Raw genomic sequence first — 115,343 nt, forward strand, 5'->3', positions numbered from 1 at the left:
AACTCTTTGTCAATAATTATTTTAATCTTTTTTGCAACTCATTTCTGAGTTATTCTGCTCTCTTGCAATAGCCTATCTAATATATCACAGTATAAATTTTCCTGTCAACAACTTTTTCTAATTTTCTTTTGATTGTTCTTTTCTTTTTATACTGTTATAATTTCAATGAAAACAAAAAGCAAAGATTGAAACCTACATATATTTTCACTATTATTTCTATTGGAGGTCTTCATTATGAAAATACATATTTTATCTACATTAAGAAATTATGACAAAAATTATTTAAAACAGGATATTTTCTCCGGAATTATCATTGCTGCTGTATCTATTCCTATTTCTATGGGTTATGCACAGATTTCAGGGCTGCCCGCGGTATATGGTTTATACGGTTCTGTTTTACCTATTTTATTATTTGCAATTTTTTCCACTTCACGCCAGTTTATTTTCGGTGTGGATGCTGCACCTGCTGCCCTCGCCGGAAGCGCTCTCCTTACACTCGGCATCACTCCGGGTTCCAGAGAAGCTCTAAACTATGTTTCGGCACTGGCACTATTTACAGGATTGTGGCTGCTCTTTTTTTATTTTATCCGGGCAGACCGAATGGTCGGCTTCATCTCTACGCCTGTCATGGGTGGATTTATCAGCGGTATCGCTTTGACGATTATTTTAATGCAAATACCAAAGCTTATGGGAAGTTCCGCGGGATCCGGTGAAATCATCGAGCTGGCTGAATATATTTATTCCGCTGCAAGAAACATTCACTGGCTTTCCTTATTATTAGGAATTATTACTTTGCTTGTCATAAGACTTTGCAAAAAATTCATTCCGAAATTTCCGATTGCTATTTTGGTTATGTTTCTCGCAGTTTTATGTACTATTTTCCTGCATATTGATACATATGGTGTGCAGTTACTCGCCTCCGTAAACCGTGGACTTCCGGCTCTTACTTTTCCGGATTTCAGTCAGATTGACCTTACACAGGCTGCCGGGCGTGGACTCATGATCTCACTTGTCGTAATGGCTGAAACTTTACTTGCTGAAAATAATTTTGCTTTCCGGAATGGCTATCCGCTGGAAGATCGTCAGGAAATTCTGGCATGTGCTGCCGGTAATATTGCTTCCGCTATTGTTGGCTCCTGCCCTGTAAATGGAAGTATTTCCCGTACATCAATGAACGAACAATATAGTGGACATTCACAGGTTGTTTCTATTACAGCCGGTATAACAATGACATTTTTACTTTTGTTTTTTACAGGATTTATTGGATTTCTTCCTGTTCCTATTCTGACCGCTATTGTTATTTCTGCATTAATGGATGTCGTTGAAATTCATTTATGTATTCGGCTCTTTCACCAGAGCAAACAGGAATTTCATATATTTATGGCTGCCTGCATCAGTGTATTATGCCTGGGTACTATTTATGGCGTATTGATCGGTGTACTGCTTTCCTTCTTCGCTGTCATCACAAAAGCCGCGAATCCAAACCGTTTTTTCCTTGGTATTATACCTGGCAAAGAAGGCTATCATGATCTGAGCAGAAACATACATGCCTATCCAATAAAAGGAGTTCTTCTGTATCGTTTCAACGAAAATCTCTTTTTTGCAAATATTAATGTACTTCAGTCAGATCTGGAAAATGCAATTAAAGAAGACACGAAAGTCATTATTATCGATGCACGCGCAGTTAACAGCATGGATATCACTGCTGCCGATCATCTAGAAGAACTGACGGCAAGTTTTTCAAAGAAAAATATAAAATTCTATATTACAGAGCATACAGAACAACTGAATCTGCAGATGCGCCAGCTCGGAATAGAACATCTGATCCGTGAAGGTCATGTACGAAGGACAATTCTTGCGGCACTTCATGATGCAGAAATCCTGCCGCCATATACACTGGATGTTCCGGAAGAAGAGCGTGAATTCGTTACACGTCGTCTTAGCTTTCTTCCTGCCGAAGAAGAAAATACACTGGAAGAATTTGCCTGGGCTTACGGTGATCAGGTTGTTGAGGAAATCGAGCATGAAGTTCATCATATTTTAAATCATATTCACGGTTTGAAAGATATTGAAGAAATTATTGAAAATGGTCTGGAAGATCATCTGGAAAGCTGGCATTCACTTGGAGCTTTTGATGAAGACGAAATCTTACGCCGTATTGAACTGCATGTAGATGAAATGCCAAAGAGTCTTACTGACAATAAACATCTCATTTACCAGCTGATTGAAAAGCGAAGACGTATACTGAAAGACAAAATATTACGTGAGCATCCGGAAATTTTTGAAAAACTGGAAAAGCATCGCAAAAAGCTGGAAGAACGTCTGGAACACCAGAGAAAACATCTTGGCAAATCAGACTCTTAGATTCGGCAGCAAAAGCTCAGAATACAATAAACTTTTACTCTCATAGTTACCCGCATGGCCCGCCACTGGCAACTTTTTCCATATCCTATGGCAGTCAAAATGAGCGCCTGCAGTATTATACATTTGCAGACGCTCATTTTCCATTAATGATATCTTTATTTTTTATATTTGCCTGAATCTTAAAGTGTATCTGAATCCAAAACTATCGTAAACGGTCCGTCATTTACCAGACTTACTTTCATATCTGCTCCAAACTGTCCGCGCTCTACAACCGGTACCTGTTCTTTGCATTTCTCAACAATGTACTCATACATATCCGATGCCATATCCGGTGCACCCGCTTCGATGAAGCTTGGACGGTTTCCTCTCTTACAGTTTGCATATAACGTAAACTGAGAAATCAGAAGGAGCTCTCCGTCTACGCTTTCCAGAGAAAGATTCGTTTTGCCCTGTTCATCCTCAAAAATGCGCAGTCCAAGCATTTTTTTCACCATCTTATCTGCTACTTCTTTTGTATCGGAATCGCTGACACCGATCAGTACCATGAACCCTTTTCCAATCTTGCCCAGACTCTCACCGTCTACCTTTACTTCACTTTCTAATACTCTCTGAATTACAAATCTCATGTTTTCTTTCCTTTCTATGTTAAATAGTTTCTATACTCTTACAAAGCACCAGTTACTGTATTTTTAGTTTGTATCTGCACTGCTCTTTTTGTCTGGAATCTGCGCCAGAATGATTGCCGCAAACATCATAATACATCCTATTGTCTCTCTTGCCGATAACCGCTCTCCCAAAATTACCCAGCCAGATAATACAGAAAAGCAGGATTCCAAACTTAAAATCAGCGATGCAATCGCCGGATTAACATTCTTCTGTCCAAGGATCTGCAAAGTATATGCAATTCCGCAGGAAAATACCCCGGCATAAATCAACGGGAACCAGCTTGTCATCATATTTCCCATCTTTGGACTTTCTAATATCAACATAAATGGAATGGATACAATACCAGCGACCAAGAACTGTATACATGATAATTTTACTCCATCTACTTTTGGTGCATAATGATCTACAACTAATATGTGAACCGAGAAGATCAATGCACATAAAAACACGTAAATATCTCCAACTCCAATGGTAAATGCCTCTGTAATACACAAGAAATAAAGTCCTGCCAGTGCTATTGCAACGGCTGTCCATACTTTCCATCCTATCTTTTTATGAAGGAAAATGCCAAATACTGGAACAAGTACAATATAAAAGGCTGTGATAAATCCGGCCTTACCAGCTGCTGTATATACCAGACCGATTTGTTGCAGACTGCTTGCTGCAAACAGTAAAATACCGCAGGCAATTCCGCCCTTAATTAAATCTCTTTTTGCATTTTCATCATTTATTTTATTCTCTTTTTCTTTTCCACGATTAAAGAACCAGATACACGGTAGCAATGCAATTGCTCCGATCAGGCATCTTACACCGTTAAACGTAAATGGTTCCAAATAGTCCATTCCCACACTTTGTGCAACAAATGCAGTTCCCCATATAAATGCTGTCAGCAACAACATACATGCATTTTTCGGTCTCATCTTATATCCTCCCTCAAAAAATCTCTGCGAATTTTTATTATAGCATATTTATTCGCGTAAGTGTATAAAAATGTATTATCGGCTCATATCTATAAATGCGATACATTATTGATTTTTCGCAAGAATGTTGCATTTTCCATCTACATTTGTTACGGTATAATCAATTAAAAAGGAGGTTCTATTATGTTATTAGAAGAATTTTTACAGCAACCGGGATTTATATATGAAATCAATGGAAAATACTATTTTCTTGGAAAATGGATTTGTAAAGAATGTACGGAATTAGATGCTACCGATAGCGTATCTATGTATCAGATGTGCCGGAACCAGCAAGAAGAAAAAGAAACAAACATGTATTTCCAGAAAATCCGCGCATATAGCGACTTCGCTCTGGAAGTTCCATATAATCCAGAAAAAATTAAATCTGACATGCAGGCTATTCTTGAAACTCTTTCTGATGAAAACACTGCCGCTCTTTCTGAACAGCTCGCCGGATTCAAGAAAGATCTTGCTAAATATTGTGAATAATATGTAATATTATCGCAGCAGATCCAGTGCATTCCTTAAGGACATCACACAAGGGTCTGCTGCGATTATTGTTTTCAAGCATACACCTTCCCGGTCAATCACACCAATCGAAAGCACTGCTTTTTCAAGCACCCTTATCGATTCACAAGCCCTGCAAGAAGAGCTTCGCATCCTTCTCTCACATCACGATAAGTCGCATCAAAATTTCCTGTGTACCATGGATCGGCAATATCCTCACCCTTCCGGTCTGTAAAATCCAGTAATTTATAAATTTTCTGTTCCGGATCATCTCCGACAATTCGTAACATGTTGCGGATATTCCAGCTTTCCATTCCTATCAGATAATCAAATTCATCGTAATCTCTTCTTGTCATCTGGCGTGCACGGTGATCCCCGCAAGGGATGCCAACTTCTTTTAATTTCTTTCTTGTACCACGGTGTACACCATTACCAATCTCCTCCCGGCTGGTCGCCGCAGAATCAATGTAGAAGTCGGCAGAAAGCTCTGCCTGCTCTACTAAATATTTCATAACGTATTCTGCCATGGTTGAACGGCAGATATTTCCGTGGCAAATAAATAATACTCTAATCATCTATATAAAACTCCTTGAATTTACTGTATTTCCTTGATATATCGGCATTTTCTTCCGCTTGCTGTTTCCTCTCATTCGTGGCATATCGTAGCATAAATTAGCACATCTTTTACCTCAAAAGTAGTACAAAAAGTAGTAAATTAAAAGCTAACTCCGTATTTTACTACTCCCCATTTACTACCCGTTTCAGTTCTTCTTTTGCGTCGTCATAGCCTATATGTGTATAGGTGTTTAACGTAACGCTTATATCCGAATGTCCCATGAGGTACTGTAAAGTTTTAGGGTTCATGCCGCTTTTAGCCATATTAGAACAAAAAGTGTGTCTGCAAACGTGTGGCGTAACCTTTGGCATTTGCACTCTATAAATGCTATTATACTTCTCGCAAATATGCTGAAAGTATTTCTCCCAATGCAAGGCTACCATAGGCATATCATTTTTATCCAAATATAAGAAGCCGCATTTACCTCCTACAATAGGTTCAACCCTCGGTTTCTTTCTATTGGAAATAATACGTTGAAAGCACTCATAAACTTCATCTGTCATAGGGATTTCTCTTGTACCACAAGAAGTCTTTGTATCTTCAATTACATATTCCATATTTCTTTTTCTTTGTAGCTGATGATTGACACTGATTTTTCTATTCTGCATATCCAAATCTGATAATGTCAATCCCACAAACTCTGAAATACGAAGCCCTGTTTTGAATAAAAGAAAAATTCCCTCATAATATCTGCAAAAGTGCTTGTCATTTGCCACAAATTCAAGAAATGCCCGTTCTTGCTTTCTTGTAATTGCTTCTCTTGTTACGCTGTCGTTTACAACAACCGTAGCAAGCTGAAATTCAAACGGATTTTTGCGTATCAAATCATCATCTACCGCCATTTGAAAAGCTGGTCTTACAACACCTCTGATAGAATGAATGGAACTATATCCACGTCCGTCCTGCTGTAACTTTATCAGCCAACACTTTGCGTCGGACAGCTTCACTTTATCTATTCGCTTTTTACCAAAGTCCTCTTTCTTGATAATATTGAGAACAAAATTATAATTTGCTTCGGTGTTATGTCGTACTCCCGTTTTTTGTAAAAGATATTTCTTTACCAATTCTAAAACGGTCATCTCTCCACCGCGCGGGACAATTTCATCATCAATCGCTTTCATTATCTGCTTTTCTTTTTCTCTTAATGAAAGGTCGTCGCGTTTTCCTTGCGGTGTCTTATCGGTCTTTTCTAATTTCCAACTATAAACAAACTGCGGTTTACCTGTTGTATCAATATATTTGAACGCATATCGTCCGTCCCGGCGTTGGCTCTCTCCATTGCGAAGAATACGATTTTTGCTATCTCGTCTTTTTCCGCTCATGTCTATGCTCCTTTCGTACAAAAAGAGCCTCGCCACGATATATTAAATTATATCATAAGCAAAGCCCTTTTTCTATCCTTTTATCAAGCAGCACTCAAAGCGGAAACGACTATATAGCCTATCCGATATGGCTACTGATTATCGTATATTTGTTAAATTGCTGTCAGGTCATTCAGAAAATCTTCAAATCGTTTCCTTTTGATAAGAAACTTCACTCCATTTTGAATAATAAAACCGGAGTCCAAATTATCTGCAACAAGTTTTCTTAATTTCTTTTCTCCAATATTAAAATAAATTACTGCTTCATCAATCGTTAAACAAAACTTATTTTGTATCTGTACCTGTGTTTCATTATTCATTTATTCTCTCCCCTTTCTTGAACTATAAAACTATTGTAAAATTATAAAGGCTCATCAGACGGTTTTAGCAAACCTCACAAGAATTTCACTTCCGCATGGTTCTCATGCAGCTCTACCCGTTGTCTGCGACGCTTTTAACGCTCGGACTACGGCGGTAAAGGAGTATCATTATACCGATATATGGATTGTGGCGACAGAGTTGCTAAGTCTGCTATGGAACGCTGATAGTTCTCGCTCGTTTTGTCCCTCCTTTCAGTCATGGCGTATCAGCCCAACGGCTCCCCATATATCGAATGTATCTGATTTGTCCTATGCTGCGTCGCCGTTCTATTGCGCCGCTTTCTTTGTCAAAGAGCAGAGGGCTGTTCTGCGATATGGAACGGAAAAGGGGGAAGCGTTCCAATACCGCGTTGCTTTATTCAGCCCTAAATGTGAGGATTGCCCTCATCAGTTTTGCTTGCAGCCTTTCGCGTATTTCTTTGTCTACTCCAAAATAAACATTTCCTCGCTCATCATAGAGCTTCCGCATGGAAAGACTTGCTATGTAGCCGCTGAAATGCTGCAATACAATCTTCATTGCATCCGGGTCGCCTTTGCTCGCCGCCAAAATAACGGGATAGGGAACAAGGGCATTTTCCGGGTACTCGGTCGGTTTACCATTCAATCCATTCATCAGCGTTTTCCTCCAAATATTTTTTTAACTGCTCAAAGGAGCTTGTCCGGCGATACTGTACCGTACTTCTTGAGATATTGAGCTGCTTTCCGATTTCTACATCAGTCAATCCCTCAAAGTAATACATCAGTACAATTTTGCGCCGTTCTTCGGGTAAAGCCCGGATAGCTTCAAGCAGCAGTTTTGGGGTTATTTCTTTTCCTGCCATTTGATAAGACGGCTCTGCTTCTTCGTCTTGAAAATACTTATCGACGGTATAAAGCTGCCGTTCCTCATACAAGGCAAGGTCGGAAAAAGTAACTTCCCGAACTCTGCGCCGACGAATTTCTTCATGGGCGTTGCACGCTTCATTGTGCAGCACTGATTTACAGAACTTTTGAAACGTACATTGCTTTTCAAATTCCCTGCGATTAGGTGTCATGGTGTTCACCTCCTTTCTGCCGAAAGGCGGTAGTACCTCCCCTTTTCGCGGGATAATACAGGCGACTTTTTGCTTTGCCAAAAAGAGGGCAAAGTTTTTGAAAAATCTTCTGTAAAATGCGAAATGCGCCTGCCTGCAAAATGCAGACAGACGCATAGGAAATAACAGCAGTATTTAATTGATTTGATAGTTCATCTACATAGCCGGAATACCCCGTCGGTGGATAATGGCTTTTTTTGATAGTAACCCATTAGGGTATAGAAAAAAGGACATGACAATACCTCCCGGATACCGCCGTGTCCTTAGAAAAGGGCGACTTCAACACACCCCCCGCAAATCCATTTTTTAAAAAGGAAAACGGCGGCTTTGATTGTTATTTCAAAACCGCCGTTATAGAGGCATGAGTACTTTCTACTTCATAAGCGGTTTTTTTTGTTTCCTGCTTATGGAGTAGATATTTCTTATTTGATTGTAAATTCACAAGATAAATTGTATGTGTCGTAATCCCAATCTCTCTCATGCTCAAAGAAAGCAAATTGTTTAATCAAGCGATAGTGTCCAGCGGGCAGCTCTCCATAAAAACTTTTGACATCTATTTTTAATGGTAACTGTTCATCGGGCTTAATAATACAATCTGTTTCATTATTCTTTGAGGGGTCATTAAGCTGTTTTAGCTGATACCAAGTACCGGATTGTTCGGCTTCTATTTCAAAATATTCTGGTGAATATCGGTATTCCTTATCAGAAGTATTTTCGATTAGAAAAGAAAGCTGTTTCAAATCTAAATCATTTTCTGTACTCAATGAAATCTTTAAATCTTTCAAAGTGTCAAGTTCTTCTTCATTTCCATAAGGAGAAACCTCATATTCTTCGGAATAATCCTGCACTAATTGATTACCACTATCCTCTGCTTGACTGCACCCAACAATACACACCAATAATGATAACATAATAAACATACATATTATTTTTTTCATTTGTCCTTATCTCCTTTCTTTTGAGTATATCTTAGCAACTAAATATCTATTTTCAATCAACTTTCACTATAATTTATTCTTACGGTAACACAAGCTCCACCTGTTTCGTTATTGGAAATTTGAATATTTCCACCATGCCTTTCACTTAAAATCTTACAAATATTCAGACCCAATCCTAAATGTTCAGTAGATATTTCTTTTGATGATTTATAAAATGGCAAAGTTGCTTTTTCGATATCGCTAATTTTAAAACCACAACCATCGTCCGAAACAGATATAACTAAATCATTATTTTGTATTTCTATTCCGATAGTAATATTATTTTTTGCATATCTGATACTATTGGAAAGTAAATTTTCATATATCTGCATGACCGTATCTAAGTTAATAAACAAGGCTATATCATCATTTTTTGATGTGATCGTAAAGCGTTTGTCACAACAAAGGGCTTCTGCTGTTTCATTCAAGCTGTTTATTAGTGAATGGAATTGAATATACTGGCGTGGCATTTCAATTTCTTCCAATCTATATAAGTTTGTCATGGCATTTACATATTTTTCAAGCCGCACAACATTTTTTGACATAACAGATATTTCTTCCATTATTTCTTCCTGTGATACTAAGCCTTTTGGGATAAAGGAAAGCAACGTAGAAGCATGACCTTTTAGTAAGGTTAAAGGAGTGCGTAAATCATGTGAAAAGGCAGCATTTAAACGTCGTTGTTCAGCAAATTGCCGTAACATTATTTCGTTGTTTTTTGCTAAACAATCTTTCATTTTTTCAAAAGCACAACAAAGTTTTCCCATTTCATCATTCAAGGGATATGATAACGCAAAATCCAAGTCATTTGCTTCAATTTTATGATACGCATTAGTTAATAGCTTAATGGGTTTTGATAATTTTTTTTTATAAAAAAATGTTACACAACATATCATACTAATAGATAATACGATAGGAATAATTGCAATATTTAATGAACCTAAAGCACTGTCAATAAGCCTATCCCGGCTTGTAAAATTAGGTAAAACTTCGATATATGAAACATGGTTCGGATAGACATATTCGTGTACTGGGCGTTCTTTTTGATAATCAACATTGAACTTGCATATCTCGTTTCCTTTCGTGTCAAATATTGTATATTTTGTTTGGTCATTACTATAAGTGGCGGTAAATGAGCCATTTTCCGGTATATCATACCTTGTTGACATATTTTCATACTTATAGTTTAAATTTATTCTGTATCTGTCAACCATTGAAATTAAAAATATACAAATAATTATTCCAATCAACAACGAAAACAAAGCATAAAGAACAAAGGACATTCTAATACTCATGCTATTTAACCGATTGAACAATCTGCTTCTCTTTAATTTTTCCATTTATATCCGCACCCCCAAACAGTTTCAATGTAAGGTCTATCGCCTAAAGATAAAAATTTTGCCCTAATACGTCTGATATGTTCTGTAACAACTGTATTATCACCAATGCCGTCTAATCCCCAAACTTTTTCATAAATAGTTTCCCGGTCAAAAACAATTCCTTTGTTTTGCGAAAGGAAAGATATTATATCAAATTCTTTTTTGGTAAAAGCCATATCCTTATTATGATAAAACACAATACGTGAGGAATAATCTATAACCATATCTTCATCAAATTGCACCTTTAAAGATGTATTGTGTCTTTTTTCTCTGCGAAGATGTGCTGCAATGCGAGCTTCTAATTCATCAACAGAAAATGGTTTTATTACATAGTCGTCTGCGCCAATAGAAAATCCTTTTATTTTATCACTATCTTCAATGCGTGCTGTTAAAAAAATTATAGGGCATGAAACATAATCCCGTATTCTTTCACAAACAGTAAATCCATCAATATCTGGCATATTAACGTCTAACAAAATAATGTCAGGTTTTTTTTCTACTTCTTTTAATGCAGCATTTCCTGCTGTTGCAGTATATACCGTATATCCAAGTTTGCTGAAATAGTAATACAGCATTGATACAATTTCTTTTTCATCGTCTACAATTAAAATACTCTGCGCCATAAATATACCTCCCTTGTAAATATCTGATTTAAGATTATCAAACAAAAATCTATTTCTAATCAATTTCTTTAATTTTCGATGTCATTAGATATTATATATGGCAGTATGAGTGATAGCAACCTTACTCTGCATGTTTTATGCTCTATTACTATCAATACTATGATATGTGTACTCATATCTTGAAAGAAAGGTGAACGGTAAAATGTAACTGGGTGAAATGATTATGAAGCAGAGTAAAGAGAAATTTGATTTTAAGGCTTTCGGACAAGCCATTAAAGCAGCAAGAAAAGCAAAGGGAATATCACGCAATCAGTTAGCCGACACGCTGAATATTGCGCCCCGATATATCGCGTCCATTGAGAACAGCGGGCAGCACCCAAGTTTACAGATTTTGTATGAGCTTGTAACCCTGCTTGACGTATCAGTAGACCAGTTCTTTTTCCCGGAACGGGAACAGGAGAAGTCCACACGCCGCCGTCAGCTCGATACCATGCTTGACACTATGAGCGAAACGGACTTAAAAATCATGTCTGCTACTGCAAAAGGCATAGAGGAAGCCAACAACGACAGGACGGGGGAATAAAGTTCCCTCGTTTTTGTCTGCATAAAGTGATTGAAGCGTCGCAGGATTGCGGCGTTTTTCTTTTGCACTTTTTTGGCATACTGGAAGTTTCGTTGTAGTGGTAAGTGAGGAAAAAACTTTCTTAGCAAGCATAGGAAAAGAGTACCCTTTTCCGTATTTTCGCCCTCCCGTCCTGCGGTGTGTCGGTTGAAAATTGCTTGTTGGGAAGTGTCCCAAACCCTCGGAATGGAAAGGAGCGATTGCATGAACGGACGCAAAAGAAAAATACAAATCAAATTCTATGTAACAGAGGAAGAAAGGGCATTGATTGAACAGAAAATGAAGCTCGTCCCCACCCGGAACATGGCGGCGTATCTTCGCAAGATTGCCATTGACGGGTATATCATTCAGACAGACCATAGCGACATAAAAGCCATGACAGCAGAGATACAGAAAATCGGGGTCAACATCAATCAGATTGCAAAGCGTGTCAATGCGACAGGCAGCGTCTACCAAGAGGACATAGAGGAAATAAAGGGGGTGCTTGCGGAGATATGGCGGTTACAAAGATTAAGCCTATTAAAAGCACGTTGAGCAAAGCCCTTGACTATATCCAAAACCCGGATAAAACAGACGGGAAAATGCTTGTGTCCTCCTTTGGGTGCAGCTATGAAACGGCAGACATTGAGTTCGGATTTACGCTTGCACAAGCCATAGAGAAAGGGAACAATCTCGCCCACCATTTGATACAGTCCTTTGAGCCGGGAGAAGTAGACTATGAGAAAGCCCACGAAATCGGAAAGCAGCTTGCCGACGCGGTAACAAAGGGACAGCATGAATACGTCTTAACTACCCACATAGACAAAGGGCATATCCATAACCATATCATTTTTTGTGCGGTCAATTTTGTTGACTACCATAAGTACAATTCCAACAAACGCAGTTACTACGGCATACGGAACATGAGCGATAAGCTGTGCCGGGAAAACGGGCTGTCTGTTGTCGTTCCGGGCAAAGGCAGCAAGGGAAAAAGCTATGCAGAATATCAAGCGGAAAAGGTCGGTACAAGTTGGAAAGGCAAGCTGAAAATTGCCGTTGATACGCTTATCCCCCAAGTAGCAAGTTTTGAAGAATTGTTGCAGCGGTTACAGGCAGCGGGTTATGAGATAAAGCCGGGAAAATATATCTCCTGCCGCGCTCCCGGACAGGAACGCTTTACCCGCTTAAAAACTCTCGGTGTAGATTATACAGAAGAAGCCATAAGAGAACGGATAGAGGGCAAGCGCACAAAGGCGACGAAAGCTCCCAAAGAGCAGCGCGGCGTATCGCTGCTTATCGACATTGAAAACAGTATCAAGGCACAAGAGAGCCGGGGCTATGAACAGTGGGCGAAAATCCATAATCTGAAACTGGCTGCAAAGACTATGAATTTCTTGACGGAACATAAGATTGAGCAGTACGCAGATTTAGTCAGCCGGATTGAGGAAATAAATGCGGAAAATGTAAAGACAGCAGACGCATTAAAGAGCGTGGAGAAGCATCTTGCAGACATGGCAGTGCTGATGAAGCACGTTACCACCTACCAAAAGACAAAGCCTGTTTATGAAGCATACCGCAGGGCAAAGGATAAGGACGCGTACCGGGCAAAGCAGGAAAGCAGTCTGATACTCCACAAAGCAGCAGTAAAGACACTGAAAGCGGCGGGCGTTACTAAACTTCCCAACCTTGCCGCCATGCAGGAAGAATACGGGAAACTACAAGCGCAAAAAGAAGTCCTTTACACTGATTATGGCAAGCTGAAAAAACAGGTCAAGGAATACGACGTTATCAAACAGAACATAGACAGTATTTTGCGGCAGGGCAAAGAACAGGAACGGGGCAAGGAACCAGAGCGTGGATAGCCTTCTATGGTGGATTTATTCATAATTTTATAGTATAATTAAAAAAATAGAAAGGATGTGAAGGACATTGAGATTTTCAGAAATAATGAATAGGCTTACAGGTATTAGTTGCCCTATTTTTGGATTATCGTGGAACCCTGTTGATACTGAAAGAAGTATTGCTCGGCGCATAATTGTATTTCTTGAACCTCGCAGGGTGTTGTATTCTGCATATGAATATGAATCTGTATGTCCGTGTATTACATCAGTTACAGAAATAAAGAATTATCTTACATCTGAACTTCAGCAAATTGATGAAAATTCAGAACTTAATTCTTATGTTCGAGCAATGCGTAACGCTTGTAATAAGTTTTTAAGTAAATGTCCAGACCGTAAAGATTTCCGCTGCTATGCTTGCCAAAGCGGAAATATTGACAACTGGATTTTCACTTCTGCGGTTGGTGAATTACGCGGTGTTTTTGGCATTATGATAGGACAAATTGCTAAATCTTATGGGCTTGATGTAGAGGACGATTTAGCACAGATTATTCCAGAGTAATCCCTATTACAAAAAGAAAATGAAAGGATATTTAATTATGTCAGACTTCAAAGATATTGATTTATCAAAATTTAGTCTGGATTTGACAAAAACCATGCAATATGTAAATCCGGTACAAGACCAAATGGCACGAATACAAAGAGAACAGGAACAAACCATTAGAAGCATTCAAAAAGCGCGAGAAGAAAAAGAAGCCGAGGAATTACGCAGACATAACGAAATAGTCGCTGCCTTGAAAGAAGCTGGAGAAAAAGGAGCAACAATAGTTATCGGAGATAACGCTAATGGAATACAAATACAGCAAAATTCCGATGGTGCTACGCAAGAAATGACTAACTCACAGACATTCAATTATGACAAGGCTCTTGAAGTTTTAAAAGAGATAAGGGAATATGTTGATTTTCCTCAATTTCAAACAACTTTCAAAGAAAATTCTGAAAATGTAAAAACAATTATTGAGGACACAATTAAAGCAGTTGAAAGTAAAGAAGATGTCGGTATCGTGAAAAAGTCTTTGCGTATTCTCAAAGACTTAGCCGTTGGTGCAAGCGGAAGCTTAATAGCATCTGGAATAATCGCATTGTTAGGTACATTACCTCTATAATGCAAAAAGAACGGGGCGCAGACAGCCAGTAAATGACTGTCCGCGCCCCATTTCTTGTAGGTGCGTTTTAAGTATGTGTTACGCAGTAAAAGTCCTATTTTGAGGGGAAAGGTATTTAATCCCTTACCGCCTTAGAAAACGGCTGTCAGAGCCGCATAAAATAAGGCTTTTTTTGCCCCTACTGCGTAACAAGGGCGCGTCGTTTCCTCATGCGCTCCGCTGCCTGTCTGCGGGTAATACGCTTCCGGCAGTCCGGGCAGTATTTTACACTGTTAGAGGTGGACGCAAAAGAAACTCCGCACTCGGTACAACGCTTTTTATCCTCGGTCTTGAAAAGCTCTGCATACAGCAGCTTATCAAGAGGAAGTACGGCAGTCTGAAACCATTCGCATAGAAGCGAATAGGAAATAAGCTGCGGGCAGACACATTCCTCCCCGTCGTCCAGTAAAATACAGTGTCCGTTATCGCAGTTGCAGCACTCCTTTTTTACAAGGCTGTTGACTTTTCGGCTTTGGGGCGGCGTAAGCCGCTTACCCCCGGTCATACCTCATCAGCGGCGAAAATAGCAAGCTCCGCATACTCATTTTCTGTCAGAGGTGCGATTTTTGCAAGGGTGCGCTTCGCCAGTTCCCGCATATCCTCGTCCATGAACGGCAGCGCAGCGTTGATGTTCTCCATAAGCCCGCGCTTACCGCCCTCATTGTAAATGCTCAACAGGTTCGTTTCTTCAACGGTCAGTCTAATCATGCTCATACCTCCAATTCGTGATTTTTTGATTTTGTCGCTTTTTTCTGTGCGGTCTTTTCTTTATCTGCTTTAAGCTGCGCCCGGATAGAGGGCTTCTTTTCCGTTTTTGCTGCCTTTCCGCATTCCTTATCAGCCTTGACAGCTTCCGCAAGGTCAACAAGGGAAATGGTTTCTCCTGCCTTTACCTTTGCTTCCAGTTCTGCAACGGTCGGGGTGTTGTTTATCTGCCCGTCAATCATGTTGTAGTTTTGCTCGGTGGTCTGCTCAGCAGCTTTCAGATAGTTTTCCGGCTGCTCTGCGAAAATGGCAAACGCCCGCGTTCCGTTCCCCATAATTAAATATTTTCCGTCGTCGGACTGGTGGTGCAATCCATATCCGGCAGCTTCCAGTTGCTCTCGGCTCATGGCGGTTACATAGAAAGTCCCCCTCAGTGTTTTGACTGTTTCGCCCGTTTCCAAGTTGTCGGGAATGAGTGCTTTTTCCTGCTCCTTGAAAAACTCCGGCACTTCCTTATAACCGAAGCTGTCTACATAGTGGGCGGTGTCCTGCCCGTTCTGATGAAGCACCACCACGTCAGAAACGGAAAGGCTATGTCCCTTAAAATCTTTCGGGTGGTCGATATTAAAGCGGGTGTAAATATCTTCAAGGGAAGTCCCCGGCGTAAGCTCTGCGGAATAGACAAGCGCATAGTTTTTCGGGTCTACCCGGTGTCCTGTGGCAGTCAGACGGTCGTAAGGTTCAAAGCGCAAGTCCCTTGTTTCGTCCCCGCCTTTTATCTGAAAAATGGAAAAGGTGTCTTTGTCCTGTGGGGCTTCCTGTTCCGGCTGCTCCTGTGCGGGGGCTGCCTGTTCCTTGTCCTGCTCCTTTTGGATTTGTGCGATATGTTCATCTATACTGTTGATTATCTCGGCAGCGGTGCTTCTGATTGTTTCAAGAGAGCCTTTCAGCTCCGCAAGTTCCCGCCCGCTGCTCCAACCGGCGACATATCCAAAGGAATAATCAGACGTATCAAGTCCGTAATGTTGGCAGACAGTATAGGCTACGCTTTCTGCTTCCACCTCGCGGGTACGGCGGTCAACGCGGGGCTGCTGCTCGTCTTTCGGGGCGTTTAAGTCAATATCATGCAGCTTTGCGTGGGCGATTTCATGGATAGCGGTTTTGAGGGTCTGCAACTCGCTCATGCTCTCATCAATAGCGATACGCTTATCCTCCAAGTGATAGTAGCCATGTGCGCCACCTGTGATTTTTTCAAAACCAATAGGGACAGGAGAAGTCTTTTCAAGGGCTATGAAAAAGTCCTTGTAACGGTCAACGTCCCCAGTCAGCTCGTCAACCGCAATATCCGGCAATTCTTTTCCCTCGGTCTGCGACACATCAAAGACAGATACCACCTTATAAGCGGGTATGGTGACTTCCTTTTCCTCCATGACAGGTTTCCCGTCTTTCCCCATAACAGGCTTCCTTGTATGTGGGTCGATTTTCTCCGTTTGCTGTTTTACCTTGAACGGCGACGGGGCAATAATCTTGATACCCTTTTCTCCTTTTATTACGTTGCGCTGAAAGTTATTTTTCCAAGCTGTAAATCCTGCCACAAGGGAAGCGTCGGGTTTCTGCATGGCGATAAGCAGCGTATTGTTAAAGCTGTAATTGTGGAAGCGGGACATAACTTTGAGATATTCTTTGTAGCGTTCACTGTCAAAGAGTTCTGTAATGCCCTGCTCCAAACGGTCGGTAATCTCTTTCATCTTTTCTGCGGGTTTTTCGCTTGTCAGCACGATAGGGATAACCGGGCGGGGCTTTTGCGGCTCTATGGCTGTCGCCGGGGCGGTTTGTTCTGTGGCGGCTGCGTCCATAAAAATCTTGTCCTGTTCGCTTTGTTCCGGCTTCGGATAACTCATAATGCGGTATTCCTCCGGCAATTCGCGCCCCTCAAAATGGCGTTCCCATTCGTCGCCGCTTTTCACAAGGTAGCCATAAGGGGTAAAGCTGCCCTGCTCCTGCTCGGCAGCATTTTTTCCAAAAGCAGCAAGGTCAACGCCGTTTTTCCATTCTTCGGGCATTTGCACCATGCCGGATTTGTTAAGGTAATAGTCGCCCAAGTCGCGGGACGTGTTCACTCCGAGGATATGTACGAAATAGTCCACGTTGTAAGTAAAATCAATTATCTGTCCGATATTTTCAAATCCCTGTTTCTGCTGCAAGGCTGCGTTGAGCTTTGGAAGCTCTGCGGGGTCAAGCTGTGCGATACGCGCTGCAAGAAGATTAAGGCTGTCAATGTCAGCGGCGCATACCATGTCATAGGGTAAGGCAATATGCCTGTTTTCATTATCAGAATATCCGTTAATAAAAAAGTCCTGTGGATTGTCAGCGGTAATGCCGACAGTTCTCATAGCTTCGTGAAGCTGCTCCTTTGTGGTCGGCATGGAAAGCCACACGCCGCCCGGTTCGCCTGTTTCAAAACGGCTGCGGCTGTTAATCAGAATTGCAAATTGTTCCGGCTCGTTCCTTTGCCCTATGTTCTGCGGTGGCTCTGTCGGGACGGGTGCTGCCTGTTCAGTGGTCGGCTGTTCCCGTTCCTCGCCCTCAATCGTGTAGTTCGGTAAAAGCTGCCCGTTTATCTTGAAATGGTAGGCATATTCTTTCGGAATAGGCGGCGATATTTCAGTAAATAAATGCTGATAGGCTTTGATACGCCCATTCAGATATTTTTCCATAGCTGCCTTGTCTGCAAATTTCTTTTCCTGTCCGGCGATTTTTGCTTGATTGTAACCGTCCGGGCTGTTGGTGTAAACGTTCCATGAGAGCGTCCACGCATAGGGAACGGATTGTTCCTTTTCCCGGTCATAGCGGGTATTCTCATAAATGTGGTAGCGCATTTGATAAACGCGGTTGCTAATGATATGGCGGTCATTTTCTGCGGCTTCCCACTGGTTAGCGGTATGCTTGACTTCGGGTGTCCTCACATACTCAATGGCTTTATCAACGGCAAGGGTCTGTCCTGCCTGTGCTTCCCATGCAGCCGCCCGCTGTTTCAAATCTTCATAAATTGTCTGTTCAGCCGCCGCGCTTTCCTCGCGGATTTCCCGTAGCTGTTCCATAGATAAGACAGTCAACCCGGAAATATCGGCTTTGTCCTGTTCAAAATATAGCTTGCGTTCTATCCTCATACTGTCTGCCGGGTCTAAGCGGTCATGGTCGTATGTGGAATATCCTGTTTTTATTTCTGCCATGCGTTCACTCCTTTCGTTTTCAATCATGCGGTGCATAAGTTCGTAGTCCTCAATGCTCATGCTCCCGTCAAATAGATAGGGGTCGGGTTCTTCGCCATCCCGGTAGGCTTTTTCAGAGAACGGAAGCGCCGCAGCGTGGGCGGCGGCTCTTGCTTCCTCGATAAGCTCCGGCGGCAGCCTGTCGTCGTGGACTTCGATAAATTCCCCGATATTGCTATATCCGTTTTCGTAGTGGCGGTGCACCCCGGCGGTCAGCTCGTCAAGGTTCATATCCTCGCCAAGATAGCCGGAATAATAGCCGTTTACCACAACGGCGGCAGGGTCAGCCTGTTTGATTTCTTCCATGCGGCTTCTGTCCTCCGGGTAAAGGTAGTCGCTCATTTCAAGGTGGAAATATTCGGCGTTCCAAGAACGTCCCGTTTTCCAAAACGCCACCCAAGCGATACCGTCCCTTAATTCTTCTTGATAGTCCTTTACGGTGTCCCGTAAACTTACCATGTGTAACCTCCTTTCTGCTGTTTCAGAGGGTTTGGGAAACTTCCCAACAAGCAAAAATCCCCGCCGTTCTCGGTAGAGAAAGCAGGGATTTTACGGAAAAGGGTACTCTTTTCCTATGCTTGCTATTCAGTTATTTTTTCTTCGGCAGTTCAATGCGATAGTTGACATATTTCCCGCCCGTATCAGCCAATACGATAGTTCCGTCGTAGGTTTTGCCCGTCTTTGGGGAATAGAGCTTTTTCACATTTACCTTGCCGGACTGTAAGAGTGCAGCGGCAATCTTCGGGGTAAAGGTTACTTTTCGTTCTTCAAAGAAATGGTCATTTTTCCACATGGTAAAGATACAGTCCTTGTTGCTGCAATAGTAGTTTTTCTTTCCCTCATAGACAGGAGAACCGCAGCGGGGGCAGCTTCCCAACACCTCCCGTTCCGGCTTGAACATCTGCGCTTTATCATCAGAAAGAAACGGATAGGTCTTTACCAGTTCCCGCGCCATATTTTCGATACCCTCCATAAATGCAGCGGGGTCTGCCTTGCCTTTTGCAATCTGCGTCAGATTGTTTTCCCATTCTGCGGTAAGCTGCGGGCTTGTCAATGTGTCCGGCAGGACGCACACAAGGTTGATACCGTCTTTTGTGGGAAGTAGCTGCTTGCCTTTTCGCTCCACAAAGCCCCCCTTTACCAGTTTTTCAATGACGGCGGCGCGGGTGGCGGGAGTTCCAAGCCCTTTGCGTTCTGCGTCCGGGTCGGTGTCCTCACTTCCGGCACGCTCCATAGCAGAGAGCAGCGACGCTTCGTTGTGAGGTTTCGGCGGTGTTGTGTCATGCTCCGTTACCGTTGCCGCCGGATTTTCAAAGGTCTGTCCCTCGGTAAATGGCGGCAGAGTCTTTTCTGTGTCGCTGTCTGCGTCGTCCGTTTCGGTCTTGTTCTTTAAGGCTGCCCTGTATTTTCGGTCAATCTCTTTCCACCCGTCGAACAGTACCGTTTTTCTCCTTGCGGTAAAGGACTGTCCGGCACATTCAAAGATTGCCGTAACCGCTTCAAAGGTATGCGGTGCAGCGGTCGCCATAAGTAGACGCGCCCCGGCAAGGGTAAGGATATTCCTTTCGCTTTCCGGCAGCGCGGCAAGGTCGGTCTTTGCAAGTTCCATAGTCGGGATAATGGCATGGTGGTCTGATACCTTTTTACTGTTCAGCACCTTTCCAAGCTCCGGCGTGAAGTCTTTTCCCGCCATAAAAGAAAACTTTCCACAAAGCAGTTTGATAATGCCCGCCGCTGTGTCGCCCATGTCGTCGGTCAGAAATGCGCTGTCGGTTCTCGGATAAGTAAGAAGTCTTTTTTCATACAGGGCTTGTGCAAGGTCAAGGGTCTGCTTTGCCGTATATCCGAACAGGCGGTTTGCTTCCCTCTGTAAAGAAGTAAGGTCAAAGAGCTTCGGCGGGGCTGCGGTCTTTTTCTCTTTCACAAGGGAAGTACAGACTGCTTTTGACACTTCGCAAGTCGTTTTTAATGCGTCGGCTTCTGCCTTATCTGAAATTCTTTCACTTGCAGCTTCCGCGCCGGATAAGGCAAGGCGCACATGGTAGTATTTTTCTTTCTTGAAAGTGGTAATCGCTGCGTCCCGGTCAACAAGCATTTTTAAGGTCGGGATCTGTACGCGCCCCACGTTCAAGGTATGATTATAAAGGACAGAGAAAAGGCGGGTGGCATTGATACCAATTAACCAGTCAGCCTTTGCCCTGCATAATGCGGAAGCAAAGAGCGCGTCGTATTCCTCGCCGTTCTTCAGACGGGAAAAGCCCTCTTTGATTGCGCTGTCCTCCATAGAGGAAATCCAAAGGCGGCGCATAGGTTTCTTGCAGCCCGCCATTTCATAGACAAAACGGAAAATGAGTTCTCCCTCGCGCCCTGCGTCGCAGGCATTGACGACTTCGGAAACGTCTGCCCGGTGCATAAGCTCCTTTAAGGTTTTGAATTGCTTTTCCTTGTCAGCCGAAACGGTGTACTTCCATTCCTGCGGCAAAATCGGTAAGCTGTCATAGCTCCACTTTTTATACTGCTCCCCGTAGGCGGCAGCTTCGGAAAGCCCTACCAAATGTCCTACGCACCAAGAAACGATATAGCCGCTTCCTGTGAGAAATCCGTCTTTCTTTTCCTTTGCCCCAAGTACGGCAGCGATTGTTTGCGCCACACTGGGCTTTTCTGCGACAACTAAAATCAAATAAAATTTCCTCCTTTCAGGCATAAAAAAACGACAAACTTCTAAAAGAAATTTGTCGCTATCAACATGATTTTTTTACAGAGTTTTCATTATTTGTTCAATGTTGATATATTCAATAATGTTGTTAAAAGTAGAGTAATCAACATAAAAACTTTTTCTTAAATAATTTCTTTCTATTGACCTTAACCATTCAAATATTTTCGTTTTAATCTCTTTATCCTGTGGATTAGAAAGATAAAAATGTGTTCCATTTGCTTGAATATTTTGGATAAAATGTTTTTGCTTACTATCTGCATAATATACTTTATCAAGAGAGCAATATATATCAAACCAAACATCATGCTTAGAAACAGAAATTTTTATATAGCCTATAATTTGATTATATTCCCATAGACTTCGTGGAAAGCTAAATTTTGATACATAATATTTCGTATCTTCCTCAGAATGACCATGACTAATGTATGTATCATATAAGGTCTTTTTTTGCTTATCCCACCTTTTATTAAATTCTTTCTTGCTCATAGCATAAATAGGTATTTCAAACAAAGTTTTTTTCTCCATAGGCTATACTCCCTTTTCTTTTTATCTTATCATATTTGAATAATTGCGTCTATTTAGAAGTTTTCAAAGACAAATTTTTGACACAGTACCCCACACAAGGGGACTGTCCCTTGTAAGGGCAGGAAGTGCAAGCCGGGGGATAAGGAACAGGCGGCGCATTATCACGCCGCCCGTTCGGTTTCTGTATCATCATCTTTTCAAAGGGATTGTCGGTAAACAGGGTCATAGGGTTTCTTCCTCCATTTCTTCATCTTCGGGAGTTTCCCCGGTATCTGCTTCCGGCTCGTCCTCGTCGTAGTCCTCAAATTCAAAATCTTCAAGGTCGGTATCGCCCTTTACATTCTGCTTCGGCTTCATAAACTTAAAGTAGTAGAACGCTGCGCCGCCACCAAGCAGGGCAAAGAGGACTAAGGCAAGCACCACACCGGGATTGCCGCCTTTTTCTTTCGGTTCTTCCGGCTGCTCCGTTGGTGTTGGGGTGGGTTCTTTGCCTGTGCAGCCTGTCATACTGGTAACACATACCGGGCAGGACGTGTTTACCTTTCCGGCTTCGCATTTTTCCGTACAGTTACAGATTTCCGGCTTTTTGGCAGCTTCGCCGTTTTCGGTCAGTGCCATAAGGTCGGCTTCGTCCACTTGATTTAGGAAATGTACGGTCTGTTCGCCCTCGGCGGCGCGGTCAATGAGGATATAGAAATAGTTGCCGCTTTTGGTGGTAACAGTGATAAGCTGCTTATTGCCGCCGTAATCGTCAACCAGTGTTGCGTTTCCCTTTGGGGTAAGGGGCGACGTTTCCTCTTTTTCCTCCACAACTACGTTGCTGTCGTTGGTCGCGTCCCCGGCGGTCGGCTCTGTGGCTGCGCCCTGTGCATAGGCAGGGACAGAAAAACCGCCCATAAGGATAAGGGCGGTACAAAGGGCAGTCATGGTCTTTTTCAGTTTATTCTTCATCTGCATTTTCCTCCTGTTCGTTTTCTTCTGCGGGTGCGGCAGTCATGCCGGGAATACCGCCGCCGGACAGCATAGCGTTCAGTTCCTGCGGGGTCAGACGCATAGCTCGTACAAGCTGTACGATTTCAAGGTTTTCCGCTTCGGTTTTCTGCGCTTCCAGTCCTTTTAACTTGTTCTGATACTCTGTGATTTTCTCGCGGGTCTTTGCGATTTCCTTATTGATACGGTCGATTTTATTGTTTGCCATAGGTCATTTCTCCTTTCTTTTTTGGGCTGCTTTACCAGTTCATCAGCCCGTAGCCTTTGATACATTGATAGTTAAGGTCATAGCTCTTTATCTTGCAAGCGTCGCCGGAATTGCCCTCAACGGTATAGACGCGGCTGCCGTCCCTGCCAAGCACAAGCCCCACATGGTCGGCAACGCCGTCTAAATCCCAATCGAAAAAGATAGCGTCGCCCGGTGCGATATTCTCATAGCCGCGTGCGCCCCATTGTCCCCTTGACTGAAACCAAGGGACACCCTGCCATTCGCAGCCCGCAAAGCGCGGTTCGCTTTTTCCGGCTTGATTGTAGCACCATGATACAAAACAGGCACACCATTCCACGCGGCTGTTAAAGCCGTACCAAGACCAGTAAGGGTAGCCGCCCACATTTCCGACTTGCTGCTTTGCAAGCTCCATAAGCTCTTGATTTCCGGGGCGCGTACCGTTTACAAACTCCACGCCGCTTAAATCCTCGGACGGGCTTCCGTCGGGAGAACCGCCGCCAAAAATCAGCGGTTTGTTGCCGCTTGTTTCCAAATACACCCGGTACATTTCAAGCTGCTCCGGCGTAAGAAGTTTCTCCGCAAGCTCGGAAATAGGCTTGTTTGTTAGTTTCACATTCAAGATGTAATACTCATAAGGGACTTCCTCGGTGGTGGTTTCCCCGGTTTCCGGGTCGGTGCTTGTTTCGGTGCGGTAGCGTATTTCCACTTCCTCGGTCAGCGTCAAGGTGTATTGCATGGCAAAGATACGTTCAAGCTCTGCCTGTGCGCTCTGCGGGGTGTAGCTCTGTAAGAGGGCGGTCAAGTAAGACGCTAATTCGTGGGGGTTATGCCCGATACTGTCAAGGTCGTAGCGGTATTCATCATAGCCGGGGTGGGTGCTTTCGATATTGTCGATCTCACTTTGCAGGGCATTTTCCATAGCGGTGTAGTTCTGTTCCGTTGCCACAAGGTCGCTGTCCTCGGACGTGTAGGACGTGCCAAGTACCCCGTTTGTCAAGCCCGAAAACATAGCCCCGCAAGAGGACAGCCCTGCGGAAATCATAATAAAGAGAAGCAGCGCGGCAACTGCAATCAAAATGCCCGCCGGGTGTCTTGCCGCAAATGCGGCGGCTTTCCTCGTTTCCTCGGCGGTTTTCTTCGCCGTCTTTCTTGTGGCTTCCGCTGCGGCTTTTGCCCCTCCTTTCTTTGCCGCCTTTGCATACTGGCGTTTTATCTGCTGTTTCTGCATGAAACGGGAAAGCGGGTTAGAGGTAAGCTGCGGGTTCTCATGCAGCGTCTTGTGATACTGGAAGTTGACGTTTGCCTTAAATGCTGCCTTTTCTGCATTTGCTGCTTCCCGGTAGGGTTTGAGCTTATGGCTGCGGTAGCCCTGTTTTAACTTCCGCGCTCCGTATTTCGCGCCGCGCTCGGCAAGTTCCTCTGATTTATGCGCCCCCTCAACGCCGGAATTGTCCTTTTCAACGGAATGTATCTTGTTATGGACGAAAATCCCTGCTTCCTGTGCAGGGCGGGACAGCGGGTTTCCCTTTTTGCCGCCGGGTATCGGTTTTTCCTGTTCTTCAAAGCGTAAGCGGGTCTTTGCCTTGCCTGCGGCTTCGTCAAAGGTGCGCTTCTTAACCAGTTTCTTTTGCTTTGGGATAGCTGCCTTTGCCGCGTCCAGTCGGTCAGCGGCTTTTTCCGATTTTTTGATGTAAGGTTCCAGTTCCGGCGTTGCCCGTTCCTCATCGGTAAACTGTAAGCGGGAAGTGGAAGTACGCAAAGCAGTAGCTTCCTGCTCTTTCTTGACAGCCTTTTTGTTTCCCTTTCGAGTATGTGCTGTGTCAAGATGTTCTATGATGCGTTCCGCTGCGGCACTGTCCGGCTGTGAAAAGTCGCTGTCTGCTTCCCGGCTGCTGATACGCTCGGCGGTCTGCTGTGTTTCGTTTACTTCCACCACGCCGTCGCGGGTCATTTTCTGTGTGATTTTATCGCGTGGTTTTAATTGCTTGATAGTCCTGCACCTCCAATCCGCGCCCTCGCAAGGGCGCAATACTCTACATTTAATTCAATCCCGATATAATGGCGGTCAAGGCTTTTTGCTGCAAATCCTGTGGTACCGCTTCCGAAAAACGGGTCTATGACAATCCCGCCTTTGGGACAGCCTGCCAAGATACAGGTTTCCGCTAATTTCGGGGGAAAAGCTGCAAAATGCGCCCCTTTATATGGGACAGTGTTAATCAGCCACACGTCCCGCTTGTTCCGCGTGGTCGGCATGAGCGCGTCGTCATAGTAGCCACCGTCCCGCGGTCGGTTTAGTCCCTGTACCTTTCCTTGTCCGGGGATTTCCTGTGTGTATTTGCTGTTGGTGCTGCGCGCTCTGCGATACCGTTCTGCGGTAGTAGGTGCTAAGGGTTCCGCAATGGCGGCAGCGTCATAGTAATATTTCTTTTCTTTTGAAAGCAGGAAGATATGTTCATAGCAGCGTGTCGGGCGGTCTTTACAGCTTTCCGGCATAGGATTTTGTTTCTGCCATATAATATCGCTCCGAAGATACCACCCCTGTTCCCGCAGGGAAAACGCCAGGAGCCAGGGAATACCGATTAAGTCCTTTTGCTTGCAGCCGGTAACGCGGCTGTTCCTTGCAATCCGCTGTCCGGTGCGCCCCTTTGGATTTTTCGGGTCAGCATAGCCGCCTTTATTTCCTGTGCCGCAATAGGTGTCTGCGATATTCAGCCATAACGTACCGTCCTTTCTAAGCACCCGGTAAAGCTCGCCAAAAACAGAGGTCAGCCTGTCAATATACTGTTCCGGCGTGTCCTCCTGTCCGATTTGTGCGTCAAGCCCATAGTCCCGCAGCGCATAGTACGGCGGGCTTGTAACGCAGCAATGGACGCTTTCAGAGGGCAGTTCTTTTAAGGCGGCAAGCGCGTCCCGGTTGATAATCACATCTGTTTTCATAGGCTGCTCACTTCCTCTGGCTTCGTCGTCATTACCCTGTAAAGCTCGGTATCTTTCGGGAAGCGGTCTACAAAAGGCAACACCACATTTCCATAGAAAATAAGCCCCTCGCCCGCTTCGGTGTGGGTAACATACTTCATCTGCTGCGGGGAAATATTAAGCTGCTTTGCAAGGATAGTACGGTCGCCCTGCGCTTGATTGAGCATAAGGACAAAATCGCTGTTTTCAAAGATATTTTCCACCTCGCGGCTTGCCAAAAGGTCTTTGACGTTCTGCGTAATGGCTGTGGGGATACCGCCCCATTTACGGAAACGCTTCCAAATCTCCACGCTGTAAGCGGCGGTCTGTTCCTCTTTTAAGAGCAAATGAAACTCGTCCATATAGTAACGGGTGGATTTCTTTTCTGCCCGGTTTATCGTTACCCTGTTCCATGTCTGGTCTTGCACAATGAGCATACCTAACTTTTTAAGCTGCTTCCCAAGCTGCTTTATATCAAAGCAGACAAGGCGGTTAGAAAGCTCCACGTTGGTTCTGTGGTTGAATACGTTAAGGCTGCCGGAAACATACAGCTCCAACGCCGCCGCGATACGGGCAGCTTCCGGCTCCGGCTGTCTTAACAGCTCGTCGTAAAGGTCGCCCAAGATAGGCATTTTTGCCGGGTCGGGGTCTGCAAGGAACGGACGGTACACATTTCTTACAGCCCTGTCAATGACGGTCTTATCGACAGGCTGCAAACCCTCCTTGCCGCCAATGACAAGCTCGCAGAGGGAAAGGATAAAATCAGATTTCAAGGCTAACGGGTTGTCGTCCTCGGAATAGTTAAGGTTTATATCCATAGGGTTTACATACTGGGGCTTGCCGTCAATGCCCCTGCCCGTAGGGGAAAGCCGTATCACTTGCCCGTTCAGACGCTGCACAAGGGAAAAATACTCGGCTTCCGGGTCGCAGATGATAATGTCGTCGTCAGTAATGAGGAAAGCATTTGTCATTTCCCTTTTGGCGGCGAAACTCTTACCGCTTCCCGGCGTTCCCAAGATAAGCCCGTTTGGGTTTTTGAGCTGCTTTCTGTCGCAGAGTATCATATTGTTAGAAAGGGCGTTCAAGCCATAGTACAGGGCTTGCCCCGTCTGAAAAAGCTCCTGCGTGATAAAGGGAATGAAAATAGCGGTGCTTGATGTGGTAAGCCCCCGCTGTATCGGGATAAGGTTTTTCCCAATCGGCACACTGGATAAAAGCCCCGCTTCCTGCTGATAGTCAAGGCGTGTCAGGCGGCAGTTGTATTTCTGTGCGATACCCGCCGCAGCGAAAATGTCATTTTCCAGTTTCCGCTTCGTGTCTGCCATGTTTACCACAAGGAATGTAAGGAGAAACATTCGCTCGTTGCGGCTCTGTAAGTCCTGCAACAAGTTCTTTGCTTCGCTGCCAAAGGTGGCAAGGTCGGACGGGATTATATCCATGTCATAGCCGCTTCTAACCGCTTTTTTCTGTTCCTCAATCTTCATCTTGTCAAGGTCTGTGATTTTGCGCTTAATGGTCTTGATTGCTTCCGACTGGTCGATACTGCGGATATGTAAGTTGACGATTACACCTGTTTCCAAGTCCAGTATGTCAGCAAGCATACGGTCGTTGAGTTCCGGCGCAAGGATTTCAAGGAAGCTCGCCGCGCCGATTTTACGCCCCATGCGGAAATATCTGCCCTCGCCAAAACGGAAAGAGGACGGGGCGATAAAATCCTTTGTAGACAGCCCCGACGGGGTAAGCCAGTCAAAGGAAAAGGAGAACGGCTCGCCCTCCGGGTGGAATACCCCATGCAGCACCTTTAAGCGTTCATAGCCGGATAAGGGGCGGGCGGTTACGCCAAGCACCTTGAAATTGTTAAGCACGTCGGTTTCGATACGGGAAAGCCTTGACTTTGCAGCCGCCTTGTTATCGGCTTCAACAGTAACGGTAATGTATTTGTGCTTCACAAGCCCGTTGTTGCCTTTACTAAGCTGATTTTTCAGCATATCCGAATACTCGGTGCGGATAGAGTTAAAAGCATCCTCCTGTGCGGGGATAGAGATTGCTTTTTCTGCTTGTTCCCGCTGCGTTCCTTGATTGATGAAAGAAAGCTGCACGCTCACGCTCGCGTCAAAGTAGTTGAGGAAATCGCACCAGTTTTCAAAAATGGCGGTCTTATCGTCTGCCTGTGCAAGCTGATAATTGATATCCTCGAACATGACGCACTTTGAATATCTTTTTTCCGTAACCTTGCAGATACCGTCCGGGTACATGGCAAGGTAGGGAATGGTCTGCTGTGCGGTGCGGGCTTTGCCGTCGCCTTTTGCCTTTCGGATAGCTTCGGCAATCTGTTTCTTTTCGGCGCGGGTCAGCTTACGCCTGTTTCCTGCGGCTTCCCGCGTCTTTTTTGTTTGTCCTTTTGACAATCGCTGATACCTCCTTTTCTAAGTTTCGCTGCTTTTCCAAGACAGCGTATAGGTTTTCGGTTCTGTAAGGTCGCTCCTTTGGGCGGGTAAACTTTGTCTGAATGACATTTCTTACCACCACTTCAAGGGGCTGCCCATGTTTTTCATACATGGCAAGCAGGAAACAGGGGAGCATGACGACAATCATCGCCATAGCCGCAAGGTTTGTCCCTGCGCTGCCTTTGAGCAAAAAAAACAGCGGCAGTCCGATTAAGAGAGCCGCCGCAAAACAAACGATTTGCCGCTTTGTCAGATTGAAAGCGACTTTTGTTTTGACTTTGGATAGGTCTTTTGGTACAGGTACATACGCCAAGAAAAAACCTCCTTTCTGCCCTTAGTGGGCGTTGAATATGGATTTTGCCAGTGTGCCGGATTTGAACAGGGAAAAACAGAGGATAACCGTATAGGCGGCAAGGGAAAATACCGCGCTGTGCAGATTGTCTGCGATTATCATATCGTTTACCAGTACGGCGTAAATACCGACACATATCATAATGAGGAAGCCTTGAAAACCAAGAGCGAACAGCCCTTTTAGGTAGTTGTTCCCAATCTGTCCCCATTCTCTGTTGGTCATAGTCGCAAATGGAATAGGCGATACCGAACAGTAAAGGTAAATCTCTATCATTCTGCCGTAGAGGATAACGGTTATCAGTACGGACATGATTTTCATGCAAAGGCTCACAAGGCTTGTTTCAAGCACAAGTAAGAGCAGTTCGGGGATTTCCATATCTTCAAGCCCCTCCTGCATGGCGGCAAGGGCTTCGGCAACGTCGATATTCGTATCGCCGCCGATAACCCCCGCTGCGCCGGAAACGATATGCTGCGCCATATCAAAGACCGCCATTGTGATGTTGAACGTGTTGGTTACGATAAACACCGCGACAAAGGCTTTGAATATCCACTTAAAGAACATGAATGTTTCTATGTCGTGCATATTGTTCTTTTCCGTTACCATGCTGATAAGCTCGTAGCATAGGACATAGGTAATGACAAGCCCCGCAATCGGGACGATTACATTTTCAGAAAGGGTCTGTATCATATTGAAAATGTTTGCGTTCCACCCCTGCGGGGTCTGTCCTACCTCGTTTGCGATAGTCCCGACTTTTTCGTTTACGTCCCCGAACATAGTTGACAGATTACCGTTTATCGCTCCGATAAGGATTTCCTTTATCCATTCGTTAATCGCGTCAAGTATGCTCTGCATAGGCAGCTACCCGCGCTTAACCGAACAAGCCGGAAAGCAGAGGTACAAGGATAGTGCCGATAAGGGCAACACCGCCGCCTGCCATGAGCTGCTTAATGCCCTGTGATTTTGCTCAAGTGAGATAAAGAAGTAAAAGAAGTGTAAAAAATTTTGCCGTTCCTATCCGGCACTTGCGCATTGTGTCGGATAGGTCGGGCGGTTATTCGGGCAAGTCCACCTTGCCAACAAAAGAATAATAAATCTCAATGTCCTGTCTGCGGGTCTTGTTCTCGTCATAGCTGCACTCATGCACAACGATTTTCTCTACAAACTCCCGCAGCAGAGTAGGGGTAAGTTCTTCAAAGCTGGTATGCCGCCGGACAACATTCATAAACTTTTCTGCGTTCACGGTGGCTTCCTGTGCTTTGGAAAGCTCCGCTTGGATAGCGGCGGCTCTTTCTTTCAGCTCCCGTTGTTCTGCTTCATAGTCTGCCGACAGCTCTGTGAAACGCTCGTCTGATATGCGCCCGGTCACGCTGTCCTCATACAGCCGCTTGAAGATAGCGGATAACTCGGCTATGCGTTTCTCGGCGGCTTCCAGTTCCTTTTTCTTGGCGGCGTTCCTGCGCTTGCCCCCGTCCTCGTTCTGCTCAATCAAGAGCTTCATAAACCGGGCTTCATGCTTTGCCGCATAGCTTGTCACTTTCCGCAGATTGGAGAGTACACCAGCGGTCAAGAGGTCGGTGCGGATAAAGTGCGCCGTACAGTCATGGGTGCGCTTCTTGTAGTTGCCGCAGATATAACAGTCCTGCTTGCGCTTGTCCGTCTGGTATCGCTGCTGATACATCACGCTGCCGCAGTCCGCACAGAACAGTATGCCGGAGAACAAACCCACTTCATCATAGCGGTTGGGGCGTTTGCGCTGTTTGCGAAGCTCCTGCACCCGTTCCCATGTTTGGGTGTCTATGATAGGCTCGTGGTGGTTCTCGAAAATCACTTGCTTTTCCAGGGGATTTTCTACACTGTGCTTGACTTTGTAAGAAAGTTTTTCTGTCTTGAAATTTACCAGACAGCCTGTGTATTCCCGGTTTTCAAGGATATGCACTACGGTATTAGTCGCCCACTTGCACTCATAGCCGGGGTGGTAGCGGCGGGTGCTGCCCGTCCTGCGGTATTCCAGCGTCCCCGGCGTGGGGATTTGCTGCTCTGTGAGCATACGGGCTATCTTAGTCGGACCATTCCCAGCAAGGCAGAGGTTGTATATCTGCTTGACTACGGGTGCAGCTTCCTCGTCAATAATAAAATTTTCGTCCTCGTCCATGAGGTAGCCATACACAGGCTTGCTTGTGATGGGCTTGCCACTCATACCTTTTGAGCGTTTTACTGCTTTGATTTTCTTGCTCGTATCTCTCACCAGCCATTCGTTAAATATATTCCGCAACGGGGCAAAGTCATTGTCGCCCTGTGCGCTGTCCACTCCGTCATTGATAGCGATGAAGCGGACACCTTTCTGTGGGAAAATCATTTCTGTGTACATTCCCACTTGCAGGTAGTTTCGCCCTAACCTCGACATATCCTTTACGATAACTGTCCCGACTTTTCCGGCTTCAATGTCCGCAAGCATGGCTTGAAAACCGGGTCTTTGAAAGTTCGCACCAGAATAACCGTCGTCCGTGTACCAGCGCAGATTGGAAAAGCCGTTCTGCTTTGCATAGGTTTCAAGGATACGCTTCTGATTGGAAATGGAATTGCTCTCGCCTTGCAGCTCGTCCTCATGGGAAAGTCTTGGGTAAAGGGCGGTAATTGGTTGTTGGTTGGTCTGTCTTAACATAAAATCCTCCGTTTCCGACAGCCAGCCCCACTATTCCGTACCTTGATTGTACCACATGGGGCGGCTGTCTGTATAGCGGCAAAAGCGTCAAATCTGCTTCTTTATGGTCGGTCAAATCGCCGTTTTTTGTGTAGCAGCTTCCGCTTCCAGCACTTTCATCATCTTGTCGGCTGCGGTGTCGGTTGCGCCCTGCTTGAAGAAGCCGGAAACGGTAAGGACGGAGTTGCCCATGCGGATTTCCGTTACACAGTCCGGGCGGCGGTCTGTTTTGGTGGTGCTTGTCTGTTTCGTTTCTGTCATAGGCTCTCCTTTCGCTGCTTCATCAGCTGCTTTAAGCGTTCCAGCTTTTCCTGTGCGGTTTCCTTTCGGAAGTTGCTGCCCGTGAAGCGGACAGGGGCGCACATGGAAGTCAGCCTGTCATAGATACGGGCGTGGGGTGTGTCCTGCGGGTGCTGCAATTCCTCCAGCGTGAGGTTGGTCGTGGCGATCAGCGGCTTGCCGCTTCGGTAACGGCTGTCAATCACGCTGTAAACCTGTTCCAGCCCGTATTCTGTCCCTCGCTCCATACCGAAATCATCAAGTATCAGCAGGGGGTAGCTGCAAAGGCGGGAAATATATTCGTTCCTGCCCTCAAAGCTGGCAGCAAGGTCATTGAGTATCGTTGCAAAGTTTGTCATGCGAACGGCAACCTCTTTTTCCATAAGGGCGTTGGCGATACAGGCGGCAAGGTAGCTTTTTCCTGTCCCCACGCCTCCCCAAAACAGGTAGCCGATATTTTCAGCCTGCATGGTTTCCCAGCTCTCCACATAAAAGCGGGCGGTTTCGGTCTGTGGGTTTCTGCCGTTGTCATGCTCAAATGTCCAGTTCCGCATAGCGGGGTCGGCAAAGCCCCGGCGTTTCAAGTCCTCCACTGTTTCAAGGTGCTTCTGTCGGCTTTCGGCGGCTTGCTGCTTTTCACGGGCTGCCCGCTGGCAGTCGCAGTCTGTTGGGTGTCGGTCATGCCCTAACCATTGGGCGGTTTCTTTTGAAAAGTAGGCTTCTTTGGGCGTATGGCACTTGCCGCAGTATAAAAGCCCGTCCTCGCCTGTGTAGTCCTCCGCTTCGGCGGTAGTGGTTGTAATATCCGTAATCATAGCTTCAATCTCGTTTTTCATAAGCTCTCGCCCTCCTTACATGAATAATCGGGTATGCCCTGTTTCGGGGCAGCCTTGCCTTTGGCAGCGTCCTCCTGCGCCCACTTGTAAATGGTGGCTGCATGGCTCTGGTACTGCTTCCCGGTGGAAGCGATATGGCAGGAAAGCCGGTCAATATAATACTCCCACTTGTCGGGCAGCTCTGTTTTCAGCCCGGAAAGCTCTGTATCGGTCAGTATCACATTGTTGTATCTGCCATAAGCGGCGGGGGCGGGGTGTCCCGTTTCTCCCTCTCTCTCTTTTTCTATCTCTTTCTCTAACTCTATCTCTATCTCTGGTGGACGAATGTCGGACAAATGTCCGCCTTTTGTCCGGGGCGGTAAAAGTGCCTTGTTTTCCAGCCTTGCAGCCCGTTTTCTCTCGGCTTCGGTAGAGGACTGTCCTATCATCAGCTCAATATCGGTCATATAAAAAGCCCCGCTGTCAAGCTGCTCCACAAGCCCCAACTGCCGGAAAATCTCTAAAGCCCTCTCAACTGTCCCTATCTGGTGGCGGGTCAGTGTCGCTATCATCTGCGCTGTGTAGGGGATATGCTCGTCAAGCTGCAATTTCCCGCCGTTTTTCAGCGATTTTAAGTACAGCTTCAAGAGGATATTGGAATATAAAATCCCGTCTTTCATATCTTCCAGCAGCACAATGGAGTCGCTGTCAAAAAAGTTCTCTTTCAGCTTGAGGTAGTAATACTTGCGGTTATCTGCCATTGTCCCTGTCCTCCTTTTTCCGGCGTTTGGAGTAGTAGTGGGGGCAGAGTATGATAATCGCCCGGAAGCTCTGCTTGCAGCTATGGGTACAGCCCCGGCAGAGGTCGTTGTATGTGATACGGTCGCAGGTGGTATTCCCGACTTTTACTTGCCGCAGGAAAAAAGACCATTCCAGCCGCCGTTTCTTGCTCATTCTTGGCATGGGTGCGCTCCTTTCTGCCGTTTCCGCTGGTGTGGCGGTATCGACGGTAATTCTGTATCATCTCGGTATCATTTTCGGGGTTTTTCTGCCCTGTAAGCCCGTTAAAAAATCCTTTGGTATTGCGGGTAGAGTACGGGGCAGCCCCCTTGTTCTGTATGGGTTCGGGTACATTTTGGGGTGGTTTTTATCGTTCCTGTTCCTGCCTTTTCACAGGCTTGCGCTCCCGGCGTAAAATCTGGTCGATATTGCCCTTGACAGTCTGTAAGCGGCGGTATTCCTCCCGTTTTGCCCGGTAATCGTTGTAGCCGCTGTTTTTCTCTTTGATAAGGGCTTCAATCTCTGCTTGCAGGGCTTTATAGCTCGGCAGCTTGGAAATGCCGTTCTCCTTGAAATAACGGGCGGCTGCGTCTGCTATGATAAAGTCGCTTTCGTGCTTCTGTCGGTAGGCTGCTTTTGCTTTGGCGTTTTTCTGCTGTTTCAGCCCGTCCCGGACAGGGCGGGTCTTGGAATAGGCAAGCACCTGCCGTTGCAGCTCCTTTTTCCCGTTCAGCGTCTTTTCCACCTGCTTCAGCTCTGTAAGGCTTTCCTGCATGGCGGCATAAGCGGCAGAACAGGCTTCGTCCAGTTCCTCCGGGGAAGAAAAGCCGTACTGTTGATAGGCGGTAACAGTAGCTGCCATTTGCTTTAGGTTGTGCTTTGCCGCCCAGCGGTCATAGCCCACGCCCTTGCCCTCGGCTCGCTTGGCTTCCCGGTCAACCATGCGCTGCAAGGTGTTGTCTGCCGGGGTGGTTTTTGCGGCTTTTTCCTCCCGCAAGCGTCCCTTTTGGGTGTGGGGGTATTCGGGTATGGCTTTGGTCTGTTCGGCGGCTCTGTGGGCGTTCTGCGTGAGCAGGGCAAGGACAGCAGCCTTGTCAAAATCGTCCCCCAGCTTCCGGGCTGTGATAGGCTTTGTCCTGTCCGGCGTGAGGTAGGAAAGCCGCCCCCGGCTCTCCTTGACAGTTACGCCCTCCCGCAGCAAAAGGGAAGAAAACTCGTCAAAGCTGCCAGCTTGGGAAAGTGCCTGCCGTATCGTCCGGCGCAGCTTCGCCTTGTCCGTTTCAAACTTGGTGGGCTTGGTCGGCTGTCCTGCGGCTTCTCTGACAGCGTTCTCTTTATCAAGGGCAAGCTGCCCTTTCTTTGCCGCCCAGTATTCCCGTTCCGTTATCCGTTCCTTGCTGCCGTTCAAGAGGTCGATTTGGTAAAGCCCCTCCCGGTGGCACATCTCCATGACTTCACTCTTGAAATATTCCATAGCGGCGTTGGTGCAGCGGTGCTTGCAGCCCGCCCGTGTGTCGGCTGGTCTGTCCATGTAGGGCAGAAGCGGGACTTCGTAAATCCGCAGGGAGTTGATGACGATATGCACATGGATATTGCCGCTGTGGTTATGCCCGTCCGGGTGGGTGCATACAAGGGCTTGGTGTCCGGGGAAATGCTCTTTGCAGAACTGCTCGCCCAGCTCCTGCGCCCGGTCTACGGTCAAGCCGTTGTCTGTCCCGTCCCGTGGGTCAAAACTGATGATATAGTGGTGGCTTTTCACATCTTCCCGTTTTTGGTTTTTCTCATAGCGGAGATTGGCTCGCATACAGGCAACGGCGAAATCCTCGCCCCCGCAGTTGAGGGAAGAAATGCGGTAATCCTCCCTCGGTATCAGCCGCCCGTTTTCATCAAGGGTGGGCTTCATGGTAAACTCGTCATGCTCAAATGTGAGGTAGGCTTCCGCTGCGCCATAGTCGGCATTTTTAGAGCTGATATGTTTGAATGTTGCCAACAGCGTCACCCACTTTCTGCAAGACTTCAAACTTTAGGGCAGCAAGGTCGGAAATCGCCGCCCGTACCTCCCCGGCAAGCTGCGGGTAGGGGCTGTGCCACTCATTCAGCGTCCGGGCTATCTGGTTTAAGTTGCCGCCGATCCTGCCGTATTCGGCGGTCAGCTTCCCGACAGCGGCAAGCAGCTCGTCATTGACGGGGGAAACGGTTATGATGGGGCGTATGGCTGCCCCGGTTATGGCTTGCCGGATAAACTCGGCTTGGCTCATGTGGTAAGCAGAAAGCCTTTCCGCAAACTCGGCGTATTCTTCCTCGGTCATGCGTGTCTTGACTACCCGGCTGCGGTGCGGTGTGTTGTATCTTTTCATGGTCGGCAGACCTCCTTTCTGTGCGTGGTGTTCTCTCACTAATAGGAGAAAAACAGGGGGTAAAACGGAACTGTTTTTGAAAAAATCCGAAAAAATATTTTGAGGGATTTTTAAGCGGCGCAAGCCGCATAAGCAGGGTTTGGGGAAGGCACTCCCCAACAAGATTCCCGCAGGGGCAAAATGAGCGAAAAGCGAATTTTGGCACCTCGGTAGAATCTTGCTCTAAGAAAACGGCGAAACTCCCCCTTTACTCCTTACTACGCAGAGAAATGCAAATATGGCAAAGTTTTGAAAAACTTTTTGATAAAACTTTTCGACAAAGCTGGAAAATCAGCGCGGTTTTTGGTGCAAAAAAACAGGAAACCTTTTCTGATTTCCTGTCATGGTATGCCGCTGTAACGGGCGGCGGTTATTCTGTTGTCATTCCCCGGAAGCAAACTTGTAGCCCATACCTAAAACGGTTTTTATGTAAATGGGCTTGCGGCTGTCCGACTCTATTTTTTTCCGCAGGTTGTAAATCACATTTGCAACGCTTGACTGGCAGCTTTCACTTTCCATGTTCCAAACGGCTTCAAATATTTGTGTCCGTGTGAGGACAATGCCGGGGTTGGAAGCAAGATATACAAGGGTACTGTATTCAAGGCGGGTAAGGCTTACTTCCTCCCCGTCTTGAAATACCTGGCGTTGGTTCTGCTTTATTTCCAGTCCCGGAAAAGATAACACGGAAGCGGTTGTGATCTGCATGGGTTCAATCTGTATATAATCAGATATTGCCGATATGATTTTGTCAATCGCTGTTTCCTCTTGTTCGTTAAGTGTCAGCAGTAGTAATTTCCCCATGTTCATTACCTCTTTTATCCGTTGAATTTAAACTATATTTTTCTGTCGTGTTTTTGACAGTAAGCAACAAATATATATGATAGAGAGCGTAATGTCAATTTAATGCCATTAAAAGAGAAAGATGGTCTGTCTAATTATTATCATTTTGTTCATATGCACTTACGCTGCGTTTGGCATTTAGGCAATTCAATATATTGTAAATTTATCTATATCAGCGGGCTAACCTCATTTTCACAAAATAAGCTAAGTTTGTGAAGCGCTCTTGTGCAGGCAACATATAAGAGGTTTTTATCATCTTCATCATGGTAGTTTTGGCTATCTGCATCACAAATTAAGACAGTATCAAATTCTAATCCCTTTGACATATATACTGGTAAGATAAACACGCCTTGTAAATCTGATACGCTCCCATTTTTAATTAATTGAATATCAAGTTTGTGTTTAATTTTATTAAATAGATAGGTTGAATTTTTTTCGGTTTTACAAATTAAGCATATCGACTGAAACCCTTTCTCTTGGCATAATTTTATTTCCTTAACAATTTCATCAATGAAGATTTCGGAATTATCAGCAATATATACTTTTGGGCTATCGCCATTCCGATTAAAACTTTTTATCTGTGAACTTTGTTCAATGAACTTTAAACTAAAATTTAAAATTTCATTCGTACAACGGAAACTTTTATCCAACATAATAAGAGAAGATTTTTTCTTGTTCAATATTTTTTGAATTTGTTCGTAGAAAGAAATATCTTCTTTTTTGGCAAGAGTCTGTTTCATATCTCCTAAAATAGTAAATTTGGCATTAGAAAAAAGAAAATTAAATATTTCATATTGGAGAGGGTAGTAGTCCTGTGCTTCATCAATGACTACCTGCTTAATATTTTTATATTTATTTGTTCCGTATATTTTTAAATACAAATAAGCGATTGCTATTGCGTCATCATAATACAAGCTGTCTGCTTCCAAATTTTCCTTAGTATATTTCCAAATATTTTTTATGTTTTGTGACGGATTGCTATTTTGCAGCAGGCTATAAAAATAGGCTTCATTGCTAAATAATATTTTATATAATTCAACAATGTCAATTTTTATAAATTTCTGTATTTCCTGCTTGATTAGATTTTTTTCTTCTTTATGCCCCCGCCCTTTTCCTGTTCCAAATATTTGTTCTAAAATATAATCTTCTAATTGTTCTAATTTTATGCCTAATGGTGTTTCTGGTCTTCCTAATATCTTGTCTTTTAGAATTTGCCCGCTTACAACGCATTTTCCCTCATAATAAACATCTTCAAATTCTATCCACTGGCGGGGTATATCAATGAGAAATTGGTCTAAAATTTCCCTAAAAAAACTTGACGTTTTAAATTCTATACTATTTCTTGAAATTTCCTTGTATTTTGAATTGACAATCAAGTTTTCTAAAAAATCATTTCTTGACTGAATTTTCCTGCCATTTAATAACTCACTAAGTATATCTTCAAACACGGAAGAAATAACATTATCTTCTCCCAATTCGGGCAATACATTTGAAATATATTGCTCAAATATAGAATTTGGGGAAATAATCATAATGTTATTTGCGGACAGCTTTGTTTGTAAACCTTGATACATAAGATAAGCAGCCCGGTGGAGAGCAATAGAGGTTTTTCCACTTCCCGCTACACCCTGTACCATTAGCAGGTCATTTTCCATATCTCTAATAACCACGTCCTGTTCATGCTGAATTGTTTCAACAATAGCTTTCATTTTAGCAGTAGTGTTTTGTGACAGTAATTGCCTTAAAAATTCATCAACAATCTGAACATCTGAATCAAAAAAATATTCCAGTGTTCCGTTTTTTATTTCATATTGGCGTTTCAAATTGAGTTCGCCTGTTACTCGTCCACATGGAGCGTCATAAAACGCTTCGCCTGTCATAAAACGATAGAAAACACTGGCAATCGGCGATCTCCAATCATAAACATACATCTCTTGATAGCTGTTTTTTCGTAGAGAAGAACGTCCAATGTATATTTTTTCAAATTCGTCCTCATCATCAAATTTAAAATCAATTCGGGCAAAATAGGGCGATTTTATCATCTTTTCTAACAGAAGTATTTTATGTTCTTCTTCTTCATAATCTATAATTTTGTCTGTAACAGGATTGATATATTGGCTTAATTCAACAAGTGCCTCGAAACCGTCTGATGTGTACAGTGATGTAATGCCGTGTTCTGTATTTTCACGCACATCTTTTTTGGCTTCGATAATTTCTGATTTTTTTTTGTCTGCCGCTTCTTTTGCCTGCTTTAATTGTTCCTCGGCTAAAGAGATTGTTTGTGCTAATCTTTTTTCTTCAAACGCTTTTTCTGTCTGATTATTCCCCATAATGATTATGACCTCCTTGAAAAATGAAAGAAAGTTTTACTGAAACATTGCTAGGCTAGTTTAGCATGTGTCAGCTTATATAAACAGTCTTGTATTCATAAAATTTGTATGGTATTATTACAGTGGGAGGAATTATGTTAGATATTTGATTTCTGCAAGCATATCAATTCTAATACGGGTAATTTAAACAATAAACAAATTGGGACAAAGAGTTATACCATTATGTCCCAATTTGTTATTACTCCATATCTTCAGCAGACAGAAACACAAGCCCGGCAAATTCTTCCTCAATCAGTTTCTTCAACTTTTCCGCTGTGCTCTATGCAGGTTCCCTTATCTCCATTCCAACCTATAATCTCTTTCTGTAAAAGCAAATCTTGTTCTGTGAAAAAATGATTTGGATTCCGTAGTAGTCGGCATTGTGCGTAATGTGTATAACTGGCTGTATCATGGAATTGTGGGTAACTCTGTTTGCAGGACGTGGGAAAGCTGCACTTTAGCTTTTCCATGTGCTGTGAATAGAGTTATCCATGATTCCATAGCCAGTTATGCACATTTCCATAATGCTTGTCTTTTGGTCTTTATCAAAATGAGCATATTGGTTATTAAGAAAAGCCCTGCATATTATCATATACAGAGCCATTCTAATCTTTTTACCCTCTACATAGAGCGTTTTCTTTCTGCAAAATTCATTTTACAGAATGATACCCGCTTTTTTTGCAAAATAGCCTTTTCTCCCGGTAAGTTCCGACTGTTTTTCCTTTGGCAGATTATTGAATAAATCCTCATAAAGAATATCGTCTAACTGCATTTCCCTAGCAAGTAAAAACACATTTAGACTAAGCCATTCCTCCCAAAGCCCTTCAAATAAACTATGGCTGTCTGTATAGGTGTCAAGTTCTTCAAAGCCATATGACGGTGTATAGCACTGCAATTTAACAAAACCGTACCTACCAACATCAACCACTAAAATATCTTCATCTTCCATTTCGTACAGTTCCGCAAACGCACCAATTACTTTGTAGCACATTTCCCGTTCTTTCTCTGTGATATATACTGTTTTTTCCATGCTCATTTACCTCTATCCTTTCAAATCGTGGAATACGGTTTTCAGTTTTCTTCTACTTCTAAACCACATATTTGAAATGCCACATACGCCATTTTATACGGAATAGAGGTTGGCTGTCTGCATTTATCGGTGTGTTACTTTATGGCACATGAGCATTTGCGCCCGGATTGTCGTTTCCATATCCCTCTAAGAGATTGATAACGCCCCAAATGCCAAGTCCTGCTCCAAGAGCGATAACCAAAGTCTGTAATACGCCGATTGCGCTGTTGAAAAATTCCATAAAACTCCTTTCTGCCGCAAATGCGGCTTGCCCCGTAAAAGGGTATAAAAAACGGCGGTCAGTTTTCAAACTGCCGCGGTCATAAGTCCCCGCGCTGCGTAAGTGTCTGCCACGCGGCGGTATTCAGTTGTCAGTGTGGGCGATAGGAATTTTTGTAGGGGCGCGTATCATGCAAGTTGTCTTTTCCTTTGTTACTGCGTCAATTCCTCCTTTCTTTTCGCTGCTGCTCATACAGGGCTTCACACCGTTTCACAAATTGCCGGATAGCAGCCTGCCGCTGCTGTTCCCGTCGTTCAGCAATCGAAACAAGCCCGTTTATGGCTTCTGTGATTTTCTTGTCCTTTTTCTTTCTGATACGTCTATTCATGGTCGGTGTCCTCCTGCAAATCGCTTTCGCTGATTTCGTAGTAGTCAAATACTTCGTCCGGCTTCACAAGGGCGGGTCTGCGCCTTAAATGCTTCTCCATATCAAAAGTATTTTTCTTGTCATAGTCGGAAAGATATTTATAGTTGGGGTGTTTTGTAATGTCGTACTTATCGGAAAAGAACGGGCGCACCCCTCTAAGCTGTAAAATACATTTCCCGCCGTCCATAACCGCTATTTCATCTTCCGTCATAAGCTGCTTGCCTAACTTCTGATAGTTCAGCCCATGCGATACCTCGCGCCCCCGGTTCTCGGAAGTGTTGAAGCTGTCAATGGTTTCTTTCCCCAAGATTTCCGACATTTCTTTGAGGGTGGTTTTCTCCTTGCCGCCCAAGAAAAGGGTGGTGTCGCAGTTGCCGACTATGGTATCGGCGTTGTCCTTATAGATTGCCTTTAACTGGCTTTGCGACTGCAAGATAATCGACGCGGAGATTTCCCGGCTTCGTATGGTGGCTATGAGCTTTTCAAACTTCGGTATCTGCCCGATATTTGCAAATTCGTCTAACAGACAGCGCACATGGACTGGCAGCCTGCCGCCGTATTCATCATCTGCCTTGTCGCAAAGGAGATTGAAAAGCTGTGTGTAAAGGATTGATACCACAAAGTTAAAGGTATCGTCGGTGTCGCTGATGATAACAAACAAGGCTGTCTTGCGGTCGCCTATGGTGTCAAGCTCCATTTCGTCGGTTTCCATAAGGTCGCGCAACTCCTTAATGTCAAAAGGGGCAAGCCGCGCACCGCAGGAAATGAGGATAGAGCTTCGTGTCTTTCCCGCAGATAACAGGAATTTCTTATATTGCCGGACGGCAAAGTGTTCCGGGTCTTTTTCCTCCAACCGTTCAAACATGAGGTCAACGGGGGACTGAAATTCCGAGTCGTCCTCGCGGGCTTCACTGGCATTTATCATTTCAAGTAGCGTCGTGAAGTTCTTTTCTTCCTCCGGGGCTTCGTACCAAATGTAGCCGATAAGGGCGCAGTAAAAGAGCTGTTCCGATTTTACCCAAAAATCCTCCCCGGCTTTTTCCCCGTCCCCTTTGGTGTTGGCAATCAAGGTATTTACCAGTTTCAAAATGTCTTTTTCGCTGCGGAGATAGGCAAAGGGATTGTAACGCATGGATTTCTTAAAATTTATCGTGTTCAGCACCTTTATCCGATACCCGCCACGCTGTAAGAGCTTCCCACACTCGACTAAAACCGTTCCTTTCGGGTCGGTTACAACGTAGCTTGAGTGCATTTGCATTAAGTTGGGCTTCACGAAAAATCTCGTCTTGCCGCTGCCGCTTCCCCCGATAACAAGGATATTTTTATTCCTTGCATACTTCGGCTGCTTCGGGCGGCTGTTCATGGTAAGCCGTTCCGTCTGTGTCAGCAGCACGTTATTTTGAAATACCGGGTCGGTATAGGGCTTTATATCTTCGACGTTGCCCCAACGGGCAGAACCGTATTCGATGCCTTTTCGATATTTCTTTGCGTTCTTGCCTTTGAAATACACCATAAGCCGGATAAGGACAGCCCCCGCAATACCGATAAGCAAATCCATAGGGGCAAGGCTCGGAAGCGGATTTGAAAAGGCAGCGGAAAAGCCGTCTGCAAGGGAAAGCACCTTGCCGGAAAGGTCAGCCCCCGGAGAGAGCCGCACCGCCTGTCCGATTTTATCAAAGAGATAGACAAAGAGCAGATAGGGGGCATTTAGGATAAGCAGCTTTTTAAGTTCCGGCTTCATAGCGATACCTCCCTGTCCTTTTTCTTCACTTTGTCCCTCTGTGCGTTCAGAGCTGCCGCCTTGTCTTTCAGAGTGGAAAGCAGCTTGCGGATAGAGGGTTTTTTATCCCTGCCTAATTTCTTTGCGGTAAATTCCCGAAACGCTTCGGTCATAACGTCAATATCCTTGCCCCTAAAAGACACAAGATAGGTCGGCGGCTTGCCGTTCTCAATCTTCTTGACGTTGTAATCAAGCCCGTTTTTCCTTGCGATAGGGTCAAAGGCTTTGATATTTTGGTCGGTAATCTCAATGTTGGAAACCTTTTCTCCCGGCTTCATAAGCTGCCGCATAGTGATTTTCCCATGCGAGGCTTTGGTTATCTGCCCTTTGCCTTTGGCAAGCAGGGCTTTCATAGCCTTTTGCAGCACTTCGGCGGTCAGTTTAGATGTTTTGATTGCTAAAGACACGACTTTTTCGTTGACTTCATCTTGCATGAAATCCCTCCTTTCGTGGTTTTGTTAGGGTGGTGTGCCGCTTCGGGGCATAAAAATAAGGCGTACATTTTTCATGCCGCCTTTAGATACGCACCCGCAGCCCGTTCAAATCCGAAGCCCTTACACCTACAAGATACCAGTTGTCCCCGTACTCCATGCGGGTCGGCTTCCATTTGCCGCGTACAAACACTTCAAGGCAATCCCCACAATGCAATCCTCCGTAGTAGTCGTTAAGGTCAAAGCGAATGTCGTAACGGTCTGCCGTTTCATCAAAAATCAAAGCTCCTGTTTTTTGTGTCATATTAAAATCCTCCTGTTTTTAATAGCCGCCGTACATATCGTGATTGACAAGAGCGGTGTAATAGCTGTCAATGGTGTTGGGTGCGTTGAAAAGTACCGCTTTCAGATATTGCTTGATGTTGCGGATTTTCGTGGTGTTCTCTTTCATGCAGTCAAAGACAAATTCAATGTGGCTGCTGTTCAGCTTCATAAACTTTGCTTTGACAAGCTCTGCCGGATAATCGTCCCCGGCGATACGAATTGTCTTTCGTTTGGTGCAGACAGTTTCAAGGATAAGGGACACAATCTCGTCCAAGCGTTCCCTGTCAATGTTAGTATGCTTGATAAAATGCTCATACTCGATATTGTCCTTGATGATTTCCTCATACACTCGGTATGCGTCTGCCGCTTCCTTTCGCTTCCGTTCCGGCGGCTCTGCCGTTTCCTCCCTCAAAGGAGAGGGGTTAGGGGAAAGGATAGGAATGGAATGGTTATTTGATAAATCCGTATTTGATTTTTCTTTTTTTGATAAGTCAGTCTTTTGTATATCCTTATTTAATTGCATTGGATTTTCCAACGTCGGGTTATCCGCTGTCGGATTTTCCAATATCGGGTTATCCGCTGTTGGATTTTCCAATACCGGACAATCCAATGCCGGGGGCTGTGGCTGTTCGTAAATGGTGTACTCGATAGCGGTCATTTTACCTTTCTCGTCGCGTCCCTGCCGTCTTGTGATATATCCGGCTTTTTCAAGCTCCCATACAGCAGTGCGGATAGCGTCGATACTTTCCCGGTTGATATAGGACAGCCCCGCAAGGGTGTAGTCCCAATCCTCCGGCAAGGACAGCATTTGTGATAACAGCCCTTTTGCTTTTAGGGAAAGCTCCTTATTGCGTAAATGGTGGTTACTCATAACCGTATATCCTGTGTTTCTCTCCACGCGGAAAACTGCCATACCTTCATCAACTCCTTTGCTTCATATTTGTTACGCAGTAGAACAGCGATTTTGAGGGTTTAGGTATCAATCCCTTACCCTGTGAAAACCACACCCGCAAAGCCTTATGTAGCAAGGCTCTTTTTGCCCCTACTGCGTAACATGAGGGTAAAAAAATAGCGGCGTTCCTTGTTTCCCTGTTGGGATAAGGTAACGTCGCTTATGCGAATAATGTTCAATTTTATTTATATCGTGGCAAGGCAATCAACAATTTTAGTAAGTAGTAAATAAGTAGTAAATTTTCTCTGTTAGCTTCAAAAAGTCAAGGAATATCAAGGGTTTCCGCGCTCGATTAGTGTACTGCCGTGGCAAATAAAAAGTACGCGAATGCTCATAATTTCTCCTTTCAAAAGGCGCTTTCCTACTGTCATTTGCAGCGTTTTGCGCGGTGTTAATTTTTCTTTATGTATTGGTCATTTCTGTACATAAAATGCAAATCTTAGCAAAATTTTGCAAGATGTGTACAGCAAACGTAGTAAAAGGTGGGGTTACTACTTCTCTCTTACTGCAAATATACCATTCTTTGGGGTAAGTCAAGATACGCACCTATCTGCTTGGCTAATTTTTCTAGTTCCTTATAAATTGACTTTTTTATGGTATAATAATCCTCTCCAAATATTTTTTCTGTTAGGCCAAACATTGCATCGCTAATTATCAAATTGCTCTCCTTTAACACTATTCCCAACTTGTAGTGTGCCATAGAATTTCTAAATCTATCTCATTTCCATTTCGAATTAATTTTTAAAGCGATGCCTAACTTTTGATTTATTTGTTCAATCACACTTATTAAAGAATAATATAAAAAATATCCAAATCTCAGCTTCGTAGGTATCTCATTGTTTATCCATTTTTCAATCCCATATAACAAGAAATTTATCTGGCACAAGATTGACATTAAAACAAACTTGTCACTATATACATTACCAACTGGTGATTTTATAAATCCTCCGTAATCTTGAACCCCAAACTGCAATTCATTATTTACCTGAAAATCAGTCGTTGCATGGAACAAATTAATATATCTACCACCAACTTCACTCATTACCTTTATATACTCACCATTATTCTCACTGTATGAAAAAAACGGTGAATAGCAATGGCACAGAATAGTATTCCCACAAATCACTCCATTTATAGTATCCATTCCATATATATCATATAGCTTAAGAACTTTAGCAATTGGCTTACAGACACTTCCAAAATAATAATCACTTTTACTATAAGCGTTTCCTAACGAAATATATATTTCGTTATAATCCTGCTGCCACATCTTAATGCTATTTCTGATTTGTTCATAAAAAATAGTTTGTGATTCATTAAATAATGGCATGCAGAATTTACATTTACTTGAATTTTTAATAGCCTTTAGCCAATCCTCTGCTCCATCTATAACAACACCCAAATACGGAAGCATAGAAGGTATGTAATTAGATGCTTTCGAATTTATATTTTTTATAACCGTATAAATATATCGAAGGTCTTGCTGAATCAAAGAAAATGCTGCCTTCTGTACAGGATTTAATTTCAAGCTATCCACACCAATTCACTCCTTAAAACATGTTATTCTTCTTATGTTTCGGTGATTTGTGTTTAATGATTTTTCAAATACATTTGTTCCTCAATATATTTCTCATATAATTCGATAATATAGGTACACGCCTCCGAGATATGATCTAATTTACATTGTAAATCATTAACCGAAACTTCACGTCCCACCTCTTTTGGAGTTTTATTCCCATGTGCAATATAATTCCTATTATCAACCATTTCCTGAATGTTTCCTCCAATTTCCGCCCTAGGAAGAATTGCATTATGAATACCAAAAGATTTTGCGATACTCTCTAATTGTCTATATCGTAGGTTTTTGCCATCAGTAGGTACTATTTCATTTGGAATAGAAACGATAGGATTCCGAGTTAATTTATCTGAAATATTCCACCTTTTTTCCCACTTATGTTCATTACCCACACCATATATACTGTCGTATTCCGCGGAAAAAATGAGCGTATACAGCTCATATATACACTCATCAATTTTTACAGATTTAGCATTTAATTCCTCTATCGTTTTCTGAACGACAGTTCTAACTGTTTCTTCATAAATCCCATATATATACACGTAAAACAAACCCTTATTAATTGCTGAAAAATCATCGCTATCATTAATATTACTAAGCCATAATCTTAGTTCGCATATTTTACGAGTCAATTCCTCTTTTATTTCATTAAACACTTTTATCCCTCAAATTTTTTTCTACAGAACTCAATTCTACCTATTACTCTCGGTTTCGAATTTGTAGCTCCTGTAATATATTTTAATAATTCTTTATCTTTTAGCCATTCATCTATTCCTACAGTGTTTATTTTTCCATTATCCATATATGCTAATGCAGCTCCTACTGACACAGCCTCAAAAAGATTAAGTGGTGTATTTTTCCTTCCTTTACTTATACCATGAGGCAAGGCATCATTCAATATTTTGAATACTATTCTGAATAATTTATCATTTTCACTATAATTAAATCCTTTGTCAGCCTTTGACATATAATTATTTAAGAAGTCTTTTACACTATGCTCAAACGAATCCAAATCATACAAATACGCAAAAAATCTCAAAACAAGTTCTTCTCTCGTACCATCATTTTCTTGACTCTCAGATAAATGCACGCAATTCTTAAAATTAGAATCTTTGGATAACTCTTTTAAAAAATCATTAAACCCGCCTCGATAAACACAGCTACGAATTTCCTGAGGTGTAAGATTTACGCCTCCTTTATTCAATCGTTCAAACAAATCAAAGCGCACGTCTTTATCACTTTTATCACTCAACGTAATAACTTTAATACTAGTCAGTTTAAACTTATTTTGTACACCTACCGGAAGATCAGCAAATCTCTTATCATTAAAATTAGCTAGTTTTGATAATCCTTTCAATTTTAAGGGCTCAACTTTTTTAGCATTGACTTTCTCTCGTACATTATCATCTCCTGCAAAACAAATCATTGTACTAAGTCTCTGCACTCCATCAATCACTTCCCAAGTTCCATCCACATTTGTTGCCATAAAAAGACTTGGAACCGGAATTCCCAAAAAGAGAGATTCAACTAAACTTGACTGGCGTTCAACATCCCATCTAAACTGTCGCTGATATTCTGGTGCTATATTTATCAGTCCATCATTTACCATACTTAACAACTCTTTAACAGATAAGTCATAGGTATTAAAATCAACTTTCATTTTTTGCTCCATTAATTCTGAGTTTAAATCTATCATAAATATATTCTCCTTTTGTCGTAAAAATATACGTGAATACTCTTATGATAATTATAACATTATTCATTGATTTTTCATAGCATTTTAATCTCCATAGCATTTATGATTATTTCCACATTCACCTCCATCCTTATCAGGTAAATTCAAAAAAAAGCTGAGCATCTAGCCCAGCTCAAATTTAACCATTCTCCTATATTGCTTTAAACATCTTCTGTGACACCGGCTTCTCCCCTTGCGTCCGTTCCAGTTCTTTTCTGGCATTCTGCAAGTCCTCCAGCCTTCTCAATTCATCCTCTGCATCCTCAAGGCCTAAATGCGTATAGGTATTAAGTGTAACTCCTATATCACTATGTCCCATAAGATACTGCAGCGTTTTTGGATTCATACCGGATTTCGCCATATTGCTGCAATACGTGCGCCGGCAAACATGCGGCGTAATATTCGGCATCTGTACCCGATAGATATCGTTGTACCGCTTCACCATGTGGTTAAAGCGATGTTCCCAATGCATTGCCACTAATGGCAGACCTTTGTCATCCAAAAACAGGAACCCGGTATATCCATCCACCACTTTTTCTACCTTTGGTTTCTCCCGGTCTTCGATGATGGCTTGAAAGCATTTTGCAACCTCCTCTGTTACCGGAAGTTTTCTTGTTCCAGCGGAAGTTTTTGTTGGCTCAATAACCAACGTCATATCGGATAATCTCTGAAGCTGGTGATCGATATTTACAATTCGATTTTCTAAATCAACATCTTTAATTGTAAGGCCACAAAATTCCGAAATGCGCATACCTGTATGAAAAAGTATATACACAACTTCATAATACTTGCAGTATACATTATCATCATGAACAAATTTAAGAAACTTTCGCATTTGATCTCGCGTTAACGCTTCCCTAGTAACACTGTCATTTACAACCACTCCCGCAAGTTCAAATCCAAATGGATTTTTATGGAGCACATCGTCATCCACCGCCATTTGAAAAGCCGGCCTTAATACGCCCCGGACTGTTTTCACTGTACTATATCTTTTCCCATCCTGCTGCAGCTTTATCAGAAACAGCTTTGCATCTGAGGTTTTGACATCGCCAATTTTCTTATAATAAAAATCTTCTTTCTTCATGAGATTCTTTACAAAATTGTAATTGGCTTTTGTATTTAGCTTTACACCAATTCTAGTAGAAAGATATCGTTCCACCAGTTCCTCTACCGTCATACTTCTTCCTTCTGGATGCATTTGAGAATCCAAATCGTAGCCGATTTGCTTTTCAAGTTCTCTAAGTGATAAGCATGGTTTCTTTCCTGCCGGAAGTTTATCTGTTGGCTCAAGGCGCCAGCTATATACAAAATGCGCCTTGCCATTTACATGATATTTAAATTGATATTTTCCATCCCACCGAATTGACTCCCCTCTGCGTAACACTCGGTGTTTTGAGTCTCTTCTAATTCCTGTCTTTGCCATTTAACATCGCCTCCTTAAATCTGGATGCGCTTCCAGATATCTTGCAAACGCTGTGCGAATAATCATCTTGCGTTCCTTATAAAATACAAGGAAATTCTTCTGTTCATCCGATTTCAGTAAATCATAAAATTTCCTACGACTAAGCCCCAAATAATCAATTGCCTCTGTCGGTGTAATTATATTCTTCACTCCTGGACTTGGATTTTTCATTCTTCTTCGTCCTCCCCTCCACGGCTCAAATTCACAATATACTGCTCAAAACGTTCTCTTATAACAAGGTATCTATTTCCCATATAAATAGCAAATTCGCCTTCGTTATCCTCTGCTAAACGTCTCATTTTCTTGATTCCAATATTGAAATATTTTGCTGCTTCCTTAATCGTAAGCATATACTTTTCAGATACTGCCATTGGCTTTTTTCCTTCTCTCATTATGCCATCCTCCTTTCTTTGCATACCATATATCCCTCTTTCTGCCCTAATAGTCCAGTAGTATTTGGCAGATAAAAGCAATTATATCTCCGAAAATTCATCGATAAACTTTTCAAATTTTGTGCGAATTATCAAATACATATTGCCGCTAAACACAGCAAATCTATCTGTATTTTCTTCTGCAAGCCTTCGTAACTTTTTCGTTCCTACATTAAAATAAGCCGCTGCTTCCTTAATCGTAAGTGTGTATTTTTCACACACTGGAACAATCACGTTCTTTTTATCGTCTTCAAATGCAAAAACGCCGGTGTTAGAACAGGTATTATTGTCATCCTTACACCTTTTTGTAATGGTGCTAGTTGCACTTACCTGATCTTTCACTGGCGTTGCCATTATTTTATTGTACATTTCTCAAATCCTCCTTCCTGCAAATATATAACCTTTTTACCGGAAGGACTTGTAATAAAAAACAGTTCCTTTATCCTTTTACTTTAATTGTTAATTGATAATTTTCTCTTGGCAGTAACGTCTCATCCGCTTTACACATATTGAATTCTGCATTAATAAGAGCATCTACAGCCGCCTTTCCTCTTTCATCTAATCTTAAGTATTTCATCATAATTTCCATATAATCTTCTTCCAAAGACCATAATCCTAACTTCTGAATTTCGTTTTCTCCCAATTCTGGTGAACTAGGATCATCTGACTCTCCTAAAATATATGACATTGTTCTATCAAATACAATTGACAACTGTTCCAATGCTTCAAAACTGGGATTTCTCTTCCCCATTTCCCACATTGCTACAGTTCCTTTTGCCACACCTAATACATTAGCTAAATCTGCCTGCGTCATATGTCTTTCTTTTCTTAACTGTTTAAGTCTCTCTGATAAGGTCATTCTATTCACCTCCACATGTTGTGCTCACATTGTATAACATGTTGTTTGCTTTTATCAACCATTTTTTACTCACACGCATTATTACTCCACATCGTTTATAAGTGTTATTTACTTTTATATTCACAAGATACAAGCACATAATGTTTTATTGTGTTATACATAACTTCGTTCTTTACATTTTTATTTGTGTTATCTTGTTGAATATAACAACACTCACTTTTAAAGGAGGTGATTATATGTCCGCCACGCCAACCATGATGACAATTCGTGAAATTGCCAGAACCGGACTTTTATCGGAGCATGCATTACGACTTCTATTAAAAGAAGGAAAGCTCCCTGCTATCTATGTTGGAAACAAAGCACTCGTTAACTATGACAAGTTGTGCGAGCAGCTTCACAACTTAGATCCTGAAAATGCATTGACACCACAAACAGAAAGCCAATAGGAAGGAGGAACTACAATGGAAAACACACGCATGTTAACCATGTATTATGCTGACTGTACAGGGAACGCCAAGAACAACAAATATTCCCACAAAATAGATGTTGTAGACGCCGCTTCCTTTATAGAATGCGTAAGTCACGATTATGTCTGTGCAAAATTTTCAAATTATCGACGCAGCAACGCCAACTTTATACAAAGCAATTGTGCAGGCTTTGATATCGATAATGAATTTTCTGACAATCCGGATAACTGGATTACTGCTGAAAAAATTGCGCAGGAATTCGAACCTTTGACTTATGCCATCCATTACAGTCGTAACCATATGAAATGCAAAGGCAGCCAATCGGCTCGTCCAAGATTTCATATTATCTTTGCAACAGATACAATCACCTCTGCTGCAGAACACAAGCAATTGAAGGAACAACTCAGTAAATATTTTCCTTTTGTTGATCCAAACGCTGTCGACGCATCCAGATTTTTCTTTGGAACTACAGCTCCTGATGTAGAATATCATGCCGGCACTATGTCATTAAATACTTTTCTTGTGGAAAATGATGATAGCTGGTGTAGAGATTTCGAAGAAATACCAGAAGGGCAGCGCAACGCAACCTTATCTCATACAGCAGGTATATTAATAAAGCGTTATGGTGCTACAGAGGCGGCAAAGCAATTATACTTAGCCGAGGTAGACAAATGCAGCTCTCCTCTCCCCCAAGAAGAAATTGACCACATCTGGGACAGCGCAACCAACTTTGGAAAACAGATTGCAAAGCAAGAAGATTATATTCCACCGGAGATTTACAACTTTAAACCGTCTCTTATGCCGAATGATTTTTCAGATGTCGGGCAGGCAGAAATCTTAAGCAGGGAGCATAAAAATGAACTGGTTTTTACCACAGCAACAGGATATCTTAGGTATAATGGCATCCTCTGGGAAGCATCCGATGAAAAGGCCCAGGCTGTTGTACAGGACTTGACTGCTTCACAACTTGATGCTGCCGAAGGCTATCGCCTGAAAGTAATGGAGCTAATGAAGCAAAATGGTGCTTTATCGATTCTTGCCGGCATGAGTAAATCAAAGGCACTGAACCTTTTTACCCCGGAGCAAAAACATTCATACAGCATGTTTGAAGAAGCTATGAATTACAGGAACTTTGTAATAAAGCGTCGTGATTCCAAATACATTTCTTCTGCATTAAAAGAAGCCAGGCCGATGTTGTTAAAAGTCCCGGCGGATTTAGATGCAAATGCGGATGATTTGAATACACCAACTGCAACTTACCACCTTCCGGATGGTATCGCAGGTGCAAGGCCTCACAATGCCAGTGATCTTATGACAAAGGTTACTGCAGTCTCACCGGATAATAATGGAAATGAGATATGGATGAATGCCTTAAATAAATTCTTTTGCAATGACACAGAGCTTATCCGATATGTACAGATGATTGTCGGACTTGCTGCTATCGGAAAAGTATATGTAGAAGCCTTGATTATCGCTTATGGAGAAGGCCGGAATGGTAAATCTACCTTCTGGAATACCATAGCAAAAGTCCTGGGAACATACAGCGGTAACATATCCGCTGACGCACTTACCGTTGGATGTCGTAGAAATGTAAAACCAGAACTTGCTGAAATCAAAGGAAAGCGTATTCTTATTGCATCCGAGTTAGAAGAAGGGACGCGTCTTAATACAGCCACAATCAAGCAACTATGCTCTACCGTCCAGATTTATGGTGAAAAAAATATAAAGATCCACTTAGTTTCACACCAAGTCATCTTACTGTTCTTTATACCAATCATCTTCCAAAGATTGGTGCTACTGATCCAGGTACTTGGCGTAGGTTGATTGTCATTCCTTTTAACGCAAAGATTGAAGGCAAATCTGATATTAAGAATTATGCTGACTATCTTTTTGAAAATGCCGGAGGTGCAGCTCTCACCTGGATTATTGAAGGTGCCCAAATGGTATATCAGAATAACTTCCAGATTGATCCACCGGAATGTGTGCAGAATGCAATCAAATCATATCGGGAAGAAAATGACTGGCTTGATGATTTCTTATGTGAATGTTGTGAAATCGATGACAGCTATAAAGAGAAATCCGGTGAGCTGTATTCTTCTTATACCGCGGTCACTGCATGAGTACAGGAGAATATATCAGGGGAACAGCAGACTTTTATGCCGCAATTGAACATGCCGGTTTTGAGCGTAAACGTGATAAATCAGGAAGGTATGTAAAAGGACTTCGTTTGAAATCTATTTTTGCAGCATAACATCCATTTCATGGGTGGTGTCAGTCGGTGACACTCTTATATACAACTTTTTTATAAGAGAAAAATTTATTGTATATAAAAAGTTATGTAATTGACCGTCATAGAGTGACACACCAAAATTGGATGCACCCTATAAGGAAGGAGGAAACCATTTGATTGATGAAAACTTAAAGAGGTATCTGTGGTCAGGATTAGATTATGATCGTTATGAAGTAATCAAAATCATACCCCAAACCACAAATTTTGCAGCCATTGTTATGAAAAGCCGTAACACCATAGATACCCCCTGGTGTCTGGAATACTGTGGTACTGGTCACTATTTTGACACCTATGAAGAATTACAGAAATTTTACTTTAAACATTTTAAGAAAAGATTGGAGGATTAATATAATGTCTCAACCATGTTACGCGTCCTGCTTCGTTCCAAGTAATTTAGGTACAGCACAATACGATGTGATATCGCTCATGGCAACACCAAATGGTCATCCGGTTGCTGTTATGAGAAGTAACGCACCATCAGAATATAGCTGGTGTGTCTTATGTGGATTTTCCACTGTATTTTTTGCAAGCAGAACAGATGTAGAAAATTATTGTTGCAAACATCAATTCACAAATTTCAGAGGAGGTAGAAAACATGAGTAAATTTATTTTCCCATTACAAACGTCAACAACTGACGGAAAGTATCACAATTATTTTGGAGAATTCAGTCAGGGTTCTCTTATGAAAGATGGTAGCTACGAATTTGGTATTTCAGAGTCCCACAGCGGTCTGTTCCATCTTGAAGGCTTATCGCAAAAAAAGATTCCTGCTGCCAAACACCTGCAGATTATCTGTCCGCACCATTGCCAGCATGAACTTGAAGCAATTAACCATAACACGCTAATCTGTAGTCAATGCGATCCAAGACTGGCCAATATCGAAGGAGGTATGTAATATGTTAACATCAAGCGATTATAATTACGAATTTAGCAATGCTATCCGGAACAAAAGAAGAAATGAGAAAATTTTATATGAAGGATATGACAAGGGCTCCGACAGCTATATGTTTCCTTCTGGCAGTTTCAACGACTTTTCAGATGCCGTTGTAAAAGAAAACTTATTCCGCAGACTCGGAACTGTTCTTCATGCCCCAACCAAAGAAGGTCTCATTCAAACAGTATTCTCTACTGCTAATACAGCCATTGTAGATGAAGCTACTGCCTTTCCAGAGGATAACGATTCTTTTGACAAAGCATCCTTTTCTTCTTACAAGGTAGCTGCTGTATCAAAATTAAATAACCGATTCATTGAGGATATGCACTTCAATGTAGAAAAGTATTTAACAAATGAATTTGCTCGCAGATTTGGCAGAGCCGAAGAACAGGTTTTCATCAACGGAACCGGTGTAAACGAGCCAACAGGCCTTTTAATAACCGCCGAGACAGGACGTTCTATTGATACTGCCGATAGTTTATCTTATGATGATATTATCGTCTTATACTTTGCCACCAAGCCAGAATTCAGGAAGAATGGCGTCTGATTAATGAATGACAATACATCATTAACCCTCAGAACATTAAAAGACAAGGATGACAATTATCTGTGGCGTCAGTTAGATGACACGATTTTAAGCAGGCCAGTGATTATATCTCCCTATATGCCGGATATAGCAGACAGCAGCGTTCCTGTCGCATTTGAAGATCTGTCCTACTTCTGGATATTAGAGCGACAGCCCCTTTCTGTGAAAGTCTTGACAGAACTGTATGCCCGCGAAAATCTAACCGGATACGCAGCTTATGAGCGTATCGATGGCAAGCTCATCCGTCCAGAAGCCATACAGCTTCTTAAAATAAAATAATACAGGGCATCTCTGCGACACCCTACACCAAAGAATAGCATTATTTTATGCTTTGCGAAATGCTGAATTTCCAGAAAGATTTTGAAGAAGAATCCGGCGAGCATTCTTGCTATCGTCTCCGATAAATCCCAAGCGTAAGAGGAAACATCGGAATGCGTATTTTTCATTCTCAACTTCTTTATCCGTCAGTGATACTCGTTTTAGCTTTATTGCTAATTCGCACAGTTTGGAAATAAATTCTGTATAAGTATTTACCGCATCCGGCTCAGACGCAAGTGGAAACCAGGGAAATGAAACCTGATTCTCGGTAATAACAACCTCCAACTGCTCTGTCAGGAATGCGTGTTTAAAAAGTGTTTGCTTCCCTTCTATCAACTTCTGCAAATTTTCCAGCTTACCATCTGTAAACATGTTTCTTGGAACTGATATGCTTAATACATCTGCTTCCTCAGTTTCATCCTCCCGCTGCTCTGATTGTTGAATAGGCTCGCCTTTGTAAAACCGTTCTAAAACCAATTCCAACATGCTTTCTGTCATATCCTCGGATGCATGAAACACTCCATTCTTATCCAAAACGTTGCTTCCAATCAGATAATCAAACTTTGGTGTTCTGGTATACTTTACTGGCGTTCCAAACAATTCAACGATGGCATAAGCCAGCTTCTTTCGTTCCTCACCTTTAACCCTAAAATCAATTTCCGTAATCATCGCACATACCACCTTTCTTTTTGGTATGTACATATATCACTCTACCGGATAAATTAGTCAACACAATATTTGAAAAAGAGCTGCCCTATTTCAAGGCAGCCCTACTTCTACACAAATTGGCAATACTTTTCGCGCACAGCATTTCTATATTTTCTCTTAATTTCAGCCATTCGAGTTGCTAAAACCTAGTTAACACAATACCCCCTGTGTAATTTCGCGAAAATATGCGTGAGAGGGGGCATCGGTCTTTAGGAAGAAAGGGTGTAGAGATTTAACCTCCCCCAGTATGTAGCATAAAAGCTTAAATAATAGCTCCCATAAATTTTTCTCTCCATTCAATATCAAAGTTTATCTTGTCAACCTCGAATAGTTTATGTACCTTTGATATGATTTCATCGTACTCTGATGACTTATCTATCAATGAAGACAATTCGTCTGTGTTAACAGGCATGATAACAACATTATCCGTAAACTTATCTTTATCATTAGAAGACTGAAGTGGCACTGCAGCAACAGCTTTCCAAATATTAATGGTATTGTAATCAAAGCTATCCGCAATGAAGAATGATGTCACTTCCCTACCCGTGTTAGCAGTTTCCTCCTCGACTTTCAAATTAATAGAATGTCTAAGCACAGGTTCCCATTCTCCACGTTTTTGACTACTTGCATTCATCAATGTGGCTTCTAGCATAACAACCTTATCAGCCTCATATATTACAATATCACCTTGTCCTCCACCAGCATGTACTAAAGGTTCAAAGTTTGCGGACAACGTCAAATTATAACTACTCAGAATATCAACTATTTTTCCCGAAAAATAGTACCAGGCAATACCAACGACATACTCATAGATAGTTGGAACTGTTGCATCCAGACTAACTATGTCTTTAATAAACTTATCATTACTTCGATTACTAAATAGTCCAAGAATTTCCTTAACCTTCTCTGCAGGATAATTCTTATCTATAAATTCAGCAAACTCCTTTCTTCGTTTATCTGCAACCATAACTGGAATCTCTTCAATAGTTGCACCCGGAAATTCTTTTTGAATATTATCTTCAACTTGTTTAGTTTCTTCTTCATAATATTCCAGTATTTGTGACAAAGAAGTTACATCACAATAAAAACTGTTTATTCCTTCTTCGTATTCTGCATAACAATCATAATATGAATGCAACTCTTCGCTTATACTTCCAGCTATTCTATTTTTAATTATTTCTTCCTCAAATATGCATGCACACAATTCTCGGTAGGCTAATTCAACAAACCCATTATCAAAACTAATAATACCGGTTGCCTTAAAAATACGTTTTGTAGTATCTGAATACTCACGAATTTGATCAAGTATCTTTGACAATGAAAACTGTTTAAAAATATAAATATTTAAATTTCCTTCAAACATTTTCTTGTATTGCTTAGCAAATTCAATTGTTGTCGGCCTATCTCCCGTTTTTTGTGTAAAAATATTCTGACCACACCCAAATGCCTTATTAAGCATTGCCTTGTTATTTTCAAAAAATGTAAGCAATTTATCTATTGTTGCAGAGGATGGATTCTCTAAATAATCAAATAGAAGATTATAATACACCCAGTATATATCAACTCCAGCATTACTTTTTCTATTTTTATAATTGTCTCGAAATACAGTTTCTGATACTCTTTCATTTGTATGTATCTCTGCCGGAATATCAATCGAAACACCAGAAACAATATCACCTTCTCTATAATTTAAAACATATTGTTCGATATCCGAAAAATCCGAATACGGACTTAACCCCTGAACAAGCTCAGAAAACTCATTTTCCGACAACCTATGGCGTTTTAATAACGCAAAAATAGCCAAATTAAATGGTGAATAGTATCTTTCTCCTTCAGTATCAAATAATCGCAATTTCATTAACTGACGCAAATAAACTATATTAACTCCATCTATCGGGAGCATAGTTTCTAAATCATCTTTTCTCAGCTTTTTCAAATCAAGAAGAAGCTCTCCAACAGGCGAAATTTCTCTACCTTCATCTGTGAATCCCAATTTCACCAAATTACTTGTATAATGCCTAGCTCTATCTTCTATTCCTAAATCAAATTGCTTAACAAGACTTTGAAACATAAAACTATTCTTTTGAATCCATTCCATATCTTGAGTTTGAACGGCTGTTGCGAAATCTTTATTTCTTTCCAGTGTTTCAGCAAGTTTATCATATGGTCCATGCTTTCCAAAAACCTCAGGTGATAATTCTATAGCCTGTCTATAAAACTCGTACTGCGCCAAGCTCTCCGGCATAGAGGCCCAATTCATTTTTTGCTCGTTCTGAATATCATCTAAGATTGTTAAATAACCTTGCAAAGCATTGATTACATCATTTCTTCTTCCATTTGTATCCATCAGATTAAAAATCTGACCTTCTTTTATTCTCATATTAGCCTCCTAATAATTTACAACAAGAATTTCCCTAGTTTTTTGTTCCTTATTTTGTCTATGATAATTTGCATTATTATATGAATAATTCAAATCTACCATTTTGTAGTTTGGTCTAGATTCAATCCATTTTCTCAACAAAACATTTTCTCTTCCCTTGGATTCCAAAACATTAGATAATGCAAATTTAATCCCTCTTTGTGATAAATCATCGAGCTTTTGAAGTAAATCCTCTTCGTCAACTTCTGACCACCCCCCTTGCTCATTATAAGCAGCGCAAGTAATTAAATATGGTGGGTCAGCATACACAAAATCTTTATCCGTAAGTTTATCAATTTCTATCTCTCTAAAATCACTATGTATAAATGTAGCATTTTGATTTTGAAGCAATTCTATAAAGTTTTCAACTTTACTATGCATTTTCTGATTGAAATCTCTTTTGCCCGGTGGTAAATTAAATTCTCCATTTCTATTGAATCTTATTTGATTATTAAATGCATATACAATAAGTACATACAACATAACATAATAATCAACATTTCTTTCTTTCAATGCGTTAAAATCCGCTCTAAGCTTCATGTATTTATCCCTATTATATACCCCCAATCCATCTGAACTATTACAGTTATAGAAATCATACCCATATAGTTTTACATCCGATAGACCATATCTTTTTATTACAGTTTCTATTTTTTCTATAAAGCTTGCTGAATCTAAAGTCTGCATAACAGAATAGAGATTAATCAATGGCTCACAGCTATCATTATAAACATATTTTTTTGCGCAAACATTAATTCCGACATTGCAACCACCACAAAACAAATCGACAAAACAATTTATATCTTTAGGAAAAAGTGGCAGAATTTGTGGCAACAACTTGTATTTTCCGCCAGTATAATTTAATGGCGATTGAATCATTTTATTCCTCCTCATTACATATGCATAAAAATAATCTCTCTTGATTATCTTCTATATCAGATTTCCCAGTTGTAAAAGCTTTATATTCCTCAGAGAATACCTTTACTTTTCCTTTAGCACAAAGGATTCTGAAGATATCATCATCTGATATCCTTGCATTAGAACGATCATTTCCTTTTTTTGCCATATTATTATAAGACAGCACAATATACCTACACTTCAATTGCTTAATTAAATCATCGAAAGCTTCTGCTGCACTTTTGGTACAATATTTACTCTTCAATGCCGTCCTATCCATTTTCTTTGCAACGCCAAAGACTTCTGGCTTTTCCCATCTGGCTACATTCTCAAGCAAATGATATGCATCGCAATACTGCCTTGAATTATATGGTGGATCGATATATACTAAATCAGCAACAATTTTACCCGCTAAATCATTCGAATCTATATTGTAACACTTATTTTTTTTATTATTCGTTATACTCGCTTCCGGTAACAATAATTCTAAATGCATATCAAATTCTACACCTTGACGGTACGCATCGTAATGTCCGCAAGTCTTCGCTATTTTATCCATCGCATAGAGAAGTGAAGTTATCAATAATGCCCTTTCCCTCTCGTTTATTTCTTTGTTTGCATATTTAGTCTCTATATCCTCTCGGATAAATCCAATTTTCGAACAATCATCATGACTGAAATATGTATTAGAAAAATTTATGGTCATATAATTCTCTTCATTAATTACCATAGCGTTATACTCATCAATTATGGTTTCTATTTTTTTTCTACTATACTTTCGTGGTGAAAACCATGCAAAGTTAGAAATATAATTACTGTACAAAATATCGTTAGTTATCAACTGCTTGTCCTGAAAAGCTGAGGCAACTGCACCAGTTCCCGAAAAAATATCTACAACAATTTCAATATCTGTACACTCTGAATCGACAACCTTTTTAATAAATGGTAAAAGTTTATATTTATTTCCAAGGTACCTTCTATTATTTATATTTGTAGACTTAGCCATTTGTACTACCTCTTTCAATATTAATATCTACCGAAAATTCAACATTATTCTTTTCGCAGTATTCTTTTATAGTGCGTAAAGCTTTATATGTTGGCTGTGTTTTCCCCGTTTCCCAACGATTAACAGTTGCGAAAGAAACACCTAGTTCCTTTGCAAATGCCTCTTGACTAAGTAAACGCTCTTGTCTTAAATTTTTTATTTTCTCTGAAAAGCCCATGTTTTCACCTCAAAAAGATCAATAATAAACAATTAAAAGCTATAGCAAAATTATAACATTATTATAACATATTATCAACAAGAAAAAGCCACATTCCCCGGCACATTTCTTCCTAGGTTTTATGGCCTAATCATCCATTTATGTGTTTAAGTAGTCCGTTACTACTAAGGATTTCTCCCAACACATTTGTCTTTATCCCAATTCTACCTATGTTCCTTAGTAGTCCAAATTGTAGAATTCATGCGGTTATTCGCCACATTGCACTCTACTATGTCCAATCTTGCAGAATCATGTTTTACAGTAAATTTGAAATTCTATGACCATATGTTGAAGCAGGCATTTTCGCACCTGCTTCAACATATGGTCAACTATTTTTTACTCGTCCGTATAAAAACCGTAGTCCCTTTCCTATCACCTCACCACGATTTGCCCTGCTTTATCGCACTTCATCGCCGCATATAGCTGTACTCAAAGCCCTGCCGTGGCAGATAAATAGTACTTTAATCATAATTTGTTTCTCCTTGTTTTGCCTTAGAATGCCCTGTTTTGCAAGGGAGGCTAGGATTCGTGTAGTTTGCTCTGAAATTACAGATTGCGGCAAATCAGAGTAGAATTAAGCAAATTGTTACTACCTGTTAGTAGTAAAATTGGTAGTAAAAGGAAGTATCCCACCTATAAACAGTGGAAACAAGCTAAGTCTAAAATCATCATTCATTAAATCTACCAATCTACTCTTCAGAACTATATAACTAATATTTTCATCAGATTGTGTCGTATCAAAATATGCATTTCTGTTTTTCTCATCTATATCATCAAGTGTGAATAACATATCAAAATTTGTTATTTCATCGCCTTTTGAATATGGTTTATCTCCCACATAGATTTCTTTCGGCATAGCAATATCTTTTCGTTCTGGATGAAAATAATTTCTTTTATCATAAAAACAAGTTTTTCTTCTGTACGGAATTATACCTGAGCCAATCGTGATTAACATCTCTATTTTTTTATAATCTAACATAAATTCTTCTAAACTTGTTTCTGTGTTATAACTAAAAACAATTTCTATGTATTGTTCTAACTCTAGCTTTTTCTCTATTACTGCACTACCTTTTCCACCTTTACAAATAGGAATATTTCTGTCATAACAAAATCCTCTCTCTATGTTTCCTGTCTGCTTTTCCCATGCATCTGGAAGGCAATTACAGCCAGTTTTCCAGAACATCATTCAACTTATTCATATCCAGCGGTTTCGCGATATGTCCATTCATGCCTGTATTTTTGGCTAACTGTACATCTTCTGCAAAAGCATTGGCAGTCATGGCAACAATAGGCAGTTTTCCCTTTTCACCCGGAAGGCTCCTGATTGCTGCAGTTGCCTCATAACCATTCATGACAGGCATTTGGATATCCATAAAAACAAGATCATACAATCCTTCCGGATAAGCTTCCACTTTTTCAACTGCGATTTTTCCATTTTCTGCTGTTTCCACTTCTGCCCCTGTCATCTGCAAAATTTCACCAGCAATTTCTCTGTTCAACTCATTATCCTCAACCAGCAGAATCCTTTTTCCTGTGTAGTCTGCTTCTGACAGCTTCTCCAGATAATTTCTCGCTGTTTTTTCTTTTCTTCCTGAAGTAAACTGCCGCAGTGTTGCCGTCAGCCGGGAACGGAACAGCGGTTTTGCAATAAAAGCATCTACACCTGCAGCCTTTGCTTCTTCTTCAATTTCGCTGAATTCATAGGATGTCAATACAATGATGGTAATCTCTTTCCCGATCCGTTTCCGGATCTGTCTGGCAGTTTCTATACCATCCATCTCCGGCATCTTCCAGTCTAAAATAACAGCAAAGTAATCATCTTTCAACTCATGCCGTGCATAACAGCGCTCAACCGCTTCCCTGCCAGAGAGAACCCATTCACCCATAATACCGATTTCCTTCAGTGTGGCAACTGTACTTTCACAGCATGTCTTATCATCATCCACTACCAGAACCGGCAGATTCATCAGATTTTTGTCCTGTTCTTTTTCTTTTTCCTGAAGCTCCAGATAAATTGTTACTGTGATTTTAGTTCCCTTGTGCAAGGTACTGTCCACTTTAATAGTGCCATTCATCAGGTTCACAATATTTCTGCTGATTGCCATTCCCAGACCAGTTCCCTGGACTCTGGTTGTACGTTGGTCATCCGCGCGGCTGAAAGGATCAAACATGATTTTCTGGAATTCCGGTGACATACCGATCCCATTATCCTCAATCGTAAATTCATAGCATCCAAGTTCTGAAAATCCATTTGGCTTTTCCTCTATGGAAAAAATAATATTTCCACCATCCGTTGTATACTTGATCGCATTACTCATCAGATTCACAAATACCTGCTGAATCCTCAAGCTGTCACCACAGACAGCCTCATGTTCAATATGATTGATGTGTATATCAAAATTATGTTTATGTTCATCAAGCACCGGTTTCGTAAGTGTAATAAGATTATCTACCAGCTCTGACAGATTGAAATCTTCCTGTGCCAGTGTCATTTTTCCACTTTCAATACGTGCCATATCCAATACTTCATTAATCAGCCCCAGCAGATGGCGGCTTGATTCTGTGATCTTGCCGAGGCATTCAATGACTCTGTCCTGGCTCTCAACATTTGCTCCTGCGATTGCCGTCAGACCCACAATCGCATTCATTGGTGTCCGGATATCATGAGACATATTGGAAAGGAATTCTGTTTTCGCACGATTTGCATTTTCTGCGGACCGGTAAGCTTCTATCAGTGCCTGACGGGATTCAATCTCTGCTTTCTTTTCCTGTGTCACATCCATGGATGCCAGCAATACCTTTTCCAGCTTTCCATTCTTCCATTCCAAGGGAATATAAGAAGCGATTTTATAAGTCTTTTCATCCAGGCTGCAATACTCAAACTTATAAATATCATTTTCACTTTTCAGTTTTTTCCGGATATTATCCGGGGCTATCAGGATATCTATAGCTTCTAATGGTTCCAGTGTCTTATATTTTTCAAGAACCTGCATCTGAAAATCATGATAAAATCCCAGAGGTTTATATATCATCTGTCCATTCAGGTTGTAGAATTCATATCTGTCATTTTCCAGATCACAGACAACAAAACGGTCAACCAGACGCACAATGCTCTGGATCAGCTGCTCCATGGAAGCATTGTCCGCTGCCATCTGCAGATGCCGTGCGCTCTCTACCTTAGCCTCCGTGATATCACGCAGAAAGATCATGGCATATTCTGAATCCTCTATCTCGCCACGTATAATCACATTGCGTACCCATCGTTCTTCTCCATCCAGAGTGATTCGGCACTCTAAAGATAATTCTGTTTCCAGACCTTTCAGTTTTTCTGCAATATAACCACGGTCATAAAAAGCAGCTACCGCTTTCTTATCTGTTTCCACAACATAGGAATCCACAAAATGCCGGATCAGTTCATCCCATGTACGACTCTGTTCAAAAACTGTCATCAGGGACGGTTCAACCTTAAAGGTATCAAAAGTATTCGCTTCCAGATTTACATAATACTCGCACAGATCTGTTTTCGTAAAAGCCCGGTGGAAAGCAGCAGATTTTTGTGCCTGCATGGTTTCTTTTTTCTCCCTATCAATGTTAATAAAAATCCCGGCAATCCTGCTGGCAGAACCATCCAGACGGCGTATTACTTCTGCAGATGCCCGAAACCACTGGTATTGATTATCCTTCATTCTCATACGATACTCTACCTGGTATTTTATCTGGTTCGTCTTATCCTTAATTGCCGCCTGAAGCTGCACCATTACTCTTTCTTTATCCTGTGGATGCAGAAGATCTGACCAGGATTCCAGTTTATTCGGAAAGTCCAGAGTGTCATGATAGCCAAGCATTTTTCGGAATTCATGACTCCAGTTTGCATACACAATCTCACTGTTTTCGTCACAGTCAAAATACCAGAAGCCGGAATAGATAGCCTCATTGAGCAGTGCCAAATTTACATGATCCCAGTTGACCTGTACGGACATAACCCAGATCTGTCTGCCCGCCTCATCTGTCGCATCCTCTTTACAAAGCCGTACATTATTCACTGTACCGTCTGCTGCAAGGATTTGTGCTTCCCCTGTTCCGTGAAGCTGCAAAAAACGGTCTCGCTCCAGTATATCTTCCTCGTCATAAAAGAAGTTTTTCAATGAGCCTTTTGTATGTTCCATGAAAGTATCGAATGTATATCCTGTACTATGCAACAGCAGATTATCCACAGACAAAATAGACAGGTTTTGGTCATAAGATCCTGTCATTATACCTACCCCGCCATTATTTTCCAGTGTTTTCTGTACGGCCTGTGACATGGCCTGTGTCTGCCCCGTTACAGTCTCACCTAATGAATATATTTTGTCTTCATAATTTTTCATTTTATAAAAGTCCTCTCTTCGTCTTATGCCTTCTTCATCCTGCTTTTATCTGTATACAGAGAACCTATCCCTGCCAGTTTTCGTACCCATTTTGGCATATAAAAAGGATACTTGCCCAAATATGCCCGTATCCCTACTACATTTCTTTAGAATCACTCATCGATATAGTATATAAGTTATCGAGATTTCTTCCGCTTTCACATCTTTTCCATATATGATATAGGAACAGTTGCAACCGGCAGACCTGGTCAAACTTTCTGACTTTAGCCTCTTCTGGCTTTGCGTCCCAGACTTTCATCTGGTTTGTCGTTTTCCTTATTATAGCCTTTAAACTTATGCAATAAAACCGGATTTATTATACTATAGTGCTCTGCTGTACACAAGAAAAACATTACCATTTTTACGTTCAAAAACAAAAAAAGAACAGCCGATACATATACTCGAACTGTTCTCGTCTCTCCTTCACGCCTTTTTCTTCCAGACTGCAAAAGCTCTGCAGATACGGCAGTACATGGTTCTGCATATCCGTCAGATCTTCCATATACTTCTGATCGAAAGCATTTACAAATACTGTCCACTCCTCATCAGATAAACGCAGGTACTTCATCGCCAGTAAGATTTGATACAAGCCATTACTTTAATTATACTGGATATACATTTGTAGTCTTCATCTTCGGTAACGGAAATTCCCCCTCTCGGAATAACAGTACGGGGCAGCAACATTCCTTGCGGTTCCCCCTCGTATTGCCTACCACCAAAGGTGGTCGGGGCTATCAATGGCTGCCCCCAACACAATCTTCTTCCTGTAAAATTACTTTTTCTCCTTCGCCACATGGTTCTTGAAAATCGTTATAATGATGCTCTAGTATCTCATTTGTTATTATGAATGGAGAATTAGCATTCAAAGACTGATTCCTTTTATACAATCTTTTTTGTAAGGTTTCTTTACTAGCCTTCATATAAACAAGTTCTGGTGTACCGCCAGCTTTTTCTATAAGCCTTTTATAATACGCTCTATTTGCCTTATTCCAAAAGCTGAAATCAAGGACTACATGTTTTCCTTGTTGAATGAGAGACAGGAGCTCCTTCTGGAGTGCCATTTCCACTATTTCTGAGAGTTTCTCATACTGTTCGTTTGGATAATCAATCCCCTTTCTCCCGTAAGTTTTCCACATTTCCTCATCAATGGACAAGCGAACATAGCCTTCTTTTTCTTTCTGCTTTGCATAAGTTGTTTTCCCGGAACCACATATTCCACACATCATAATAACTTTAATCATAAAAATCTCCTTGTTTTACTAATCAATACAGCCTTCTATTGATACTATACCTTCTACACCAGATTTATTTTGTATCTCTTCAATTGCCATTTCATTATTTTATTTCTATATTACCGATTCATTTTCTCGTCTGTCAGATTTTTCATCTTTTAAACAATACCAAATCCACTGTTCTCTGTCAAAAAATCCTACTTATTTCCGAACTTCTTCCACCTTGCATTCAAACGGCGCCAGTGTCACACCTGCATTTTGCGCCTCGAATGCATTGTGGTTCATGGTGATCTTAATCTTTCTGTCTTCGCTCTCTCGGTATACGATCTCAACGCCATCAGTTGAATGCTCAGATATGATTTCCTGTTCGTCTACCATTTTCTTGAGAAGCTGTTTTAAAATAGTTTCATCCAATCCGCATCCAAGGTAATATACATATCCATCTTTCTGCTTCTTCTTTGTCACTGCTGCGTAGTCCTTAAAGAATACATCATTGTAACGGAACAGCACTTCTGCATCTGTCACACTGAGCAGGTCACGGAAAATTCCTCCCTCTCCCTGTGTACAACTGAAATCTTCTTCGCCTGCAAGCGGGAATTCCTGTCCTTCCTGAAGACTTTCAGTCTCTGTCACATAGATTCCCGCAAACTCATCAAAGTCAACCGGAAGTACCTTTTTAAACAACAGATTGTTATTTTCATCTTTTACAAAATCACGGAAAGTCAGAACCAGCGTTCCGCCGTTCTCGGTAAATTCTTTCACCTGCTTCTGGAAATCCGGTTTCGCAATGATCATCTGTGGAAGAATCACGATCTTATAACCAGAAAGAGTACTTCCCGCCGAAATTACATCCACCGGAACATTTGCATCAAAGAATACTTTATGGAACTTCTTCATCTCTGCTTCGCAGTCGAGAAGGAAACTTTGTCTCTGGATACGGAATGCTGCAAGCGAATCATAATCATATACGATTGCAACTTCACTTTTAACCGGTGCGCTCAGTTCTTTTTCGTAATTCTTAATCTCATTAAAGAATTCCTGTACTTCGTGAAACTTTCTACGTTTAACATTATCTGCATCCAAGATTCCATAACAGAACTGCTCTGCCCCTTTTGTTGCACCTCTGTATCGGAAATACATCAGCGATTCGCAACCTCTCGCCATACTCTGATAAGACCAGAGCTTTGCCTGATTCGGGCGTGGAGCAAATCCGGTTACATCATGTCCCTGTGCTCCCATGATCGCTTCTGTGATCCAGAAATTTTCCCGTTTGAGCCCACGGATATAATCCAGTCCAAATGCAATTTCATTTGCAGGAAGCGGCTCTTTCTGCCCACCCCATACCGGGTAATTGTTGTAAGCTACCACATCCAGATTCTTTGCAACTTCTGAATAATCTACGTGCTTTCCAAGTCCTCCGCCCGGGAAGTCATGCATCACAACCGCATCTGGAATGATTTCCTTAAGAAGCGCTGTCTGGAAGTTTGCAAATTTTACAATGCTTTCGCTGCGGAATCTTTCCCAGTCCAGACGAAGTGCCGGATTGTGTGTGGTAATGGTCTTGGATGGAAGTGGGATCTCATCAAATCCGTTGTATTCCTGTGACCAGAATGTGGTTCCGTAAATTTCGTTCAACTTATCAATATTTCCCTCGAATTTCTGCTCAAGGAATCCTTGGAATGCGCAGCGGCATTTCGGACAATAGCAGATGTCACTGTCTTCATGTCCCAGCTCATTGTCAATCTGCCATGCCACGATCGCATCTTCATTTTTATAATGCTCAGCCTGTGCGCGGATGATCTTCTCTGAGTACTCATACATCACATCGCTGTTAAAGCAATATACATGGCGTCCACCAAAAGTGCGGACGGTTCCGTCTTCAAACTCTGACAGGATATCCGGATGCTTTTTCACAAGCCATGCCGGAATGGTCGCTGTCGGAGTTCCCATGATCACCTTCAGACCTTTTTCTTTTGCCTTTTCAATTACACGGTCAAAAAAGGAAAAATCATAATTTCCTTCTGTTTTTTCCATCAGATGCCATGCGAACTCTGCGATACGGATCACATTGCATCCAAGCTCACAGATATTTTCCAAATCTTCTTCTAAAAAAGCCTCATCCCACTGTTCCGGATAATAATCAACTCCACGCCACATATTACTGTTCCTTTCTCTTACGAAGTTCGTCACGAATCATTTTATAAGTTTCTCCATCTCTCTACTCCTTATTTAGTAGAATTTTGCTTTCGCTTTTCCATACGTTTTTACGCATTTTCTTTTGTTTTATTGCGTTTATTTTTCGTATCTTGTGAAATGAATATATCAGCGTAAAAATATTTAGTCAATATTTTTACGCAAATTTTTACTTAAAGAAAACTATTTTCATGAAATGTTTACTAAATTGGCTTGTCGTTTTTGTGGAAATTGCCGCATAGAAAATGTAGCCTGACACATTCTCACTTCAAGTGCATTGTGGAGTACCAGCGACATCTCTATCCATTTTATACGCTTCCTCTGTCCACTAGACTGCACGGAACAATAATCTTCTTCGGAAGTGAATTCTTCTTCCACAGAAGTTCCATACACATCACTGTCGACTCCACGCTTTCTCTCATATATACTTCGACCGAAGAAAGCGGCGGATTAGAAAACTCCGAGAAGCTGGTGTTGTTAAATGTAATGACACCTATTTGTCCCGGAAGCAGAATCTCCCTTTCATGCAACGCCTTTACAAGTCCCGGCGCTACCGCATCACTCGATGCAAAAATCGCGTCCGGATACTCCTTCGGTGTGTGGCTGTCCAGATACTCCAGCACTTTCTGGCAGCTGCTTCTCGAATTCATCTCGCAGTCTATGACCAGACTCTCATCAAACCGATTCTGATTATTCAGTGTATTTTTATAATAGTAATAACGTGGGTCCATCGTCAGCTTCTTGTCGTCACCAAGGGTATCCACACTTCCAAGATATGCAATCCGCTCTTTGCCTTTTGCCTCAAAGCATTGCAGTACTTCACGGATTGCCAGGTGATAATTCGGCACAATACTGTAATACTTCATATCATCCGGTGAAGAATCCAAAAATACGATGTTGTCCGTATATTGATGGAAATCCTGAATCTCCTCCGGACTGAATCTTCCGATTGCAATCAGTCCGTCAATCGGACGGTCATCATTCTTGGTAAATCTTTTCTTCTCATCCCGGTAAAGCATGACAGTCGTCCATTTCTTTTCAAAACATGCTTCATCCAAACGGTTCTTCAGCATAATATAATAGATATCTTCCATCTGCTCCTGCATCTCGAACATCTGCGCAATCCCGATTCTGCGCTCCGGAAGGTTCTGGCTTTCCGTCATCTCTTCTACTGATGCCTTTTTTCCTGTATCTCCCTGACGCTTACTATATCTCTGACTTACCGTCTTATATCCAAGCTCACATGCCACGGTAACTATATTTTCTCTGGTCTCATCTGACACATTTAAGTTCGGATCACCATTCAGAACTCTTGAAACCGTGCTTTGAGAAACCTTTACCTTTTCAGCGATATCTTTTAATGTAGCCACATCATTTACCCCTTTGACTAAAATCTTTACTTAAATAATATCACACTTTCAGGGTTTCCAAAAGATATTTTTACAAACTGCCTGCTACACCGATGTTGCTGTTTGTGATCATATTTTATTATCCTTTTTATCATATTCAATATTTGAATTTCCGACGGATTTCTCTCTTTTTTCTGAGGAACATTCCGAGGGACATCCTGAGAGACATTGTAATTCAAATTTGGCATCACAACTGTAAACCGGTACCGATCTGATCTAAAAGACGGCTTACACTTATATAGTACTAAATGGAGCTATTGCTCCATAAATTGATATGCTCCCTACTAAATAAACAAGATTTTATTATTTCTCTTGTCTACTTAGAAGGGAGCATATCAGAATCTGTCTTTGCTGTATTTTTTAATTTCATACAGGATATCCTCACTCTTGATAAATCTGCTGTTTTCAGGGAATCTCCTAAATGCATTGCCAAATTCATCCTCTCCATAACTAAACTGGCACTCTGATGAAAATTTTCCGCAATAGTCCACAATTCCAAAAGAATTACTGGTCGCATACTCTTTCCCTGTTAGCATGAGTTTATTTGCTATGATATTCAAAATAATAGATTTTCCAGAACCATTATTCCCATATAACACGGTGATTGGTGCAAATATGAACGGATCTATGTCTTTTCGATGAAACACATTATATGGATATATATTAGGATTTTTAATGCTTCTGTCACTTAATTTAAAACTGCTGAGATATATCATTAAAAAATCCCCCTTCATCTATAAACTTATATTTTTCAAATCAGCAAACCATTCTTTTACCCTTCAGCACAAATTTCATCATAATCTTCATACATAATTCGTATTCCACACTCCTCACTTTCTACATGGTAATGTCCCGCATACCACTCTGTAAAATCTAACCTGTCATAAATCTTCTGTAGCCATTTTTCCGTTGTCTTGTCCACTGCTGATTGATCAAGCCCTGGAATAAACGCCCACACTGGTTCCGCTTCAATCGGTACTGTATGCGAGAGTACGATATCCACATTCCACTTAGCTTTATCTAACTGCTGTTCCACATATTCTTTTATCACTTCATCCGGCTGTTCTGATTCAAACCATGGTAATCCGTTTCGTATCCTATAATATTTGTCAACGCTGTATGCACCACCGATTGGCATCACTTTCTTTCCATGAAAATTATATATTTCTCCATCTTTTGCGAACAAAATATTCGGATACTGTTCTTCCACTTTTGCGCTACGATATACAGCGAGCTGTAGACGTAAACTTTCTATAATAAATGAAAAAAACGAATAAACAACATGCATAAATTTTTTATTGAAAATCAGAGAAAATTAATACTTAATCCAAAAATATTCTATTTTATTTTCCTCCTTTGGTGATTATACTAAGGTCAGTCATTAAGAAAGACATGTTTTAAAACAAATTTCACAAAACGGGAGGAAAACAACAATGAAAAAAAGAAAAGTAGTTGCATCAATGATGGCAGTAATACTCGCATTATCATTGGCAGGATGTGGATCTTCAGGATCTTCAGGATCTTCAGACTCATCTGACACTAAGGTAGCGAACAAGGACAAACCACTTTGCTGGTTTAACCGTCAGCCATCTAACAGCTCAACAGGAGAGCTTGACAAAGATGCTCTTAGCTTCAACAAAAATACTTACTATGTAGGTTTCGATGCTAACCAGGGAGCTGAACTTCAGGGACAGATGGTTCTTGATTACATCAAAGCTAACATCGACAAGATCGATAGAAACGGTGACGGAGTTATCGGATATGTTCTTGCAATCGGTGATATCGGACACAACGATTCAATCGCTCGTACACGTGGAGTTCGTAAAGCACTCGGAACAGGTATTGAAGAGAAGAAAGAAATCAACTCTAAACCAGCTGGAACAAACGTAGATGGAAAATCTAAAATTGTTAAAGACGCAACACTTGAAGTTAATGGAAAGAAATACACAGTTCGTGAGCTTGCTTCTCAGGAAATGAAGAATGCAGCAGGAGCTACATGGGATGCCGCTACAGCAGGTAACGCTATCGGAACATGGAAAGCTTCTTTCGGAGATAAGATCGACGTAGTTGTTTCTAACAACGATGGTATGGGAATGTCAATGTTCAACGCATGGGCTAAGAAAAACAAAGTACCTACATTCGGATACGATGCAAACAGTGACGCTGTAGCAGCTATCGCAGAAGGATACGGCGGAACAATTTCTCAGCATGCAGACGTTCAGGCGTACCTGACACTGAGAGTTCTTCGTAACGCTCTTGACGGAGTAGACATTAACACAGGTATCGGAACAAAAGATGATGCTGGTAACTGTCTGAAAGAAGGCGAAGATTACAGATATAGCGAAGAAGAGAGATCTTACTACGCATTAAACATTGCTGTAACAGCTGATAACTATAAAGACTTTACAGATTCAACAGTAGTATACAAAAAAGTTGCTAACCAGCTTGATGCTAAGAAGAGCCCAGAAAAGAAAGTATGGCTTAACATCTACAATGCTTCAGATAACTTCTTAAGCTCAACATATCAGCCGCTTCTTGAGAACTACGATGACCTTCTCAATCTGAAAGTTGACTACATCGGTGGAGATGGACAGACAGAGTCTAACATCACAAACCGTCTTGGAAACCCAGACGAGTATGACGCATTTGCAATTAACATGGTTAAAACAGACAATGCATCTTCATACACAGAACTTCTCAAATAATTAAAGTTCGTAAACTGGTAAATGAATGAAACAATAGAGGGGTGTCAGTGATGATACCTCTCTTTCAATAAGAAAAGGAAGCAGAGCTATGACAGAAGATAAGAATAAATACATCTTATCGATTAATGGCATGAGTAAATCATTCGGTAGAAATAAAGTACTGAAGGGTATCAACATGAATGTGAAACCTGGAACCATTATGGGACTTATGGGTGAAAACGGTGCCGGAAAATCGACGATGATGAAATGTCTCTTTGGAACTTATCAGAAAGATGAGGGGACAATAATATTAGATGGCAAAGAAGTAAACTTCTCAGGACCGAAGGATGCACTGGAGAACGGTGTAGCGATGGTACATCAGGAGTTGAACCAGTGTCTTGAAAGAAGCGTTATTGACAATATGTTCCTTGGTCGATATCCAAAGAATTCACTTGGAGTTATCGACGAGGGAAGAATGAAAAAAGAAACAGCACAGTTGTTCAGAAAGCTTGGAATCACAGCAAACCTGACACAGCCTATGAAGAAGATGTCTGTATCTCAGAGACAGATGTGTGAGATTGCAAAAGCAATTTCTTATAATTCTAAGGTAATCGTTTTGGATGAGCCTACATCATCCCTGACAGCACCAGAGGTTGAAAAACTTTTCAAAATGATGCGTCAGCTGAAAGCACAGGGAATTTCCCTGATCTATATTTCACATAAGATGGACGAAATTTTCAATATCTGTGATGAGATCTCCGTACTGCGAGATGGTAGCCTTGTTATGACAAAAGAGAGTAAGGACACAGATATGAACGAATTGATTGCAGCCATGGTTGGTCGTTCTCTGGATAACAGATTCCCGCCTGTTGACAATGAACCGGGAGAAACCATTTTCTCTGTACAAAATCTTTCAACAAAGTATGCACCAAAACTTCAGAATATTTCCTTTGATATCAAAAAAGGAGAAATCTTTGGATTCTATGGTCTGGTTGGAGCCGGACGTACAGAACTTCTGGAAACTATTTTCGGAATACGTACAAGAGCAGAAGGAAATGTATTATACAACGGTAAAGTTATGAACTTTACATCACCTAAGGATGCAATGGACCACGGATTTGCTCTGATCACAGAGGAAAGAAAGGCCAACGGATTGTTCCTGAAAGGCGATATTACATTTAACACTACGATCGCGAACATGAATCATTACAAAAAAGGTATTGCATTATCACATGACAGAATGGTACGTGCAACTGCTGAGGAAATCAAGGTTATGCATACAAAATGTATGGGACCGGATGATATGATCTCAAACCTTTCCGGAGGAAACCAGCAGAAAGCGATCTTCGGAAAATGGCTAGAACGTTCACCACAGGTATTCATGATGGATGACCCGACCAGAGGTATCGACGTTGGTGCAAAATATGAAATTTACGAACTGATCATTAACATGGCAAAACAGGGAAAGACGATTATCGTTGTTTCCTCAGAGATGCCGGAGATCCTTGGTATTACAAACCGTATCGGAGTTATGTCCAACGGACGTCTCGCAGGTATTGTTAATACAAAGGAAACAGATCAGGAAGAATTATTGAGACTCAGTGCGAAGTATTTGTAACAGAGAGGAGTATTAGAAATGGCAGAAAAGAGCTTTATTATCTCGGCTGAAGAAGAAGCGAAACTTCTCCAACCGATTGATGAATATGTAGGTAAGATTCAGAAACAGATTGACGAATTGCGTATCGAAGGTACAGATAAAGTGAATACTTTAAAGAACCAGATCGCAATCGCAAAAGAAGATAAAAACTTAAGCAAAGAAGAGAGTTCTAAGATTATTGCTAACAGCAAGAAAGAGCTTGAAAAAGCAGTTGCTGTTGAAAATAAAAACAAAGCAACGATCAACAAGCTGATTGCTGACGCTGAAGGATATCTCGCTAAACATTATAATAACGACTATTATAATATCGTAGCTAAGAGCTGCGAAACTGAGATGAAGGACGAAGAGAGCAGATACGCTAAGGTTAAAATGAAACTTCAGGAAGAGCACAAGAAAAAAGTTGCAGCTCTGAAAGACTCTGAAGAGATTAAAGCTGAGAAATATGTATTAAAGAATCACCTCTTTGATGCGGAAATGACTCACGAGTCAAGAGTACAGGAAATCAAAGACAGAAAACATGATGCATATATGCACAAATTCCATTTGATCGACCTTCTGAGAATGTCTGAATTTACACTTTCTCAGCAGTATGCACAGAAGATTGAAAACTATAAATATTCTTTCAATGTAGCACAGTTCTTATACAAGAATGGTCTTTACATTGTAATCATTTTAATCTTCATCGCTCTGTGTATCATTACACCAATCGTAAAGAATACACAGTTATTTACAGCAACTAACATTTTGAATATTTTACAGCAGGCTTCACCTCGTATGTTCTTAGCACTTGGTGTTGCAGGACTGATCCTCTTAACAGGTACAGACCTTTCCGTAGGACGTATGGTTGGTATGGGTATGGTAACATCTACAATCATCATGCATAACGGAATCAACACAGGTACAGTATTCGGACATGTATTTGACTTCTCAAAGATGGCTCCGGTACCGAAAGCTTTATTAGCATTAGGCGTTTGTGTAATCCTGACAACTGTATTCTCTATGATCGCTGGATTCTTCATGGCAAGATTTAAGATGCATCCGTTCATTTCTACAATGGCGAACATGCTTATCATCTTCGGTCTTGTAACATACGCAACAAAAGGTGTTTCCTTCGGTGCGATTGATTCAGAGATTCCGAAAATGTTCATTCCACAGGCTGGAAGATTCCCGACAATCGTACTTTGGGCTGTAGCTGCAGTTGCAATCGTATGGTTCATCTGGAACAAAACAACATTTGGTAAAAACCTCTACGCTGTAGGTGGAAACCCGGAAGCAGCAGCAGTTTCTGGTATTTCCGTATTCAAAGTAACAATGGGAGCATTTATCCTTGCTGGTATCCTTTATGGATTTGGTTCATGGCTTGAGTGTAACCGTATGGTTGGTTCAGGTAGTGCAGCTTACGGACAAGGATGGGATATGGATGCCATTGCAGCCTGCGTAGTTGGTGGTGTATCATTTACTGGTGGTATCGGTAAGATTTCCGGAGTTGTAACTGGTGTACTTATCTTCACATCTCTTACATACTCTCTGACAATCCTTGGTATTGATACAAACCTTCAGTTCATCTTCGAAGGTATTATCATCCTCGCAGCCGTAACACTTGACTGTCTGAAATATGTCCAGAAGAAATAATTAAATTGTCCTTCCATTAAGTGGATGTACATAAAGGAAGCTGCCGCCCCGCGATTTCTCAATCGCGGGGCGGCAGCTTCCTTTTTTTGTGTGCGTAGAAGGCTGATTGGTGTTGTCTTGCGGACACCAGTAACAACCCACAATCACACATCAAAAAACCCCGACCGCACCGGCCGGGGTTTTTCTTGTCCGAAATATATTCTACTTATTCAAAAAATGCTCTCTATTCGGATATTCCTCTCTAAAAGCAAGAAGTGCCGCTTCCTTAAGCAGTGCGAATTCTTTCTCCATACGAAGCATCCGCGGTGCCTTGAAAGCAATAATACTGATCTGCTCTGCAAGCTTCTTTGCAACGCCTTCGTCTGAAAGCTGTCCCATTCCAAATACGAGAGAAGTAAATCCTCTGCCTCCGCGGCTCACTTCAAAGTAACGCTTGAATGCATTCTGAAGTTCCGCCAGAAGTACTTCTTTGTACAGTTCATCCTGTAGTCTTACTGCGGATAACCCCAATGTGGAAAGGATTTTTGCAGCCTGCTTTCTGCGCATGCCACCGATATCGATTGTCGTTGCCTCTGCCATGCCTTTTAATTCCACAAAGCCTCCGACAAATTCATCTTTTCTTGGTCTGCGTTTTCCATAGCGCACAACCCACAATTCTTTCCTGCATGCATTTCTTTTTGCTTCCTCACTCGCTTCCTCACTCGCCTCCTCACCGGCTGCATCTTCTCCATGCGCCTCCAGCATTTCCATTCGCTTCACCGGATCGGTTTCCTCATAAAACTGTGCTACCCATGTATTGTCCATTTTTCTATCCTTTCGCTCTCTTCTCACGCTATCTCACGCTATCTATACTTATTTTTCCAAGAACTCATCTACATTCTCCTCATCTACCTGACGGTATTCAGAGACATAATATCTGCCGTCCGTCAGCTGGCTTCGATACTTGTTGTCCCCGCGAAATACTTCCACAGACAACTTCGCAAGCTCACTTGCCTGGTCTTCATTGTCGTTGTAGACAGTTCCTTGCATCTGGCCGTTCTTGATCGCATTCAGAGCATCCTCCAGCCCGTCAATTCCGAAAATCACCGGCCAATCATTTCCTCTGTATCCGGCCTTTCTGCAAGCCTCCACAGCGCCCAATGCCATCTCGTCGTTATTTGAAATAACAAGTTCGATTTCTTTGCCATATTGCTGGATGAGACGGGTCATTCGATTTTCCGCCTGCCCACGGTTCCAGTCTGCAAACTGATAGCTTAATTTTTCTAATTTCACATCGTGTTCGATCAGTGTCTTTACTGCATAGTCCGTTCGGCTAATGGCATCCTGGTGACCGGCCTCACCTTCTAAAAGAACATACTGTATCTTGCCATCTTTGTTCACATCCACCTCCGGATGATTTTTAAGGTAGTTTGCAACAATTTCACCTTGCATTACGCCAGACTGCTCTGCGTCACATCCGACATAATATAGTTTCTCCCACTGCATAATGTCTTCTTTTACCGGCTCACGGTTAAAGAAAATGATCGGTATACTTTCTTGTTTCGCCATCCTTATAATGCGGGATGGCGCTGTTCTGTCAACGAGATTTACACAAAGCACGTCACATCCAGCGTCGATCATTTCTTCTACGATCTCATTTTGATCCTGCTGGTTATCATCTCCATTTTTCACAGACACGATAATCTTAAAATCTTCGGATTCCATTTCCTTGAAATTCTCTTTCAATTTATCTGTCATAGCATTGATAAATGGATCATCCTGGGTGTACGTTACGACACCAACTCGAAGAATATTATTGGACTTCGGCTTTTCCTTTTCACATCCAGATGCAAGAAGGGTGAGCATTAATGTAACTGCGATCACACGTTTATACTTTCTGTTTCTTTCATTTCTTTTACTCATAGGAATACATGAACCTTTCCATATTGTCATCTAAAGAAAATATTGGTTTGCTAAATATCTTTATATCTGTCTCATGACCTTTGATTCGATAAAATCTGCGGTTCAGTTTCTGCGCAATCTCTTCTACGCTCTTGTAGCCGACGGAATAGGTATCCGGAACGATAAGGCCGTTGAGCACTCCGTCATCAAGCAAGACGATTGCCTTTTCACTGCTGCCAATTCCATATATTTCTGCCTTGCTGTATGTGCCTTGCTCCGATTTCTCGCCAAGCTCTTCCAACGCTTTCGAATCCAGCACGACTAGGGCGTCCACATCACTTTTCTGGGCTACACTTTCACAGATGTCCTGTCCTTTTTGACGGTAATAGCACCAGCTGATTTCATTTTCGGTATCTTTAAGCACGTCTTTCAAACCTTTGATCATCTGACGATTTGCCGCAGACTCTCGCCAGTCGGCTACAATTCCTACCGTCTTCTTTTTGCCAATCTGCTTTCCTAATGTTGTACCGATTTTATAATAATCCGGCCCGATCACTGCACCAAGCGATTTTTTCGCCGATTCCGAAGTCGCTTTATTCTGAGACGCCCTGTCTGAAGATTGCCCATTAATCAACTGCGTTCCGTTATAAAATTCATCCATAATAAGAATATACGGGATGCCGGAGCACTGCTTTTTGATCATTTTTTCGGTGTCCGCACCCGGCGCCGGGCAAATGATAAATGCATCGATATCATTATTTTTCTGTTCATTTATGATTTCTTTTTCCGTCTCCGTACTGTCAATCTTATCCGTATTGCAGATGATCATATGAAGACCATTGATATCCGCCGCCTGCTTCAGGCCTTTTATAAGCGAATCCCAGCGGTTGTCACCCGATTCGGAGAGAATGACTGCCACTCGCTTCTCCGGCACATTTTTATCGAAAATCTTCAACACGAAAAACAATGCCAGCACAAGCAAAATCGTCTCCAGCACGAGGAAGGTTATTTTATTTTTTTTCATCTAAATTCCTCCCCTGCGTGTATTTTTGCATTTCCAGCATTTCCGCATTCTCAGGCGTATGCAAAATCGCCGGAATGTGGATTACAACTTTCGTTCCCTCATCCGGTTCGCTGTACACTTCCAGTCCATACTGCTCACCGAACATAAGCTTGATTCTCGAATGTACGTTAATAACACCTACGCCGGAACCGTGCTTTGGAACTTTATTATTATTTGTCAAAATATTTTCCAACACTTCTTCGCGCATGCCCATTCCATTATCCTCAATGGAAATGTAAATGTCATCGCCTTTCTTCTCACCGCGCACGATGATCTTGCCGTCATCGTCCTCATCCATATTTCCAACGCCATAGTAAATTGCATTTTCCAAGATCGGCTGAATGACTAATTTTACAATGCAATATTTTTCAATCTCTTCATCAATCTGAAATTCCATCTTAAAACGCTCTTTATAGCGCACAAGCTGTATATTCATATAACTTCGGCTGTGCTGCAATTCATCCTTGATAGAAATAATTGTCTTTCCCCGGGACAAACTGACACGCAAAAGTTTCGCAAGCTCTGAAATCATAACGACAGCACCTTCATTTTTGTATGCCTCGATCATCCACGTGATCGACTCCAGCGTATTATAAAGAAAATGTGGATTGATCTGGCTCTGCAATGCATCCAGCTCGCTCTTTCTTCGCTCATTCTGCTGGCGGATGATCTCTTCCATCAAAGTCTCAATCTGCTCGTAAGACTTCTGAACGGAATATCCCAAATGTCGGATCTCCGTAGAACCTCCAATGTAAATGTCCGGTTTTCCACCGGCCTCATGGTCTTTTACGGACTCTTCCAGCTGGCGGATCGGTTTGGAAATCTTTCGGGAAACTAATCTATTTCCATAAAGGAGCATCATCAGAAGAATTGTGATCGTCGTAAATACATAGTAACGGAATCGATTGATGCTTGCAGTCTGCACACTCTCCGGCACAACACCGACAAGTTTCCATCCGGTATATGCAATACTTCCGACAACAATGCTTTCCCTATGGCCATCCGCATTGATGGAATACGTTCCATCTTCGTATTTGGCTGTTCCGACACTCTTTTCATTAAAAAGCCCTCGGTCCATCTCTGCTCTTCTCGGATGGTAAATAATTTCTCCATCGCGGCTGATAAGATAATAGTAAATGCCTTCCGAAGAGTCATTGATCTGTTTTAACACATCCTCAATAACTGAATATTTCATATCCACTAAGAGGACACCACTTCGCGGCTTATCGCCGTCGTTGACATCCACATAGCGGCTCAGCGAAACAACTCGATGGAAACGGTAAGAACCATCCGCAAAAAGATTTTGGATATGCGGAACGGAGAAATGGATGTTTTCAATTGCGTCCTCCGCATTCCGGTACCAGTCCTGCCTTGTTACGTCTATTTTCTTCTCCACCGATACCGGCTCAGAACTGATAAGTTTCCCATCACTTCCATACAGCGCCACGCTCTGCACCTTGTCCGAATTCGTTTCGTACAGAAGACTGAACTGCTCGGTAAATTCACGGCTGGAAATGTCAAATTCCTGAACGATATTGTAGTTCGCCGCATTGAAAATCTGACGCATATCCAAAAGGTCCGCATTTACACGGTCCACCATACTCTCTACGTTCGATTCTGTATTCGCAACCGCCATTCGATCAATGGCGAGCTTGAAACGGTGATAGAGCAAAAATCCCATAACAACGATCGTCACAACAGTGATCGCCATAAGCACCGACATGATGATCGACTGGATGTTGAATGTTATATTTTCTTTTGAAAATTTTCTCAATCTGTTTTTCACGCTATTCTATTCCCTTCACGTGCATTATTTTTTCGCAGATGCCCGGTATTTGGAAGGTGAAACACCAAATTTCTTCTTAAATACGTAACTGAAATAGTTCGCATCCAGGTACCCTACCTTCTCTGCGATCGTGTAACTCTTCTCATCTGTGTTAAGAACCAGGTCCTCTGCGATATCCATTCGGTAATCTGTCAGATAAGAAATAAAAGACTTTCCTACTTCTTTTTTGAAAATAGATGAAAAGTAAGAGTTCGACACACCAAGCTGTGCACACACTTCATCGAGCGAAATGTCGGCCTCCATATATCGGTCTTTCACAATGTTCTGGGCGTCTACGATCAGTCTTTTCGATGTATTATTTCTGGCATTCATAAGACAGTCGCTGATTGCCATAGACATATTGACCGTCCAGTTTGTAAGCAAGCTTTCATCCATCTGTGATACTTTTTCGTAAATATTTTGCGAATATCCGGAAATCTCATTGAAATCAAGCGAGTTATTTGTACAGAAGCGAACAAATCTGCTGACAATCTCTAATGTTGCCAGATTATGCTGGCTGATTGTCTCTGTATTTTTATAAATTTTCTCAATTTCCTTGTGTGCCATCTCCTTAATCTCTTCCGGATCACCGATACGGATCGCGCGAAGAAGCTCCTGCATGCTGATCTCTTCCGGCTGCGCTGTCTGCTTCTGCTCTTTTGGGACAATCTCTCCGATGTTGATGGCGCGCTTTGTACCATACAGCACACGATAAGAAATGGCATCTCTCGCCCCTTCATAAGAAATGCTGATGTCACGAAGGCTGTCACACACCGTTCCGATTCCTGCCGTAACGACTGCTCCCATAATTCGATAAGCCCAACGGCAGAATCTGTCGCAGGCATCTGTCACCTGTGCCATCTTCTCCTTTGAATCAAGTTCCAAAATAAGAAGCGTATTGCCCATGTAAATAAATTCCTTGCATTCCCACTCTTCTACGAGCCGGTCTTTGATCTCGCGCTCTACGGACATGGAAAGAAGCAACGGATCCATTCCATCCGGCACATGATTTGCAGAAGTATGAAAGATCACACAGCAAAAATGCGGTCCTTTCATATCAAGCTGATACGCCTGTAAAAACCGGTCATAATCCTCTTCACCAACTCTTCCTTCGATAAGCGAAATAAGAAAATTCGACTGCAGCTTCGGCAGTGCCTCCTGAAAGTAATTATTTAATTTCTTTACATTCAATTTTTCTTCTCGCTCTCGATCCAGTGTCTCTTTCAAGTCCTCAAGACTTGCAGACAGTTCTGTCGAGTTGATCGGCTTCAACATATATTCTTTGATTTCTAAATGCACCGCTTCCTTTGCATACTCAAATTCATCGAAACCGGTACAAATCATAATGTAAATATTCGGATAATCCTCGTTCAGTCTTCTCGCAAGCTGCAACCCGTTCATGTAAGGCATCTTAATGTCCGTAAGCACAACGTCCGGCTGGAGCTTCTCCACAAGCTCTAATGCTTTCACGCCGTTCGTTGCACTGCCCACAACCTTGAATCCAAGATCATTCCAATGAATCTTTTGCTCCATAATATCAATAACTTCCACTTCATCATCTACCAGAAGTACTTTATAACGCTCCATACTAATCCCCTTTACTTCCTTTGGTCATTCTGCCTTTTATTATAGCAGAATATGCCCTCGTGCAACATAGTTTTTATAGTTAATGATAATTTATGCCCGGGGGAAGCGCTGGCCCCCAAGACAACACCAATCAGCCCTCTACGCACACACAAAAAAGGAAGCTGCACTACCTGAACCAACCATACGGTTACACTCAATCATCATAGAGTTTCATCTTTTCCGAGGTCAACTGTCGGCTCTGTTTTTGCAATTCTGCGGTATTGATTTCTTTGTAGTCGCATTGCCTTTTGGAAGATACCCGTGACCTGGATGTCGGCAGTCTGGGCGAGCGTAATGTTTTGAATAAAATCTACGATGCTCTGGTGAAAAAATATAATCTGTCCACAAGCCTTGTTCTGTATGTTTTTGTGCATGATAAGAAAGAAAACTGATTCCACCGCATGGATCAGTTCTCTTTAAATAATGGCTACTTCATTTTTCTCTTTTTATATAATCCTACAATCAAACCAAGACTAACAATCGCTATTAAAAACCATGCTACTATGAATCTTTAAAACCATTTTCCCAGACCAGCTCATCATTTTTCATGTATTGAATTGGAAATATCGAGAACTTTGCTCCGGAAAGAGTCACTTCTTTATCCGAACTATTTCTCTCCTTGTAAATAATTTGAATGCTTCCTGTTCTGCTTCCTGCTTCTGCATGGATTGTTGAAATATCTATAAAACCACCGACAAGAAAAAGCATAACGAATAAAATAATGTGAATACTTTGGTGCTAGAATATAATCTGTATTTACTGATATCACGCTTTTCACATAAAGATGCTGTGCGATTATATGTAAAAAGGTGACTGTTCTTAATCAAAATAAAAATGGCGAAGTGCTTATCGTAACACTCCGCCGAAAGCCTCAAACGATAAAATCCAATTGACTTTAATGCCTTCTCTAGTCCCTTATCATGCAATTATTATTGATCGTGTTTCTAAATGCATTACCATACCGATTTCAGTGTTCTCACACTCCATGTTGGGGAGTTATTAGCGAAATCAAGTGCTTTCTTTGACTTAAATGAAAATTTAACCTTTTTAATTGTACTGTCTTTTACATTCTTATAAGTCTTTGTTGTTGATGCGTAAATCTTATTATCGACTCCAACTCCAACCTTCACTTTATAAGTTTTAAGCTTAAAAATACGATTGTTTACAACATATCCTGTAACTGTTACCTTGCCATTGTAATAACTCATTTCCCACGGTACAAATGTTGCTGTTGCATATGGCGTAATCGCATTTATATTCGGATTGATCCATCCTTGCCTCTTATACTTACTAGCAACCGGTTTCTTTGCCTTACTGGTCTTTGTAATCTTTGTATCCTTTGCGCAAACCGCTTTTACTTTATAAGAAGAAGTACTTGCTTTACTTCCACTATATACAAAGGTAATTCTTGTTTTTCCATTACTCTTAATTGTTTTAATCTTCTTATTTCCTTTGTATACATGCATAGTGGAAAGACCTTTACCCGCCTGTGTAGACGGTACATTTATTATAAGTTTTGCTTTTTTAGGTGCAAATTTAACACCTGAAACAGATGGTGTTTTAAAGCTTGCTGATTTCAATGTCCAATATTGGTTATCTATATATTCATATTCAGTTCCACTTGAATCTGTTCGTATAAGATGCACTGTATAATGCTTGGCCGTGCCAGGTTTTAATCCTGTAAGTTTAAAACTTCTCTGATAATTATTACTTCCTTTAATCACATATCTTTTAAAAAGTGATCCTTCTCCATTTTTTGTTGAGTAATTATAGACTTCTACGATATGTGCCGTAGCATAACTATAACTTGACGCATCAATGTAACCGATAAGCTGATCATATCGACCGGAACCCATTTGAAACTTGTAGTCCTTCGCCGCTACTGATTTAGTATATGCAGCCTGATCAAATATAACCCTATCACTATCCTTTAATGTAATTGCATCTCCTGCTGTTTTTGCCGATGCCGCATCTTTTGCAATTACAAGAACCATTCCTGTCTTAACACCAGTTATATCAATTTCTTTTGACTCCAAATCACGATATACAAGTGCTTTAATCTTGTTGGTAAAAGACCTACCATATATCATGCCGTCATCCTTATTATATGCCCATAAGGATTCACCCTGACCAGGTGCTTTTGTTGCTTCCATCTCTGCATTGATTTCTGAATATTCTTTTCCATTTGAAGACTTGACACTCCATGTGTACCTGTTTACTTTGCTAAATAAATTCTCAGTCTGTTCCGGCCCTTTAATAGTCGGTGCTGTCAATTCCCTTGCTTCAAAATCACAATATGGACCATACTCCTCAAGTTGAAGATTCTTGTAAAGTTCATATCTAATCCAGAATTTTTCTCCTGGTTTTACATGTTTCAGATGTTCGCTCCTAATCTGATGAGTATGCACATTTTTTCCTACGTCTATACTGCCGCATTGTAAAGCAACATATTCTTTCCCGCTTGTACCATTCGTCCACGCAGTTAAATCATACTCTTGAATACCCAAAACATCATTTGGATAATATACCGACAAATCTACCGTTACATTAATATCAAATGTATTATCCCCACGATTGATATATTCAATCTTTTTCAACGGAGACTTTCTCGTCGGTGTATAATTTTGTGTGTACGTCTCAGCAGCTTTTACATCTGTCTTCCCGGCAAATGAAAAAAATACAATCGCCAGAAGTGTTGCAAGCACTACAAATAATTTACTCTGTCCTTGTCTTTTTGTTTTCATATCATCTACGCCTCCTTTGCATAATACTTTTCAAGATAATTTTCCACTCATCAGAAGACAATCATCCATTTTGTCTGATAATTCAAGCACAATATATTATTTGTAAATAAAGTATAACATATATATTTCTTTTTCACCCCGTCCTAAAGGACAGTATATAATCAATTTCGCAGGAAATTATTCATTGTAGCAATGGATCCAAAAGTCACAAAACAGCAATCCTTTCATTAGATAGTTACATATTCGTCTCGATTTCCAGTTTCTCATAACATATCCCTCCTTCTTCTTTTCCAACTAAGTTACTGGTCTTTATCTCCTCAAACGACATAGTTTTCTTACAATAAATTATAACAGAGAGACAAAAAATAAAACCTGTCCACATGGACAGGTTTTCGTTGTTTTTACTGAGAATTTTATCTGTCAGATAAGTATTATCTGAACATACAAGGAATATTATTTATTTTTTTCCTGACTGCTCGGTATAATGAAGTTCTTATTTGTCACCGCGATCGCAAGTCTCGTCTTATTTGCATATCCTGTTTTGGACAAAATATTCGAGATGTGAAATTTCACTGTCCGCAGTGAGATGTTCATCTGCTCTGCGATTTCACTGTATTCGAGTCCATCGCAGACATAGCGTAACACTTCGATTTCCTTGGCTGTAAGCTCCGAACTGTCGGCAAGTCCCAACTGTACACTCGGTGTTTTATCTGGAAATACACGCTCTCCGTCCATCGTTCGATCCATAACATCGATCAGCCTTTCCGGACTGATATCCTTATACCAGAAGCTGTCTACTTTCGCCTCTCTTGCCCGCTGCAAATATCCGACTTCCACCATGGAAGTTACGATAATGATTTTTATATTTGGAAGCTCTGCCTTTATCTCTGCTGCCGCTTCGATCCCGTCTTTATTTCCGGACGTACATACATCCATCAATATAAGATCGATATGCTGTCTTCTGCATATGGCAAGTGCAACATCTGCCCCATTTACGCTGGCAGAAAGCGTATAATTGTCACTTTCTGAAATGACTCTCTCCATATTTTCACGAGGCATCCTCTGATCCTCAACGATTAATACCTGTTTCATACTCTCTCCTTTTGAAATGCAATCGTCAATGCAAAATACGGAAATGACTGTATCTGCATTTCTCCGCCATAGTCAAATACATGTCTGGAAATATTATACAATCCGCCTTTTGGAACAATCTCTTTATCCGGTGTCTCTCCGTTATTCGTGATACGGATGCGACATTGCTGATTTTCATTCTGCATCTCGATCCAAAGCTTTGTCGCACCGGCATGGCAGACGCCATTTGTCAGACACTCGCGCATTGCAAGGACGCAGATATTAGCCAGTTCCTCTGACTCCGGCAATGTTCCCTCGCACACTACCTCCACGCCAAGTGTCTTTGCATCCTGCAGAAATCTTTCAAAATCGCCTTCTTCCAGCGGATACTGGTTGTCATTCCAGATTGCATTTACGGCCTGCCGAAGCAAGCGCACCGCATCTTTATAATCTGCGTTCTCCTGCGTCAGCCTCTGGCGGATCGCAGTAAGACCGGCGCCCATCTGATCGTGAAGCTTTGTCTTTGCCGCAAGCACTTCCCGCTCACGTGTCAGGATCAATACATTGTCCGACAGATAGCGGAGTTCTTTTGATATTTCTTTTAACTTTTCGGTCTGCTTTGTCAGATTTATTTTTTCCTCATATTGTTTCGTAATGTCCAGAAAAATAGCTTCTGTATATACCTTTCCCTTTCGATCTGTCACTTCATTTTCCCGATAGCTCCATGCCTTCCCATCAGGGAAAAGGTAGATTTCTTTGTTGTTGATCCGACTCACACCATAGCGCTCACATTGCTGAAGCGCTTCTTTTAATTCTTCTTGCTTTTGCAGATCTCTGTGAGTGAGCGTCTGAAAAAGACGATACATCTGCTCATTGCAAAGCTTCAACATTCCATCATCCATAAAATAACAGATTCCGATCGGCAGTACGTTCATCGCCTCTTTGATGGAATTTTGCCTGATAGTTTCTGTTCTCATCTTTTTCAGCCGAAGTCCTTCCCAGATAAGTAACGCATCGATCACACCGACAACACACCACCATACTCCGATCAGAACAGATGGCATTTGCAAATATATTTCTCCTCCATGGGCCGCCTCGAATGAATAGGCCAACGCATTTAAAAGCAGAAATAAAAACACAAAAAGTGCAATGTTGATATACCATTTTCGATCATCCAGCTTCATATTTTGAAAAGCAAACAACAGAATCATATTCCCTACGAGACTTAATAAAATAATGATCATTAAAAATGTCTGCATTACGGTTCACCTGCCTTTTCCACGGCAAATGTAAAACGCCATATGCCATCTTCACATGTACAGAACTGCACCATTTTCGAAAAAATGGTAAGATCCATCTTGCTTTCTATTTCCATACAGAAGAGAAGCTTTTCTCCCTGGCTTCGAAGCTTTATCCACAGAGAATCGCATGTGTCCACGCATTTTTCCACCACTGTTTCAAAAAACTGATACATCGACACAGCGTCACTTACATAAATCTCCTCACCGGTTGGGAACGAACAGGCACAGTCGATGTCCATCAATCGCAAGCTGGAAAAAGATTCTTCTATGCAGGCTTCCAGTTCGGCGGCATCGGATATTTTTGATCTCTCTTCGATAAATTCCAGATTTCCGCGTCTTTTTATATACGTTCCGACAAGACTGATCTTCGCTAAAAGCCTACGGCTTTTCTCCTGATTTTCTTCCTCGTCATAGTGGTGGAGCAGGTCATTTAACAGATCGATCTGTTTTGCGGTCTGTGTCTGTAGCTTGTCAAATAAGCGATTCTTCTCACGCAGCATATTGATGGCTGCCTTTGTCTGATAATTTTCCTGCTCAATACAGTTACTTTCTTCGATTGTCTTTCTGTTTTCTTCCAGTCTCTCAAGAAGCTGGATGATGTCTTCGATATCTTCCTGCCAGAGAACATGACCGCCCGGGATATCCCGGTTCTGTATCAGTGTCTTCTTATCGATCACGACTTCTTTCTCCATCGCTTCCTTCATTATTTTCTTAGATAAAGGCATTGCATTGGAGGATGTGTAGCAGACATTATAGTCCTGATCTGTAATCTGGGCTCCCAATGCGCAGACTTCAAACAGCCGCTCATACCCTGTATTTGTCTGGATCAATCCGCAACGTACACAGCTTTCCAGTATGCCCACAAAAAATAAACATAAAACTGCGGTAATGTCTCCACCTATTTTCTTCATCCATTCCACACCACTTACGTAAATGACTGCGTAAAGTACAGTTGCACTGATTCCGATCAGCGGTAAATATTTCTTCTTTCGGGAATGTCTGCATTTATAGAGCATCAAAAGGAAGCCGATCAATGCACAGACAATTTCCCACAAAATCACTGCATAATAGCCCCATCCATATGTATAACTGCTATCCGACCATGCCGCTCCTTCCGGGAAGGCAAAGACAAGCTGGTGAAGATCATTCGTCAGCACAAATATACTAAGAATCCCCGTCGGAATGCATAATCCTTTCAGCCACCCCGGCAGCCTGTATTCTTCCGGCTGTCCAAGAAGAAAAGCCGCCTGCAATGCAGTCAGCGGAATAAACAGCATTGGTATGTAGTAGCAATACCAAAGGTAGCGCGAGATCTGCAGATCATAGGTGAAGAAATATTTTGTCGTGCGTACAACAAACCAAAATACCATCAAACCTGCGACTAACAGCAATGTATTTCTCACTGATTTTTGAATGACTCTCTTATGAATGCTGATCGCCCATCCGATATATAAGCCGATGTAGATCACCGTCCGAAGTGTGCCAAAGAAGATGCGACCGGCGCTCATCTTCCCCAGCCAGCGACAGACCAATGCGGCAATCACAAGCAGCAGAAATATGACGATATTCAACTGTTCACTTGATTCTTTTTTCTTTTTCATTCCTATGTTCAAATATATCCCTTTACGTATGATTTTTCTATTACTTTTTGAAGTATCATCCCGATTTCGTTGCCAGCAGCGTCAAATATCACCAGTTTGTTCATAATGTGCTTTATGCTTTATCCTTTCTGCTCTTATTTCGTCACTACTGTTTTTGCTGCCGACCATCCGGAATAATATTTTTTACCGGAAACACTCCTATAAGTACGGATTTTCACATAATATTTCTTCTTTGCCGCCAGCTTTTTAATAGTTTTCGAAGTTGTTTTATAACTGCTGACTGTGACATACTTATTTCGAGATTTGAACTTACTATTTGTAGAATAAAGTAACTGGTAACCGGATGTCTGTGCACTCTGCTTCTTCCATTTTGCAGTAAATGCTTTTTTCGATTTACTTAAACTGCTTATAGCGGTGCCTTTCGGATTAATGGTAAATGATAACGTCTTTTTACCACTGTAATTATCTTTTAAAGTTACAATTACTTTATATGTTCCTACATTTTTTCTGCCGGATGCATATTGCACTATATAATCTGTTTTGTTGTGCAATGCATTTCCGTTCGCATCTTTTACCGTTACAGACGGTGTTTTTACTCCACCTGAATAAGTATAAGCCGTTGCCGAAATTTTTACAGAGTTTATCCTTGGAATTGCGATTGCTTCTGAAATCGTTTCACAATTCTTACAGTGGATAGACTTACTTCCATCTGCTGCAAATGTTGCCGGCTGATCTACCGTATATTCTGTTCCCCATTCATGCGCCTTTTTATCCAGTTTTTTCGTCTCTGTGAAGCCACAAATTTTACATCGGCGCTGTGTAATTCCTTCTTTTGTGCAACTGGTTTCTTCAATCGTCTCCCATTCGGTAAAATCATGACCTGTTGCCGGAATAACCTGCTCATCCTTTGTTTCGCCACATTTCTTGCAATGGATAGATTTTCTTCCTTCCGTTGTGCAGCTTGGTTCTTTGTCAATTGTGAAATCTTCTTCCCAATTATGACTTGCAGGAATTACTTCCTGTGGTACAAGAACGGTTTTGCAGACGCTGCAATGCTTGCCTTCTGTAAGTCCGTCGGTAGTGCAGGTTGCCACCTTTCTCTGATCAATCACGATTGTATGTCCGTCTTTGCATGGATCTGGATCATATTCCACAATTCCTTCTGCATCCGTAAATATTTTTCCACAGCTTGTACATACCCACGCTTCATCCGCATATTTAATATCATGATCTTTTAAATCAGCCGGTTTCAATTGATTATAATAATTATGTCCAAATTTCGGATTTTCTTCTAATGTTCCACCATTTTCGGCTACATTGCTGCACTCTGTTTTTCCTGTAGTTTCCAGTTTATGTCCGTTCAGATTCAGGAACTCATTAATCTTTAACAAATTTGTGTGAATCAGTACGGTATCCTGATTCAGCGTCAATGAATAGAGCGGAGTCGCAAAATTAATGTCTGTATTTTGAAGTTCCAGATTCTCACTAAATCCATTTACCCGACTTGGCTCTTTAAAACTAATCTTCTGTGTCTTCTCTCCTGAAAATATTGTCTTATGCATGTTTGTCTCATAATAGCCATACCAGTTGGAGCCTGTTTCCTTATAGTTCGAGGTGAAATCTCCTTTTACTTCTACTGTTCCATTTGTTAAACACTCCCCCTTACTGCTTCCATATGTTTCACCTAACGTCAGATTCCCTTTCACAAGCAGTTTGTCTTCTGTATCCTGCATCTGCAGAAAGCCATTATTAAATTCCGCATTTCTCCCTACTTCCAGACTTCCCTGCTTAAAGGCAGCACCTCCTCCGTTCGCCATCAGATTTCCTTTAATAAGGTTATCACTGCCTGACACATTCATTGTTCTGACCGCTACATCTCCGGCAATTTCTACTCCTGCACCTCCCATGTCCAGTCTTTCTGCATCTATATTTCCGGTTGTTGCAAATTTATAACCGCCTGTATTTAATGTACCTGTTATCATCAGTTTTTCTGTATTCGTAAGCTGTGTGTCCTGATTGATCTTCACATTATAAATTGGTGTTGCAAAATTGATATCGTTATTCTGAAGCTCCAACTTATCACTAAATCCATTTACTTGACTCGCCTCTTTAAAGCTGATCTTCTGCGTCTTCTCTCCTGAAAATATTGTCTTATGCGTATTCGTTTCATAATAGCCATACCAGTTGGAGCCTGTTTCCTTATAGTTCGAGGTGAAATCTCCCTTCACTTCTACTGTTCCATTTGTTAAGCAATCACTCTCACTGCCTCCATATGTTTCACCAAGCGTCATATTTCCTTTTACAACCAGTTTATCCTCGGTACTCTTCATCTGCAGATACCCATTGTCAAATTTCGCATTTCCTCCTACTTCCAGACTTCCCTTTTTAAAGACAACAGTTCCAGTCATATTCAGATTCCCTTGTATCTGATTTTCTTTTGTATTGTTGATGCTTAACATGTTAGCCTCAACATTTCCAGTTGTTACAAAAGATCCATTATTAATTATCAATTGCGTAACGATCTGTAAATCTTTTGTTTCCGAAATCGCCATATCGTTATTTACTGTGAGCGAATAGAGCGGCGTTGCAAAATTGATAGCGTTATTTTGAAGTTCCAGATTATCACTAAATCTATTTACCTGACTTGGCTCTTTAAAGCTAATCTTCTGTGTCTTCTCTCCTGAAAATATCGTCTTATGCATATTTGTCTCATAATAGCCATACCAGTTGGAGCCTGTTTCCTTATAGTTCGAGGTGAAATCTCCTTTTACTTCTACTGTTCCATTTGTTAAACACTCCCCCTTACTGCTTCCATATGTTTCACCTAACGTCAGATTCCCTTTCACAAGCAGTTTGTCCTCGGTATCCTGCATCTGCAGATACCCATTGTCAGCCTCCATATTTCCATCTACAACCAGTTCACTGCTAGCAAATTCCAGACTTCCAGCCACATTGCAGTTTCCAGCCACATGGATATCCATGTTCTTAATGCTTACATAGTTTCTGATATTAAGGTTACTTGCTACATTAATCTTTTTCGAGCATTTATCATTTATCTGTAAAAATCCATTGATATCCAGTCTGCCGACATAAATCTCTCCGCCGTTGCCGGTAATTTCAAGATTTCCTGCCTTATCCGTTACAAATAAACCATTAAACTTCATTTCTTCTTTCGACTGGTCACTGATCTTCAATGTACCACCGTTGATCCGAATACCGGCAAGCATCACATTTTCAAATTCTGCAATGGAACACTTCTGTCCACTTCTGTTCGTATAAACTGCATATGTCTGCAAGTCACTGTCTGTTGAGTGGATAATCTGCAAAGTGCAGCCTTCGTCAACTGAAATCGGATTTGTGGAAACCGGATTGATCGTCGTATCCACAAGTGCATTTTGAAGATTCGTGTATCTTGCTTCCAATCCTGCTGCGTCATTGCATCCATCAATCCACGAAAGGATTTCTCCATATTTGCTGCCAATCTGCGCATTTGCAGTTTGGTATCCCAGATCATTCTGGAGCAGCACAATTCTTTTAATAAATTGCAGATCATCTATTGCTGCCGATGCCCAGATATCCATATTTTTCATATCAGCCTGACTTTTATATTTATTATAATTATTCTTATCATCATTAAATGCATCAACTGCGTACTGTTTTATTTCCTGCAGATATTTCATTAAATATATTTTTTCACAGACATCATCAAAACCGGTTCCATAATTAATAAGGTCTTTTCCTACAGCCAGTATCGCATTGGCTCTGCCGACTGCTGCAGATACCGCCATTTTGGAGCTCAATGTGTCCATCCCTGTTTTTCTGGCAACCATAATCGCAGCTTCATCTCTGACACCACCCTTTGCAGTGTCCCATACATATTTGCCAAGCTCGTCGCTGCCATAATCGTAAATAGATTTCAGCGCTGCACTTCTAATAACATTGTCACCAAGCTCATCGGATTCCAGCAGACTCAGATAAGAAGATGACGCACGGATAAATGTGTTATCATTATTTTTCGTTGCATTACTGCGTACACGTACCAGCGTATCGTGCATGGACTCCTGATTTCTGTAGAGATTTTCCATCATCACGATATTATTAACGGTTGATACACCTGTGCTGATCACTGTTTTTACGCTTTTGGCAATTTTCTTAATTTTGCTGCCATATTTATCAATCTGCATGGTCTTATACTGATCATCCCATTTCTGCGGTATATCGCCCGCGCCGTAATCCGCATAAAACTGCGCTTCATACAAATCCGAAAAATCTTTCATCTCTTTTTTGCCATCTGAATTTTTTGATGCCTGAAGCAATGTTTTTTTCACATTTGATACATACTTTGTCAGATTTTCATCGTATAGCTCCGTATTTTTTAACAGGTAATTATATTTATCTATATCATTAACATCTGTAATGGCTCCTAAATAGTCATTCAACCATTTTGATGCATCTTTGGTTTTTGAATTGTCCAATAAATCAGAATATGCCCGCAATGTCTGCATACCTTCCTCTTCACTGCCAATAGAATTACCTGAAACGGATTTGTAATCATTCTGATAAATGCTTGTTAGCAGAGAATCATAATTTTTGCTCTTTGCACCAGCGCAGAATTTTGTCCAGTCTGCATCCGTTGCAAAAACATCCAGAAGTACCGATGGAATCTCACTGATTGTCTCCCCTGTATGGTTCATTCTGTAATAAAGACTCACACCACTTTTAAAAATCGGATCATTCTCATATTGTTTCAGAAAATCCGTAGACAGATAATCTGTATTTGCAACTCCATCCAGTCTTCCATATGGATTAGATTCCGGCATCGTATCTTGCGTAAATGTATCGACTACAAAAGAGCGATCGTTCAACAGATTTTCAAACACAGCTACACTTGCCGTCGCATCATCTGCATTCACGCTGCTTGATGCGGATGTCGCTCCTGCCAGAATTGAAATCGTCACTGCACCAATTACTAATGCAGAAATACTTCTTTTTAATATAATTCTCTTTTTCCTCATAACTCATCCTCTTATATATGCTTCAGTCCGCCGTGAAAAATCTACCTCTATACAAAATTTTTAGTTGGTTTTGCTGAAATCATACCCTATTACCCATTCATTTCCTTTCTAATCTTCTCAATAAGTGTCACATCTGCCGGTAACCATTCTACTTCATCTAGCTGCTCTTCACTTAACCATCTTGCTGCCTCATGTTCCTCTAACACCAAATTCCCTTTTACAATCTCACACCAAAAACAATCCATGGAAAGATGAAACATCGGATAATCATATTCTATTGTTTCAATCCATTCTCCAACAGTTACTTCTGTGTCTAATTCTTCCATTATCTCTCGCTTTAACACAGGCACATCAAGTTCACTTCGGAAAGCGGTCGTTCTAAAACGGAATAGTGACTGCTGAGCGCCGTAAACCGCAATTAAACATTCTTATATTAATTGTATCATTACTACACTGGAATTTATATAGCGTTTTCTGTATTCACCAAAAATTTCCATTAACCTTTTAAATTTGTTGTCACCACCCTTTTATTCAATTGCTCAAGTTCTACATCCGCATTCTTTTTTTATAGCAATAAAGCCAGCCAGAACATCTCTGCTCTAGCCGGCTTAATTTCTAATTATCTCCTGTTACACAATTCTTATAATCTGCTCATAGAGCAATATCTCTTCCGCACTCACATTCTGATTATCATGATAATGCCCGAAGAACCATTTCTTGAACTTTGTATTCTGCCTGATCTCTTCAAAATAAGTTGTTAATATGTCTGGCTTGTACATACTTCCGCCTAACTGAATCTGTGTGCTCGACGCACAGCAATGTGTCACGATAAAATCCACCGAATTATCATGTGCTGTCAGATTCTTTCGTCCCTCTTCCATCTCTTCTATGGCTGGAAGCTCCTGCTGCCACCAGCTCACATGATTAAGTCGATAAGGCTTCCATCCGCGATCAAGCCTTTTCTTCTTGTTCTTATAGTCAGGATCGTCCAGATCCAGAATCCCTCCATCAATATCATGACTGCTCGCACCACCAAATGTAAATATACTTTTTCCTTCAATTTCAAATATCTGGCCGCGCATCAGGTGAATGACAGATGGTCTGATCTTATGAACTTTTCCGCCATGCCATTCCTCTACCGGATACTCATAGAGTCTGTCAAAATTCTCATGATTACCATCTACAAATAAAGTGGTAAATGATTTACAATCCAGCCAGTCCATGAGCATTGTTTCTTCTTTACTTTCCTCTTCCTGATCCCAGATTCCTCCAAAATCTCCACAGATAATTACATAATCTTCTTTTGACATTTCCTTTTGTTCTGGAAAATTCCTTGTATTAAATCTCTCAAAATTCCGATGACAGTCGCCAGTTATATAAATCATTCTATCACTTCCTTATTCGTAAACATTATTGATCTTTCATCCACATCTATCTTAAACATTGTATCTTGTTGTCTTCTATTATATCTGCATTATCGAAGAAGTCATTATACTCATAGTATAAATCCTTTGCTCACTATTTATCTTATATTGCCTGCATTACAGCCATGAGGCTGATCCTCGGTCAATTAATTTAACACCCCAACCTGTTCCATGGATTTCAGCATATCTCTATGCCTGAAGAAAAGTTTTCTGTTTATCCATAACTATTCAAAAGCAAAATCATTAACTATTCACGCTTTACAGTTTAAATATTACAAAAAATGATTAACTGTCCTTATGTTCTTAATACTATTCATAAACTCAGTTTTATGAAGACAGAACTCGAACCCGCAACAATATGGTTATCAGCCATATGCGCTACCCATTGCGCCGCTTCCTTGAGCTATCCTATTTAATCAGAATTTGCATATTCTTCTTGTAACTTAACCCTGTTACAGGGAAACTAAGTTCAGGATTTTCGTAATGCAAGCAATCTTTTTATTCTATTTCAATAAAAGTAGTTGCGTTGGATACTTTAATCTGTGTGTCCAGTTCTGTAAGCAGAATATTCCTCTTTTCTTCCAAAAGTTCAACCTTCTTCTTTACATCCAACGGATCCACAAGTTCTGTGGTATTTTCTTTCACATATGCGTCTACCACACCTAAAAACAATTGTAAAGGAGAGTATCTCACCTGTCATTGAACTTGTAGTATAAAATTTTTTGTCTTAATTTCATTTATGAATTAAGCCACTTTATTTATTTTTTCATAATAAGCATAAACACATTCAAACTGTGAATCCTGTCACTCTAAGCTAAATCACATCTATTGTAGTTGACATTTTAGCATCATCCGGTTATAATACAACACAAGAAATGGGTTTTTTACTGAGTAATGTCTTCGGACTGGAAAAGGGTGCTCGTTTCTTTTTTTATGTTTATAATATCATAAAGATACTTTTTCCCGTCCTTCGCATGTCTGATAACCATAATTACATTAAAAATATTATATCTTGTAATCTCCCCGTTGGCATCAAACACAGGTAAAGCAAATCTTGACTCATAACGGTACCAACCATACATAGCATCTGTATTATGTTTCGTTTTGTAATTTTCTGTATAGCTCTTTCCATTTGCTACTTCCATGAGTTCTGGCAATCCTTGCACTGCATTTGCTTTTGCTTTAGCATTTGTTCCCCGTAAAATATGTGTATAATTAGAATGTGCATATTCATCTGGTAAATCAGGACCAATATAAACAACATCATTGCTAGCAGCAACAGTGTAAATTTCTCCCACATATCGTTTTAAATACCGTTCAACCTCACCCCAATTTATTGTTCGTTTCCCTTTAAACAAACTATCATGAATAAATACTGTTTTCTTGCCATCTAAATCCTCTACTACATCTACTTTTCTTTCCAAATTTACCTCCCTGCCCTGCCTATTCATCTTCACTTCTAATCCTACACTCTGCCTCTGCTCTATATTTCAGCAATCGCAGCAAATATTCCGGCAGCTCCCGCTTCTCCGCTTCCCAATCCTGAACTGTACGATATGGTATTCCATAATAATCACTAAATTCCCGTCTGTTCATTCCCATCTTTTCTCTTAATTCTTTTACTTCTCTTCCTCTGCTCATTTTTATTCTCCTCCCAGCTAATATACGCATTGCGTTAATTTATAATAATATAAAAGGAATCATGTTGTCAATAAAAAATAGACGTCCATGATTCCTCTTGTGATACGGACACAAATTATTTTCATCGGCTTTTAATACAGTTTCCTATTTTTCTCCAATATAAGAAATTCCTCTATATCCTTTTTTAACGAAGCTATTATATGTGCTTTTGGAAACAAATATCGTATTTTTTTCATGCTTTCTATATACCATTCAGGTACTTCATTCTCATCAAGAAGTTTTTCTATTTCTTGCGGCATTGTATTTTTCAAATATTTTCCCTTACATACAGAATTTTTTATTTCACAAATAAGACCAGAAAGATTATCAGAATTTACGCCTTTAAGTTTATCATATAAATAAGAATACACATCTTCACAACAATAAATCATATCCTGCAATGGAATGCCTTTTTTGTATAAATATTCTGCATTATTTTCCCATACTCCTGTCCCATGCAAAAAGCCATTTATTGCAACCAAATCGCCGAAACTTGGTTCCTTTATATCTGCTAAAATCTTTGGTAAATGTATATTTCTGACAGGATCATCAAAAATATCGTTTTCTTTAGCATAATTGTAATATTCTTTTATCTGTTTCTTTGAAAATTCTATATCTACATATTTAAACTCAACGCTTTTATCCGCTTCTACAACCGTTATGCCTAATATATCATGTGCTGTATTATAATATTCCTCGAATGACAATCTGACAATTTTTTCTGGAAATCGTTTATTCAATTCTTCCGAAACTACCATATACCTTTTGACGTTAAATCGATCAAATGCATCCTCTCCCTTAACGTTGTTAGAAATTATAACTTCTCGCACCACACCATATTCTTTAAAATAATTATCCAAACATTTTTTTACCAATCCTGTTCCATTTTTTGAAACTGTAATCTCCATCCATTTTCTTAATGGAAATATATTTACAGTAGCAATTCCAAATCCATCTTTTTTTAGCTTTTCACCACAGGAACACTTTTTATCCGGTAAATCAATTCCACATTTTGTTTCTTTAAAAAACTCCATCTTTTTACATGCAGGACAATAATAGTGCGCAGGTAATGGATTAACAATGGTTCCACCCAAAATCCACGCAATAAAAGATGCACCCAACTGACCTCCGCGTACAAGCGCATATCCATTATCCTTTTCAAACACTTCCTGCAATTTTCCAAAGAAGCCCATCCATAAAAGAATTTCTCGATCTTCAAGTAGCAATTCTTCTGTTTGAAAACGATTTACTACATCAAGCGGTGGGTTTTCTCCATATATTTCTTTTACCCTCTCTTCTGCTATTTTTAATATATCATTTTTCATTGCAAATAGGTCCTTCCTTTTTCTACCGAAAGTAGCATATTCGCAAGTCAACAGCTCGTCTATGCCCACATCTAATACTTGTGCCAGTTTTTTTACTGTGTTGATTCTTGGCTTAGAAGCTCCATTTTCCCACTTTGACACTGCTTTATCTGTGACACCTACGAGTGCACCCAACTGATATTGAGACAGGCCTTTTTTCTCTCTTAATGCACTGATAAAATTTCCCAAACTATAGTCCTTCATGATTATCCTCCGTTACTTGCTAATACTATTGTATAGCATTTCTGAGAATTATCAATTTTTCTATGTAGAATAAAAGTAGAAATCCTCTCACCTGCCAAAGGATTTCTACTTTCTTATTCTACTTTCGCCCCAGCTGCCAGAACGCAACCGCGCTCGCTGCTGCGACATTCAGGGAATCTACGCCGTGGCTCATCGGTATTTTCGCCGTATAATCGCACAACTCGATGGTCTTATCCATAAGTCCTTCACCTTCGGTGCCCAGGATTACTGCCAGCTTTTCTTCCTTCACTAATACCGGATCATCGATACTGACAGAATCATCCGACAACGCAAGTGCCACAGTCTTATACCCCAAATCTCTAAGCTCCATGATTGCCTGCTCCGGCCAGAGATTCTCCCGTTCACAGCGCATTTCATTATGATCCCGGATAAATGTCCATGGCACTTGAAATACAGTACCCATGCTGACTCTGGACGCTCTTCTGTATAAGGGATCGCTGCATCCCGGTGTCAGAAGCACTGCTTCCATATTTAAGGCTGCTGCCGAGCGGAAAATAGCACCGACATTCGTAGGATTCATTATATTTTCCAGTATCGCAATCCTCCGCTTTCCCGCGCACACATCCTGAAATCTCACCGGCTTCTTCCGTCTCATTGCACATAACATGCCTCTTGTCAGCTTGAATCCTGTCAGCTTCGACAGTACGTCAAATTCCGCAGTAAAAACCGGAACTTCTGTATTTTCATATTTTTGAAGCAATTCTTTTGTTTCTTCATTATCCTTTATCTGCTTCTTTTCAACAAGAACAGACACTGGCTCATATCCCGCATCCAACGCTCTGCCGATCACCTTAGGGCTCTCAGCAATAAACATTCCGTCTTCCGGATGATCCTTATTCAGCAACTGCGCCTCGGTATATCTGGCATAAATATCCAGCTTCGAACAATAAAAGTCATTTATTTCGATTATATTTAACATCTGAAAATTTATCTCCATACATCTTATTTTTCTAAATTTTGCAAGAATGCCTTCGGCATTCTTGATGCGAGATGCGCGTCATGCAACGCATGAATCTATATAAGTTTCCAGAATCTCTGCTGCTCTTCTACAGGCTCTCACACACGGTCTGCTCTGATAATATTCTTCCGTTCTTACTGCAGGCTCTTCCAGATCTTCTCCTTTTTTCAGACCGAGAAGTTCTCTGCAGATCAGACTTCCTTCCGATTCTTCAAAAGAGCCACATAATTTCTGCACAAGTGCATAAAGCTCTTTCTTTCCGGCGGCATCTTTTGGATCCTCATACCCATATAACTCGCCAAGTACCATAGTCATCCCCGTCACAGCGCCGCACACTTCCCGAAGTTTTCCGAATCCTGCTCCAAATGGACTGGCTTTTTTCGCCGCCTCTTCGATACTTATACCAAGCTCTTCTGCAAAAGCTGCATAAACAGATTGACTGCAATTGTAACCCATTCTGAATAATTCTTCTGCCCTGTCTGCTTTACTCATTTTCATTTCCTCCGTTCTTACTTCTATGCTGTATACAACACACTTTTCTACCGCCTTGCCATTATCATACTGCCTTCATTCTTTAACCACAACACCGATTTTTTATAATCCGGAAGTATCTTCTCTACTTCTCTCCAGAAATTTTTTGAATGATTCATTTCTTTTCTGTGGCAAAGTTCATGAACGACAACATAATCTATGATTTCCGGTGGGGCAAGCATTAACTGACAGTTAAAATTCAAATTCCCCTTGCTGCTGCAGCTTCCCCATCTTGTCTTTTGGTTACGAATCGTAATTCTTCCGTAAGTAACTCCTATGATTTTTGAAAAATATGCCACCCGCTCCGGTATGTACTTCAATGCTTTGTTCGCTAATTCTTGTATCTCTTCATCGGTCAATTTATCCGTTCCGGATGCATCATAATGCTCTTTTCTTCTTCTCATCTGATCAAGATGCTTTTCGATCCATGGTTTTTTCTTCTGTAAGATTCGTTCAATCTCGCTTTTGGAAGCACGCCATGGTGCCCGTACTGTTACCGTTAAGTCCTGATTTAACTGAATTGCCACCGTTTTTCTTCCGGAACGGATGACTGTATATTCCATCTGCATTCTCCTTACTATCAGCCTATACTTACAGAAATGCCAGCTTTACTTCTTATGCACGTTTTTATATGCTTCCATCTCTTTCTGAATCCACGTCATGATCACATCCACCAGATACTCCTGCTGTACCGGGCTTAATTCCCGTCCAGGGCGCATCTTATGCCACTTGCGGATACATTCCCGACAGCAGGTAGCTGTCGCATGCTGAGCGATAAATACCGGATGTCCCTGCATTGGTGTCTGTTTCCCATCATTTGGAATAACTGCCGGTGCTTCCCGCTTTGCGATAAAGTCTCTTGCATGCTCCCGGATCGTATCCAGTCCTTTTTCATTAATATAATCAATATCTTTCTTTTTCAAATGAAAACCGCTACGGAATTTGGAATGTTCCAACCGGTCAAATAACTGCTCATACCATTCTTCTTTCGTCATTTTTATTCCTCGTTTTTGCATTTCTTATATGCAAATAATGCTGCTCCAAGCGCTCCGCAAAGCTGTGCTTCATCGCAAATATACAGTTTTGCTCCAAGCTTTTCTTCCAGTGCCTGAATAATACCTTTATTTTTCGCAACTCCTCCGGTCATCATATATTCACCCGGATTTTTCTTGCCGAGACGCGCTGCAAGTGCACCGACTTTCGATGCTACAGACACATTTAATCCGTGGATAATATCTGCAACATTTTTATTCTGCGCAACAAGTGACACCACTTCTGATTCGGCAAATACAGTACACATGCTGGAAATAACGATATTTTCTTTCCATTCCAGACCTTTGGTACTCATCTCTTCCAGCGGCATTCCAAGCGTTCTCGCCATCATTTCCAGAAAACGTCCGGTTCCGGCTGCACATTTATCATTCATAAGGAAATTCGTAACCGCTCCGTTTTCATCAATACTGATTGCTTTAATATCCTGTCCACCGATATCAATGACCGTGCGGACATTCGGATTCAGATAATGCGCACCCTTCGCATGACAGGTGATCTCCGTGATACTGTCATCACCGCTGTCAATATAAGCACGTCCATATCCGGTTGTGACAATACGCACGATATCATCCTTGTTAATTTCGGCTTTCTCTACTGCTTTCTCTAAACTCTTCTCCGCGCTCATCATCGCACCGCCGCCGGTCGGAATGATCATCGTAGATTTGATTTTTCCATCCTGATCTAAAATAACAACATCTGTACTTGTTGATCCACTGTCAATTCCCGCTACATAATAGACTCCTGATTTCATTTTTTCTTTTGCCTCCTCGCTGATTCCTTTTGTTGCATCCATATCTTCTGATCCTTCAATTGTTTCTGAAAAAGCCTGAATCCTCGTCAACAGCTGTCCGGCACTCTGGCTTGTAAAATCAGTTTCTATTTTAAGAAGTGGAACTTTCATATTCTTCTTTATACTTGCATATTCAAACCCATAATAATCACAGAATTTGATCGTATGATAAATAATTCCTTTCAGGTTCGGATCGAGATAAAGCTCATTTCTTCTGGAACTTTGGTTCATACGGAAACACGGAAGCTGTCCAAGAAGTGCATCCGCATATGCAAGAAATAATTCATTTTCATCCAGTTTTTTCATTTCATCCGGCAATACAGATAGTTTTCTTCCTCCTGTACAAGTAAGGTTTTTCACATCCATCTGTATATTTTCCTGGATCATTTCTTCCAAAACACCACTGACGCGTACCCCCATCACTCCGATATAAGGATTATTTTTTGCGGGAAATGTTGCAAAACTATTTATAAATCGTGTTTTGTCAAATGTTTTCCCCGAATATTTCTCATAGGCATCCTTCAATCCACAAATTGCGCGGGCAAATTTTTCCTTTTCACATTCATTATCGTCATGAGGCAGATCCAGCATGTAAATGAATTTGCATTTCTTTGTATTTTTTACAATATCATACACGCGGCGCATCGAATCACAGCAATTCACAAGAACCAGCTCATCTGCTTTTCCTTCCAGAACTGCCTGAATGACAGATTTTCCGAATCCACATAAATTTGCGTGTGCAATCTGATCCGACTCTTCAAAATTCTCCGGCATTTCTTCCAGAACGGCACAGGTTTCACCAAAACCTTCAAATAATTCTATCGGTGTATATTTACAGACATAATATATCATGACTATCTATCCTCCTTGCCTTTTTCCAGCATTTCCATAAATGCCTGTAATCTCGTAGACACCTGACCATCACTGGTATTTGCAGGGTTACAGCCGTCTCCGTCAAGAATCATCGTTGGAAGTCCTGCTTCCTCCAATGAACTTTTTATCAAGCTAGAGGCGCCAATCGTTCCTTTGCAGCCCCAGTGTGCAAATAAGATTCCACCGTCTGCATTCGTCTCTTTCGCAAGTTTTTCTGCAACCTGGATTCTCTGATCTACACTTCCGTTGTAAATGCAATTGACCATTTTTTCAGCCAGAGCCTCATATGGATCCGACGCATGCATTTTCTGAAATCCATCCGCGACAAAGTCGCAGGCACTGATGTGCATCTTCGGATTATAGTTGAAGACATCTTTCACCGGCTGCTGTAAAAATGGCATAATATGCATCCAGAGGACATGCAAACCACCGCCTTTTGGAGCTTTCTTCACATCTTTTAACAGTAATTCTGTATATTTCACTGCCTCTTCTGAACCTGCCAGAAGATGACACATAAAAATTGCATATAATTCATTTGTCAGAGAAGTCACCGGATCATGATCTTTGCGAAGTGCGAGCTGCTGCTGATAATATTCAGATGCTTTTCTACTGTTTGCAACTGCTTTTTCCACTGCCTCACCGGAAATCTTTCTCTTAGTTACATCCTCCAAAAATATCGTCAGCTCACGCAGCTGTTCCGCAACATATTCGATTGCTTCCTGATTCTTCTCATACGGGACATCAATATAAAATCCCGGCACATGATATTTTTCTTTCAAATAAGGGAATGTCATCATATTGCCATCACAGGCAAGATTTGTATAAATCGTGCATTTCGGCTTTGGCAGGAATCCTGTCAGCGCAGCCCCTAAAAACACACGATGATAAGAGCACATCGTCTCCGGAAATCCTTCTTCTTCCGTTCTTCTAAGAAATGTCTGTTCACAATTTGTTCCTGCCATAAAACAGGACATTGCCTCAACCGAATACGGTGTTAATCCTGCTGCCGTCAGCAGTTCTCCCGGCACAAAAATACTGACCATCGCGGAATTTTCCGGTCTGGACAGTGCCTGAATAATATTTTTCATAACTATTTTCGCCACATAGCGACCTGATGATGGAAGTGCACGATCCGGAAAAAGGCATAACCGTTTCTCCTGCAGGCGGTATCCCGCGAGAAGAAGGCGGCGAGCTTTTTCTGAGTCTTTCAAGGTAGCACTGCTCACCATATTTCCAAATTTGTCTATAATGTTCATTATAAAACCTTTCCTTTCATTGTATGGTTATCAATCTTTTATCTTGATGCGTATTTCATAGTGTAAATATGACTTTGCTTCAGATATGCCATACAATTATACTCTCTTCTTTTTTTCACTGCAAGAATGAGCTGTGTAAACATGGCGAAATCCCCGTCAATGACGAGGATTTCTTCAATGGTGGTATGTATATATTCTTTTATTCTCCTGGTTGCAGTGCATTCAATTCCTTTTCAAGCCGTTCTTCTATTTCCTGAAGTCCCACAGTAACTTCACATTTTCCTTCTATGTAATCGTCAAAAGGATTCCACTCCTCTTTTGGAGTAATAATTCTATTTGGCATTCTGATGTAATTTTTCCTTTCCTCTTCCGTTGTGTTTTTCACAAGATATTTCTCGTATATTTTTCCTTGTTCATTTATGAATTCCGTTTCTACAACTTCGTACAAAGCTTTTAAAGCCAACACACGCTCCGATTCTTTCAATTTTTCATCTTTATCTGCGCCCCATAAAATCATTATTGCCATATAAATAAAGCGGTAATATGCATGATTTAATTTTGCTTCTTCTTTTTTCCCATTTCGTTACTGCCTGTCGCGAAACCTCACACTTTTCCGCAAGCTGTTCCTGTGTAAGCCCTGCTTCCTTTCTGTATATTGCGATATTTTGACCTAATTTCATAACATGTCCCTCCGTATATTTATCTTTGATAAGAATATCTTATAAAATATGAGCTGATTATTCCACCAACCAGAGAGAACATTTCTAGCAACTAATGGTTGCATATTGAAAGTATTATATAGAATTTTATATATATTTCACTTGATTGATAATAATTGCGACAGCCCCTGCTTGTTTCTTCTGCTGTTATTCTTTTTTCTGTTTATGCCATTCATTCAAAACAGCTTCCACCTGTGCAATTAGCTGCTCTTTATTTGGGATATAAGAAACATAGCGCGAAGCAAAAATATTGTTAGATAAACCACCAAGTGCATATTCAGCCGCTATACTGTCTTTGTCCGTACAAAGGATAATACCAATTGGTGGGTTATCATGTTCATCATTCACTTCTGCAGCATAATAATTCAGATACATATTAAGCTGTCCTGCCGCTTCCGGTGTAAGCTTAGTTGTCTTTAATTCGATCAGTACATACGCACGAAGAATTTTATTATAAAAAACCATATCCGCATAATAATGAGTATTGTTCAATGTAATACGCTGTTGCGTTCCCACAAACATAAAACCTCGTCCTAATTCCAGAAGAAATTTCTCTATCTGTGCGACAAGCGCTTTTTCAAGATCACTTTCTAGCATGGGCTTATTTTCTGGTACGCCCAGAAATTCAAATACGTAAGGGTCTTTGATAATATCTAACGGAGTGGACATCTCAATTCCCTTTTCTGCAAGCGCAAGAACGGTTTCCTTATTCGTTTTTCCCTCTGACAGTAATAATCGTTCATAGAGCGAAGTAGAAATCTGTCGCTTTAATTCACGTGTAGACCACCCGGAATTAATAGCTTCTTTTTCATAAAAGCTTCTTTTGTCCGGATCTGAAATCGTCAGTAACTCGCAATAATGCGACCATGACAATTTAACAGACACTGTCCGTTGAATTTCATAACTTTGATAAAAGCGTCGCATAATTTGAAGATTCGATACAGAAAAACCTTTTCCAAATTCTTTCGTTACCTCTTTAGAAAGTTGCTTTAAGGTCTGTTTTCCATAATCAGCCCGATCATTATTTTTTTGTTCATGCTCAACAATTATTTTCCCTCCTGCTTATTGATCTCCCATCCCTAGATATGAACTTATCGTTTACTCAAATTCCCCTTCATGCTTCTTAAAGAAATCGTAAAAATATCGGATATTTTCCAACTTGCTCCACTTTACAACTTCGTATTCCTTCAAATCAATATTATAGATCTTCGCCTGCAGTGTTCCCAGCATAAAAGGTGAATGTGTTGCTATAATAAACTGACATCCAAGCAATCTGGCTAACTTATTAATCTCTTCTGCGAGCTTCACCTGATTGGCAGGCGACAGTGACACTTCCGGCTCATCCAACAAATATAAGGCGTCCGGCTGGAGATATGCATCAAAGTATTGCATGGATGTCTCACCATTGGAATATTTTTCCTGTGCAAATTCAATATATTGTTTCTGCATATAGCCATCTTTTGAAGCCAGGAACTTCTCCGCTTCCTGCTTCTTCCAGCCTTCCCGCACCATGTCATAAACCATTCCCTCGCCTAAGACCTTCCTTTGCTGAATCTTTTTAATTTCATAAAGGACGTCTTCACTTTTTATATAACGGCTGGTATCCGGAACCTTGTAGTACGGCTCTCCATCCTCATCTTCTCCATATGCAATGCCACATTCTTCTATAAATTGTTCCACATAATCTGTTATTCCAAAAGAATTGCTTGTTGCCCGCTCCCTGCCTTTTATCTCTAGCTTATCCGCTATAAGATTCAATATCGTAGATTTCCCAGATCCATTATTTCCATATAAAATCGTAATTGGTGCAAATACAAATGGCTCTGTGTATTTATCTCGGAATACAGAATATGGATAAATATTGGGATTCTTTATCTTCCTGTCGCTTAATTTAAAACTGCTTAAATAAATCATTTTTCTTTTACCCCACCATCGGCTCTTCTGTCAGTATAGTCTCACATTCGGCATCATTCTGCTCTCCCTCCGTAACCTGTAAAATATCCTCAATCTCTTCAATCTCCTGGTCAATCTCTTCTGTTCTTATTTGCAGATTTGCAATATACTGCTTGGCATATTGATAAAATTCTGCCTGTTGTCTGGCAAATGCGAGCCAGTCATTTTCTCTTCTATCATAGGGCGTATCTATCTTCACTTCACACTTCTTTTTCATCGGCAAACTCCTTTCTTCATTTGTATCAGGCCACTCATAATCTGCTCTTGGTCTCTCTTTTATTACACAATTTTCAAACAGTTCATCATACTTTCCGACAAGTCTGTCATGAATCTGATCATCGGTAAAAATTGTCTTCATTCATAGCTTCTGCCCTCTTCCCGAATCCCGGTTAATCATCATAGTGATTCCAGCCACCGAAAAATCCCGGACTGCTATGTCCTGTCTTATGCCCGCTGTTATCATAATGATTCACACCGCTGAAAAATCCCGGACTGCTATGTCCTGTCTTATGCCCGCTGTTATCATAATGATTCACACCGCTGAAAAATCCCGGACTGCTATGTCCTGTCTTATGCCCGCTGTTATCATAATGATTTACACCGCCAAAGAAGCCTCTTCTGCTTTCTCCGATTTTGTGTCCGTTGGCATCGTAGTTCGTCATGCCGCCCCAGAAATTTCTCCGGCTCTCTCCGATTTTACGTCCGCTGGCATCGTAATGATTAATATTTCCAAAAAATCCTCTGCTGCTATGTCCTTCTTTTCTCATAATCTTGTTCTCCTTCCAAAATAAGTATTGGTTTTCCCTATCTGTTTCTCACTGGTTATACTCTATTTCCATAGCTGTCCAATAAAAAGTCCTCAAACGGATATTTTTAAAGATATTTAAGATATTTAAAGGATATTTTTAAACTTTTTACAATATTTTCCTTTTCGTAACATTTGTTACATCTATTTTCTTCATTCTTCGTTATACTACTATCAAAAGTTAAGAAACAACACATTAACTTATGAATAAAAAGAAAAGGAGATTTTAATTATGAAAAAATATGTATGTGAACCATGTGGCTATGAATATGATCCAGCTGTTGGAGATCCAGATAATGGTGTTGCACCGGGAACTCCTTTTGAAGACCTGCCGGACGACTGGGTATGTCCGATTTGTGGAATGGGAAAAGAGGTATTTGTTCCAGAAGAAGCTTAATGCTTCTTCCGGGCAAAACGATTTCGATTTAGTGAAAAAAATTGCGCTATTCTTCTAACTGCAAAGACGCATGATCCAAAACCTCAATTGTCTTTCTACCTGCCAGACGGATCGTTCCTTCTTCCTGAAGGTTAAGAAGCATCCGCGATAACGATGGTCTGGTTGTATTAAGATAAGATGCAAGATCTTCACGATTCATTTGCAAATTCACTTGATTATCTGCATTGCAGTTTTCCAGAAGATATGTAGCAACTCGCTGACGGAGATTTCCACTGGTCAGTACTTCAATTTGATGATTATTTTTATCGGCTTTTTCTGCAAAGACCTGAAGCATATTGAAAACAACTTTGCTATGATGTACACAATTATTTCCGCATCTGCCTCCAAAGAAATTTTTCGATACTTCCAGTACTTTTACAGCATTCTTAGCCTTTGCATAGCCCGAATAAGCCGATTGATGGAGAAACAATTCAATTTCGCCGAAGTCTTCTCCTTCAGACACCTGGTTGATTCTTGTAATTTTCCCGTTCAAATTGATACTCCCCACTTCCACATCTCCATTTAATAGAAAATATAGTTTTTCAGGGCGGTCACCCTGCCTGAATATATATTCATTTTTTTGATATTTCTGTACGACAGCCTGAGAACAGACCAAGCTTTTCTGCATCTCATCTTCTGTCAGGTTATGAAATATCTGCAACTGTTCTAATTTCATATATTTTGCCCTTCTCTCTGATATGCCCGGCAATTAAGGATATGAACCCGGATCTTTGTTAATAGCTATTATAGGGCAGATATATGAGTCTTTCAACGAAAATACGGAGGTTTTTATTATGACAATTACTTTTGATAATAATTTAATTACAGGAAATGAAACCATTGACACACAGCACCAGGAACTGATTGATCGTATCCAGCAGTTTGTGACTGCCTGTGAATCCGGCGACGGGAAAATAAAAGCAATTAAAATGCTCGATTATCTTGACGCATATACAGATTTTCATTTTAAAGAGGAAGAGACTCTTCAGGAAAAAGTTGCATATCCTGAGCTAGCAAATCATCATGCAAAACATGAAGAGTTCAAGAAATCTATTCAGGAGCTGTATGATTTTCTCAATGAAAATGAAGGTCCGAATGAGCAATTTATTGAACAGGTAAAACGTAACGTTGTAGACTGGTTATTCCATCACATTAAAACATTCGACCGTTCTGTTGCTGAATATATCCACTTGCACGATAATTCTGAACGTTTATAATGGATATTAATAAACATAAACTCAGACAGGAGGGCACACGATATGGTTCATCTCAATCCAGAAGCTATCGCTTATATGCAGAAATATAATCACAAAGATATTCTTCTCTCGATAGAAAAGATTACCAGTTGATGTGCGCCTCCGCGTCTGGAGATATCAGTAGGATTTACTGATAAGAAAAAAGAGGACTTACTGGCAGATGGTTATGTCTGCGAGCGAAGTCCCCTTGGTAATGTGTATTATCGCTCTGATGGAGTTATTGCCACGGGAGATATTTCTGTAAATTATGTAACTTATCCATGGCTTACTTGTTTTGAAGTAGACGGGCTCACCATTAAAAATCAGACCTCTATTTAAACTGTACTACGATCTTACGTCCGCCTACCGAGCCGTCAAGGATCTTATGGATCAGTTCTTTTGCATGGTCATCTGCTTTCTCCAGAAGTGAGGATGTATCTATATCATCATTGTTCTCTATATCTTTTTCTGCCAAAGAAATTGCCTTCTTGGCATCCTCTTTTGTCTGCCAGTTAAAAATGGCTCTCTTTTCATCCATGAACTTGATGGAATCCGGATCCACCTGTGGTTTTCCTAACACTTTTGCATGTGGAATCGTAACAATTACTTCTTTGTCTGTAATCTTTTCTTTCACCTCATCCATCTGGATTCCGGCTTTCAAAGTTGCGCTGTAATGCATCAAAAAACTTTTCTTATTAATAAACGGGATACTTCCATCTTCCATCTGCTCTGTGGACGAATAGGTAACCTGCTGTGTTGCGAGTTCACCAACGTCTTCCAGTTTTCCAGAAATATAATCATTGGTAACTTCTGTCTTTGTCATTGAATGGTAAATATTAATTCCGCCAACTGCTCCAATGACAATTCCAACAACCAAGCTAATACAAATTGTTTTCACTTTTTTCGCTGCTTTTTTCGCTGTTTCTTTCATGTTCATTTTTGTTTCTCCGTTTTCCTTTGTTGTTTCAATCTCTTTAAACTCTTTCATCGTTTTTTCCTCCTTATGACATTGCATTTTGTGAAAATATAATTGAAATGCTTGTCTTTTTTACTTTTGTTGATTCTAAGTATAAGGATTTTGTCTCTATAAATATACTTCCGTATCAGGGAATTATCTACCCCTATTCCCCTGATATAGAAGTTATATCTGCAACCATCCACCACTTGCAACAACTGCCAGGTTTAATTTTCGTATCTTATCCTTGAACCGTATCTGCACATTCTTTTCGTCTACAGCAATCACGGTTCCAGTTCCGAATTTCCGATGCACAACAGTTATGCCAGGATGAATTTTTTCTATCTTATGCTGCGTTCCAGTAGCAGAATCTTTTTTGGATGCATGAGATGCATATGTCAGATATACCCCGTCTTTCTTATATCCTGCGGGCTCCCCATTTCTTCCTGCCCTACTATTATTCGATCTGTTTCCGTTTTTTCTATTTCCGGTTGCGCTATTCGACAAGCTACTATAAACGCTTTCTTTTTTCCCGGAGCGAGTGTTTGTCCTCTCCCGTTTTCCAAGAAGTTCCTCACAAAAACTGCTCTTTCGATTCGTTGTCATAAGCCGTAAATCCTGCTTCGCTCTTGTTGCTCCTACATAAAATAAACGTCTCTCTTCCTCGTATGTTTCCATTTCTTCTCTGGAAGGCTTTGAACTATGAAGGCTCCTCGGGATCTGTGCCGGCAGGATCCCATCCACTACATCTAACATATATACAATTTCATATTCTAATCCTTTACTTGCATGAATCGTAGAAAGAATAAACGGACAGTCTTCCGATGTTTTCTTAGTTTGAATGATTTCTTTCAATTCATCCAAACGCCGGATCAGATCCTCTGCCGTAGGCTCTAATTTCCCAATAATCTTCACAACTTCCAGCTTGCTGTCATTTATTTCGTTTCTTTGTAAACAATCTTGATACCCCATATAATTTGTAATGCGATTCACTGCCTTATCACCCGGTTCCTGTAACAGATGTTTTAAATGTGTGCGCATTGCTTTTGCGTTGCTCTTTTTATAGTCGTCAAGTTTTGGACTTAAAAGCGCAGCATCGAGAATCGGCAAATCTCTTTCACGGCTGAATTCTATAATTTCCAACGCTTCTTTCCGGCTTAAATATAGTCTCAGTTTATAATAAATCTGCAGGAACAGTTCTTCATCGCTCGGATTTGCAGCAAATTGAATGATATGAACAATATCAAGAACAACCCGATTCGTGAAGAAAGTCACTTCTGCGTTCCGCATCCGATATGGAATTTCCTGCCGTTCCAAAAGATCAATAAGCGGAATTGCACATTCATGATCCCGGTACAAAACAGCTGTCTGGATTTCACAACGTTTTGCTACTTTTAACAGATACTGATATTGTGCTCTTCTGCTTTTCAAAGCTATTTCCCGTATCTCTCTTTCTGCTTTTTTTGATGCCCGCATATGTTTCTCATGTCGGAATTGATTCTCCTGGATAAACCGGTCTGCCGCTTCTACGATTTTTGCATTAGAACGGAAATTTTCTTCCATCAGGAGTACTTTTGCTCTCGGATGATCTTTTTCAAACGAAAGCAATGCTTTCGGATACGCCGCACGAAAGCCATAGATACTCTGGTCTTCATCCCCCACCATGAATAACTGTTCTGTTCCAGATGCAAGAAGTTTTATAATTGCATGCTGAATTCTGGATGTATCCTGCGCCTCATCCACACAAATATACGGATAAAGTCTCTGAAAATATGCCAGTAAATCAGGAAATTTACGAAGCATATTGTAAGCGTATACCATCTGATCGTCATAATCCATCAGACCTTCTTTCCGCATTTTTACACAGTATGCCTGATAGATTTCCAACAGTTTTAATTCTTCTTTTTCTTCTAAATGCCGGATTTCTTCTTCTGTCAGCATCATGTTTTTTATGTATGTAATCAATGTCCTCACATTTTTCAGATCACTTTCTGTCGGGTAACTGTGTTCTGTTTCCTGATAGATTTCTATCAGAAAATGAAGGATGATTTTTTCATCCTGCACCAGTTCAAATGCAGATTTACCGACACTCCGGCTGTAATATTGTATAATTTTTGCACAGATTCCATTGATTGTGCGAAATTCTAACCGTTCAGCCAATTCTTCTCCAAAATAAGATGCAAACCTCCTGGACATATCTTTTGTTGCTGCGACTGTGTATGTCACTGTCAAGATTTTCTCCGGTGCGATTCCTTTACAGAAAATCATATATCCAAGCCTTGTAACCAGTACGGTCGTTTTACCGGATCCTGGTACTGCTAAGAGAAGTATCGGTCCGTCTACACTTTTTACCGCTTGCTTTTGTTGTTCATTTAATTGTACAGGAAACTGCCTTTCAAATGCTTCCCATGACATTTCTTTCATGATTTCAAAATCCTTCCTGTTTCTTGATTCTTTTATTTCTTTACAATATTATTACTTTCTGACTTATTTTCTCTGTTTTTATCTGCCAATTATGTCGAATAACCTGCTGAAAATGTCTGTTTCATTCATTTGCTTTTTTTCATGCTATAATAATTATTCACCAAGTGAAAAAGAATAGAGAAAAGAACCATTGTGTTATAGATATTACATCGAAATCTATCTATCACGCAATGGTTCTTTTTATTTTCTTTTTATAGTATCTTTTTTTAAATAATAATATCCATTAATTAAAACCATGGAAGAGCACTGATTACAACAGATACCGTAATTGTTGAAATTGTCATAGATGTTACATTCGCTACTGTTCCATGTACACCCTCCGGCAGTTTTTCTGAGAAAAACTGTGCAATCGGTCCTCCTATAATTCCACCGAGAACACCTGCAAATACCGCCACCGGAATATTCGCACCATACATTAGAACACATGCCGGTCCGACACTGACAACCGGAACATACGTTGCATACCAGCCACCATTATCAAATTTTTCTGCATACAGGAACACTCCCGTTGCCGCTCCGACAAACTGTGATAAAATTATAGCCGGTACAGCTCCTGAGCCATATGCTCCATGATTTCCACATACGATTGTGCCAATCACTGCGCCTGCCAGCAAAAATGCAGATGCCACTTCATTTCCATAAAACTGTGCTTCTGTAAAATCTGCAAAAACCCTGCGTACAAACCAGCTTGTACTATATACATCATCTGCCGGTGCTGCCTCCGTCCGATGTGGTTTCACCGGCACAGGTTTTACCCACGGAAGAATCTTACAAACCATACATACAATAATTCCCGTAATTGCCATCGTTGACACATTTGCTACGACTCCCGGAAGTTTCCACGGAGTCACAATTGCGTTTCCAATCCATATTGCAGTAGGGGCACAGATCAAACCACCGATAATGGAAGATGTCAATAATGCCGGAACGCTTGGACCGTAAAGTAACATAACTGCCGGCGGAGCACCTACTACAGTAATAAATGTTGCAATCCATGTTACGGATGAATCTGCAAATCCATTAATATAACGAAATACAAAAATTGCCAATCCCAGGGAGATGAGCTGTGATGCCAACACCCACGGGAATAAGGTACTACTTCCATAGCAGACATCAAATCCTGCATATTTTGAATTTTTGATCGCCAATATCCATGCTACAATTCCTCCAAGTATAATTCCTATTCCGGCAAATACACTTGCATAAAACTGTGCTTCTGTAAAATTCATAAAGAACCAGGCAATCTGTTTTGGCACAGAATCCAAAATTCCAGAAATCATATTATTATAATCAAATACTGCATTATTACCGCTTAATGCTTTTAAGCCAAAATAAAATGCAAATCCAATGACTATACTTATGATAAATCCCGGTAATGCGCCAGTCATTTTTTCTTTCGTCTTTACTGTCTCACCCATTTTTACCTCCTCATAGATAATATTTTTCCAGATATTTCTGATACAATTTTGCATATCTTCTTACGCTTTCCAGAGAAATATGTTCATTAATACAATGTGCAAGTGCATCATCTCCTGGTCCTGCGATTACAAATGGTACAGATATTTTAGGAATAATCTGTGATGCATCTGTATAGAAATAATGTCCTTTATCTTCTGTTGAAATTCCCACCATCTGTGCTGTTTTCATGATCTGTTTCACCAGCGGGCTATCTTTTGATGTCTCCAATGCCGGTCTGTCATTCATCACTTCAATGGTAATTTGAATTCCCGGTATTTCTTTTCTGAATCGGTCTGCAATCTCTTCTGTACATTTTAAAATATGTTCATGACTGACTCCCGGAACTGTGCGTATATCCAATTCTGCTTCTGCAGTTGGTGGAATAATATTCGTCATAATTCCGCCACACAGTTTTGTAACGGATGCTGTTGTCGTTCCCAGAATAGGATGCACCTCCCCGGTTTCCACTTGTTCTTTTAATTCTGCGACTAATTTTTCTACATACTCAACAGCATTAATCCCAAGGTCTGGTCTGGATGCATGCGACTGCTTTCCTTGCACCGTAATTTTCAACCAAAATGCACCTTTTTCACAAGTACCTATTTTCTCATCTGAAGGTTCGCATATAATTATTTCATCAACTTTATTCACCGTACCATCTTTTACAATTCCGCAAATTCCGCTTCCCTTACTTTCTTCATCCGCAGTAAAGCAGAAATAAATAGATTTCTTTGGTCTTTTTTTTGTTTCCAGCATCCATTTTAATGCCAATATCATGGCCGCGTCTCCACCCTTCATATCAGCAGATCCGCGTCCATAGAGAATATCACCTTTTACAATAGCATCATGTGGCGGATAACTCCATTGACTGTAATCTCCACATGCAACCGTATCCATATGACCAACAAATGCGATACCGCCTTCCTCTGTTTCTCCATTTACTTTTATGATCAGAGACGCTCGGGTTTTTGAATGATTAATTTTTCTATATACGATGTTTTCTGGTAACATTTCTAATATGACATCCGCAAGTTTCCCTTCATTTCCTTCCGGCTGACAAGTATTGATCTGCACCAATTTCTGAAGAATTTGTTTGCATTGTTCAGTTGTTATCTGTGCATACTTGTTATCATTTTCTTTTTTCAACTGTCTTCTCCCCTTTATTTCTGGTACGAAAACATTACAAGCTCACCTACTCCGGTCTTTCTTACCATACCAAATTTGCTAATCCATCCACCTGCTCCACAGTTTCTTCTCACCGCACGGTTTTCAAAGGATACAATTTCTCCATTTACGATTGTGTACGTTGCAAGTTTATCGTCCATATCTACAACTGTAACATTTGCAAGTGCGCCAACACCAAGATGACCAATCTTATCTGTCCACCAATTATTTGCTGTTCTATTTCCGATTAACGCTGCCGGATTACAGGTCATTGTCGCAACTGCATCACTCAGGCTTAAAACTCCACTTTGTGAAAGTTCTATAATAGCCGGAATATTATCTCGTGTATCCCCGAATCCTTTCATTGTTCCCTGATTCTGTCCATCCGAAATCAGAATCTTTACTTTTCCTGATTCCAATGCATCATATGCTAATTTCTGCGATTCTTTTGGAAGTTGAAGCCCTTCACGACTTCCTCGTCCTGCACGAAGCATGGTTGTAACAAACTCTGCGGAAATATTGTCTCCATTTACC

The 115,343-nt window shown here is 41.1% G+C and carries 110 protein-coding genes, 1 tRNA gene, 3 pseudogenes and 1 riboswitch (1 of these 115 running past the window's edge); of the genes and pseudogenes, 19 read left to right on the plus strand and 95 right to left on the minus strand.

The genetic code is table 11. From position 1 onward, the window contains the following. Positions 1 to 234 precede the first annotated feature (234 nt). Positions 235 to 2,364: a SulP family inorganic anion transporter gene (locus DW152_RS10455; RefSeq protein ID WP_118288573.1), complete on the plus strand. Its 2,130-nt coding sequence runs from the start codon at positions 235 to 237 to the stop codon at positions 2,362 to 2,364. Positions 2,365 to 2,543: 179 nt separating this feature from the next. Here DW152_RS10455 and dtd read toward each other — a convergent pair whose 3' ends face one another. Next, entirely contained in the window at positions 2,544 to 2,990 is a 447-nt protein-coding gene (dtd, locus tag DW152_RS10460) for a D-aminoacyl-tRNA deacylase (RefSeq protein WP_117538078.1), read from the minus strand. A gap of 63 nt (positions 2,991 to 3,053) precedes the next feature. Beyond that, positions 3,054 to 3,950, minus strand: a complete 897-nt coding sequence (locus tag DW152_RS10465; protein WP_118288574.1) for a DMT family transporter — start codon at positions 3,948 to 3,950, stop codon at positions 3,054 to 3,056. 183 nt (positions 3,951 to 4,133) lie between these two features. Here DW152_RS10465 and DW152_RS10470 point away from each other — a divergent pair, with 183 nt between their 5' ends. After that, complete coding sequence (locus DW152_RS10470) at positions 4,134 to 4,478, plus strand: hypothetical protein (protein ID WP_118288575.1); 345 nt, start codon at positions 4,134 to 4,136, stop codon at positions 4,476 to 4,478. A 134-nt stretch (positions 4,479 to 4,612) separates the two neighbouring features. Here DW152_RS10470 and DW152_RS10475 read toward each other — a convergent pair whose 3' ends face one another. From DW152_RS10475 to DW152_RS10515, 8 genes are all read right to left on the minus strand, one after another. Next, positions 4,613 to 5,071, minus strand: coding sequence for a low molecular weight protein-tyrosine-phosphatase (locus DW152_RS10475; protein WP_118288576.1), 459 nt, complete (start codon positions 5,069 to 5,071; stop codon positions 4,613 to 4,615). Positions 5,072 to 5,234: 163 nt separating this feature from the next. Further along, positions 5,235 to 6,434, minus strand: a complete 1,200-nt coding sequence (locus DW152_RS10480; RefSeq protein WP_118288577.1) for a site-specific integrase — start codon at positions 6,432 to 6,434, stop codon at positions 5,235 to 5,237. A gap of 152 nt (positions 6,435 to 6,586) precedes the next feature. Continuing rightward, on the minus strand, positions 6,587 to 6,793 hold the full coding sequence (locus tag DW152_RS10485) for an excisionase (protein WP_055200770.1): 207 nt from the start codon (positions 6,791 to 6,793) through the stop codon (positions 6,587 to 6,589). A 415-nt stretch (positions 6,794 to 7,208) separates the two neighbouring features. Continuing rightward, positions 7,209 to 7,466 (minus strand): helix-turn-helix domain-containing protein, encoded by a 258-nt coding sequence (locus tag DW152_RS10495; protein WP_118288578.1) that lies wholly within the window; start codon positions 7,464 to 7,466, stop codon positions 7,209 to 7,211. After that, positions 7,447 to 7,887 (minus strand): RNA polymerase sigma factor, encoded by a 441-nt coding sequence (locus DW152_RS10500; RefSeq protein ID WP_044999463.1) that lies wholly within the window; start codon positions 7,885 to 7,887, stop codon positions 7,447 to 7,449. Before DW152_RS10500 ends, DW152_RS10495 begins: the two co-directional genes overlap by 20 nt. 461 nt (positions 7,888 to 8,348) lie before the next feature. Further along, on the minus strand, positions 8,349 to 8,864 hold the full coding sequence (locus DW152_RS10505) for an immunoglobulin-like domain-containing protein (protein WP_118288579.1): 516 nt from the start codon (positions 8,862 to 8,864) through the stop codon (positions 8,349 to 8,351). Between the two features lie 56 nt (positions 8,865 to 8,920). Next, positions 8,921 to 10,243 carry a HAMP domain-containing sensor histidine kinase gene (locus DW152_RS10510; protein ID WP_118288580.1) on the minus strand — a complete coding sequence of 441 codons (1,323 nt, stop codon included), beginning with the start codon at positions 10,241 to 10,243 and terminating at the stop codon, positions 8,921 to 8,923. Next, positions 10,231 to 10,905, minus strand: a complete 675-nt coding sequence (locus DW152_RS10515) for a response regulator transcription factor (protein WP_118288581.1) — start codon at positions 10,903 to 10,905, stop codon at positions 10,231 to 10,233. The genes DW152_RS10510 and DW152_RS10515 overlap by 13 nt, the downstream gene beginning before the upstream one ends. Positions 10,906 to 11,128: 223 nt before the next feature. On the opposite strand from DW152_RS10515, the gene DW152_RS10520 reads away from it, so the two are divergent. The 5 genes from DW152_RS10520 (at position 11,129) to DW152_RS10540 (ending at position 14,510) form a co-directional block, all read left to right on the plus strand. Further along, complete coding sequence (locus DW152_RS10520; RefSeq protein WP_025578915.1) at positions 11,129 to 11,488, plus strand: helix-turn-helix transcriptional regulator; 360 nt, start codon at positions 11,129 to 11,131, stop codon at positions 11,486 to 11,488. A 243-nt stretch (positions 11,489 to 11,731) separates the two neighbouring features. Continuing rightward, on the plus strand, positions 11,732 to 12,061 hold the full coding sequence (locus DW152_RS10525) for a plasmid mobilization protein (RefSeq protein WP_011861100.1): 330 nt from the start codon (positions 11,732 to 11,734) through the stop codon (positions 12,059 to 12,061). Next, positions 12,022 to 13,368: a relaxase/mobilization nuclease domain-containing protein gene (locus DW152_RS10530; RefSeq protein ID WP_118288582.1), complete on the plus strand. Its 1,347-nt coding sequence runs from the start codon at positions 12,022 to 12,024 to the stop codon at positions 13,366 to 13,368. Before DW152_RS10525 ends, DW152_RS10530 begins: the two co-directional genes overlap by 40 nt. A 67-nt stretch (positions 13,369 to 13,435) precedes the next feature. After that, positions 13,436 to 13,906, plus strand: a complete 471-nt coding sequence (locus DW152_RS10535) for a DUF6650 family protein (RefSeq protein ID WP_147363200.1) — start codon at positions 13,436 to 13,438, stop codon at positions 13,904 to 13,906. A gap of 37 nt (positions 13,907 to 13,943) precedes the next feature. Further along, positions 13,944 to 14,510 (plus strand): hypothetical protein, encoded by a 567-nt coding sequence (locus DW152_RS10540; protein ID WP_118288584.1) that lies wholly within the window; start codon positions 13,944 to 13,946, stop codon positions 14,508 to 14,510. 178 nt (positions 14,511 to 14,688) lie between these two features. On the opposite strand, the gene DW152_RS10545 is transcribed toward DW152_RS10540, so the two are convergent. The 37 genes and pseudogenes from DW152_RS10545 to DW152_RS10730 form a co-directional block, all read right to left on the minus strand. Further along, the gene (locus DW152_RS10545; RefSeq protein ID WP_077711839.1) at positions 14,689 to 15,054 is read right to left on the minus strand and encodes a cysteine-rich VLP domain-containing protein; all 366 of its coding nucleotides are present in this window, start codon (positions 15,052 to 15,054) and stop codon (positions 14,689 to 14,691) included. Next, positions 15,051 to 15,263: a transposon-transfer assisting family protein gene (locus tag DW152_RS10550; RefSeq protein ID WP_022617838.1), complete on the minus strand. Its 213-nt coding sequence runs from the start codon at positions 15,261 to 15,263 to the stop codon at positions 15,051 to 15,053. The genes DW152_RS10545 and DW152_RS10550 overlap by 4 nt, the downstream gene beginning before the upstream one ends. Then, a complete protein-coding gene (locus tag DW152_RS10555) occupies positions 15,260 to 18,985 on the minus strand; it encodes a YodL domain-containing protein (protein ID WP_158570037.1) in 3,726 nt (1,241 codons plus the stop codon). Before DW152_RS10555 ends, DW152_RS10550 begins: the two co-directional genes overlap by 4 nt. 130 nt (positions 18,986 to 19,115) lie before the next feature. Next, complete coding sequence (locus DW152_RS10560) at positions 19,116 to 21,230, minus strand: DNA topoisomerase 3 (protein WP_199663836.1); 2,115 nt, start codon at positions 21,228 to 21,230, stop codon at positions 19,116 to 19,118. A gap of 51 nt (positions 21,231 to 21,281) precedes the next feature. Further along, on the minus strand, positions 21,282 to 21,767 hold the full coding sequence (locus DW152_RS10565; protein WP_118288586.1) for a hypothetical protein: 486 nt from the start codon (positions 21,765 to 21,767) through the stop codon (positions 21,282 to 21,284). Positions 21,768 to 21,989: 222 nt separating this feature from the next. Then, the gene (locus DW152_RS10575) at positions 21,990 to 22,718 is read right to left on the minus strand and encodes a DUF4366 domain-containing protein (protein ID WP_199663838.1); all 729 of its coding nucleotides are present in this window, start codon (positions 22,716 to 22,718) and stop codon (positions 21,990 to 21,992) included. Beyond that, positions 22,708 to 22,965 carry a DUF4315 family protein gene (locus DW152_RS10580; protein ID WP_002610330.1) on the minus strand — a complete coding sequence of 86 codons (258 nt, stop codon included), beginning with the start codon at positions 22,963 to 22,965 and terminating at the stop codon, positions 22,708 to 22,710. The genes DW152_RS10575 and DW152_RS10580 overlap by 11 nt, the downstream gene beginning before the upstream one ends. A gap of 31 nt (positions 22,966 to 22,996) precedes the next feature. Then, the gene (locus DW152_RS10585; RefSeq protein ID WP_118288589.1) at positions 22,997 to 24,937 is read right to left on the minus strand and encodes a C40 family peptidase; all 1,941 of its coding nucleotides are present in this window, start codon (positions 24,935 to 24,937) and stop codon (positions 22,997 to 22,999) included. A gap of 26 nt (positions 24,938 to 24,963) precedes the next feature. Then, positions 24,964 to 25,923 carry a DNA-methyltransferase gene (locus DW152_RS10590; RefSeq protein ID WP_118288590.1) on the minus strand — a complete coding sequence of 320 codons (960 nt, stop codon included), beginning with the start codon at positions 25,921 to 25,923 and terminating at the stop codon, positions 24,964 to 24,966. Then, a complete protein-coding gene (locus DW152_RS10595; RefSeq protein WP_118288591.1) occupies positions 25,920 to 28,349 on the minus strand; it encodes a VirB4-like conjugal transfer ATPase, CD1110 family in 2,430 nt (809 codons plus the stop codon). The genes DW152_RS10590 and DW152_RS10595 overlap by 4 nt, the downstream gene beginning before the upstream one ends. Then, entirely contained in the window at positions 28,297 to 28,701 is a 405-nt protein-coding gene (locus tag DW152_RS10600) for a PrgI family protein (protein ID WP_069411037.1), read from the minus strand. Before DW152_RS10600 ends, DW152_RS10595 begins: the two co-directional genes overlap by 53 nt. Positions 28,702 to 28,722: 21 nt before the next feature. Next, complete coding sequence (locus DW152_RS10605) at positions 28,723 to 29,592, minus strand: VirB6/TrbL-like conjugal transfer protein, CD1112 family (RefSeq protein WP_074034364.1); 870 nt, start codon at positions 29,590 to 29,592, stop codon at positions 28,723 to 28,725. A 16-nt stretch (positions 29,593 to 29,608) separates the two neighbouring features. Beyond that, a pseudogene (locus DW152_RS13500) lies at positions 29,609 to 29,704 on the minus strand (Maff2 family mobile element protein); the annotation flags it as partial. A gap of 87 nt (positions 29,705 to 29,791) precedes the next feature. Beyond that, positions 29,792 to 31,402 (minus strand): recombinase family protein, encoded by a 1,611-nt coding sequence (locus DW152_RS10615; protein ID WP_098924870.1) that lies wholly within the window; start codon positions 31,400 to 31,402, stop codon positions 29,792 to 29,794. Between the two features lie 111 nt (positions 31,403 to 31,513). Beyond that, positions 31,514 to 31,702: a transposon-encoded TnpW family protein gene (locus tag DW152_RS10620; protein WP_002569233.1), complete on the minus strand. Its 189-nt coding sequence runs from the start codon at positions 31,700 to 31,702 to the stop codon at positions 31,514 to 31,516. Further along, positions 31,699 to 32,556, minus strand: coding sequence for an ATP-binding protein (locus DW152_RS10625; RefSeq protein WP_098924872.1), 858 nt, complete (start codon positions 32,554 to 32,556; stop codon positions 31,699 to 31,701). The genes DW152_RS10620 and DW152_RS10625 overlap by 4 nt, the downstream gene beginning before the upstream one ends. Then, positions 32,553 to 33,296: a phage replisome organizer N-terminal domain-containing protein gene (locus DW152_RS10630; protein ID WP_109215853.1), complete on the minus strand. Its 744-nt coding sequence runs from the start codon at positions 33,294 to 33,296 to the stop codon at positions 32,553 to 32,555. The genes DW152_RS10625 and DW152_RS10630 overlap by 4 nt, the downstream gene beginning before the upstream one ends. Further along, positions 33,286 to 33,498 (minus strand): hypothetical protein, encoded by a 213-nt coding sequence (locus DW152_RS10635; RefSeq protein ID WP_082424996.1) that lies wholly within the window; start codon positions 33,496 to 33,498, stop codon positions 33,286 to 33,288. Before DW152_RS10635 ends, DW152_RS10630 begins: the two co-directional genes overlap by 11 nt. A 184-nt stretch (positions 33,499 to 33,682) precedes the next feature. Further along, the gene (locus tag DW152_RS10645; protein ID WP_109215852.1) at positions 33,683 to 35,305 is read right to left on the minus strand and encodes a relaxase/mobilization nuclease domain-containing protein; all 1,623 of its coding nucleotides are present in this window, start codon (positions 35,303 to 35,305) and stop codon (positions 33,683 to 33,685) included. Continuing rightward, on the minus strand, positions 35,277 to 35,672 hold the full coding sequence (locus DW152_RS10650; RefSeq protein WP_109215851.1) for a plasmid mobilization protein: 396 nt from the start codon (positions 35,670 to 35,672) through the stop codon (positions 35,277 to 35,279). The genes DW152_RS10645 and DW152_RS10650 overlap by 29 nt, the downstream gene beginning before the upstream one ends. 420 nt (positions 35,673 to 36,092) lie before the next feature. After that, positions 36,093 to 36,512: a winged helix-turn-helix domain-containing protein gene (locus DW152_RS10655; RefSeq protein ID WP_173900609.1), complete on the minus strand. Its 420-nt coding sequence runs from the start codon at positions 36,510 to 36,512 to the stop codon at positions 36,093 to 36,095. Between the two features lie 206 nt (positions 36,513 to 36,718). Further along, positions 36,719 to 38,881 carry a HelD family protein gene (locus DW152_RS10660; protein WP_109215850.1) on the minus strand — a complete coding sequence of 721 codons (2,163 nt, stop codon included), beginning with the start codon at positions 38,879 to 38,881 and terminating at the stop codon, positions 36,719 to 36,721. Between the two features lie 694 nt (positions 38,882 to 39,575). Beyond that, positions 39,576 to 39,950 carry a hypothetical protein gene (locus tag DW152_RS10665; protein WP_071144610.1) on the minus strand — a complete coding sequence of 125 codons (375 nt, stop codon included), beginning with the start codon at positions 39,948 to 39,950 and terminating at the stop codon, positions 39,576 to 39,578. 139 nt (positions 39,951 to 40,089) lie between these two features. After that, positions 40,090 to 40,230 (minus strand): Maff2 family mobile element protein, encoded by a 141-nt coding sequence (locus tag DW152_RS10670; RefSeq protein WP_118288592.1) that lies wholly within the window; start codon positions 40,228 to 40,230, stop codon positions 40,090 to 40,092. A gap of 199 nt (positions 40,231 to 40,429) precedes the next feature. After that, entirely contained in the window at positions 40,430 to 40,597 is a 168-nt protein-coding gene (locus DW152_RS13345) for a hypothetical protein (RefSeq protein WP_002610319.1), read from the minus strand. Further along, a complete protein-coding gene (locus DW152_RS10675) occupies positions 40,590 to 42,377 on the minus strand; it encodes a VirD4-like conjugal transfer protein, CD1115 family (protein ID WP_118288593.1) in 1,788 nt (595 codons plus the stop codon). The genes DW152_RS13345 and DW152_RS10675 overlap by 8 nt, the downstream gene beginning before the upstream one ends. Next, the gene (locus DW152_RS10680; RefSeq protein WP_118288594.1) at positions 42,374 to 42,850 is read right to left on the minus strand and encodes a PcfB family protein; all 477 of its coding nucleotides are present in this window, start codon (positions 42,848 to 42,850) and stop codon (positions 42,374 to 42,376) included. Before DW152_RS10680 ends, DW152_RS10675 begins: the two co-directional genes overlap by 4 nt. A gap of 82 nt (positions 42,851 to 42,932) precedes the next feature. Then, positions 42,933 to 43,151, minus strand: a complete 219-nt coding sequence (locus DW152_RS10685; protein ID WP_002610290.1) for a DUF5348 domain-containing protein — start codon at positions 43,149 to 43,151, stop codon at positions 42,933 to 42,935. An 18-nt stretch (positions 43,152 to 43,169) separates the two neighbouring features. After that, on the minus strand, positions 43,170 to 44,084 hold the full coding sequence (locus DW152_RS10690; RefSeq protein ID WP_118288595.1) for a DUF6017 domain-containing protein: 915 nt from the start codon (positions 44,082 to 44,084) through the stop codon (positions 43,170 to 43,172). A 757-nt stretch (positions 44,085 to 44,841) separates the two neighbouring features. After that, entirely contained in the window at positions 44,842 to 45,660 is an 819-nt protein-coding gene (locus DW152_RS10695) for a hypothetical protein (protein ID WP_118288596.1), read from the minus strand. A gap of 53 nt (positions 45,661 to 45,713) precedes the next feature. Next, on the minus strand, positions 45,714 to 46,355 hold the full coding sequence (locus tag DW152_RS10700) for an MAE_28990/MAE_18760 family HEPN-like nuclease (RefSeq protein WP_118288597.1): 642 nt from the start codon (positions 46,353 to 46,355) through the stop codon (positions 45,714 to 45,716). Positions 46,356 to 46,357: 2 nt separating this feature from the next. After that, the gene (locus DW152_RS10705) at positions 46,358 to 47,395 is read right to left on the minus strand and encodes a DUF262 domain-containing protein (protein ID WP_118288598.1); all 1,038 of its coding nucleotides are present in this window, start codon (positions 47,393 to 47,395) and stop codon (positions 46,358 to 46,360) included. A gap of 190 nt (positions 47,396 to 47,585) precedes the next feature. Then, entirely contained in the window at positions 47,586 to 48,857 is a 1,272-nt protein-coding gene (locus DW152_RS10710) for a tyrosine-type recombinase/integrase (RefSeq protein ID WP_118288599.1), read from the minus strand. After that, complete coding sequence (locus DW152_RS10715) at positions 48,858 to 49,067, minus strand: DNA-binding protein (RefSeq protein ID WP_118288600.1); 210 nt, start codon at positions 49,065 to 49,067, stop codon at positions 48,858 to 48,860. Then, on the minus strand, positions 49,064 to 49,288 hold the full coding sequence (locus tag DW152_RS10720; protein ID WP_199663840.1) for an excisionase: 225 nt from the start codon (positions 49,286 to 49,288) through the stop codon (positions 49,064 to 49,066). Before DW152_RS10720 ends, DW152_RS10715 begins: the two co-directional genes overlap by 4 nt. Positions 49,289 to 49,369: 81 nt before the next feature. Next, positions 49,370 to 49,561, minus strand: a complete 192-nt coding sequence (locus tag DW152_RS13505) for an excisionase (protein WP_243059925.1) — start codon at positions 49,559 to 49,561, stop codon at positions 49,370 to 49,372. 205 nt (positions 49,562 to 49,766) lie between these two features. Further along, positions 49,767 to 50,186: a helix-turn-helix domain-containing protein gene (locus DW152_RS10730; protein WP_118288602.1), complete on the minus strand. Its 420-nt coding sequence runs from the start codon at positions 50,184 to 50,186 to the stop codon at positions 49,767 to 49,769. A gap of 236 nt (positions 50,187 to 50,422) precedes the next feature. Here DW152_RS10730 and DW152_RS10735 point away from each other — a divergent pair, with 236 nt between their 5' ends. From DW152_RS10735 to DW152_RS13510, 7 genes and pseudogenes are all read left to right on the plus strand, one after another. Continuing rightward, positions 50,423 to 50,632 (plus strand): hypothetical protein, encoded by a 210-nt coding sequence (locus DW152_RS10735; RefSeq protein ID WP_118288603.1) that lies wholly within the window; start codon positions 50,423 to 50,425, stop codon positions 50,630 to 50,632. 15 nt (positions 50,633 to 50,647) lie between these two features. Then, positions 50,648 to 52,477: a primase C-terminal domain-containing protein gene (locus tag DW152_RS10740; RefSeq protein WP_330416773.1), complete on the plus strand. Its 1,830-nt coding sequence runs from the start codon at positions 50,648 to 50,650 to the stop codon at positions 52,475 to 52,477. 116 nt (positions 52,478 to 52,593) lie between these two features. Then, a complete protein-coding gene (locus tag DW152_RS13655; protein WP_330416774.1) occupies positions 52,594 to 52,773 on the plus strand; it encodes a hypothetical protein in 180 nt (59 codons plus the stop codon). Next, positions 52,770 to 52,904, plus strand: coding sequence for a hypothetical protein (locus DW152_RS13660; RefSeq protein ID WP_330416775.1), 135 nt, complete (start codon positions 52,770 to 52,772; stop codon positions 52,902 to 52,904). Before DW152_RS13655 ends, DW152_RS13660 begins: the two co-directional genes overlap by 4 nt. A 152-nt stretch (positions 52,905 to 53,056) precedes the next feature. After that, complete coding sequence (locus DW152_RS10745) at positions 53,057 to 53,290, plus strand: hypothetical protein (RefSeq protein ID WP_243059917.1); 234 nt, start codon at positions 53,057 to 53,059, stop codon at positions 53,288 to 53,290. A gap of 248 nt (positions 53,291 to 53,538) precedes the next feature. After that, entirely contained in the window at positions 53,539 to 53,838 is a 300-nt protein-coding gene (locus DW152_RS10750; RefSeq protein WP_118288604.1) for a hypothetical protein, read from the plus strand. Between the two features lie 109 nt (positions 53,839 to 53,947). After that, positions 53,948 to 54,742: pseudogene (locus tag DW152_RS13510) on the plus strand (phage major capsid protein). 45 nt (positions 54,743 to 54,787) lie between these two features. Here the strand turns inward: DW152_RS13510 and DW152_RS10765 are convergent. The 13 genes from DW152_RS10765 to DW152_RS10830 form a co-directional block, all read right to left on the minus strand. Then, entirely contained in the window at positions 54,788 to 55,450 is a 663-nt protein-coding gene (locus DW152_RS10765) for a hypothetical protein (protein ID WP_118288607.1), read from the minus strand. A 301-nt stretch (positions 55,451 to 55,751) separates the two neighbouring features. Beyond that, complete coding sequence (locus DW152_RS10770) at positions 55,752 to 57,869, minus strand: AlwI family type II restriction endonuclease (protein WP_118288608.1); 2,118 nt, start codon at positions 57,867 to 57,869, stop codon at positions 55,752 to 55,754. Between the two features lie 9 nt (positions 57,870 to 57,878). Continuing rightward, positions 57,879 to 58,787, minus strand: coding sequence for a DNA adenine methylase (locus DW152_RS10775; protein WP_199663844.1), 909 nt, complete (start codon positions 58,785 to 58,787; stop codon positions 57,879 to 57,881). 1 nt (position 58,788) lies between these two features. Beyond that, positions 58,789 to 59,811 (minus strand): DNA adenine methylase, encoded by a 1,023-nt coding sequence (locus DW152_RS10780; protein WP_118288610.1) that lies wholly within the window; start codon positions 59,809 to 59,811, stop codon positions 58,789 to 58,791. Then, on the minus strand, positions 59,804 to 60,028 hold the full coding sequence (locus DW152_RS10785; RefSeq protein ID WP_118288611.1) for a helix-turn-helix domain-containing protein: 225 nt from the start codon (positions 60,026 to 60,028) through the stop codon (positions 59,804 to 59,806). The genes DW152_RS10780 and DW152_RS10785 overlap by 8 nt, the downstream gene beginning before the upstream one ends. Before the next feature lie 628 nt (positions 60,029 to 60,656). Next, complete coding sequence (locus tag DW152_RS10790; RefSeq protein WP_118288612.1) at positions 60,657 to 61,253, minus strand: hypothetical protein; 597 nt, start codon at positions 61,251 to 61,253, stop codon at positions 60,657 to 60,659. After that, positions 61,228 to 64,434 (minus strand): hybrid sensor histidine kinase/response regulator, encoded by a 3,207-nt coding sequence (locus DW152_RS10795; RefSeq protein ID WP_118288613.1) that lies wholly within the window; start codon positions 64,432 to 64,434, stop codon positions 61,228 to 61,230. Before DW152_RS10795 ends, DW152_RS10790 begins: the two co-directional genes overlap by 26 nt. Positions 64,435 to 64,661: 227 nt before the next feature. Next, positions 64,662 to 64,752, minus strand: a riboswitch (cyclic di-GMP riboswitch). Positions 64,753 to 64,840: 88 nt separating this feature from the next. After that, positions 64,841 to 65,062 carry a hypothetical protein gene (locus DW152_RS10800; RefSeq protein WP_118288614.1) on the minus strand — a complete coding sequence of 74 codons (222 nt, stop codon included), beginning with the start codon at positions 65,060 to 65,062 and terminating at the stop codon, positions 64,841 to 64,843. Between the two features lie 145 nt (positions 65,063 to 65,207). Further along, positions 65,208 to 65,714: an AAA family ATPase gene (locus DW152_RS10805; protein ID WP_118288615.1), complete on the minus strand. Its 507-nt coding sequence runs from the start codon at positions 65,712 to 65,714 to the stop codon at positions 65,208 to 65,210. Between the two features lie 192 nt (positions 65,715 to 65,906). Next, positions 65,907 to 67,862 carry a beta-galactosidase gene (locus DW152_RS10810; protein ID WP_118288616.1) on the minus strand — a complete coding sequence of 652 codons (1,956 nt, stop codon included), beginning with the start codon at positions 67,860 to 67,862 and terminating at the stop codon, positions 65,907 to 65,909. Between the two features lie 344 nt (positions 67,863 to 68,206). Next, positions 68,207 to 69,268 carry a LacI family DNA-binding transcriptional regulator gene (locus DW152_RS10815; protein WP_118288617.1) on the minus strand — a complete coding sequence of 354 codons (1,062 nt, stop codon included), beginning with the start codon at positions 69,266 to 69,268 and terminating at the stop codon, positions 68,207 to 68,209. Positions 69,269 to 69,642: 374 nt separating this feature from the next. Further along, positions 69,643 to 70,023 carry an AAA family ATPase gene (locus DW152_RS10825; RefSeq protein WP_118288619.1) on the minus strand — a complete coding sequence of 127 codons (381 nt, stop codon included), beginning with the start codon at positions 70,021 to 70,023 and terminating at the stop codon, positions 69,643 to 69,645. A 56-nt stretch (positions 70,024 to 70,079) separates the two neighbouring features. Beyond that, positions 70,080 to 70,517: a hypothetical protein gene (locus tag DW152_RS10830; protein ID WP_118520331.1), complete on the minus strand. Its 438-nt coding sequence runs from the start codon at positions 70,515 to 70,517 to the stop codon at positions 70,080 to 70,082. A gap of 223 nt (positions 70,518 to 70,740) precedes the next feature. On the opposite strand from DW152_RS10830, the gene DW152_RS10835 reads away from it, so the two are divergent. From DW152_RS10835 to DW152_RS10845, 3 genes are all read left to right on the plus strand, one after another. Continuing rightward, positions 70,741 to 72,012 carry a substrate-binding domain-containing protein gene (locus DW152_RS10835; RefSeq protein WP_117538048.1) on the plus strand — a complete coding sequence of 424 codons (1,272 nt, stop codon included), beginning with the start codon at positions 70,741 to 70,743 and terminating at the stop codon, positions 72,010 to 72,012. Positions 72,013 to 72,100: 88 nt separating this feature from the next. Then, positions 72,101 to 73,609, plus strand: a complete 1,509-nt coding sequence (locus DW152_RS10840) for a sugar ABC transporter ATP-binding protein (RefSeq protein WP_117538047.1) — start codon at positions 72,101 to 72,103, stop codon at positions 73,607 to 73,609. 18 nt (positions 73,610 to 73,627) lie between these two features. After that, positions 73,628 to 75,280 (plus strand): galactose/methyl galactoside ABC transporter permease MglC, encoded by a 1,653-nt coding sequence (locus DW152_RS10845; RefSeq protein WP_117538046.1) that lies wholly within the window; start codon positions 73,628 to 73,630, stop codon positions 75,278 to 75,280. Positions 75,281 to 75,481: 201 nt separating this feature from the next. Here the strand turns inward: DW152_RS10845 and DW152_RS10850 are convergent, their stop codons facing one another. From DW152_RS10850 to DW152_RS10995, 29 genes and pseudogenes are all read right to left on the minus strand, one after another. Next, on the minus strand, positions 75,482 to 76,084 hold the full coding sequence (locus DW152_RS10850) for a DUF6553 family protein (protein ID WP_118288620.1): 603 nt from the start codon (positions 76,082 to 76,084) through the stop codon (positions 75,482 to 75,484). Between the two features lie 48 nt (positions 76,085 to 76,132). After that, a complete protein-coding gene (locus tag DW152_RS10855; RefSeq protein ID WP_118288621.1) occupies positions 76,133 to 77,182 on the minus strand; it encodes a galactose ABC transporter substrate-binding protein in 1,050 nt (349 codons plus the stop codon). Next, positions 77,175 to 78,185, minus strand: coding sequence for a sugar ABC transporter substrate-binding protein (locus DW152_RS10860; RefSeq protein WP_118288622.1), 1,011 nt, complete (start codon positions 78,183 to 78,185; stop codon positions 77,175 to 77,177). Before DW152_RS10860 ends, DW152_RS10855 begins: the two co-directional genes overlap by 8 nt. Next, positions 78,172 to 79,947, minus strand: coding sequence for a cache domain-containing sensor histidine kinase (locus DW152_RS10865; protein WP_117538087.1), 1,776 nt, complete (start codon positions 79,945 to 79,947; stop codon positions 78,172 to 78,174). Before DW152_RS10865 ends, DW152_RS10860 begins: the two co-directional genes overlap by 14 nt. An 87-nt stretch (positions 79,948 to 80,034) precedes the next feature. Continuing rightward, positions 80,035 to 81,636: a response regulator gene (locus DW152_RS10870; protein ID WP_117538043.1), complete on the minus strand. Its 1,602-nt coding sequence runs from the start codon at positions 81,634 to 81,636 to the stop codon at positions 80,035 to 80,037. Between the two features lie 992 nt (positions 81,637 to 82,628). Continuing rightward, positions 82,629 to 84,419, minus strand: coding sequence for a hypothetical protein (locus tag DW152_RS10885; protein ID WP_118288624.1), 1,791 nt, complete (start codon positions 84,417 to 84,419; stop codon positions 82,629 to 82,631). Between the two features lie 453 nt (positions 84,420 to 84,872). Then, positions 84,873 to 85,511, minus strand: a complete 639-nt coding sequence (locus DW152_RS10890; RefSeq protein ID WP_118288625.1) for a response regulator transcription factor — start codon at positions 85,509 to 85,511, stop codon at positions 84,873 to 84,875. Then, on the minus strand, positions 85,508 to 86,749 hold the full coding sequence (locus DW152_RS10895) for a sensor histidine kinase (protein ID WP_118288626.1): 1,242 nt from the start codon (positions 86,747 to 86,749) through the stop codon (positions 85,508 to 85,510). Before DW152_RS10895 ends, DW152_RS10890 begins: the two co-directional genes overlap by 4 nt. Next, positions 86,749 to 88,392: a histidine kinase N-terminal 7TM domain-containing protein gene (locus tag DW152_RS10900; RefSeq protein WP_118288627.1), complete on the minus strand. Its 1,644-nt coding sequence runs from the start codon at positions 88,390 to 88,392 to the stop codon at positions 86,749 to 86,751. The genes DW152_RS10895 and DW152_RS10900 overlap by 1 nt, the downstream gene beginning before the upstream one ends. 134 nt (positions 88,393 to 88,526) lie before the next feature. Further along, positions 88,527 to 93,407, minus strand: coding sequence for a hypothetical protein (locus DW152_RS10905; protein WP_118288628.1), 4,881 nt, complete (start codon positions 93,405 to 93,407; stop codon positions 88,527 to 88,529). Between the two features lie 89 nt (positions 93,408 to 93,496). Beyond that, positions 93,497 to 93,748, minus strand: a pseudogene (locus DW152_RS10910) (8-oxo-dGTP diphosphatase MutT); the annotation flags it as partial. A 288-nt stretch (positions 93,749 to 94,036) separates the two neighbouring features. Beyond that, positions 94,037 to 94,792 carry a metallophosphoesterase gene (locus DW152_RS10915; RefSeq protein WP_021860329.1) on the minus strand — a complete coding sequence of 252 codons (756 nt, stop codon included), beginning with the start codon at positions 94,790 to 94,792 and terminating at the stop codon, positions 94,037 to 94,039. Between the two features lie 370 nt (positions 94,793 to 95,162). Then, positions 95,163 to 95,231: transfer RNA gene (locus tag DW152_RS10920), tRNA-Ile, on the minus strand. Positions 95,232 to 95,329: 98 nt separating this feature from the next. After that, positions 95,330 to 95,476 carry a hypothetical protein gene (locus DW152_RS13210; RefSeq protein WP_186856230.1) on the minus strand — a complete coding sequence of 49 codons (147 nt, stop codon included), beginning with the start codon at positions 95,474 to 95,476 and terminating at the stop codon, positions 95,330 to 95,332. Between the two features lie 239 nt (positions 95,477 to 95,715). Then, positions 95,716 to 96,255 (minus strand): hypothetical protein, encoded by a 540-nt coding sequence (locus DW152_RS10925; protein WP_118288630.1) that lies wholly within the window; start codon positions 96,253 to 96,255, stop codon positions 95,716 to 95,718. 19 nt (positions 96,256 to 96,274) lie between these two features. After that, positions 96,275 to 96,472 carry a helix-turn-helix domain-containing protein gene (locus tag DW152_RS10930; protein ID WP_021860327.1) on the minus strand — a complete coding sequence of 66 codons (198 nt, stop codon included), beginning with the start codon at positions 96,470 to 96,472 and terminating at the stop codon, positions 96,275 to 96,277. A 131-nt stretch (positions 96,473 to 96,603) separates the two neighbouring features. Next, complete coding sequence (locus tag DW152_RS10935) at positions 96,604 to 98,079, minus strand: helix-turn-helix domain-containing protein (protein ID WP_118288631.1); 1,476 nt, start codon at positions 98,077 to 98,079, stop codon at positions 96,604 to 96,606. A gap of 118 nt (positions 98,080 to 98,197) precedes the next feature. After that, positions 98,198 to 99,058 (minus strand): TrmH family RNA methyltransferase, encoded by an 861-nt coding sequence (locus DW152_RS10940; RefSeq protein ID WP_118288632.1) that lies wholly within the window; start codon positions 99,056 to 99,058, stop codon positions 98,198 to 98,200. Positions 99,059 to 99,136: 78 nt separating this feature from the next. Beyond that, entirely contained in the window at positions 99,137 to 99,589 is a 453-nt protein-coding gene (locus DW152_RS10945) for a C-GCAxxG-C-C family protein (protein WP_021860324.1), read from the minus strand. A 47-nt stretch (positions 99,590 to 99,636) separates the two neighbouring features. Further along, positions 99,637 to 100,191, minus strand: coding sequence for a M48 family metallopeptidase (locus DW152_RS10950; RefSeq protein WP_117538032.1), 555 nt, complete (start codon positions 100,189 to 100,191; stop codon positions 99,637 to 99,639). Between the two features lie 45 nt (positions 100,192 to 100,236). Continuing rightward, positions 100,237 to 100,623, minus strand: a complete 387-nt coding sequence (locus DW152_RS10955) for a DUF4186 domain-containing protein (RefSeq protein ID WP_021860322.1) — start codon at positions 100,621 to 100,623, stop codon at positions 100,237 to 100,239. Between the two features lie 2 nt (positions 100,624 to 100,625). Next, positions 100,626 to 102,323, minus strand: a complete 1,698-nt coding sequence (locus DW152_RS10960; RefSeq protein ID WP_118288633.1) for an acyl-CoA dehydratase activase — start codon at positions 102,321 to 102,323, stop codon at positions 100,626 to 100,628. Positions 102,324 to 102,325: 2 nt separating this feature from the next. Next, on the minus strand, positions 102,326 to 103,600 hold the full coding sequence (locus tag DW152_RS10965; protein ID WP_021860320.1) for a 2-hydroxyacyl-CoA dehydratase subunit D: 1,275 nt from the start codon (positions 103,598 to 103,600) through the stop codon (positions 102,326 to 102,328). A 199-nt stretch (positions 103,601 to 103,799) separates the two neighbouring features. Beyond that, complete coding sequence (locus DW152_RS10970) at positions 103,800 to 104,126, minus strand: hypothetical protein (RefSeq protein WP_021860319.1); 327 nt, start codon at positions 104,124 to 104,126, stop codon at positions 103,800 to 103,802. Next, complete coding sequence (locus DW152_RS10975; protein ID WP_021860318.1) at positions 104,095 to 104,280, minus strand: helix-turn-helix transcriptional regulator; 186 nt, start codon at positions 104,278 to 104,280, stop codon at positions 104,095 to 104,097. The genes DW152_RS10970 and DW152_RS10975 overlap by 32 nt, the downstream gene beginning before the upstream one ends. Positions 104,281 to 104,466: 186 nt before the next feature. Further along, a complete protein-coding gene (locus DW152_RS10980) occupies positions 104,467 to 105,369 on the minus strand; it encodes a PDDEXK nuclease domain-containing protein (RefSeq protein ID WP_118288635.1) in 903 nt (300 codons plus the stop codon). A 48-nt stretch (positions 105,370 to 105,417) separates the two neighbouring features. Beyond that, the gene (locus tag DW152_RS10985; RefSeq protein WP_117538029.1) at positions 105,418 to 106,233 is read right to left on the minus strand and encodes an AAA family ATPase; all 816 of its coding nucleotides are present in this window, start codon (positions 106,231 to 106,233) and stop codon (positions 105,418 to 105,420) included. 7 nt (positions 106,234 to 106,240) lie between these two features. Further along, positions 106,241 to 106,630, minus strand: a complete 390-nt coding sequence (locus DW152_RS10990) for a hypothetical protein (protein ID WP_117538028.1) — start codon at positions 106,628 to 106,630, stop codon at positions 106,241 to 106,243. A 31-nt stretch (positions 106,631 to 106,661) separates the two neighbouring features. Next, positions 106,662 to 107,039 (minus strand): hypothetical protein, encoded by a 378-nt coding sequence (locus DW152_RS10995; RefSeq protein ID WP_243059919.1) that lies wholly within the window; start codon positions 107,037 to 107,039, stop codon positions 106,662 to 106,664. A gap of 270 nt (positions 107,040 to 107,309) precedes the next feature. On the opposite strand from DW152_RS10995, the gene rd reads away from it, so the two are divergent. Further along, positions 107,310 to 107,474 carry a rubredoxin gene (gene rd, locus DW152_RS11000; RefSeq protein ID WP_021860312.1) on the plus strand — a complete coding sequence of 55 codons (165 nt, stop codon included), beginning with the start codon at positions 107,310 to 107,312 and terminating at the stop codon, positions 107,472 to 107,474. A 46-nt stretch (positions 107,475 to 107,520) separates the two neighbouring features. Here rd and DW152_RS11005 read toward each other — a convergent pair whose 3' ends face one another. Further along, positions 107,521 to 108,189 (minus strand): Crp/Fnr family transcriptional regulator, encoded by a 669-nt coding sequence (locus DW152_RS11005; RefSeq protein WP_117538027.1) that lies wholly within the window; start codon positions 108,187 to 108,189, stop codon positions 107,521 to 107,523. Positions 108,190 to 108,307: 118 nt separating this feature from the next. Here DW152_RS11005 and DW152_RS11010 point away from each other — a divergent pair, with 118 nt between their 5' ends. Continuing rightward, the gene (locus DW152_RS11010; protein WP_117538026.1) at positions 108,308 to 108,730 is read left to right on the plus strand and encodes a bacteriohemerythrin; all 423 of its coding nucleotides are present in this window, start codon (positions 108,308 to 108,310) and stop codon (positions 108,728 to 108,730) included. Positions 108,731 to 109,079: 349 nt separating this feature from the next. On the opposite strand, the gene DW152_RS11020 is transcribed toward DW152_RS11010, so the two are convergent. From DW152_RS11020 to DW152_RS11040, 5 genes are all read right to left on the minus strand, one after another. Then, positions 109,080 to 109,736, minus strand: a complete 657-nt coding sequence (locus DW152_RS11020; protein ID WP_158549913.1) for a DUF4230 domain-containing protein — start codon at positions 109,734 to 109,736, stop codon at positions 109,080 to 109,082. A 153-nt stretch (positions 109,737 to 109,889) separates the two neighbouring features. Next, the gene (locus tag DW152_RS11025) at positions 109,890 to 112,127 is read right to left on the minus strand and encodes an ATP-dependent helicase (RefSeq protein WP_243059921.1); all 2,238 of its coding nucleotides are present in this window, start codon (positions 112,125 to 112,127) and stop codon (positions 109,890 to 109,892) included. A gap of 287 nt (positions 112,128 to 112,414) precedes the next feature. Beyond that, on the minus strand, positions 112,415 to 113,605 hold the full coding sequence (locus DW152_RS13515; protein WP_117538023.1) for a hypothetical protein: 1,191 nt from the start codon (positions 113,603 to 113,605) through the stop codon (positions 112,415 to 112,417). Between the two features lie 10 nt (positions 113,606 to 113,615). After that, on the minus strand, positions 113,616 to 114,791 hold the full coding sequence (locus tag DW152_RS11035; protein WP_158549912.1) for a M20 family metallopeptidase: 1,176 nt from the start codon (positions 114,789 to 114,791) through the stop codon (positions 113,616 to 113,618). Between the two features lie 14 nt (positions 114,792 to 114,805). Beyond that, positions 114,806 to 115,343 carry the 3' end of an amidohydrolase family protein gene (locus DW152_RS11040; protein ID WP_117538021.1) on the minus strand. The gene runs 815 nt beyond the window's last position, so 538 of the gene's 1,353 nt are visible here — the last part of the coding sequence; its start codon lies beyond the right edge, outside the window; it ends in the stop codon at positions 114,806 to 114,808.

This window comes from Dorea sp. AM13-35, from assembly GCF_003473885.1.
In the GTDB taxonomy this organism is placed as follows: Bacteria; Bacillota; Clostridia; order Lachnospirales; family Lachnospiraceae; genus Dorea_D; species Dorea_D hominis.

Excerpts from the sequence above, each read along its gene's own strand:
- DW152_RS10835 (WP_117538048.1), top strand. The coding sequence starts at position 70,741 with ATGAAAAAAAGAAAAGTAGTTGCATCAATGATGGCAGTAATACTCGCA.
- DW152_RS10540 (WP_118288584.1), top strand. The coding sequence starts at position 13,944 with ATGTCAGACTTCAAAGATATTGATTTATCAAAATTTAGTCTGGATTTG.
- DW152_RS10630 (WP_109215853.1), bottom strand. The coding sequence starts at position 33,296 with ATGGCAGATAACCGCAAGTATTACTACCTCAAGCTGAAAGAGAACTTT.
- DW152_RS10565 (WP_118288586.1), bottom strand. The coding sequence starts at position 21,767 with ATGGAGAAAAAAACTTTGTTTGAAATACCTATTTATGCTATGAGCAAG.
- DW152_RS10790 (WP_118288612.1), bottom strand. The coding sequence starts at position 61,253 with ATGATGTTCTGGAAAACTGGCTGTAATTGCCTTCCAGATGCATGGGAA.
- DW152_RS13345 (WP_002610319.1), bottom strand. The coding sequence starts at position 40,597 with ATGAATAGACGTATCAGAAAGAAAAAGGACAAGAAAATCACAGAAGCC.
- DW152_RS10975 (WP_021860318.1), bottom strand. The coding sequence starts at position 104,280 with ATGAAATTAGGTCAAAATATCGCAATATACAGAAAGGAAGCAGGGCTT.
- DW152_RS10960 (WP_118288633.1), bottom strand. The coding sequence starts at position 102,323 with ATGATATATTATGTCTGTAAATATACACCGATAGAATTATTTGAAGGT.
- DW152_RS11010 (WP_117538026.1), top strand. The coding sequence starts at position 108,308 with ATGACAATTACTTTTGATAATAATTTAATTACAGGAAATGAAACCATT.
- DW152_RS10680 (WP_118288594.1), bottom strand. The coding sequence starts at position 42,850 with ATGCAAGATGAAGTCAACGAAAAAGTCGTGTCTTTAGCAATCAAAACA.
- DW152_RS10575 (WP_199663838.1), bottom strand. The coding sequence starts at position 22,718 with ATGAAGAATAAACTGAAAAAGACCATGACTGCCCTTTGTACCGCCCTT.
- DW152_RS10470 (WP_118288575.1), top strand. The coding sequence starts at position 4,134 with ATGTTATTAGAAGAATTTTTACAGCAACCGGGATTTATATATGAAATC.
- DW152_RS10720 (WP_199663840.1), bottom strand. The coding sequence starts at position 49,288 with ATGAGAGAAGGAAAAAAGCCAATGGCAGTATCTGAAAAGTATATGCTT.
- DW152_RS10780 (WP_118288610.1), bottom strand. The coding sequence starts at position 59,811 with ATGGCTAAGTCTACAAATATAAATAATAGAAGGTACCTTGGAAATAAA.
- DW152_RS10465 (WP_118288574.1), bottom strand. The coding sequence starts at position 3,950 with ATGAGACCGAAAAATGCATGTATGTTGTTGCTGACAGCATTTATATGG.
- DW152_RS10475 (WP_118288576.1), bottom strand. The coding sequence starts at position 5,071 with ATGATTAGAGTATTATTTATTTGCCACGGAAATATCTGCCGTTCAACC.
- DW152_RS10930 (WP_021860327.1), bottom strand. The coding sequence starts at position 96,472 with ATGAGCAGAGGAAGAGAAGTAAAAGAATTAAGAGAAAAGATGGGAATG.
- DW152_RS10805 (WP_118288615.1), bottom strand. The coding sequence starts at position 65,714 with ATGATTAAAGTTATTATGATGTGTGGAATATGTGGTTCCGGGAAAACA.
- DW152_RS10870 (WP_117538043.1), bottom strand. The coding sequence starts at position 81,636 with ATGGAGCGTTATAAAGTACTTCTGGTAGATGATGAAGTGGAAGTTATT.
- DW152_RS13660 (WP_330416775.1), top strand. The coding sequence starts at position 52,770 with ATGAGTACAGGAGAATATATCAGGGGAACAGCAGACTTTTATGCCGCA.
- DW152_RS10950 (WP_117538032.1), bottom strand. The coding sequence starts at position 100,191 with ATGGAATATACAGTCATCCGTTCCGGAAGAAAAACGGTGGCAATTCAG.
- DW152_RS10655 (WP_173900609.1), bottom strand. The coding sequence starts at position 36,512 with ATGGGGAAATTACTACTGCTGACACTTAACGAACAAGAGGAAACAGCG.
- DW152_RS10970 (WP_021860319.1), bottom strand. The coding sequence starts at position 104,126 with ATGGCAATAATGATTTTATGGGGCGCAGATAAAGATGAAAAATTGAAA.
- DW152_RS10705 (WP_118288598.1), bottom strand. The coding sequence starts at position 47,395 with ATGATAGATTTAAACTCAGAATTAATGGAGCAAAAAATGAAAGTTGAT.
- DW152_RS13655 (WP_330416774.1), top strand. The coding sequence starts at position 52,594 with ATGGTATATCAGAATAACTTCCAGATTGATCCACCGGAATGTGTGCAG.
- DW152_RS10885 (WP_118288624.1), bottom strand. The coding sequence starts at position 84,419 with ATGAAAACAAAAAGACAAGGACAGAGTAAATTATTTGTAGTGCTTGCA.
- DW152_RS10840 (WP_117538047.1), top strand. The coding sequence starts at position 72,101 with ATGACAGAAGATAAGAATAAATACATCTTATCGATTAATGGCATGAGT.
- DW152_RS10855 (WP_118288621.1), bottom strand. The coding sequence starts at position 77,182 with ATGAGTAAAAGAAATGAAAGAAACAGAAAGTATAAACGTGTGATCGCA.
- DW152_RS10750 (WP_118288604.1), top strand. The coding sequence starts at position 53,539 with ATGAGTAAATTTATTTTCCCATTACAAACGTCAACAACTGACGGAAAG.
- DW152_RS10990 (WP_117538028.1), bottom strand. The coding sequence starts at position 106,630 with ATGAAGACAATTTTTACCGATGATCAGATTCATGACAGACTTGTCGGA.
- DW152_RS10635 (WP_082424996.1), bottom strand. The coding sequence starts at position 33,498 with ATGCCAAGAATGAGCAAGAAACGGCGGCTGGAATGGTCTTTTTTCCTG.
- DW152_RS10480 (WP_118288577.1), bottom strand. The coding sequence starts at position 6,434 with ATGAGCGGAAAAAGACGAGATAGCAAAAATCGTATTCTTCGCAATGGA.
- DW152_RS10850 (WP_118288620.1), bottom strand. The coding sequence starts at position 76,084 with ATGGACAATACATGGGTAGCACAGTTTTATGAGGAAACCGATCCGGTG.
- DW152_RS10865 (WP_117538087.1), bottom strand. The coding sequence starts at position 79,947 with ATGTCGGTGCTTATGGCGATCACTGTTGTGACGATCGTTGTTATGGGA.
- dtd (WP_117538078.1), bottom strand. The coding sequence starts at position 2,990 with ATGAGATTTGTAATTCAGAGAGTATTAGAAAGTGAAGTAAAGGTAGAC.
- DW152_RS10810 (WP_118288616.1), bottom strand. The coding sequence starts at position 67,862 with ATGTGGCGTGGAGTTGATTATTATCCGGAACAGTGGGATGAGGCTTTT.
- DW152_RS10935 (WP_118288631.1), bottom strand. The coding sequence starts at position 98,079 with ATGAAGGACTATAGTTTGGGAAATTTTATCAGTGCATTAAGAGAGAAA.
- DW152_RS10890 (WP_118288625.1), bottom strand. The coding sequence starts at position 85,511 with ATGAAACAGGTATTAATCGTTGAGGATCAGAGGATGCCTCGTGAAAAT.
- DW152_RS11005 (WP_117538027.1), bottom strand. The coding sequence starts at position 108,189 with ATGAAATTAGAACAGTTGCAGATATTTCATAACCTGACAGAAGATGAG.
- DW152_RS10675 (WP_118288593.1), bottom strand. The coding sequence starts at position 42,377 with ATGAAGCCGGAACTTAAAAAGCTGCTTATCCTAAATGCCCCCTATCTG.
- DW152_RS10860 (WP_118288622.1), bottom strand. The coding sequence starts at position 78,185 with ATGAAAAAAAATAAAATAACCTTCCTCGTGCTGGAGACGATTTTGCTT.
- DW152_RS10685 (WP_002610290.1), bottom strand. The coding sequence starts at position 43,151 with ATGACACAAAAAACAGGAGCTTTGATTTTTGATGAAACGGCAGACCGT.
- DW152_RS10715 (WP_118288600.1), bottom strand. The coding sequence starts at position 49,067 with ATGAAAAATCCAAGTCCAGGAGTGAAGAATATAATTACACCGACAGAG.
- DW152_RS10775 (WP_199663844.1), bottom strand. The coding sequence starts at position 58,787 with ATGATTCAATCGCCATTAAATTATACTGGCGGAAAATACAAGTTGTTG.
- DW152_RS10560 (WP_199663836.1), bottom strand. The coding sequence starts at position 21,230 with ATGCCTGAAAGGAGGAAATTTTATTTGATTTTAGTTGTCGCAGAAAAG.
- DW152_RS10605 (WP_074034364.1), bottom strand. The coding sequence starts at position 29,592 with ATGCAGAGCATACTTGACGCGATTAACGAATGGATAAAGGAAATCCTT.
- DW152_RS10730 (WP_118288602.1), bottom strand. The coding sequence starts at position 50,186 with ATGACCTTATCAGAGAGACTTAAACAGTTAAGAAAAGAAAGACATATG.
- DW152_RS10945 (WP_021860324.1), bottom strand. The coding sequence starts at position 99,589 with ATGAGTAAAGCAGACAGGGCAGAAGAATTATTCAGAATGGGTTACAAT.
- DW152_RS10900 (WP_118288627.1), bottom strand. The coding sequence starts at position 88,392 with ATGAAAAAGAAAAAAGAATCAAGTGAACAGTTGAATATCGTCATATTT.
- DW152_RS10525 (WP_011861100.1), top strand. The coding sequence starts at position 11,732 with ATGAACGGACGCAAAAGAAAAATACAAATCAAATTCTATGTAACAGAG.
- DW152_RS10625 (WP_098924872.1), bottom strand. The coding sequence starts at position 32,556 with ATGAAAAACGAGATTGAAGCTATGATTACGGATATTACAACCACTACC.
- DW152_RS10545 (WP_077711839.1), bottom strand. The coding sequence starts at position 15,054 with ATGACCGGGGGTAAGCGGCTTACGCCGCCCCAAAGCCGAAAAGTCAAC.
- DW152_RS10510 (WP_118288580.1), bottom strand. The coding sequence starts at position 10,243 with ATGGAAAAATTAAAGAGAAGCAGATTGTTCAATCGGTTAAATAGCATG.
- DW152_RS10735 (WP_118288603.1), top strand. The coding sequence starts at position 50,423 with ATGTCCGCCACGCCAACCATGATGACAATTCGTGAAATTGCCAGAACC.
- DW152_RS10795 (WP_118288613.1), bottom strand. The coding sequence starts at position 64,434 with ATGAAAAATTATGAAGACAAAATATATTCATTAGGTGAGACTGTAACG.
- DW152_RS10940 (WP_118288632.1), bottom strand. The coding sequence starts at position 99,058 with ATGTTAAATATAATCGAAATAAATGACTTTTATTGTTCGAAGCTGGAT.
- DW152_RS10520 (WP_025578915.1), top strand. The coding sequence starts at position 11,129 with ATGAAGCAGAGTAAAGAGAAATTTGATTTTAAGGCTTTCGGACAAGCC.
- DW152_RS10615 (WP_098924870.1), bottom strand. The coding sequence starts at position 31,402 with ATGTTAAGACAGACCAACCAACAACCAATTACCGCCCTTTACCCAAGA.
- DW152_RS10955 (WP_021860322.1), bottom strand. The coding sequence starts at position 100,623 with ATGACGAAAGAAGAATGGTATGAGCAGTTATTTGACCGGTTGGAACAT.
- DW152_RS10530 (WP_118288582.1), top strand. The coding sequence starts at position 12,022 with ATGGCGGTTACAAAGATTAAGCCTATTAAAAGCACGTTGAGCAAAGCC.
- DW152_RS10670 (WP_118288592.1), bottom strand. The coding sequence starts at position 40,230 with ATGGAATTTTTCAACAGCGCAATCGGCGTATTACAGACTTTGGTTATC.
- rd (WP_021860312.1), top strand. The coding sequence starts at position 107,310 with ATGAAAAAATATGTATGTGAACCATGTGGCTATGAATATGATCCAGCT.
- DW152_RS10825 (WP_118288619.1), bottom strand. The coding sequence starts at position 70,023 with ATGATATATCTCAGCAGTTTTAAATTAAGTGACAGAAGCATTAAAAAT.
- DW152_RS10665 (WP_071144610.1), bottom strand. The coding sequence starts at position 39,950 with ATGGAAAAAACAGTATATATCACAGAGAAAGAACGGGAAATGTGCTAC.
- DW152_RS10985 (WP_117538029.1), bottom strand. The coding sequence starts at position 106,233 with ATGATTTATTTAAGCAGTTTTAAATTAAGCGACAGGAAGATAAAGAAT.
- DW152_RS10895 (WP_118288626.1), bottom strand. The coding sequence starts at position 86,749 with ATGCAGACATTTTTAATGATCATTATTTTATTAAGTCTCGTAGGGAAT.
- DW152_RS10500 (WP_044999463.1), bottom strand. The coding sequence starts at position 7,887 with ATGACACCTAATCGCAGGGAATTTGAAAAGCAATGTACGTTTCAAAAG.
- DW152_RS10550 (WP_022617838.1), bottom strand. The coding sequence starts at position 15,263 with ATGAGCATGATTAGACTGACCGTTGAAGAAACGAACCTGTTGAGCATT.
- DW152_RS10455 (WP_118288573.1), top strand. The coding sequence starts at position 235 with ATGAAAATACATATTTTATCTACATTAAGAAATTATGACAAAAATTAT.
- DW152_RS10505 (WP_118288579.1), bottom strand. The coding sequence starts at position 8,864 with ATGAAAAAAATAATATGTATGTTTATTATGTTATCATTATTGGTGTGT.
- DW152_RS10585 (WP_118288589.1), bottom strand. The coding sequence starts at position 24,937 with ATGACCCGCGACGGCGTGGTGGAAGTAAACGAAACACAGCAGACCGCC.
- DW152_RS10495 (WP_118288578.1), bottom strand. The coding sequence starts at position 7,466 with ATGAATGGATTGAATGGTAAACCGACCGAGTACCCGGAAAATGCCCTT.
- DW152_RS10965 (WP_021860320.1), bottom strand. The coding sequence starts at position 103,600 with ATGAACATTATAGACAAATTTGGAAATATGGTGAGCAGTGCTACCTTG.
- DW152_RS10845 (WP_117538046.1), top strand. The coding sequence starts at position 73,628 with ATGGCAGAAAAGAGCTTTATTATCTCGGCTGAAGAAGAAGCGAAACTT.
- DW152_RS11025 (WP_243059921.1), bottom strand. The coding sequence starts at position 112,127 with ATGAAAGAAATGTCATGGGAAGCATTTGAAAGGCAGTTTCCTGTACAA.
- DW152_RS11020 (WP_158549913.1), bottom strand. The coding sequence starts at position 109,736 with ATGAAAGAGTTTAAAGAGATTGAAACAACAAAGGAAAACGGAGAAACA.
- DW152_RS10690 (WP_118288595.1), bottom strand. The coding sequence starts at position 44,084 with ATGGCAGTTTTCCGCGTGGAGAGAAACACAGGATATACGGTTATGAGT.
- DW152_RS10770 (WP_118288608.1), bottom strand. The coding sequence starts at position 57,869 with ATGAGAATAAAAGAAGGTCAGATTTTTAATCTGATGGATACAAATGGA.
- DW152_RS10915 (WP_021860329.1), bottom strand. The coding sequence starts at position 94,792 with ATGATTTATATAACTGGCGACTGTCATCGGAATTTTGAGAGATTTAAT.
- DW152_RS10785 (WP_118288611.1), bottom strand. The coding sequence starts at position 60,028 with ATGGGCTTTTCAGAGAAAATAAAAAATTTAAGACAAGAGCGTTTACTT.
- DW152_RS10590 (WP_118288590.1), bottom strand. The coding sequence starts at position 25,923 with ATGAAAACAGATGTGATTATCAACCGGGACGCGCTTGCCGCCTTAAAA.
- DW152_RS10765 (WP_118288607.1), bottom strand. The coding sequence starts at position 55,450 with ATGATTACGGAAATTGATTTTAGGGTTAAAGGTGAGGAACGAAAGAAG.
- DW152_RS10995 (WP_243059919.1), bottom strand. The coding sequence starts at position 107,039 with ATGAGAAAAGAAGGACATAGCAGCAGAGGATTTTTTGGAAATATTAAT.
- DW152_RS10485 (WP_055200770.1), bottom strand. The coding sequence starts at position 6,793 with ATGAATAATGAAACACAGGTACAGATACAAAATAAGTTTTGTTTAACG.
- DW152_RS10620 (WP_002569233.1), bottom strand. The coding sequence starts at position 31,702 with ATGACAGAAACGAAACAGACAAGCACCACCAAAACAGACCGCCGCCCG.
- DW152_RS10710 (WP_118288599.1), bottom strand. The coding sequence starts at position 48,857 with ATGGCAAAGACAGGAATTAGAAGAGACTCAAAACACCGAGTGTTACGC.
- DW152_RS10660 (WP_109215850.1), bottom strand. The coding sequence starts at position 38,881 with ATGGGGAATAATCAGACAGAAAAAGCGTTTGAAGAAAAAAGATTAGCA.
- DW152_RS10905 (WP_118288628.1), bottom strand. The coding sequence starts at position 93,407 with ATGAGGAAAAAGAGAATTATATTAAAAAGAAGTATTTCTGCATTAGTA.
- DW152_RS10650 (WP_109215851.1), bottom strand. The coding sequence starts at position 35,672 with ATGAAAAGATACAACACACCGCACCGCAGCCGGGTAGTCAAGACACGC.
- DW152_RS13515 (WP_117538023.1), bottom strand. The coding sequence starts at position 113,605 with ATGGGTGAGACAGTAAAGACGAAAGAAAAAATGACTGGCGCATTACCG.
- DW152_RS10580 (WP_002610330.1), bottom strand. The coding sequence starts at position 22,965 with ATGGCAAACAATAAAATCGACCGTATCAATAAGGAAATCGCAAAGACC.
- DW152_RS10555 (WP_158570037.1), bottom strand. The coding sequence starts at position 18,985 with ATGGTAAGTTTACGGGACACCGTAAAGGACTATCAAGAAGAATTAAGG.
- DW152_RS10515 (WP_118288581.1), bottom strand. The coding sequence starts at position 10,905 with ATGGCGCAGAGTATTTTAATTGTAGACGATGAAAAAGAAATTGTATCA.
- DW152_RS10740 (WP_330416773.1), top strand. The coding sequence starts at position 50,648 with ATGGAAAACACACGCATGTTAACCATGTATTATGCTGACTGTACAGGG.